This is a genomic window from Yoonia sp. R2-816 (genome assembly GCF_046762905.1).
Taxonomy (GTDB): domain Bacteria; phylum Pseudomonadota; class Alphaproteobacteria; order Rhodobacterales; family Rhodobacteraceae; genus Yoonia.
The window spans coordinates 224,035-318,355 of record NZ_JBKQXN010000216.1 but is presented as its reverse complement, the minus strand read 5'-3'; the positions used below and the strand labels follow the sequence as shown (position 1 = coordinate 318,355).

At 58.7% G+C, this 94,321-nt stretch carries 97 protein-coding genes, 1 tRNA gene, 1 pseudogene and 1 riboswitch; of the genes and pseudogenes, 40 read left to right on the top strand and 59 right to left on the bottom strand.

The features are described from left to right. Positions 1 to 138: 138 nt before the first annotated feature. From ACFWW2_RS15745 to cysE, 3 genes and pseudogenes are all read left to right on the top strand, one after another. Positions 139 to 294, top strand: a pseudogene (locus tag ACFWW2_RS15745) (peptidase); the annotation flags it as partial. A gap of 5 nt (positions 295 to 299) precedes the next feature. After that, positions 300 to 4,217: a glycoside hydrolase TIM-barrel-like domain-containing protein gene (locus ACFWW2_RS15740; protein ID WP_393929401.1), complete on the top strand. Its 3,918-nt coding sequence runs from the start codon at positions 300 to 302 to the stop codon at positions 4,215 to 4,217. Between the two features lie 376 nt (positions 4,218 to 4,593). Then, positions 4,594 to 5,403, top strand: a complete 810-nt coding sequence (cysE, locus tag ACFWW2_RS15735; protein WP_393929399.1) for a serine O-acetyltransferase — start codon at positions 4,594 to 4,596, stop codon at positions 5,401 to 5,403. Positions 5,404 to 5,457: 54 nt separating this feature from the next. Here the strand turns inward: cysE and ACFWW2_RS15730 are convergent, their stop codons facing one another. From ACFWW2_RS15730 to ACFWW2_RS15695, 8 genes are all read right to left on the bottom strand, one after another. Further along, positions 5,458 to 6,789, bottom strand: a complete 1,332-nt coding sequence (locus ACFWW2_RS15730; RefSeq protein WP_393929397.1) for a pyruvate dehydrogenase complex dihydrolipoamide acetyltransferase — start codon at positions 6,787 to 6,789, stop codon at positions 5,458 to 5,460. After that, positions 6,789 to 7,034 (bottom strand): hypothetical protein, encoded by a 246-nt coding sequence (locus ACFWW2_RS15725; protein WP_393929395.1) that lies wholly within the window; start codon positions 7,032 to 7,034, stop codon positions 6,789 to 6,791. Before ACFWW2_RS15725 ends, ACFWW2_RS15730 begins: the two co-directional genes overlap by 1 nt. Positions 7,035 to 7,042: 8 nt before the next feature. Then, a complete protein-coding gene (locus ACFWW2_RS15720) occupies positions 7,043 to 8,422 on the bottom strand; it encodes a pyruvate dehydrogenase complex E1 component subunit beta (RefSeq protein ID WP_393929393.1) in 1,380 nt (459 codons plus the stop codon). Positions 8,423 to 8,425: 3 nt separating this feature from the next. Then, positions 8,426 to 9,439, bottom strand: a complete 1,014-nt coding sequence (gene pdhA / locus ACFWW2_RS15715; protein ID WP_393929391.1) for a pyruvate dehydrogenase (acetyl-transferring) E1 component subunit alpha — start codon at positions 9,437 to 9,439, stop codon at positions 8,426 to 8,428. 124 nt (positions 9,440 to 9,563) lie between these two features. Continuing rightward, on the bottom strand, positions 9,564 to 9,863 hold the full coding sequence (locus ACFWW2_RS15710) for an FtsB family cell division protein (RefSeq protein WP_393929389.1): 300 nt from the start codon (positions 9,861 to 9,863) through the stop codon (positions 9,564 to 9,566). Positions 9,864 to 9,981: 118 nt separating this feature from the next. Next, entirely contained in the window at positions 9,982 to 10,875 is an 894-nt protein-coding gene (locus ACFWW2_RS15705; protein ID WP_393929387.1) for a fructose bisphosphate aldolase, read from the bottom strand. Positions 10,876 to 11,187: 312 nt separating this feature from the next. After that, the gene (locus ACFWW2_RS15700) at positions 11,188 to 12,795 is read right to left on the bottom strand and encodes a hypothetical protein (protein WP_393929385.1); all 1,608 of its coding nucleotides are present in this window, start codon (positions 12,793 to 12,795) and stop codon (positions 11,188 to 11,190) included. An 85-nt stretch (positions 12,796 to 12,880) separates the two neighbouring features. Continuing rightward, positions 12,881 to 14,056 carry a phosphoglycerate kinase gene (locus ACFWW2_RS15695; RefSeq protein WP_393929383.1) on the bottom strand — a complete coding sequence of 392 codons (1,176 nt, stop codon included), beginning with the start codon at positions 14,054 to 14,056 and terminating at the stop codon, positions 12,881 to 12,883. Between the two features lie 132 nt (positions 14,057 to 14,188). On the opposite strand from ACFWW2_RS15695, the gene ACFWW2_RS15690 reads away from it, so the two are divergent. The 4 genes from ACFWW2_RS15690 to ACFWW2_RS15675 all read left to right on the top strand — a co-directional run bounded on the left by ACFWW2_RS15690 (position 14,189) and on the right by ACFWW2_RS15675 (position 17,232). Further along, positions 14,189 to 14,695: a peptidylprolyl isomerase gene (locus tag ACFWW2_RS15690; RefSeq protein WP_393929381.1), complete on the top strand. Its 507-nt coding sequence runs from the start codon at positions 14,189 to 14,191 to the stop codon at positions 14,693 to 14,695. After that, positions 14,688 to 15,233, top strand: a complete 546-nt coding sequence (locus ACFWW2_RS15685) for a peptidylprolyl isomerase (protein WP_393929379.1) — start codon at positions 14,688 to 14,690, stop codon at positions 15,231 to 15,233. Before ACFWW2_RS15690 ends, ACFWW2_RS15685 begins: the two co-directional genes overlap by 8 nt. A gap of 91 nt (positions 15,234 to 15,324) precedes the next feature. After that, positions 15,325 to 16,290: a DUF3179 domain-containing protein gene (locus ACFWW2_RS15680; protein WP_393929377.1), complete on the top strand. Its 966-nt coding sequence runs from the start codon at positions 15,325 to 15,327 to the stop codon at positions 16,288 to 16,290. A 42-nt stretch (positions 16,291 to 16,332) separates the two neighbouring features. Next, positions 16,333 to 17,232, top strand: a complete 900-nt coding sequence (locus tag ACFWW2_RS15675) for a DMT family transporter (RefSeq protein ID WP_393929375.1) — start codon at positions 16,333 to 16,335, stop codon at positions 17,230 to 17,232. On the opposite strand, the gene ACFWW2_RS15670 is transcribed toward ACFWW2_RS15675, so the two are convergent. The 4 genes from ACFWW2_RS15670 to ACFWW2_RS15655 form a co-directional block, all read right to left on the bottom strand. Continuing rightward, positions 17,207 to 18,613 (bottom strand): protein adenylyltransferase SelO, encoded by a 1,407-nt coding sequence (locus tag ACFWW2_RS15670; RefSeq protein WP_393929373.1) that lies wholly within the window; start codon positions 18,611 to 18,613, stop codon positions 17,207 to 17,209. The genes ACFWW2_RS15675 and ACFWW2_RS15670 overlap by 26 nt on opposite strands. A gap of 30 nt (positions 18,614 to 18,643) precedes the next feature. Further along, the gene (locus tag ACFWW2_RS15665) at positions 18,644 to 20,044 is read right to left on the bottom strand and encodes a hypothetical protein (RefSeq protein WP_393929371.1); all 1,401 of its coding nucleotides are present in this window, start codon (positions 20,042 to 20,044) and stop codon (positions 18,644 to 18,646) included. Beyond that, positions 20,037 to 20,240 (bottom strand): hypothetical protein, encoded by a 204-nt coding sequence (locus ACFWW2_RS15660; RefSeq protein ID WP_393929369.1) that lies wholly within the window; start codon positions 20,238 to 20,240, stop codon positions 20,037 to 20,039. Before ACFWW2_RS15660 ends, ACFWW2_RS15665 begins: the two co-directional genes overlap by 8 nt. 143 nt (positions 20,241 to 20,383) lie before the next feature. Next, positions 20,384 to 21,325: a nucleoside hydrolase gene (locus tag ACFWW2_RS15655; protein WP_393929367.1), complete on the bottom strand. Its 942-nt coding sequence runs from the start codon at positions 21,323 to 21,325 to the stop codon at positions 20,384 to 20,386. A gap of 335 nt (positions 21,326 to 21,660) precedes the next feature. Between ACFWW2_RS15655 and ACFWW2_RS15650 the strand changes: the two genes are divergently transcribed. Further along, positions 21,661 to 21,903 (top strand): hypothetical protein, encoded by a 243-nt coding sequence (locus ACFWW2_RS15650; protein WP_393929365.1) that lies wholly within the window; start codon positions 21,661 to 21,663, stop codon positions 21,901 to 21,903. 126 nt (positions 21,904 to 22,029) lie between these two features. On the opposite strand, the gene ilvN is transcribed toward ACFWW2_RS15650, so the two are convergent. From ilvN to yghU, 6 genes are all read right to left on the bottom strand, one after another. Continuing rightward, positions 22,030 to 22,596: an acetolactate synthase small subunit gene (ilvN, locus tag ACFWW2_RS15645; protein ID WP_393929363.1), complete on the bottom strand. Its 567-nt coding sequence runs from the start codon at positions 22,594 to 22,596 to the stop codon at positions 22,030 to 22,032. Positions 22,597 to 22,681: 85 nt separating this feature from the next. Continuing rightward, complete coding sequence (locus ACFWW2_RS15640) at positions 22,682 to 23,101, bottom strand: hypothetical protein (protein WP_393929361.1); 420 nt, start codon at positions 23,099 to 23,101, stop codon at positions 22,682 to 22,684. Positions 23,102 to 23,176: 75 nt separating this feature from the next. Further along, entirely contained in the window at positions 23,177 to 24,931 is a 1,755-nt protein-coding gene (locus tag ACFWW2_RS15635; protein WP_393929359.1) for an acetolactate synthase 3 large subunit, read from the bottom strand. Positions 24,932 to 25,184: 253 nt separating this feature from the next. Then, positions 25,185 to 25,820, bottom strand: a complete 636-nt coding sequence (locus ACFWW2_RS15630) for a hypothetical protein (RefSeq protein WP_393929357.1) — start codon at positions 25,818 to 25,820, stop codon at positions 25,185 to 25,187. Between the two features lie 169 nt (positions 25,821 to 25,989). Continuing rightward, a complete protein-coding gene (locus tag ACFWW2_RS15625; RefSeq protein ID WP_393929355.1) occupies positions 25,990 to 26,889 on the bottom strand; it encodes a fatty acid desaturase in 900 nt (299 codons plus the stop codon). Between the two features lie 106 nt (positions 26,890 to 26,995). Then, a complete protein-coding gene (gene yghU / locus ACFWW2_RS15620; RefSeq protein WP_393929353.1) occupies positions 26,996 to 27,859 on the bottom strand; it encodes a glutathione-dependent disulfide-bond oxidoreductase in 864 nt (287 codons plus the stop codon). A gap of 310 nt (positions 27,860 to 28,169) precedes the next feature. Between yghU and ACFWW2_RS15615 the strand changes: the two genes are divergently transcribed. After that, positions 28,170 to 29,186, top strand: coding sequence for a LysM peptidoglycan-binding domain-containing protein (locus tag ACFWW2_RS15615; RefSeq protein WP_393929351.1), 1,017 nt, complete (start codon positions 28,170 to 28,172; stop codon positions 29,184 to 29,186). Between the two features lie 51 nt (positions 29,187 to 29,237). On the opposite strand, the gene ACFWW2_RS15610 is transcribed toward ACFWW2_RS15615, so the two are convergent. From ACFWW2_RS15610 to ACFWW2_RS15600, 3 genes are all read right to left on the bottom strand, one after another. Beyond that, complete coding sequence (locus ACFWW2_RS15610) at positions 29,238 to 30,953, bottom strand: substrate-binding domain-containing protein (protein ID WP_393929349.1); 1,716 nt, start codon at positions 30,951 to 30,953, stop codon at positions 29,238 to 29,240. Positions 30,954 to 31,140: 187 nt separating this feature from the next. Further along, complete coding sequence (locus ACFWW2_RS15605; protein WP_393929347.1) at positions 31,141 to 31,773, bottom strand: response regulator transcription factor; 633 nt, start codon at positions 31,771 to 31,773, stop codon at positions 31,141 to 31,143. Then, the gene (locus tag ACFWW2_RS15600; protein ID WP_393929345.1) at positions 31,770 to 33,194 is read right to left on the bottom strand and encodes a cache domain-containing protein; all 1,425 of its coding nucleotides are present in this window, start codon (positions 33,192 to 33,194) and stop codon (positions 31,770 to 31,772) included. The genes ACFWW2_RS15605 and ACFWW2_RS15600 overlap by 4 nt, the downstream gene beginning before the upstream one ends. Before the next feature lie 248 nt (positions 33,195 to 33,442). On the opposite strand from ACFWW2_RS15600, the gene ACFWW2_RS15595 reads away from it, so the two are divergent. The 6 genes from ACFWW2_RS15595 (at position 33,443) to ACFWW2_RS15570 (ending at position 40,218) form a co-directional block, all read left to right on the top strand. Continuing rightward, a complete protein-coding gene (locus ACFWW2_RS15595) occupies positions 33,443 to 34,525 on the top strand; it encodes a TRAP transporter substrate-binding protein (protein WP_393929343.1) in 1,083 nt (360 codons plus the stop codon). Between the two features lie 117 nt (positions 34,526 to 34,642). Beyond that, a complete protein-coding gene (locus ACFWW2_RS15590) occupies positions 34,643 to 35,653 on the top strand; it encodes a TRAP transporter small permease subunit (RefSeq protein ID WP_393929341.1) in 1,011 nt (336 codons plus the stop codon). Positions 35,654 to 35,671: 18 nt separating this feature from the next. After that, positions 35,672 to 38,026: a TRAP transporter large permease subunit gene (locus ACFWW2_RS15585; protein WP_393929339.1), complete on the top strand. Its 2,355-nt coding sequence runs from the start codon at positions 35,672 to 35,674 to the stop codon at positions 38,024 to 38,026. Positions 38,027 to 38,164: 138 nt separating this feature from the next. Further along, positions 38,165 to 38,857, top strand: a complete 693-nt coding sequence (locus tag ACFWW2_RS15580) for a phosphatidylserine decarboxylase (RefSeq protein WP_393929337.1) — start codon at positions 38,165 to 38,167, stop codon at positions 38,855 to 38,857. A 3-nt stretch (positions 38,858 to 38,860) separates the two neighbouring features. Further along, positions 38,861 to 39,598 carry a CDP-alcohol phosphatidyltransferase family protein gene (locus ACFWW2_RS15575; RefSeq protein WP_393929335.1) on the top strand — a complete coding sequence of 246 codons (738 nt, stop codon included), beginning with the start codon at positions 38,861 to 38,863 and terminating at the stop codon, positions 39,596 to 39,598. Positions 39,599 to 39,600: 2 nt separating this feature from the next. Then, the gene (locus ACFWW2_RS15570; protein ID WP_393929333.1) at positions 39,601 to 40,218 is read left to right on the top strand and encodes a class I SAM-dependent methyltransferase; all 618 of its coding nucleotides are present in this window, start codon (positions 39,601 to 39,603) and stop codon (positions 40,216 to 40,218) included. A gap of 18 nt (positions 40,219 to 40,236) precedes the next feature. Here the strand turns inward: ACFWW2_RS15570 and ACFWW2_RS15565 are convergent, their stop codons facing one another. From ACFWW2_RS15565 to ACFWW2_RS15545, 5 genes are all read right to left on the bottom strand, one after another. Then, positions 40,237 to 40,833 (bottom strand): hypothetical protein, encoded by a 597-nt coding sequence (locus ACFWW2_RS15565; RefSeq protein WP_393929331.1) that lies wholly within the window; start codon positions 40,831 to 40,833, stop codon positions 40,237 to 40,239. Between the two features lie 52 nt (positions 40,834 to 40,885). Further along, complete coding sequence (locus tag ACFWW2_RS15560) at positions 40,886 to 41,692, bottom strand: arginyltransferase (protein ID WP_393929329.1); 807 nt, start codon at positions 41,690 to 41,692, stop codon at positions 40,886 to 40,888. 108 nt (positions 41,693 to 41,800) lie between these two features. After that, on the bottom strand, positions 41,801 to 42,265 hold the full coding sequence (locus ACFWW2_RS15555; RefSeq protein WP_393929327.1) for a DUF2852 domain-containing protein: 465 nt from the start codon (positions 42,263 to 42,265) through the stop codon (positions 41,801 to 41,803). Between the two features lie 55 nt (positions 42,266 to 42,320). Then, positions 42,321 to 42,764, bottom strand: a complete 444-nt coding sequence (locus tag ACFWW2_RS15550) for a DUF2852 domain-containing protein (protein WP_393929325.1) — start codon at positions 42,762 to 42,764, stop codon at positions 42,321 to 42,323. A 112-nt stretch (positions 42,765 to 42,876) separates the two neighbouring features. Then, the gene (locus tag ACFWW2_RS15545; protein ID WP_393929323.1) at positions 42,877 to 43,350 is read right to left on the bottom strand and encodes a YbaK/EbsC family protein; all 474 of its coding nucleotides are present in this window, start codon (positions 43,348 to 43,350) and stop codon (positions 42,877 to 42,879) included. Positions 43,351 to 43,429: 79 nt separating this feature from the next. On the opposite strand from ACFWW2_RS15545, the gene ACFWW2_RS15540 reads away from it, so the two are divergent. After that, positions 43,430 to 46,207 (top strand): glutamine-synthetase adenylyltransferase, encoded by a 2,778-nt coding sequence (locus ACFWW2_RS15540; protein ID WP_393929321.1) that lies wholly within the window; start codon positions 43,430 to 43,432, stop codon positions 46,205 to 46,207. Next, entirely contained in the window at positions 46,188 to 46,466 is a 279-nt protein-coding gene (locus ACFWW2_RS15535; RefSeq protein WP_393929319.1) for a hypothetical protein, read from the top strand. Before ACFWW2_RS15540 ends, ACFWW2_RS15535 begins: the two co-directional genes overlap by 20 nt. Positions 46,467 to 46,481: 15 nt before the next feature. Here the strand turns inward: ACFWW2_RS15535 and eda are convergent, their stop codons facing one another. Beyond that, positions 46,482 to 47,123, bottom strand: a complete 642-nt coding sequence (gene eda / locus ACFWW2_RS15530; RefSeq protein ID WP_393929317.1) for a bifunctional 4-hydroxy-2-oxoglutarate aldolase/2-dehydro-3-deoxy-phosphogluconate aldolase — start codon at positions 47,121 to 47,123, stop codon at positions 46,482 to 46,484. Between the two features lie 50 nt (positions 47,124 to 47,173). Further along, positions 47,174 to 48,979, bottom strand: coding sequence for a phosphogluconate dehydratase (edd, locus tag ACFWW2_RS15525; protein ID WP_393929315.1), 1,806 nt, complete (start codon positions 48,977 to 48,979; stop codon positions 47,174 to 47,176). A 174-nt stretch (positions 48,980 to 49,153) separates the two neighbouring features. Here edd and ACFWW2_RS15520 point away from each other — a divergent pair, with 174 nt between their 5' ends. From ACFWW2_RS15520 to ACFWW2_RS15510, 3 genes are read left to right on the top strand one after another with little or no spacing between them, the layout of a single operon-like run. Beyond that, positions 49,154 to 49,708 carry a DUF6778 family protein gene (locus ACFWW2_RS15520; RefSeq protein ID WP_393929313.1) on the top strand — a complete coding sequence of 185 codons (555 nt, stop codon included), beginning with the start codon at positions 49,154 to 49,156 and terminating at the stop codon, positions 49,706 to 49,708. A gap of 43 nt (positions 49,709 to 49,751) precedes the next feature. Next, positions 49,752 to 50,960, top strand: coding sequence for an RSP_2647 family RNA methyltransferase (locus tag ACFWW2_RS15515; RefSeq protein ID WP_393929310.1), 1,209 nt, complete (start codon positions 49,752 to 49,754; stop codon positions 50,958 to 50,960). Next, positions 50,957 to 51,499, top strand: a complete 543-nt coding sequence (locus ACFWW2_RS15510; protein ID WP_393929308.1) for an RSP_2648 family PIN domain-containing protein — start codon at positions 50,957 to 50,959, stop codon at positions 51,497 to 51,499. Before ACFWW2_RS15515 ends, ACFWW2_RS15510 begins: the two co-directional genes overlap by 4 nt. 5 nt (positions 51,500 to 51,504) lie before the next feature. Here ACFWW2_RS15510 and ACFWW2_RS15505 read toward each other — a convergent pair whose 3' ends face one another. Then, positions 51,505 to 52,191 (bottom strand): M48 family metallopeptidase, encoded by a 687-nt coding sequence (locus ACFWW2_RS15505; RefSeq protein WP_393929307.1) that lies wholly within the window; start codon positions 52,189 to 52,191, stop codon positions 51,505 to 51,507. 103 nt (positions 52,192 to 52,294) lie between these two features. Here ACFWW2_RS15505 and ACFWW2_RS15500 point away from each other — a divergent pair, with 103 nt between their 5' ends. Beyond that, positions 52,295 to 52,537 carry a hypothetical protein gene (locus ACFWW2_RS15500; protein WP_393929305.1) on the top strand — a complete coding sequence of 81 codons (243 nt, stop codon included), beginning with the start codon at positions 52,295 to 52,297 and terminating at the stop codon, positions 52,535 to 52,537. Here ACFWW2_RS15500 and ACFWW2_RS15495 read toward each other — a convergent pair. The 4 genes from ACFWW2_RS15495 to ACFWW2_RS15480 are packed head-to-tail and all read right to left on the bottom strand — an operon-like array spanning position 52,534 to position 55,711. After that, entirely contained in the window at positions 52,534 to 53,721 is a 1,188-nt protein-coding gene (locus ACFWW2_RS15495; protein ID WP_393929303.1) for a vWA domain-containing protein, read from the bottom strand. The genes ACFWW2_RS15500 and ACFWW2_RS15495 overlap by 4 nt on opposite strands. A 4-nt stretch (positions 53,722 to 53,725) precedes the next feature. Further along, positions 53,726 to 53,896 (bottom strand): hypothetical protein, encoded by a 171-nt coding sequence (locus ACFWW2_RS15490; RefSeq protein WP_393929301.1) that lies wholly within the window; start codon positions 53,894 to 53,896, stop codon positions 53,726 to 53,728. Between the two features lie 13 nt (positions 53,897 to 53,909). Then, a complete protein-coding gene (locus tag ACFWW2_RS15485) occupies positions 53,910 to 55,256 on the bottom strand; it encodes a DUF2927 domain-containing protein (protein ID WP_393929299.1) in 1,347 nt (448 codons plus the stop codon). Then, positions 55,253 to 55,711, bottom strand: a complete 459-nt coding sequence (locus ACFWW2_RS15480; protein WP_393929297.1) for a GNAT family N-acetyltransferase — start codon at positions 55,709 to 55,711, stop codon at positions 55,253 to 55,255. The genes ACFWW2_RS15485 and ACFWW2_RS15480 overlap by 4 nt, the downstream gene beginning before the upstream one ends. Positions 55,712 to 55,797: 86 nt before the next feature. Here ACFWW2_RS15480 and ACFWW2_RS15475 point away from each other — a divergent pair, with 86 nt between their 5' ends. Continuing rightward, a complete protein-coding gene (locus tag ACFWW2_RS15475; protein ID WP_393929295.1) occupies positions 55,798 to 56,136 on the top strand; it encodes a hypothetical protein in 339 nt (112 codons plus the stop codon). On the opposite strand, the gene ACFWW2_RS15470 is transcribed toward ACFWW2_RS15475, so the two are convergent. Next, positions 56,133 to 56,972, bottom strand: a complete 840-nt coding sequence (locus ACFWW2_RS15470; protein ID WP_393929293.1) for an AAA family ATPase — start codon at positions 56,970 to 56,972, stop codon at positions 56,133 to 56,135. The genes ACFWW2_RS15475 and ACFWW2_RS15470 overlap by 4 nt on opposite strands. 180 nt (positions 56,973 to 57,152) lie before the next feature. Between ACFWW2_RS15470 and dksA the strand changes: the two genes are divergently transcribed. The 3 genes from dksA (at position 57,153) to ACFWW2_RS15455 (ending at position 58,981) form a co-directional block, all read left to right on the top strand. Further along, positions 57,153 to 57,575 carry an RNA polymerase-binding protein DksA gene (gene dksA / locus ACFWW2_RS15465; protein WP_393929292.1) on the top strand — a complete coding sequence of 141 codons (423 nt, stop codon included), beginning with the start codon at positions 57,153 to 57,155 and terminating at the stop codon, positions 57,573 to 57,575. Beyond that, on the top strand, positions 57,541 to 58,725 hold the full coding sequence (locus ACFWW2_RS15460) for an FAD-dependent monooxygenase (protein ID WP_393929290.1): 1,185 nt from the start codon (positions 57,541 to 57,543) through the stop codon (positions 58,723 to 58,725). The genes dksA and ACFWW2_RS15460 overlap by 35 nt, the downstream gene beginning before the upstream one ends. A gap of 91 nt (positions 58,726 to 58,816) precedes the next feature. Continuing rightward, a complete protein-coding gene (locus ACFWW2_RS15455; protein WP_393929286.1) occupies positions 58,817 to 58,981 on the top strand; it encodes a hypothetical protein in 165 nt (54 codons plus the stop codon). 12 nt (positions 58,982 to 58,993) lie between these two features. On the opposite strand, the gene ACFWW2_RS15450 is transcribed toward ACFWW2_RS15455, so the two are convergent. The 4 genes from ACFWW2_RS15450 to ACFWW2_RS15435 all read right to left on the bottom strand — a co-directional run bounded on the left by ACFWW2_RS15450 (position 58,994) and on the right by ACFWW2_RS15435 (position 61,322). Further along, positions 58,994 to 59,314, bottom strand: coding sequence for a hypothetical protein (locus ACFWW2_RS15450; RefSeq protein WP_393929284.1), 321 nt, complete (start codon positions 59,312 to 59,314; stop codon positions 58,994 to 58,996). A 65-nt stretch (positions 59,315 to 59,379) separates the two neighbouring features. Further along, on the bottom strand, positions 59,380 to 60,180 hold the full coding sequence (gene xth, locus ACFWW2_RS15445) for an exodeoxyribonuclease III (RefSeq protein ID WP_393929282.1): 801 nt from the start codon (positions 60,178 to 60,180) through the stop codon (positions 59,380 to 59,382). Positions 60,181 to 60,492: 312 nt separating this feature from the next. Continuing rightward, positions 60,493 to 60,996, bottom strand: coding sequence for a hypothetical protein (locus ACFWW2_RS15440; protein WP_393929280.1), 504 nt, complete (start codon positions 60,994 to 60,996; stop codon positions 60,493 to 60,495). Beyond that, positions 60,996 to 61,322, bottom strand: a complete 327-nt coding sequence (locus tag ACFWW2_RS15435) for a HesB/IscA family protein (RefSeq protein ID WP_393929278.1) — start codon at positions 61,320 to 61,322, stop codon at positions 60,996 to 60,998. The genes ACFWW2_RS15440 and ACFWW2_RS15435 overlap by 1 nt, the downstream gene beginning before the upstream one ends. A gap of 75 nt (positions 61,323 to 61,397) precedes the next feature. Between ACFWW2_RS15435 and ACFWW2_RS15430 the strand changes: the two genes are divergently transcribed. Further along, positions 61,398 to 62,570, top strand: coding sequence for a deoxyguanosinetriphosphate triphosphohydrolase (locus ACFWW2_RS15430; protein WP_393929276.1), 1,173 nt, complete (start codon positions 61,398 to 61,400; stop codon positions 62,568 to 62,570). Further along, positions 62,560 to 64,410: a cation:proton antiporter gene (locus tag ACFWW2_RS15425; RefSeq protein WP_393929275.1), complete on the top strand. Its 1,851-nt coding sequence runs from the start codon at positions 62,560 to 62,562 to the stop codon at positions 64,408 to 64,410. Before ACFWW2_RS15430 ends, ACFWW2_RS15425 begins: the two co-directional genes overlap by 11 nt. Here ACFWW2_RS15425 and ACFWW2_RS15420 read toward each other — a convergent pair. After that, positions 64,407 to 64,901 (bottom strand): ClbS/DfsB family four-helix bundle protein, encoded by a 495-nt coding sequence (locus ACFWW2_RS15420; protein ID WP_393929274.1) that lies wholly within the window; start codon positions 64,899 to 64,901, stop codon positions 64,407 to 64,409. The two genes, ACFWW2_RS15425 and ACFWW2_RS15420, sit on opposite strands and share 4 nt — an antisense overlap. A gap of 138 nt (positions 64,902 to 65,039) precedes the next feature. Between ACFWW2_RS15420 and argS the strand changes: the two genes are divergently transcribed. From argS to scpB, 5 genes are all read left to right on the top strand, one after another. Then, positions 65,040 to 66,779 carry an arginine--tRNA ligase gene (gene argS, locus ACFWW2_RS15415; RefSeq protein WP_393929273.1) on the top strand — a complete coding sequence of 580 codons (1,740 nt, stop codon included), beginning with the start codon at positions 65,040 to 65,042 and terminating at the stop codon, positions 66,777 to 66,779. 74 nt (positions 66,780 to 66,853) lie between these two features. After that, the gene (locus tag ACFWW2_RS15410) at positions 66,854 to 67,774 is read left to right on the top strand and encodes an SPOR domain-containing protein (RefSeq protein ID WP_393929272.1); all 921 of its coding nucleotides are present in this window, start codon (positions 66,854 to 66,856) and stop codon (positions 67,772 to 67,774) included. Further along, positions 67,775 to 68,764: a glycoside hydrolase family 3 N-terminal domain-containing protein gene (locus ACFWW2_RS15405; RefSeq protein WP_393929270.1), complete on the top strand. Its 990-nt coding sequence runs from the start codon at positions 67,775 to 67,777 to the stop codon at positions 68,762 to 68,764. A 6-nt stretch (positions 68,765 to 68,770) separates the two neighbouring features. Further along, positions 68,771 to 69,565, top strand: coding sequence for a segregation and condensation protein A (locus tag ACFWW2_RS15400; RefSeq protein ID WP_393929269.1), 795 nt, complete (start codon positions 68,771 to 68,773; stop codon positions 69,563 to 69,565). Further along, entirely contained in the window at positions 69,558 to 70,202 is a 645-nt protein-coding gene (gene scpB, locus ACFWW2_RS15395; protein ID WP_393929268.1) for an SMC-Scp complex subunit ScpB, read from the top strand. Before ACFWW2_RS15400 ends, scpB begins: the two co-directional genes overlap by 8 nt. A 43-nt stretch (positions 70,203 to 70,245) precedes the next feature. Here the strand turns inward: scpB and ACFWW2_RS15390 are convergent, their stop codons facing one another. Then, positions 70,246 to 71,145 (bottom strand): hypothetical protein, encoded by a 900-nt coding sequence (locus ACFWW2_RS15390; RefSeq protein ID WP_393929267.1) that lies wholly within the window; start codon positions 71,143 to 71,145, stop codon positions 70,246 to 70,248. A gap of 265 nt (positions 71,146 to 71,410) precedes the next feature. On the opposite strand from ACFWW2_RS15390, the gene ACFWW2_RS15385 reads away from it, so the two are divergent. Then, on the top strand, positions 71,411 to 72,835 hold the full coding sequence (locus tag ACFWW2_RS15385; protein WP_393929265.1) for a GGDEF domain-containing protein: 1,425 nt from the start codon (positions 71,411 to 71,413) through the stop codon (positions 72,833 to 72,835). 119 nt (positions 72,836 to 72,954) lie between these two features. After that, complete coding sequence (locus tag ACFWW2_RS15380; RefSeq protein ID WP_393929263.1) at positions 72,955 to 73,122, top strand: hypothetical protein; 168 nt, start codon at positions 72,955 to 72,957, stop codon at positions 73,120 to 73,122. Positions 73,123 to 73,147: 25 nt separating this feature from the next. Here the strand turns inward: ACFWW2_RS15380 and ACFWW2_RS15375 are convergent, their stop codons facing one another. From ACFWW2_RS15375 to ACFWW2_RS15340, 8 genes are all read right to left on the bottom strand, one after another. Continuing rightward, positions 73,148 to 74,227 (bottom strand): 2'-deoxycytidine 5'-triphosphate deaminase, encoded by a 1,080-nt coding sequence (locus tag ACFWW2_RS15375; protein WP_393929261.1) that lies wholly within the window; start codon positions 74,225 to 74,227, stop codon positions 73,148 to 73,150. Positions 74,228 to 74,289: 62 nt separating this feature from the next. Continuing rightward, positions 74,290 to 74,366 (bottom strand) — tRNA-Pro (locus ACFWW2_RS15370). Between the two features lie 51 nt (positions 74,367 to 74,417). Further along, the gene (locus tag ACFWW2_RS15365; RefSeq protein WP_393929259.1) at positions 74,418 to 75,071 is read right to left on the bottom strand and encodes a MerR family transcriptional regulator; all 654 of its coding nucleotides are present in this window, start codon (positions 75,069 to 75,071) and stop codon (positions 74,418 to 74,420) included. A 3-nt stretch (positions 75,072 to 75,074) separates the two neighbouring features. Continuing rightward, the gene (gene ihfA / locus ACFWW2_RS15360) at positions 75,075 to 75,377 is read right to left on the bottom strand and encodes an integration host factor subunit alpha (RefSeq protein ID WP_393929257.1); all 303 of its coding nucleotides are present in this window, start codon (positions 75,375 to 75,377) and stop codon (positions 75,075 to 75,077) included. 96 nt (positions 75,378 to 75,473) lie between these two features. Next, positions 75,474 to 76,445, bottom strand: a complete 972-nt coding sequence (locus tag ACFWW2_RS15355; RefSeq protein WP_393929255.1) for a beta-ketoacyl-ACP synthase III — start codon at positions 76,443 to 76,445, stop codon at positions 75,474 to 75,476. Further along, the gene (plsX, locus tag ACFWW2_RS15350; RefSeq protein ID WP_393929253.1) at positions 76,442 to 77,572 is read right to left on the bottom strand and encodes a phosphate acyltransferase PlsX; all 1,131 of its coding nucleotides are present in this window, start codon (positions 77,570 to 77,572) and stop codon (positions 76,442 to 76,444) included. The genes ACFWW2_RS15355 and plsX overlap by 4 nt, the downstream gene beginning before the upstream one ends. A gap of 23 nt (positions 77,573 to 77,595) precedes the next feature. Continuing rightward, positions 77,596 to 77,802, bottom strand: coding sequence for a 50S ribosomal protein L32 (rpmF, locus tag ACFWW2_RS15345; RefSeq protein WP_393929251.1), 207 nt, complete (start codon positions 77,800 to 77,802; stop codon positions 77,596 to 77,598). Positions 77,803 to 77,966: 164 nt separating this feature from the next. Next, positions 77,967 to 78,512, bottom strand: coding sequence for a YceD family protein (locus ACFWW2_RS15340; RefSeq protein WP_393929249.1), 546 nt, complete (start codon positions 78,510 to 78,512; stop codon positions 77,967 to 77,969). A gap of 82 nt (positions 78,513 to 78,594) precedes the next feature. On the opposite strand from ACFWW2_RS15340, the gene ACFWW2_RS15335 reads away from it, so the two are divergent. Continuing rightward, on the top strand, positions 78,595 to 79,080 hold the full coding sequence (locus ACFWW2_RS15335; RefSeq protein WP_393929247.1) for an outer membrane protein assembly factor BamE: 486 nt from the start codon (positions 78,595 to 78,597) through the stop codon (positions 79,078 to 79,080). 219 nt (positions 79,081 to 79,299) lie between these two features. Here ACFWW2_RS15335 and ACFWW2_RS15330 read toward each other — a convergent pair whose 3' ends face one another. The 3 genes from ACFWW2_RS15330 to ACFWW2_RS15320 form a co-directional block, all read right to left on the bottom strand. Beyond that, positions 79,300 to 80,472, bottom strand: a complete 1,173-nt coding sequence (locus ACFWW2_RS15330; protein WP_393929246.1) for a Hint domain-containing protein — start codon at positions 80,470 to 80,472, stop codon at positions 79,300 to 79,302. Positions 80,473 to 80,716: 244 nt separating this feature from the next. After that, entirely contained in the window at positions 80,717 to 81,172 is a 456-nt protein-coding gene (locus tag ACFWW2_RS15325; RefSeq protein ID WP_393929244.1) for a carboxymuconolactone decarboxylase family protein, read from the bottom strand. 17 nt (positions 81,173 to 81,189) lie between these two features. Further along, the gene (locus ACFWW2_RS15320) at positions 81,190 to 81,696 is read right to left on the bottom strand and encodes an Rrf2 family transcriptional regulator (protein ID WP_393929242.1); all 507 of its coding nucleotides are present in this window, start codon (positions 81,694 to 81,696) and stop codon (positions 81,190 to 81,192) included. 129 nt (positions 81,697 to 81,825) lie between these two features. Next, positions 81,826 to 81,971, top strand: a riboswitch (FMN riboswitch). Between the two features lie 73 nt (positions 81,972 to 82,044). Between ACFWW2_RS15320 and ACFWW2_RS15315 the strand changes: the two genes are divergently transcribed. Together ACFWW2_RS15315 and ACFWW2_RS15310 are read left to right on the top strand one after the other, a co-directional pair. Next, a complete protein-coding gene (locus ACFWW2_RS15315; RefSeq protein WP_393929240.1) occupies positions 82,045 to 82,911 on the top strand; it encodes a DMT family transporter in 867 nt (288 codons plus the stop codon). A gap of 69 nt (positions 82,912 to 82,980) precedes the next feature. Then, entirely contained in the window at positions 82,981 to 83,859 is an 879-nt protein-coding gene (locus tag ACFWW2_RS15310; protein ID WP_393929238.1) for a hypothetical protein, read from the top strand. On the opposite strand, the gene msrB is transcribed toward ACFWW2_RS15310, so the two are convergent. Then, on the bottom strand, positions 83,822 to 84,214 hold the full coding sequence (gene msrB / locus ACFWW2_RS15305) for a peptide-methionine (R)-S-oxide reductase MsrB (protein ID WP_393929236.1): 393 nt from the start codon (positions 84,212 to 84,214) through the stop codon (positions 83,822 to 83,824). The genes ACFWW2_RS15310 and msrB overlap by 38 nt on opposite strands. A gap of 74 nt (positions 84,215 to 84,288) precedes the next feature. Here msrB and ACFWW2_RS15300 point away from each other — a divergent pair, with 74 nt between their 5' ends. The 3 genes from ACFWW2_RS15300 to ACFWW2_RS15290 all read left to right on the top strand — a co-directional run bounded on the left by ACFWW2_RS15300 (position 84,289) and on the right by ACFWW2_RS15290 (position 87,502). After that, positions 84,289 to 84,993: a GNAT family N-acetyltransferase gene (locus tag ACFWW2_RS15300; protein ID WP_393929234.1), complete on the top strand. Its 705-nt coding sequence runs from the start codon at positions 84,289 to 84,291 to the stop codon at positions 84,991 to 84,993. 9 nt (positions 84,994 to 85,002) lie between these two features. Further along, positions 85,003 to 86,814 (top strand): ABC-F family ATP-binding cassette domain-containing protein, encoded by a 1,812-nt coding sequence (locus tag ACFWW2_RS15295; RefSeq protein ID WP_393929232.1) that lies wholly within the window; start codon positions 85,003 to 85,005, stop codon positions 86,812 to 86,814. Positions 86,815 to 87,028: 214 nt separating this feature from the next. After that, positions 87,029 to 87,502, top strand: coding sequence for a GNAT family N-acetyltransferase (locus tag ACFWW2_RS15290; protein ID WP_393929230.1), 474 nt, complete (start codon positions 87,029 to 87,031; stop codon positions 87,500 to 87,502). A 63-nt stretch (positions 87,503 to 87,565) separates the two neighbouring features. Here ACFWW2_RS15290 and ACFWW2_RS15285 read toward each other — a convergent pair whose 3' ends face one another. The 7 genes from ACFWW2_RS15285 to ACFWW2_RS15255 form a co-directional block, all read right to left on the bottom strand. Continuing rightward, a complete protein-coding gene (locus ACFWW2_RS15285; RefSeq protein ID WP_393929228.1) occupies positions 87,566 to 88,294 on the bottom strand; it encodes an SDR family NAD(P)-dependent oxidoreductase in 729 nt (242 codons plus the stop codon). 58 nt (positions 88,295 to 88,352) lie between these two features. Then, a complete protein-coding gene (locus ACFWW2_RS15280; RefSeq protein WP_393929226.1) occupies positions 88,353 to 89,267 on the bottom strand; it encodes a transferrin-binding protein-like solute binding protein in 915 nt (304 codons plus the stop codon). 103 nt (positions 89,268 to 89,370) lie between these two features. Continuing rightward, positions 89,371 to 90,354 carry an autotransporter outer membrane beta-barrel domain-containing protein gene (locus tag ACFWW2_RS15275; protein ID WP_393929224.1) on the bottom strand — a complete coding sequence of 328 codons (984 nt, stop codon included), beginning with the start codon at positions 90,352 to 90,354 and terminating at the stop codon, positions 89,371 to 89,373. 143 nt (positions 90,355 to 90,497) lie between these two features. Further along, positions 90,498 to 91,490, bottom strand: a complete 993-nt coding sequence (locus tag ACFWW2_RS15270) for an autotransporter outer membrane beta-barrel domain-containing protein (RefSeq protein WP_393929222.1) — start codon at positions 91,488 to 91,490, stop codon at positions 90,498 to 90,500. 107 nt (positions 91,491 to 91,597) lie between these two features. Further along, the gene (locus ACFWW2_RS15265; RefSeq protein WP_393929220.1) at positions 91,598 to 92,602 is read right to left on the bottom strand and encodes a Fe(3+) ABC transporter substrate-binding protein; all 1,005 of its coding nucleotides are present in this window, start codon (positions 92,600 to 92,602) and stop codon (positions 91,598 to 91,600) included. An 80-nt stretch (positions 92,603 to 92,682) separates the two neighbouring features. Beyond that, complete coding sequence (gene mazG, locus ACFWW2_RS15260; protein ID WP_393929218.1) at positions 92,683 to 93,504, bottom strand: nucleoside triphosphate pyrophosphohydrolase; 822 nt, start codon at positions 93,502 to 93,504, stop codon at positions 92,683 to 92,685. Between the two features lie 127 nt (positions 93,505 to 93,631). Next, entirely contained in the window at positions 93,632 to 94,192 is a 561-nt protein-coding gene (locus ACFWW2_RS15255) for an outer membrane beta-barrel protein (RefSeq protein ID WP_393929216.1), read from the bottom strand. Between the last annotated feature and the right edge of the window lie 129 nt (positions 94,193 to 94,321).

The window sequence follows — 94,321 nt, the reverse complement described above, 5'->3', positions numbered from 1 at the left end:
GAATGGGGACTTGATCTGCGGAAACCATCAAGGCCAGCGGACCTAAGAACCGCGCGAACAGGCCGAACACAAGACCGTATCTGACAAATTGCTAACTGCTTCGAAAAAAGTCTTGCTTTGCAGGGACCATCCACACAGGACGATGCTGTGGCGAAGCATCTGGGCATTCTTTCGCAGGTCGAGCCAGCTCCGCATTTCATTCATGCCTATACCGGACACGGGGTGGTCGAAAGCCCGTTGTCCGACCCATGGCGTCGGCGCATCGCTGCACGTTTCACAGTTTCACAAGGATAATACTTATGGCGACAATCGCTCTTTCCGCTGCGGGTATGGCTGTTGGTGGCTCCATTGGTGGCTCTGTTCTGGGGTTGTCGATGGCAACGATTGGTCGCGCGGCGGGTGCAGCCATCGGGCGCCGCATTGATCAGCAGCTTCTGGGTTCCGGTAGTGAACCGATTGAGACGGGCCGGGTTGACCGGTTTCGCCTCACGGCCGCCGGTGAGGGCGCGGACCTTCAGCAGATCTACGGGCGGATGCGGGTGTCTGGGCAGGTGATCTGGGCCACGCAGTTTCGCGAAACAAGCCAGACCAGCGGCGGAGGTGGGAAGGGGTCCTCACCCCAGCCCAAGACAACCAAGTATTCCTATTCAGTCAGCATGGCGGTTGCCCTTTGTGAGGGGACCATTTCCCGTGTGGGGCGCATCTGGGCTGATGGTGTCGAAGTGTCGCGTGACGATCTGAATATGCGTCTGTATCGCGGCACGTCCGATCAATTGCCAGACCCAAAGATTGCTGCGGTCGAAGGTGTCGAGAATACGCCAGCGTATCGTGGGACGGCTTATGTCGTCTTTGAGGCTTTGCAGCTGGAGCAATTTGGTAATCGTATCCCCCAATTCTCATTCGAGGTCATGCGGCCTGGTCCGGCGGACGCGCCGGATGAATTGCAGGATTTGCATGATCTGGTCGGGGGCGTTGCCCTGATCCCGGGCACGGGGGAATACGCTTTGGCAACGTCCCCGATCTATCTGTCGGCGGCTTATGGCCAGCAGCTTGCCATCAACACAAACTCACCATTGGGCGGTACCGACTTTTCGGTGTCCATGGATGGGCTGCAAGAGGAATTACCGTCGTGCAAATCCGTTGTTATGGTGGTGTCTTGGTTTGGCGATGACCTGCGTTGCGCTAATTGCAGCGTTCAGCCGAAGGTAGAACAAAAACAGGCTGATGCCGCTGCAATGCCTTGGCGTGTGGCCGGACAAACACGCAGCACTGCTGCTTGGGTTCCCCTGCTGGAAGGTGAGCCCGTTTACGGGGGTACACCGACCGATGCATCGGTTGTCGAAGCAATCAGGGATATGAAAGCGCGCGGATTGGAGCCGGTTTTCTATCCGTTTATCTTGATGGAACAACTGGCTGATAACAGTCTGCCGGATCCTTGGACCGGACAGGTCGGACAGCCCGTCTTGCCCTGGCGCGGCCGTATTACGACGTCGCTGGCCCCAACACAGACCGGCACACCCGATGGCACTGCCGCTGCCGATGCAGAGGTTGCCGCCTTTATGGGAACGGCAGCGGTTGGCGACTTTTCGATCTCCGGCACACAGGTCAACTATTCGGGCCCAGGCGCATGGGGCTATCGCAGGTTTATTCTGCATTACGCACATCTCTGCGCGGCAGCTGGTGGCGTTTCGGCCTTTTGTATTGGGTCAGAGATGCGCGGGCTGACACAAATCCGCGGGGCAGCCAACAGTTTCCCTGCTGTTGAGGCGCTGCGAATTCTGGCTGGTGAGGTTCGTGGAATTCTGGGGCCCGATTGCAAGATCAGCTATGCCGCTGACTGGTCGGAGTATCATGGCTATCAGCCTGCTGGAACGAACGATAAATTCTTTCATCTGGATGCTTTGTGGGCCGACCCGAATATCGATTTCATCGGGGTCGACAACTACATGCCGATCGCTGATTGGCGCGATGGTGAGGATCATGCCGATGCGTCGGCCGGGTCGATCTATGATTTGGATTATCTTGGGGCCAATGTTGCCGGTGGGGAAGGCTATGATTGGTATTATCCGTCGCCCGAGGCGCGTGATGCGCAGCGCCGGACACCGATCACAGACGGTGACGGAGAGCTGTGGGTCTGGCGCTACAAGGATTTTCTAGGGTGGTGGAGCCATCAGCACAACAACCGCATTGATGGCGTACGGCAAGTAGAGCACACGCCTTGGGTCCCGATGAGTAAGCCGATTTGGTTTACGGAATTCGGTTGTGTGGCCATCGACAAGGGGGCCAATCAGCCCAACAAGTTCATCGATCCCAAATCGTCGGAATCGCAGTTGCCCTACTACTCAAACGGCAATCGCGATGACTTCATACAGATGCAGTATTTGCGCGCGGTCTATGCCCATTTTTCGGATGAGGCCAATAATCCAACTTCGAGCGAATATGACGGCCGGATGGTCGAAACCGACCGTATGCATGTCTGGGCCTGGGATGCGCGCCCATATCCGTTTTTCCCCGGCAATCGCAGCCTATGGTCGGATGGGGACAATTATGCGCGCGGGCATTGGTTGAACGGACGCGCAACCAACAGGTCGCTCGCATCCGTTGTAGCCGAGATTTGTACCCGGTCGGGGGTGACGTCATTTGACGTCTCACGCCTTTACGGTGTGGTGCGCGGCTATAGCGTCCGCGATACCGGATCGGCGCGTGCCGCTTTGCAACCGTTGATGATGGCATATGGTTTTGAGGTGATGGAACGGGACGGGGTGCTAGTTTTCCAGAATCGGGACGGCCGCGTTGATCATGTGGTGACCGACGACACCCTGGCGATTGATGCTGAGAAAGATCGATCCATCTCTTTGACAAGGGCACCGGCGACGGAAATTGCCGGTCGCGTGCAACTGTCCTATCTGAGTGCGGATGGCGACTATGAAGCGATTGCGACCGAGGCGGTTCATCCTGACAAGGTGAGTTTTGGTGTTGCCCGGACGGAAGTACCGCTGGCGCTGACCCGCAACGAAGGTCGCCATACGGTATCCCGTTGGCTGCAAGAGGCGCGGGTCGGTCGTGATACGGCTGAGTTTGCGTTGCCACCGTCACAGATTGCTGTGGGTGCTGGTGATGTTGTGTCCGTTGAAACGGCTGATCACCGGGGCACCTATCGTATTGACCGGGTGGACGAGGCCGGTTTGCGGCTGGTCGAAGCGACGCGAATTGATGCCGAAGCGTATCGCCAACAGACAACCGTGGACGAAGCAGTTGTATTGCAGCCCTTTGTTGGCCCGGTGCCGGTTGAAATGCTGTTTATGGATTTGCCTTTGCTGACCGGTGATGAACAGCCGACGGCGCCTTATGTTGCTGCATCGGGTCGGCCGTGGCCCGGGACTATCGCCCTTTATGGTGCGGCACAGGACAGTGATTATGTCCTGCAGGACCTGATATCGGATACAGCGACCATGGGGATCACCCAATCCGATCTGGCGCGCGGTCCGGCAGGGATCTGGGATCGTCAGACGGGGCTGAAGGTGGAGTTGGTGACGGGTGAGCTCAGCTCCACTGGTGTTGAGGCCTTGTTGGCGGGGGCAAACACGTTTGCGATTGGTGATGGAACCGCCGACTTCTGGGAAATTGTGCAGTTTCGCGATGCGATACCGCTGGCGGCGCGACAGTATGCCTTGCGTGGAATGCTAAGAGGCCAAGCCGGAACCCGCGGTTTGATGCCGGATGTCTGGCCAGCAGGCAGCCGCGTCGTGCTGTTGAATGGCGTGCCTGAGCAGATCGCCCAGCCAACCGCATCGCGCGGAAATACCCGGCATTTTCGGTATGGCCCCGCGAAAAGCCCGATCAATACGCCGAGCTTTAAGTATGAGACATATGTGTTTCAGGGCAATGGGTTGCGCCCTTATCCGGTGGCCCATTTGCGCGCATCACCATCAGCAACCGGGCTTGAGGCAAAATGGATCAGGTGTAGCCGGATTGATGGCGACATCTGGGCGGATGGGGACATCCCCTTGGGTGAAGAAACAGAGAGCTATATCTTGCGTGTGGTTCAGAATGGGCTGGTGCGACGTCAGGAGGCCTTGACCGTGCCTCAGTGGACCTATGCCACCGCCGACATGGTGTCAGAGGTCGGGACATCCGCGTTTGCCATTGAGGTTGCACAGGTTTCTGCGCGCTATGGCGCCGGCCCCTTCACCACGCTTGTGATGCAAGCCTCATAGCCATGCGTCCAGTGCAATTGGCCGATATCGAGGTTGTCGCCCTTGCTTTACTGGCAGTCCGACCTGAAGCGAGACTCGGGACGGTTGCCAGGATATGCGAGGATTCCGATACTGCGGACCGCTTTCGAAAGCGGTTGCGGCGGCCTCATCCGGTTTTTGGCACGGGGACTTTGATGTCTGCGGCCAGCCGCTATCCTAAAGGGCGCCGTCCCGACCGCTGCGACGCCGAATATCTTGACTGTATTGCTTTGATCGCAACACATCTGTCTGACAAAGCAAAGCATCACGCCGCCTGATCTAGCATATCACAGGATTGTTCTTGGCGAAGAGCCCAAGATTGGACTAAACCAGAAGTTCCAGAACAAGGAACTTCGCCATGGCGCATCTCAAACCATCCCTGACCGAGGTTGATCCTGTATGGCATCGGATCTGCGAAGAGGCTGAGCAGGCTATCGCTGACGAGCCTTTGATGGGTGGCCTGATTCATGCGGGCGTGCTGCATCACAAGACCTTCGAGAATGCGCTGGCTTATCGGATTTCGATGAAATTGGCCTCGCCTGAGATGTCCGAGCAGATTTTGCGCGAAATTGCCGATGCAGCCTATGTGGCCGCACCTGAGTTGGCAGCCGCAGCGCGTGCTGACCTCGTGGCGATCTATGACCGTGACCCCGCCTGTCATCGTTTCATGCAGCCCCTGCTGTTTTTTAAGGGATTTCAGGCGGTTCAGTCCTACCGGCTTGGGCATTGGCTTTGGGAAACCAAGCGTCGCGACCTTGCCTATTTCGTACAAATGCGAGTAAGTGAGATTTTCGGCGTCGATATTCATCCTGCTGCGCGCATCGGGAAGGGGATTATGATTGACCATGCCCATTCTATCGTGATCGGCGAAACCGCCGTTGTTGGCGACAATGTTTCGATGCTGCATTCGGTCACGTTGGGCGGCACTGGCAAAGAAGACGATGATCGTCATCCGAAGATTGGCAATGGTGTCTTGATCGGGGCGGGTGCCAAAGTGTTGGGCAACATCACCGTGGGGCATTGCAGTCGGATCGCGGCAGGTTCAGTCGTGCTGGCAGAGGTGCCGCCGATGAAAACCGTTGCCGGCGTGCCCGCCAAAATCGTCGGTGAAGCGGGGTGCTCACAACCGTCGATATCGATGGATCAAATTTTAGGTCAAATCGAATAACAACAAAACGCGGGCCCCATACGAGGTCCGCGTCTTTCATTTAATAACCTGGAATTAGGCCAACATGGTCATCGGGCTTTCAAGGTTATCCTTGATGGCCTGCAGCAGGTTCGCACCCAATGCGCCGTCGATTACTCGGTGGTCGACTGACAATGTCACCGACATGACGATCCCAACAGTCAATTCGCCATCATCACCGACAATCGGTTTCTTGACGCCAGCGCCGACGGCCAGAATGGCGGCGTGCGGTGGATTGATGATGGCGTCGAAGTTGTCGATGCCGAACATGCCAAGGTTCGAAATGGCGAAGCTGCCGCCCTGATATTCATGTGGCGCCAGCTTGCGGTCGCGGGCGCGGGTGGCGAGATCCTTCATTTCTGCAGATAGTGCCGACAGGGATTTCATGTCGGCATCTTTCAGCACAGGCGTGAATAAACCTCCCTCGATAGCGACAGCAACGGCCACGTCCGATTTCTCAAACTGCAAAGTGCGGTCGCCCGCCCAAACAGCGTTTGCCTCGGGCACTTGCTGCAGGGCCAGGGCGCAAGCCTTGATGATGAAGTCATTGACCGACAGCTTGACGCCACGCGGTTCAAGTTGCTTGTTCAATTGGCTGCGGAACTTCATCAGCGCATCAAGCTGGATATCGCGACGCAGATAGAAATGCGGCACCGATTGCTTGGCCTCGGTCAGGCGGGCGGCGATAGTCTTGCGCATCCCGTCCAGCTTGACCTCTTCAAACGGGCGGCCTTCGTAGGTTTTCAGCACCAAATCGGTACTTGGTCCGGCCGCCATAACAGCGGCAGGCGCTTCCGATTTGGCACCGGGTGTATCCGCCTTGGCTGGTTTCGCGCCGGGCTGGGCCTTCTCAACATCTGCCTTGATGATCCGGCCATGCGGGCCGGAGCCTTTGATGTCTGCCAGATCAAGGCCCTTATCCGCTGCAATCCGCCGGGCGAGAGGGGTGGCGAAGATACGATTCCCATCGGCACCCTTGGTTGCGGCCGGTGCGGGTGTCGCATCGGTTTCGCCACGCCCGTGACCCTTTGCCGGGGCGGTCTTGTCGCTTGCCTCTGCCGGGGCGGCGTTGGATGAACCGCTATCCGATTTGGCAGACACCGTGCCGATATCATCGGCGCTTTCGCCTTCTTCCAGCAGGACGGCGATGACGTCGTTGACTTTCACGCCTTCGGTGCCTTCGGGGACGATAATTTTGCCGATCACGCCTTCATCCACGGCCTCGAATTCCATCGTGGCCTTGTCTGTCTCGATCTCGGCCATGACATCGCCGGACGATACGGTATCGCCTTCCTTGACGTGCCATTTCGCCAGCGTGCCTTCCTCCATGGTGGGTGACAGGGCGGGCATCAAGATTTCTGTGGGCATTAGGCTATCTCCTCGACGCGGACACGGTTGAATGGGGATTGAGTAGCCAGACCGGTGCGGACAGCTAGGATTTCGGAAAGATGGTTGTTTACCCAAGTCTTGCGCGCGACCTCAGTAGCCGCGTCGCCACATTCGTCATCAAGCAATTCACTCGGCACAATGAATTGATACTTGGTATCGCCGTCCTTGGCCGTAAACATGATTTCGGTCCCGCCGTCCCGGCTGCAAAGTGGGCTATGTTTCATCCGGGCACCTACCGGTAGGTCACTTGCTTGCAGGCATCGACCACTTCATCTGTCGTCACCAGTGCGTGCTTTTCAAGATTGGCGGCATAAGGCATCGGGACATCCTTGCCCGTGCAGGTGATCACCGGGGCGTCGAGATAGTCAAACGCCTCTTGCATAATGACCGAGCTGATATAGCCACCAACGCTGCCTTGTGGCCAGCCTTCCTCAACCGTCACACAGCGATTGGTCTTGCGGACCGATGCGAGGATCGTATCGGTATCCATGGGACGTAGCGTGCGCAGGTTGATCACCTCGGCATTGATACCGTCTTCGGCCAGTTTCTCAGCCGCTTCCAGCGCGTAGGTCATCCCGATGCCAAAGCTGACGATTGTCACATCATCCCCGGCGCGTTCGATCTTGGCCTTGCCGAAGGGGATGGTGAAATCATCCATCGCAGGCACATCAAATGACTTGCCGTAAAGAATTTCATTCTCGAGGAAAATCACCGGGTTGGGATCGCGGATCGCGGTTTTCATCAACCCCTTCGCGTCAGCGGCGGAATACGGCATGCAGACCTTTAGGCCCGGCACCTGCATGTACCATGCTGCGTAGTCCTGTGAGTGCTGCGCGCCCACGCGGGCGGCGGCACCGTTGGGGCCACGGAACACCATTGGCGCGCCCATCTGGCCACCGGACATATAAAGCGTCTTGGCAGCAGAGTTGATAATCTGGTCAATAGCTTGCATGGCGAAGTTAAACGTCATGAATTCAACGATGGGCTTCAGCCCGCCAAAGGCTGCACCCACACCGATCCCGGCAAAACCGTGCTCTGTGATTGGGGTGTCGATCACCCGTTTGGCACCGAATTCATCGAGCAGGCCCTGACTGATCTTATAGGCACCTTGATACTCGGCGACCTCTTCCCCCATCAGGAACACGTTGTCATCGCGGCGCATCTCTTCGGCCATGGCGTCGCGCAGTGCCTCGCGGACGGTCGTTTGCTTGACCTCAACGCTTTCATCCCAATCTGGCGTTGCATCCGGGGCCGGTGCCGCAGGTGCTGCAACAGCAGGCGCTTTTGCCGGCATTTCTTCGGTGGTTTCCGATGTCTGCTCTTCGGATTTCGCGGCAGCGGGTGCTGCGCTGGCTTCCGGTACGTCTTCACCTTCTTCCACCAGAATGGCGATGGGCGTATTCACTTTGACGTTCTCGGTACCTTCCTCGATCAGGATCTTGCCGACGACACCTTCGTCCACGGCCTCGAATTCCATCGTGGCCTTGTCGGTTTCAATCTCGGCCATGATGTCGCCTGACGACACGGTATCGCCTTCCTTGACCAGCCATTTAGCCAGCGTGCCTTCTTCCATTGTAGGGGACAGGGCGGGCATAAGAATTTCAGTTGCCATGGCTCAAGCCTCCTGCGGGATTTCTGTTGCGTAGATATCGGTCCAAAGCTCCTCCAGCGCGGGCTCCGGGCTTTCCTTGGAGAATTCGGCCGCTTCGTTGACGATGCCCTTGATCTCTTTGTCGATCGCCTTCAGGTCGTCTTCGGATGCATGTTTGCCTGTCAGCAGCATCTCGCGGACCTGTTCGATTGGGTCCCGCTCATCGCGCATCTTCTGGACTTCTTCGCGGGTCCGGTATTTGGCCGGATCGGACATGGAGTGGCCGCGATACCGATAGGTTTTCACTTCCAGAATGTACGGTCCTTTGCCTGCCCGGCAGTGGGCGACGGCGCGTTCACCGGCCTCTTTGACGGCCAAAACGTTCATGCCGTCTACCTCTTCGCCGGGAATACCGTAAGCGGCTCCGCGCTCCCACAGCGATGGAGACTTGGTTGAGCGTTTTACCGATGTCCCCATGGCGTACTGGTTGTTTTCAATGACAAAAACCACCGGCAGGTCCCAGAGTTCGGCCATGTTGTAGGTCTCATAGACCTGACCCTGGTTGGCCGCACCATCACCAAAATAGGTGAATGTCACGCGATCATTGCCCTTGTATTTATCGGCAAAGGCCAAGCCGGCACCCAGCGGAACTTGTGCCGCGACAATCCCGTGCCCGCCATAAAAATCCTTCTCTTTCGAGAACATGTGCATGGAGCCGCCTTTACCTTTGGAAAAGCCGCCTTCGCGCCCGGTCAGTTCGGCCATGATCCCTTTGGGGTCCATGCCGCAGGCCAGCATATGGCCATGGTCGCGATAGGATGTGACACGCTTGTCGCCTTCCTCTGCTGCGGCCTCTAGGCCCACAACAACCGCTTCCTGTCCAATATAGAGGTGACAGAAGCCACCAATGAGGCCCATGCCGTAAAGTTGGCCCGCCTTTTCCTCGAACCTGCGGATCAGCAGCATTTCACGGTAATGTCCTAGCAATTCCTCGGCTGAGACGTTGGGTTTCGCGGCGGCCTTCTTTTTAGGCGGCATGTGCTATCCTCCGGCGCTTGTGCAATATAGTTTAGCGTTAAACTATCTTTTAGAGCATGTTCGGAAGAATTGCGAGGGGCAAAGTGACGTATCGTCACCAGCCACGATCATAGCCGGATTGCACCTAGCGAATGACGATTTCGTCCGCGCGGATCAGGCCAAGCACGTCGCGGGCCTGTTCGTCCAGCAGGTCCAGATCAAGATAGGTATCCGACAGCCGGGTCGTCAGGTTTTCCATCCGGGCGACTTCGGCTTCAAGGCCGGCAAGTTCAACTTCCAACGCTTGACCTTCGGCTTTGACTTCAATGCGTTTGAACAGACCGTAATCACCTTGCACGGCGGCAAAGGTGAAATAGAGGCCCAGCATTAGCGCGCCCAGAAAATAGAAAACTGTGCCCAGCGGGGGACGGTTGCGTCGTAACATCGGCTTGCCTCATCACATCGCCTCTGACGGGCGACTTTGGGCAAGAATCGCACAAACGCAATGCAATGTGAATCCCCTAAATGTCGGAAGTCACTCTTTTCGCTGATGTTTCCGCAGGTTATCCCGCGACGGAGGCGGCGAAGATTTCGTCAATGGTTTGGCCGAGCGTTTCATTGAACGCATCGTCGCTTTGCTGGGCGGACAGACCTTCGGTCAGGGCGCGGGAGAAGCTGGCGACGACGCCTTTGTTCTTGGATAGGCGCGCGTTCGCTTCATCGCGGCTGTAGCCGCCGGACAGGGCCACGACCCGCATGACGTTGGGATGATCGACAAGGGGTTGGTAGATGTTCGGCTGCTCTGGCAGCGTCAGTTTCAGCATGATGTGCTGATCGGGTTCGAGTTTGTTGAGATGGGCGAGGATTTCGTCGCGCAGCAATTCTTCGGCGTCGGCCTTATCGGTCATCTTGATGTTGATCTCGGGCTCGAGGATCGGGACGAGGCCGTGGCCAAGGACCTGTTTGCCGACTTCGAATTGCTGGGCAACATTGGCCGCGATCCCGCTGGCGGAGGCGGCGTTGATGACCGACCGCATTTTGGTGCCAAAGATGCCGGCGGCGGCGGCGCGGGGCAGGAGCGTGTCGAGATGATCCATCGGTTTCATCAGCTGCACGCCGTCGCTTTCAGCCTCTAACCCTTTGTCAATCTTGAGAAAAGGGACGACATGGCGGTCTTCCCAAAGATATTGGGCGGACGGTTTGCCACCGATCTCGCGATCCATAGTCATTTCGAACAGGATGGCGCCGATGATCTTGTCGCCGGTAAAGGAAGGCGCGTTCACGATACGGCTGCGCATGGCGTGGATCAGGTCGAACATTTCGGCGTCATTGGAATAGGCGTCGGCGTCAATGCCGTAGGCGGCGAGTGCCTTGGGGGTTGATCCGCCACTTTGATCCAGTGCGGCGATGAAGCCGTCGGCGCTGCGGATTTGCGCTGCTTGTTCCTGATTTGACATGAGAAATTCACCTTAAACAATGAGACGAAGAGCGGGACAGAGGCCCGTTAAGGAACGTTCTAAGCGACGGGTTTGGCTGTTGCAATTGTGGTGGCGCTAACAGATTGCAGGAAGATTGGCGGGCCGTGACAGGTGTTGCGTGGCCCCCCACCGAACGGTGATTTCGCGACAAAGCCGCGAATCAATGGTTAACGCCAATTCTTGCTGGGAAATGTGCTGTCGGCATCGCGTCTGAATTGCGTCGGCAAAGCGTATGGCAGTTTTGCGGGCACCGGGCGGGATAAATGCCCCGCCCGGTGCCCAAGCGATTTGTTAGTTACTGGTCAGATATTGCGCTGGCAGGTCGCCGTTGATCCAGTCGGTGATCGCACGCTGCTGCATTTCGGCAGCGATACCACGCCAGACCTGTGCCACCTCTGGTCCGCGTGCGCCGAACCGTGCCTCGATCTCTTCGCGCAGGGAGGTTGCGGCGATATCGCCTGCGGCCTCGGCCAGAAGCGCATAGTAATAGGCGCGGGCGTAGGACCGCGCCTCGCCGGTTCCGGCGAAGTAATTGAGCGCCAGCGTCCGCAGATCGCGGGGGTTATCGCCTGAGACAAGGGTGATGGCTGCGGGTGCCTGTGTCGTCGTCAGGTAGTCCGCTTGCGCGGCCAGCACCGCCTGCGTTGTCATCCGCGCCTCCAGCCGGTCAAGCTGCGCGACGGCGCCGGGCATGTTGTCTGCGGCAGCAATCAGTGCATAGCCGTAGGCGGCGGGAATATCGCTGTTTTCGGTGGCGCGGGCCAGTAGTGCGGCAGCGGGACCTGCATTATCCGGATCATCGAGCAATGGTGTCAGCAAGTCAGGCACCAGCGCGCCGCTGCGGGGTACGCCCGTGCCGTCGAGCAATGCAGTCGCAAGACTGATCCGCTGTGTGGCCGACAGGTTGTCAGGTGTCTGCAGGGCGGCCAGATCGGCGGTGGTCAGGATCTGGCTGCGCGCCAGAGGCGTGCTGCGTGCTTGCAAGCCCAAAGCGGCGATCAGCGTTTGTGGTGTGTCGTAGAGATCGGGTTCGATGACGATGCCGCCGGGCGGCAGATCGGCCTGAATGGTGATTTCGCCGGGATCGGTCACGAACGCCTCAACCTCTGTCATCAGTTCACCGATGAAATTGCGTTCCACCGCGCCAAGCGGGCGCAACCCACCTTCGCTAAGGGCTTGTGAAACAAACTCAGTCCCCAGTTCGCGGATGGTCACAGGGTCGCGCAGGTTTTCGGGTAGAACGGCGGACATGGCTGCCCAGCCGCCATCATCCTTGAGCGTGACAACGGCGCGCGAGACGCGGACCGCCGGGTCACCGGGATATCCGTAATCGCTGAGCCGGGGCAGGATGGTGCCGCTGGCCGAATAATCCAGAATGCCGAAGCCGTTGATGGCGACAGTGCTGTCCAATGCGGTTTCGCCGGTCGTGTATTCATAGCTGGCGCGGATCTTGAATTGATCGAGTGGCACGTCCTTGTAGCCAGCGGTGCGCAGGGCCAGGGCGATGTCGCGTTCCACACAGGCGAGGCTGGCGCGCGCGCCAATCAGGTTGAGGTTGATTTCCGCCGCGGTCTGGAAAGGTTGCGCGAAGTCGCTGCTGAGCGTTGCGCGTTCGATCGTGATTTCGCATTGGCGGGCCTGATCGTAGGGCAGAAGGGGGCGCGCGACGATGCCGGAGATCGACACGATGCCGCGCATCGGGTCTGCAGACATGTGGTCGTATTGCAGTTCCATCCGTGTGCGGATGGCCGAGATGCCGGTATTCGCGATGGCCATCGCGATGCGGTCGGGCGAGAAGAATTCGCCCAATGTGGCCTGGGGGTCGCGATCCTGGGCGAAGGTGGGTGTTGCGATCGTCAGGGCGATGGTCGCGCAGACGGTAAGGGATTTGTAGGTCATGATGCACTCCTTGTGAACGATGTTCATATCATGTGAACGGCGTTCATTATCAAGAGTGTTCTTTGTGACGCTACGTCAGGGGTGTTTACCCCAGGGCCGCGACGCCCGGCAGGGTCTTACCTTCCATCCATTCCAAGAAAGCCCCGCCAGCGGTGGAGATGTAGGTGAAATCATCCGCGACACCGGCCTGGTTCAGGGCCGCGACCGTATCGCCGCCACCGGCGACAGAGGTGAGCCGCCCGACCTTGGACAATGCGGCGGCCTTTTTGGCGGCTGCGTTTGTGGCGGCATCGAAGGGTTCGATTTCGAACGCCCCCAGCGGGCCGTTCCAGACCAGTGTCTTGGCCTGCTCCAGCACCTCGCTGATATAGGCGACGGTTGCGGGGCCGGCATCAAGGATCATCGCATCATCGGGGCAGGCGTCAGGGGCGAGCGTTTCGTTGGCGGCACCGGCCCGGAATTCGCGGGCGACGACGATGTCGCGGGGCAGGATGATTTCGCATCCTGCGGCTTCGGCCTTTTTCAGGATGTCCCGGGCAGTGTCGGCCAGATCATGTTCGCAAAGCGATTTGCCGACATTGATCCCCTGCGCGGCGAGGAAGGTGTTGGCCATGCCGCCGCCGATCACAAGATGATCGACCCTGCCCACCAGATTGCCAAGCAGGTCGAGTTTGGTGGATACCTTGGCCCCGCCGACGACGGCGACGACGGGCCGTTCGGGATGGCCAAGCGCCTTTTCCAGCGCGCCGAGTTCTTCGGCCATCAGGCGCCCGGCACAGGCGGGCAGGAGCCGCGCAATCGCTTCGGTGCTGGCATGGGCGCGGTGGGCGGCGGAAAACGCATCGTTGACATAGATATCCCCGAGCGAGGCGAGCCGTTTGGCGAAACCTTCGTCATTCTTTTCCTCGCCGGGGTTGAAGCGGAGGTTCTCCATCAGCAGAACCTCGTCCCCCTCCATCTCGGACACTGCATCAGCGTAGTCGGAATTGACCCATGTCACCGGCAGGCCGAGCACATCGGCTACGGCAGGGGCGATGATTTCCAGCGACATATCCGGCACGACCTTGCCTTTAGGCCGCCCGAAATGGGCCATCAGAATGACCTTGCCGCCTTTGTCCTGGATATCTTCGACCGTGGGCACGATCCGTTCGATCCTTGTGGTGTCGGTGACGGTCCCGTCTTCGACGGGGACGTTGATGTCGACCCGCACCAGCGCGCGCTTGCCTGCGAAATCCATATCGTCGAGTGTTTTCCAGCCCATCGTTCATTCCCCCAGTGATGCGGTTTCACGAGGCTTGTTGCGGCAATGCGCTGCCCGCGTCAACAGGGGCGGGTTGGCAATCACGTGCGCAAGCCATATGTCAGTGCGCAACGCAGAGGTAAGGAGTGACCCATGGCCGATATCAAAGACCCCGAAAACACGATCATCATGACCCTGAAGGGCGGCGATGTGACTATTGAGCTGCTGCCCGATGTGGCCCCGCAGCATACCGCCCGGATGAAGGAACTGGCCCGTGCGGGTGCCTATGACAATGTGTGTTTTCACCGGGTGATTGACGGGTTCATGGCGCAGACCGGTGATGTGGCCAATGGTAATATGGAAAAGGATTTCAATATTGGCCGTGCGGGCACGGGTGGCTCTGATCTGCCTGATCTGCCAGCCGAGTTTTCCAAGATCCCGCATGCCCGCGGCAGCCTGGGCGCCGCCCGGTCGCAGAACCCCAATTCGGCCAACAGCCAGTTCTTTATCAACTTCAAGGACAATGATTTCCTGAATGGCCAGTATACCGTCTATGGTCAGGTCGTGTCCGGGATGGAGCATGTGGATGCTATCAACCGGGGCGAGCCGCCGATGAACCCTGACCGGATGATCAGCGTCAGGGTGGCCGCAGATGTATAAGCTGGCAGCAGTTCTGGCCGTGATGGCCGCGCCTGCGTTCAGCGCAGGGCTGGAGATTGATGTCGAAGGCGAGGCGAATGGCACGATTGTCATCGACCTGTTCGAGGATATCGCACCGCTGCATGCCGCCCAGATCACGGCGATTGCGGAGGCTGGCGATTACAACGGTGTCGTCTTTCACCGGGTGATTGATGGCTTCATGGCGCAGACGGGTGATGTGCAGAACGGTGTTATGGGCGGCGATCTGTCCCGTGCGGGCACGGGTGGGTCGCAGTTTGACGATATTCCGGCGGAGTTTTCGGATCGTCCGTTTGAACGTGGGATTATTGGTATGGCGCGGGCGCAGAACCCAAATTCGGCCAACAGCCAGTTCTTTATCATGTTCGAGCCCGGTTATTTCCTGAACGGGCAATACACCGTGGTGGGTGAGGTCACATCCGGCATGGAGATTGTCGACGCGATCAAGCGCGGGACCGGCCCCAATGGTGCTGTGATCGGCAAACCTGACGTGATGACCGAGGTTCGCGTGACCGAGTAACGAAACAGGCCAGCCCCCTCACTTTGCTGCGAGGGGGCTATGCCGCGTGATGCTCATCGGCCAGTCTGCATGAAACGACGCGGAGACTGCCATGCGCCTGATCACCTTTGTCCTTTCATTTTGTTTTGCTGCCGGTATGGCCGTGGCCAGTCCGGAAGTCTGGTCGCGCGACTGGCCCAATACGGATTTTGCGAATACCAGTGTAGAGAACTGGGTCGAAATCCTGTCGGGCGGGCCGCCCAAGGATGGGATACCGGCGCTGGACGATCCAACATTCATACCAGCATCGGAAGAAAACCGACTGACGCCGCGCGAACCTGTCATCACGCTTGAGATCGAAGGCGCGGTGCCCCGCGCCTATCCGATCCGTTATCTGACCTGGCATGAGATCGTGAATGATGAGGTGGGCGGTATCCCTGTGGCCGTCACGTTCTGTCCGCTGTGCAATTCGGGCATCACCTTTGACCGGCGCACGGATGCGGGCGTGCTGAGCTTTGGTGTGTCGGGCAAGCTGCGCCATTCGGACATGATCATGTATGATCGCCAGACCGAAAGCTGGTGGCAGCAAGCCATTGGTGAGGCGATTGTGGGCGCGTTGACCGGCACGGAGCTGCAAAGCCTGCCAAGCTGGATGGAAAGCTGGGATGCGTTTGTCAGTCGCAATCCGGGCGGCTTGGTGATGGCGCAGCCGGATTTCGCGCGGAATTACGGCGCCAATCCATATGTCCGCTATGACAGTTCGGCGCGTCCGTTTCTGTATTCGGGTGAGTTGCCGCCGCATGACATTCCCGCCCTTGCCCGGGTTGTGCGTGTCGGTGACAGGGCCTGGCCGCTGACCCGCTTGGCCGATGCGGGCCGCGTGACCGAGGCCGGTGTGACGCTGCGCTGGGCCGAAGGGCAGGCCTCTGCGCTGGATGCCGGGCGGTTGGGCGAAGGCAAGGAGGTTGGCAATGTCCGGGTGACCGATGCGGCGGGCAATGACATTGCCCATGATGTGATGTTTGCCTTTGCCTTCCATGCGTTCTGGCCGGAGGGTGAATGGATGCTGGGCGACTGACAACCGCTTGACTTCGCTCATATGCGCCCGTCTGGTGCGCGGATGGAACGGAAATCCCAGATTGATCTTTTTGGTGCGGTTGCCCTGACTGGCTTTTCAATGCTGCTGGCGTTCAATCAGGTGGTGATCAAGGTCACCAATGATGGTCTGCAGCCTGTGTTTTTCGCCGGTGTCCGGTCGGCTGGTGCGGTCCTGTGCATCTGGCTGTGGATGAGGTGGCGGGGCATTCCGCTGCGTTTTGAAAAGGGTACGTTGCTGGCCGGTTGGGCGATTGGCCTGACGTTCGCGTTCGAATTTCTGTGCATGTTCATCGCACTTGATCTGACGACGGTCAGCCGATCCGCCGTGATCTTTTATTCGATGCCTGTGTGGCTGGCGATCATGACGCATTTCGTGATCCCCGATGACCGTTTGACCCCGACCAAGGCGGTGGGGCTGACGCTGGCCTTTGCCGGGGTTTGTCTCGCGATCCTGCGCCGTGCCGAGGGCGACGGTAATTTCTGGGGTGATCTGGCCGCACTTGCTGCGGCCTGGGGATGGGCATTGACCGCGTTGCTGGCCAAGGCGTCGCCATTGGCAAGGGTCCGGCCCGAAATTCAGCTTTTCTGGCAGGTAGCCGTGTCTGCCCCGATCTTGCTGCTGGCGGCGTTCTTTTTTGGCCCGTTTATTCGTGATCTTGCACCAATTCACATTGCCGGTTTGGTGTTTCAGATCGTGATCGTCGTCAGTGCCGGGTTCATCTTCTGGCTTTGGTTGCTGTCGATCTATCCGGCCTCTGGCGTTGCCTCGTTCAGCTTTCTGACGCCGGTGCTGGCGGTTGCGCTGGGCTGGTTGTTGCTGGAGGAAGAGATTGGGCCGGACCTGATTGGCGCGCTGGTTCTGGTAGCGATTGGGCTGGTGTTGATCAATCGCCCTGTCAGGTCCCGCAGAATGTCCGTGTGACCCGTTCATCCGTGGTCGGTGGCCGGGCGTAAGGGGCGGTATCGTCCGTCAGGTCTGCGAAAGGTTGGGTTACGGCGTCAAGCAAGGTGTGAAACGGGGCAAGATCCCCGTTGCGCCCGGAGCTGATGACCTCTTCCACCCGGTGATTGCGCGGGATGATCTTGGGGTTACTAGCAGCCATCAGCGCGGGGTCGGGTGCCCGGTCGTGCCGGCGCTGCGCCCAGGCGTCGAACGCATCACGGTCGAGGAACTGATCGCGTGCATTTTCCGAACCGAGATTGGCGAATGTGTTGGTGAAATCCGCGCTGTCCTTTTCCATCAGATCCAGCAGGTCTGTGATCAGTTGCGCATCGTCCGGCGTTGGGTCGGCCAGCCCCAGTTTTGCCCCGAAGGTGGTCAGCCACGCGGCTTCGTAAAGCGGGGGGAAGCGGTGGACGGCGGCGGTGAAATCCTCGATCGCCTTGTCCCGGTCATCCATCAGCGGGATCAGGGCAGTGGCGAATTGCGCCATGTTCCAGGCCCCGATGCCGGGCTGGTTGGAGTAGGCGTAGCGCCCGAACTGGTCGATAGCGCTGAAGACGGAATCCGGGTGGAAATCGTCGATAAAGGCGCAGGGCCCATAGTCGATGGTTTCGCCCGCGATTGAGACGTTATCGGTATTCATGACCCCGTGGATGAACCCCAGCCCCATCCATTTGGCGATCAGTTGGGCGTAGCGTGCGATGACCAGATCGAGGAGGTCTGCCGGGCCAGCCGCATCGGGGTAGTGCCGGGCGATCACGTGGTTGGTGAGCGCTTGCAGCGCGCCCATGTCGCCGCGGGCCGCGAAGAACTGGAACGTGCCGACGCGGATATGGCTTTGGGCGACGCGGGTGATGATGGCGCCGGGCAGGGCATCTTCGCGAAAGACCAGCTCGCCTGTGCTGACGGCGGCCAATGCGCGGGTTGTGGGGACGCCCATGGCATGCATCGCCTCGCTCACCAGATATTCGCGCATCACGGGGCCGAGCCATGCGCGCCCGTCGCCGTTGCGCGAATAAGGGGTGGGACCGGCCCCTTTCAGTTGGATATCACGGCGGATGCCGTCGCTGCCCACAACCTCGCCCAGCAGGATCGCGCGACCGTCGCCCAGTTGTGGGTTCCAGTTGCCGAATTGGTGGCCGGCATAGGCCTGTGCCAGCGGGGCGGCGCCGTCGGGTACGCTGTTACCCCCAAAGACCTGTGCGGCGTCCATGGCTGCCAGATCAATGCCCAGCATCGCCGCCAGATCAGCATTGGTCGCGATGACTTCGGGCGCCTTGACCGGGGTAGGCTGCAGGGACGTGAACATATGCCCGGGCAGGCGGGCATAGCTGTTATCGAAGGGGATTGGCTGGCTCATACCATTGGATATAAGCCATGCCGCCCAAGATCACACCCCCGATGGTTTTGTGTCCGGCGCTGCCTTTGGTCCCGGTTTGGCCATCGCCGTTTGGGTATCGTCCAGTGGCAGCTTGCGCCGTGCAAAGGCCAGCGTGCTATGATCAGTGCGCTTGGTCGCATCGCGCACGGCCCGTTCAGAGAAGGCTACGAAACGGTCGAGCATGGCAAAGAAGATATCCAGACTGAACCCGAAGAGGAACGACACCACAAAGAGCGAGAAGCCCACGCTGGTCGCGGCCTGTTCGATGGCGGAGCCGGGGGCGTAGAACCAGCCCAGCACGATCCCGGCCAGTGAGGCGAGCACGACCCGGTGTAGCAGGCGGATCAGTGAGGGATGCGGCATCAGCGGGTCGAGCACATAACGCATGTGATACATCACCGCCCCCATGGCCCCGTAAAGCGCGGGCAGGATCCAGAGCGCGTAATAGCCCACATGCCAGCGTAACTGTTCGACATTCTTGGCAAACTGCACGCCCCTGAAATCGGTGGAGGCGATGACGCCGTTGCAGGCGAGTGATTTCTTTTCCGCATCCAGCATCTCGCGCCAGCGGGTGAAGGCGGTTCCATTTGGGTCAGCGGTGTCGGGCAAAAGCGCCTCTCGGCAGGGCGCATCTGTTGCCAGTTGCTGGAATTGCTGGCTTTGCGCCGCTGCGACAATGGAGGCATCCGGACAATGGCTGCGGTAGGATTGCGAGGCGTCGTAGAAGTATTGGCCGCTGAAGCAGTAAATCTCTTTCATGCCGATCAGTGGGAATACGGCCCTGACCGCGATGTAATTGCCGATCTCGCCGCGCAGGTTTGACATGCGACGCGTGATTTCGCCCAGTTCAGCCTCGTTCGCTTCGAGAAGTGACAGCGACACGGTGTCGTTGAGCGGCAGGCCGGTTGGGTCGGTGGAGGCCCGTTCTTCCATCTGGAGGCGGGCCAGTACGTGTTCGCGCACCAGCCGGTCAATGGATTGCTGGGGTTTGTCGGCCATCAGCTCTTCGGCTTGCGCGATCAGCCCGGTGCCTTCGTTATGGACAAGGGTCAGCCGCGCGACGACGACCATCAGGATGATTGAAGCAATCACAAGGCCGAAGGTGATGCATTTGGTCAGAAGCGGTGCCCGCCCGGGTGTCCAGCCGGCCTTCAGCGCGGCCACGGTCGAAAACGGGATATCGCGGGCTGTGTCGTTCAAAATCTGCTGCAACTCCACAACAAGCTGATGACTGATCGGCCGCTGTCGCAGGCTGGAGGCGATGGTTTGAAACAGCCTTTCGTCCTTGAACGACCCTGCATAGCGCCCATAGGTCGCATAAAGCCGGGCATCGGTGATCAGATCATCAATGTAGGCTTCATCAATTTCGCGGTTCGCGTCCAATGCTTCGATATCAATCCGCTTATCCATGGGTGCCCTCGATGTAGCCATCGGGGGTTCCGCAGCCGCATGGGGTGCCAACAGTACCCTGATCCACGAAACACCAGCCCTTTGGGGTGATGCAGATCGTGCCGGGTGCGTGTGGGGGAAGCTCGCCTTCGGCGATCACAAGGGATGCAAAAGAAACGATAAAAATGCCAAGAAGGCACACTGGTAAACGACGCATTTGAATGTCCGATCAATAAAAAGACTTGTTAATAATAGCTTGAGTATACCCCAAAAGGCCTCTGGAGTCTAATCGGGTGCCAATGCCGCGCTCTCGGATTGGTTGATCGGTCGGGCCTGATGCTCTGTTTAAGGAGTGCTGGTTTACAGTCTGGCAAGCCGTTTGGCCAGCAGCGTATAGAACCCTTCGGCATTGATATCTTTCATGAATACGGCGTTTGCGGGCCTGTTCGTCACCCGCCACCAATCCGCAACGGTCATGCCGAGCGTCAGGTCGGAGCCGGTTTCAACCTCAACATTGATATGCCGACCCTGAAACAGATCAGGATTGATCAGATAGGCGATGGTGCAGGGATCATGCAGCGGGGCCCCTTCGGAGCCGTATTTTTCCATATCGAACCGTTCGAAAAAATCGGTCCAGGCGGCAACCATATCACCCACTTTCGTGCCCATGGACCGGAAAGCGTCGACGCGCGGTCGTGTCGTCAGCGCCTGATGCGTGACGTCCAGCGGCATCATGGTCAGCGGCACCCCGGCGCCGAACACCACTTTGGCGGCTTCCGGGTCCACATAGATATTGAATTCGGCCGAAGGGGTGATGTTGCCGACCTCGAAATAAGCGCCACCCATCAGGACGATTTCCTGCACGCGGGCGACAATATCAGGCGCGCGCTGAAATGCTGTTGCGATGTTGGTCAAGGGGCCAATTGGGCAGATCGTGACCGTGCCTGCCGGTTCCCTGCGCAGTGTTTCGATAATGAAATCAACACCATGCTCATCCTGAAGCGGCATGGTCGGGTCATCCATCTGTGGTCCGTCCAGTCCGGTTTTGCCGTGAACATGTTCGGCGGTGACCAGTTTGCGTGCCAATGGGGCGTCGCACCCGGCGAATACCTTCGTATCGGTGCGTCCGGCCAGTTCGCAGACGATCCGCGCGTTTTTCTGGGTCAGCGGCAAAGGCACATTGCCGGCCACCGCTGTGATCCCCAGAAGATCAACATCTTCAGGCGAGGCGAGAGCCAGCAGAATAGCGACGGCATCGTCCTGCCCGGGGTCGGTATCAATGATGATCTTGCGCGGCGCCATGGCACTGTCCCTTGTGGTGTCAGCCGCAGAGTGTCGCGTCCGTGCGGCAGGGGCAAGGGCCGTTAGGCGGTTGCCGGAAATCAAGAAATGTCATCTGCAAAATGGTAAAAGGGTGTCCCAGCGGCCAAACTTTGCCAATTGCAGATATAATCATAGGACACCTATTGCCTATCTGGAAACATCAGCGCCGTATTGCGCATTATTGTTTCTAATTTGGCGGCGCTGCGCCGCTTTTTTGCCATTTTTCAGGGGCCTATGGTAAGTAGCGATCAGGACCGCCATGTCTCTTGGCGAAGGTACAAAGCCTTCTTATATGTCCTCAAAGGAGAACGAAAATGACCCGTACTATGAAGCTGCTGACACCTATTGCTGTACTGACTACGCTGGCTGTTCCAGCTTTTGCACAGGACGCCGCGATCGACGTGAACGGCGATGGGATGTACAGCTTTCCTGAGTTGCAGGCAGTGATGCCTGAGATGACTGAAGATGAATTCACAGCGCTCGATTCAACAGGCGATGGCCTGCTGGATGCTGACGAGATTTCTGTAGGTGTTGAGGCCGGCCTGCTGCCGTCCTAACGAAAGGGTCCCGTCCGATCAGCCCTCTGATCGGCAACCCCGCGCCCCCCGCGCCATGCCCCAATCGGGCGCGGGGGGCTGCAGAAACATTCGTTCGTCGCCTCCCTTCGGGCGGACGTTTTCCCGTCAGGTGTTGGCGCCGCGTGACAGCGCCGCAACGCCGGTTCGGGCGATTTCTTCCAACCCGAGCGGCTGCATGAGATCGGCGAAAGCGTCGATTTTCTCGGATGTGCCTGTGATCTCAAAAACGAATGATTCCAAGGTGCTATCGACCACATTTGCCCTGAAGATATCGGCAAGTCGAATAGCCTCGATCCGCTGATCGCCTGTTCCCACCACTTTGAAAAGCGCCAGTTCCCGTTCGACTGATTTTCCTTCGACGGTCAGGTCATTGACCTTGTGCACGTCCACGATCCGGCCCAGCTGCGCCTTGATCTGGTTGATGATCTGCGGTGTTCCGGTGGTCACAATGGTGATCCGGGACCGGTGGCCGAGATGATCCACCTCGGCCACTGTCAGGCTGTCGATGTTATAGCCGCGCCCGGAGAACAGCCCGATGACACGGGCCAGAACGCCGGGTTCGTTTTCCACCAGAACCGCCAGCGTGTGCTGTTCTTCCTTGTCCGAGAATGTGGGTCGGAGGTCGTAGGCAGAGTGGCTGGTAGAGCCTTTTTTGATTTTGAGGGGGGACATGGGAAACCTTTGATTTTAGCTGTCGGATTTGCGTCGGACTTGCGTCGGCAAAACGTCGGACCCCAACGGACGGGGTGTTGATTGATTATTCATAACCCAGAACGACATCTGTAATTCCATCTGCCGCGTTCAGAGTATCAAGGAGCGTTTGTTGTAGTGCCTGTGTCGTAGGTTCTGCATGATGCCGTCGAAAGCGTTTCCACGCATATTTGCCTTCAGGGAGTATCATGAGGAGATGCCCGTCGTCATAGTTTCCACAAAACATACCAAGATCGAACGGTTCTTGGTGTTCGATCGATAAGTATTCGCAGTTTTCGCCGTAGAGGCTCATGACATCCGGGTTCATGGCGCGCGCTACATATCCGCGCGCGCCCAACTCAGATACCAGAAAGTCAGCCAGTCGCTTGGCAAAGACCGTGTTTTCGTAGCCCTCTTTGCGACCATACTCGATCTCCTCCTGCGTTGGAGGAAATCGATCGGATTTGAAGAAGATCGTGTCTGGCATCATAGCAACCTTTCGTTTCTTGCGAGGCGCAGGCTATCGTGTTCTGCTTGCACGCTCTGACGGTTATCAATGTTGTCAGACCATCACCGCGCCGTCGGCTTTGATCGCATTGGCGGTGTCCGCGTTTTCGCCGAGGATCATTTCGTTATGCGGTTTGCCGGATGGGATCATGGGGAAGCAGTTTTCGTGCTTTTCGACCAGACAGTCGAACAGCACCGGCCCGTCATGGTTCAGCATTTCCATGATCGCGTCGTCCAGATCATCCGGGTTGTCGCAGAGGATGCCTTTGGCCCCGAAGGCCTCGGCCAGTTTTACGAAATCGGGCAGGGATTCAGACCAGCTGGACGAATAGCGTTCCCCGTGCAGCAGTTCCTGCCATTGCCGCACCATGCCCAAGCGTTCGTTGTTCAGGATGAACTGCTTGACGGGCAGGCGGTATTGCATGGCCGTGCCCAGTTCCTGCATGTTCATCAGCCATGACGCTTCGCCGGCCACGTTGATCACGAGCGCATCGGGATGGGCCATCTGCACGCCGATGGAGGCCGGGAAGCCGTAGCCCATCGTGCCCAGTCCGCCGGAGGTCATCCAGCGGTTGGGATCCTCGAACCCCAGATATTGGGCGGCCCACATCTGGTGCTGGCCCACTTCGGTGCAGATGTAGCGGTCGTGCTTTTTGGTCAGTTCCTCAAGCCGCGACAGGGCGTATTGGGGTTTGATCACCTTGCCCTTTTGTTCGAATTTCAGGCAGTCGATCTTTTTCCATTCGTTGATCTGGTGCCACCATTTGCTGACATTTTCCTTGTCGGTTTTGCGGCCGCGGGATTTCCAGACATTCAACAGATCCTCGAGCACATGGGCCACGTCGCCCAGGATCGGGATATCGACATGGATCACCTTGTTGATCGAGGACGGGTCGATATCGATATGCGCTTTGCGTGATTTGGGGCTGAAGGCGTCGATCCGCCCGGTGATCCGGTCGTCGAAGCGGGCGCCTATGTTGATCATCAGGTCGCAATCATGCATGGCCATGTTGGCCTCGTAGAGCCCGTGCATGCCCAGCATCCCGATCCAGTTTTCACCGGAGGCCGGGTAGCAGCCCAGCCCCATCAGGGTGGACGTGATGGGAAAGCCGGTGGCGGCGACCAGTTCGCGCAGCAGCTGGCTGGCTGCCGGGCCGGAGTTGATGACCCCGCCGCCGGTGTAGAAAATGGGCCGCTTGGCCGTTTCCATTGCCTTCGCCAGTTCGGTGATCATCTCCAGATCACCCTTGGTTTGCGGGTTGTAGTGCGTTTCGACCTGCCGCGCCTCGGTATAGGTGCCGGTGGCGAATTGCACATCTTTGGGGATGTCGACCACAACCGGGCCGGGACGGCCTGACGTGGCGATATGAAACGCCTCGTGCATGACGGCAGCCAGTTTGTCCGTCTCTTTCACCAGCCAGTTATGTTTGGTGCAGGGGCGGGTGATGCCGACCGTGTCGGCCTCTTGAAACGCGTCGGAGCCGATCATGAAGGTGGGCACCTGACCGGTCAGCACGATGATCGGGATCGAGTCCATCAGCGCGTCGGTCAGGCCGGTCACAGCGTTTGTGGCACCAGGGCCGGAGGTGACCAGTGCCACGCCGGGTTTGCCGGTGGCGCGCGCATAGCCTTCGGCGGCGTGCACCGCACCTTGTTCGTGGCGCACCAGAACATGCTGGATGTGGTTTTGCTGAAAAATCTCGTCGTAAATCGGTAGGACGGCGCCACCGGGGTAACCAAAGACGACGTCCACGCCCTGATCTATCAGAGCTTGTACGACCATTTTTGCGCCCGTCATGGCTTTTGTCATTTTCCTCGCGTCCTTCGCGTTTTGGTTTCATCAGTCACAAAAAAACCCCCGAGGTTATTCGGGGGCGCATGGGATCGTTATGGGTTTACCGTTACCGGCCCATGCGCGCATATCTCACCACTAGTACGACGATATTCATCGGGGTTCCTTTCGTGTGCGTGGACATTAGTGGCACCCGCAAAGGGGGTCAACAGCAGAAATTAGAGAAAGTGTCGCAAACTGGCAGTTTGTCGCAACTTTCTTTCTGGCTCTGTCAGGTGCGCCGCAGTTTGCGGCTGATATGCGCCCGCGTTGATGTCGCCAGCAGGACAAAATGCGCGATCGTGAACACGCCGATCAGCACAATGGCATAGACCCCGAGTATCTGGATCATCGGTACCTTGAAATTCAGGTGCGGCAGGTTTGCGATGATGAGTGGCCCGTACCACGATACAAATGAGAGGATCCCACAGCTGACAAAGACATGCTGGCGCAGTTGTGTCGTGCCTTCCAGCATGGTCCCACCGACCTGTTGCTGCAGGAAGGGCAGGATGGTCCGGTGGATATAGACCCCGTTGGCGGTCAGTATCGCCACGATCACCATCTTCGCCCAGATCTTTTCATTGCTCAGTTTGATTGGCTCGTAGGCCCAATAGTAGATCAGGAAACCGATCCCGGTGACCCAGAGTAGTTTCAGCCCTACGGCCACGATATCGGCGCAGAATTCGAAGATGTCGCAGGATTGCTGTGTCAGCACCCGCCCCAGAAAGAACCGCAGGATCATCATGTCGAGCAGCATGGCCGCCCCAAGCCCGAGTGCGAGGCCGATGAAGTGGAAAATCCGCAACACGCTGCGCATCATTTGTTGGGGATCGCTGGAAAGCGCGAGGGCAACGTCAGTCAGGTTCATGTCAGTCTTTGCATGACGTCGGACCGCCCCCGCAATCCGACGATGTTAGTATTCGGTGCGCAGCATATCTGGATGCCTTGCCTGACTATAAGTGCCGACCGCACTTGCATTTTCAACTGATCTGATAGTGGCCCCCGGTATTCGGCGGAAATGTGCCGCGTGTCGCGTTTCAGGGTTGTTGTCTGTCTCGTCCCGCAAACGGATGTTCGACTGGCTGCTTGACCGCAAAGGCGAACCGTTTGGCAATATCGCTGTAGCCGAGGAACAGGGTGTTTTCGTTGGCTGTCAGGTATTGCTGGCGCCGTTCGGTATAAAGCTTGGGCAGATCGTACCATGGGGTGCGCGGGCTGGCGTGGTGGACGATATGCAGGTTGTTGTTGAGATAGAGCAGGGCCAGCGCCGGGTGCGCCTCGACCACGGCCGAGCGCGCGCCGACATTTTCGGCGGCCTGATGTTCGGCATAGGCGCGCATCGCAGTCAGTGACAGGGCGGGGTAGACCACGAAGATGAAATAGACCCAGAGCGGCATCTGGAAGAGTGTCAGGATGATGGACGCCAGTACGATCATACCCAGAGCATGCAGGCCCCAGGCCAAGCGCACGCCGGGCTGGTTTTGCCGCAGCCGCCAAATCTCTGTCCGGGCGAAACCAATCATGGTAAGGGTCGGCCCGATGATCAGCCGCCCCACAAACGTATTGTTGAGCGCGAAGATATGCCGCTGGAAATCATTCATCTGCCGCACATCGCTTTCGCACCAGAAATAGCTTTCGGGATCCTCGAACGGGTCGGTCAGGTGTTCGTCCCGGTGGTGGTTCAGGTGCAGGTCCCGGTAGCGCTGGTATGGAAAGACGACGGCAAGGGGTAGGCTGACCAGTGCCTCGTTCACGCGTGGCCAGCGGGTGGGGTGCCCGTGGATGGTTTCGTGCTGCAGCGAGGTATGGAAGGCGGCGAGGATGGGTAGTGCGAAGAGCCCGAGGATCCAAAGCGGGGTTGTCCAGAGAAGCCCGGCGATGAGCCAGAGCCCGTAGCATCCGATGATCAGGGCCAACGTGCCCCATTCTGTACGCAATGCACCCGTCTGCAAAACCGGCCTTTCCTCTTATGTCAGGGAATCGCGCGGGCTGTCCCGCTCTCGACTGCGTGATGGTGAGCGGGAACGGGGTATTGGTCAAGAATTATTCGTCAGCCGGTTTGATCTTGTCCCAGGTTTGGGTTTCGAAATCGGATGCGGCGTGCCGTTCGCGCAATTGTTCACTTTCCTCGCCCCAGGCCCTGTTGACCATCTTGCCGCGTTGGAAAGCGGGGCGGTCATAGACGGCATCCACCCAGCGGTTCACATGGCTGTAAGAGCCGGCGTTGAGGAAGGTGGCTGCCTCTCCGTAGATGTCGCCGCGTACCAGTGCGCCGTACCATGGGGCGATGGCCATGTCGGCGATGGTATAGTCGGCACCAGCGATGAAGGCGTGGTCGGCCAGTTGCCGGTCCAGCACGTCGAGTTGGCGCTTGGCCTCCATCGCGAAGCGGTTGATCGGGTATTCCATTGGTTCAGGTGCATAAGCGTAGAAATGTCCGAAGCCGCCGCCCAGATAAGGGGCGGACCCCTGCAGCCAGAACAGCCAGTTCAGCGTCTCGGTTCGTCCCTTGGTATCGGATGGCAGGAAGGCACCGAATTTATCAGCGAGATATAGCAGGATATTCCCGCTTTCGAAGACGCGCGTATCGCTGCTGCGGTCGAGAAGGGCGGGGATCTTGGAATTGGGGTTGATGCCCACAAAACCGCTGCCGAACTGATCGCCTTCTTGAATGTTGATCAGCCATGCGTCGTATTCCGCGTCATGGCCTGCATCGAGCAGCTCCTCGAGCATGACGGTGACCTTGACCCCGTTTGGGGTGGCCAGCGAATGTAGCTGGAGCGGGTGCTTGCCGACCGGCAAGTCCTTGTCATGGGTGGCCCCGGCGACGGGCCGGTTGATACTGGCGAACTTGCCCCCGCTTTCGGCGTCCCATGTCCAGACTTTGGGGGGTGTGTATGCGGTCATTGCGGGCGCTCCTGATCAGTGTTTTGGCATGGATAAAGCGCCGATGTCAGGAGTGCCAGCGGGTTATGTGTTTGTGCATGCATGCTGATTGTGCGTGCTTGGTCACCTATCGTTTGATCATGGGCGCAGGATTTTTCCGAAATGTTCAACATTTTGCCTTATTCTGGGCGATAGTGTCGCAAGTGGAAACTTTAAGAAAAGGTAAATCATTATGACAGGGCACACGAACCATTCTCGTCATTCCGTGAAATGCGAGCAGAATCTGGTTGGTGTAACGAGTTTTGCAGCAGTTGCTGCTTTGACAGTTGGGATGTCGGCCATTGCCCCGACGCAGGCAGAAGCGCAATCGCTTTGTTCCGAATACACGATTGTCAGAGGCGACACGTTGAGCGGCATTGCCAGGACGGCGGGCGTTCAGGGTGGTTTCCAGTTGTTGTTCAGCGCAAATGCGGGTGTGTTGAGCAGCCCCAATATTCTTGAAGTGGGGCAGGTGATTGCCATTCCCTGTGCGGATGGGGCGCTGCCCGGTGCGGCGGCATCGGTTGTGTCGATTGCCACGCCAGTGACGACAACCGCGACCAACCGCCCGGCCACATTTGTTACCGCAAGCGGCTATGCCCCTTTTACGGATGAGGACCTGCCTGAAGGTGGGATGATCACGCAGATGATCACGCGGTCGATGGAACTGGGTAACCCGGATCAGGAATTTCGTGTTGTGTTCGTCAATGACTGGGGATCGCATCTGACCGAATTGCTGCCCAGCGGGGCGTTTGACATGGGGTTCCCGTGGTTCCTGCCTGATTGCACCAAGGTGGATCTGTTGTCGGAGCCGAATGCGCGACGCTGTACGTACTTTGATGCATCCGAGCCTTTCTATGAGGCGGCTGTGGGCTGGTACACATTGAATGGCAGCCCGTTTGCCGCCATGACGGAATATGATCAGCTATTTGGTGCGACGCTGTGCCGGCCTGATGGCTGGTTTTCCTTTGATCTTGAAGGTGAGGGTCTGACACCACCGAATGTGGAGATGGTCTTTGCCAGATCGGAAGAGGCGTGTTGGGAGATGCTGCAGGCGGGTGAGGTTGATGTGATCACCTATGACGCGCTGCCTGCCGAGGAGGATTACACCGAACTGGGCATTGCTGATCAGATCACGGACATACCGGCCCTTGCTTCCAGCGTGACCTTGCATGTGTTTACACCCAAGGACAATCCGAACGGCAAGGCCTATCTGGAAACGGTCAATGCCGGGCTTGAGCAGTTGCGTCTATCAGGTGAGTGGTTTGAGATCGTCCGCAGCCAGATTCAGGAAACCGTCGAAAACTGAACCTGTTGATGATGTGGGGCAGACTGTATCTGCCCCACATCGGCTAGTGTCCTAGGGGCGCACCCAAACCTCGACCCGCCGGTTCACGCGCCGACCGCTGCTGAGTTCGTTGCAGGCTGCCGGTTCAAGTTCGCCGTAGCCAGTGGATACGATCTGCACGCTGTTGCGCACTTCAGCAGGCAATTGTGCCAGCACCGTTTCGCGCACAGTGGCGGAGCGGTTTTGTGACAGCACATCATTGGAGCTGAACGACCCGATGGAGTCGGTGAAGCCTGCGAAGATGACCTCGCTTGGCCGTTCTTCGATGATGTAATCCACAACGCGCCGGATGTCCGCGATTGCCCGGACGTCAAGCCGGCTGGACCCCAGCGCAAAGCGGAAGTTCGTCGAAAGCCGCTGTGTTGTCTGCAGATCGCGCAGCAGATCACGCAACCGGCGCAGTTCGAACGGATCGTCGGTTTCGAACATCGCCTCCTGGATGCGCTGGGCATTCACGGTCTGCGGTTCGACAATCACGCCCAGGTCAATGAACCCGGCTTTGCGCACCAGATCATCCAGCCCGTCTTCATCAAGGAAGTCGAGAAATTCGCGCGCCTCTGTCGAAACGGAGGCCCGGTTATAGGCATAGAACCGGCGCTGCATGATGTATTCTTCGGTCTTGATCGAGAAGACGGAGGGCGTGTTGACGATCCCGCAGGTGGATTCGACCGGTACCGCCCGTGTGTCACGCAGGTTGGCGAAGGGGACAACACCAATGCCGAACGGATCGGCTGCGATCTTGTTTGTCATCTCGCTCATGGTCTGGATGACGTTGATATCATCGCCGAGTTCGGCATCGGCCGGTTCGAGAACAAGTTCGTCGACATAGTGGATGGCGGCGTTTGCCTCATCAAAGGAGTAGACATTGATGGGGGCGTTTGGTCCGCCGATCTGTGACCAGTTGTCGATTTCGCCTGAGAAGATGCGCGGCACGTCAGCCACGTTGATTTTCGGCAGGTTGTTGCTGGGGGAGACCGCCACCACAAGCCCTTCGACTGCCAGAACACGTTCCTGGCCGGGATCGGTGATGATTCCGCCACCGCCTTCGGCGACTTCTTCGATGTCATCGTCTTCTGCCGGTTCGTCGAGGAAGATGATTTCAACCTCGCCTTCGGAGAGGGCTTCGATCGCTTCTTCTTCTTCCTCGATCACGACACCGTAGCGGCGTACATAATCGCCGTCATCCTGGCGCAGACGGATGTCGATCAGGTCGATTGGACCGTCATCATCATCATCGTCGTCGTCATCGTCCCTGGCGTCGTCGTCATCATCGTCATCGTCGTCATCATCTTCTGGTCCACCGGGACGGGGGCGCCCGATGTCATCGGGCAAGGGTTGGCCAAGCCCGTCGGTGGTGATCACGGTTGCGTCGAACCGTTCGGCGAGGCCCTGTGCGACGACCGGCAGAAGCTGATCGGCGATGCCCGCAGAGGCGATCATTTCGAAGGTGAAATCAATCTCGGCGATGTCGTCATCGTCGTCATCATCATCGTCGTCATCTTCTAGCAATGCGCAGTCTTCGCCGACGCATCTGAATGCCCCCAATTGCAGCCTGAGTTGCCCCAGGTCGGTGTTGACGACGACGGTCTCTTCTTCGACCTCGACAATTTCACCGGTGATTTCGATGCTGCCGTCGTTGGAGGTCAGCGTGACCTCGTCCGCCATCGCGCCCGTGGCGACGGTTTGGAGCGCTAGAAATGTCGTTGTCAGGAAAGTTCCGTTTCGCAATACGCGTGATCGGGATGCAGCCTTGTGCAAAACCATAATTGTGTCCACTCGATAACGCCCCCGTAAACCTGTCGTTGCATGAAATATTATGCCAACGCAATGTATTTATGTGGCACGTGTACTAAAGTCACTGATCGGAGTGTCCAGTATAACCTTGGTTTAGATGATCGCGACGCAATTGACGCGATTAGATGCTCGTGCCCTGCAGAACCCCATGTTCCAATGCGTAGCGGGTTAGCCCTGCGGTTGAACTGATTCCCAGTTTCCGCTTGATGTTGTTACGGTGGGTTTCGACGGTTCGGACAGAGATATTGAGGCTGTTTGCCACCTCTTTGTTGGAGTGCCCCTGCGCCAATTCCAGCAGGATGGTCTGTTCCCGGCTTGTCAGCGTTTCGCGCCCGTCGCTGATCTTGGGTTGCAGTGACCCTTTGGCCCCGGTGCAGAGGTATTCCTCGCCGCGCATCACGGTGTCGATGGCGGTGCGGATTTCATCGGTGGGCACGTCCTTGAGGATATAGCCCTTGGCACCGTGGCTGAGGGCGGTCGAGATGTATTCGGGACTGTCATGCATGGACAGGATCAGGATGCGGGTGTCGGGCCGTTCTTCGAGGATCATTTCGGTGGCGTTCAGCCCTGACAGGCCGGGCATGTTCAGGTCAAGCAGGATCACATCGGGTTGCAGTTCGTTGACCCGGTTCACGGCTTCCTGTCCGTTTCCAAGCGTGCCGACGACGCTGATGTCGTCATAGGTTTCAAGAATGGCCTGGATGCCTTCGGTGACCATGGGGTGGTCGTCTACGATCAAGATGCGGATCGTCATGCGCTTTCCTTTGTGTCTTGGGTCTTTTTCTGTGGGCTGAGCATGTGGGTCAGTGGCACCTCGGCCTCGATCACGGTGCCGGAGTTGGATGAGAGCACGCGCAGCGTGCCGCCAAGCTGTTCGATGCGTTCCTGCATGTTGCGCATGCCCAGACCGCTGATTGCCCGACGGTTCGGTTGCGGCCATGTCATGCCCTTGCCGTTGTCGGTGATCCGCAGCAGCGCGCCCTTGCGATGCCCCTTGAGCGACATGTGAACGCGGGTCGCCTCGGCATGCCGTTCGATATTTGTCAGCGCCTCTTGCGCAATGCGGTAAAGGGCGATGCGCGCTTCTTCGTCCAGCCGGTTGCGGAAGACGACGGTTTCGAATTCGGTTTCGGTGCCGGTGCGTTTGCTGAAATCGTCGGTGAGTGCCTGCAGGGCGGGGCCGAGCCCCAGATCATCCAGCACGCCGGGTCGCAGGTCGCGGCTGATCCGCCGCACCTCTTGAATGGCCTGACCCAGCCCGTCGATCCCCTTGTTCAGGATTACGCCGTTTTCGCCCATCTTGCGCCGCGCCAGTTCGAGCGCGTAGCGCACGCCTACCAGCATCTGGCTGATCCCGTCATGGAGTTCGCGCGCGACCCGCCCGCGTTCTTCTTCCTGGGTGTCGATAATCCGTTGGGTGAGATCCTTGAGCTTGGCATCTGCCAGCCGCCGTTCGCGGATGTTGAGGAACATGCCGGTCGTGAAAACGCCCATCAATGCCGCGACGGTGATCGCCACGATGTAGTAGGAGGTGCGGGTAATACGCGTTTCAACGTCCGCGCGGGCGGCGGCGACGTTTTCGAGCACATCGTCGATGAAAACGCCGGTGCCGATGGCCCAGCGCCAGTCCTGCAGGCCGTTGACATAGACGATCATGCGTTCATTGGCGCCTGTCGAGGGCTTGGGCCAGTCAAAGCTGTGATAGCCGCCGCCGGTGCGGGCAATGCGGATCAACTCATCGGTGATGGGCGTGCCGTTAAGGTCTTCCAGACCGCTCCAGTTCTTGCCGATCAGATAGGTTTGCCGGGGGGCGACAAGGTTGTTTCCGTCATAGTCAAAGACAAAGAAATAACCGTCTTGCCCGTAAAGCATGGCGGCCAGTTCGCGGGTGACCGACAGTTTTGCGTCTTCATCGTCGGGCGCGGCGCGCCCGTAGGTGTTGACAAATGCGGTGCGCGCGATGGACAGGTAGTTTTTCAGTTCGGCCCGTTTGGTTTCAATCAGCTGGGTTTCAAGCGCCTGAATCTCGCGTTCGGCCAGTTGCCGTGATTGCGATGTCACCACCAGAAAGATCAGGAAAACCGCCACGACAAGAGGCAGCGTTGCCAGAAGAAACACCTTCTGTCCGTAACTCATACTGACCATGTCGCGCAATCGCGCAAGAAACCCTGTCATGACAAATCCGATACGCGGGAATCAGTTGCGAATCAAACGCCAACCGCGTCTTGTGAGAGGGGGTTTAATGAGTGTTAGCGTATAAACACCCGTCTCAATTGGTAAAAAAATGTGACAAATTTGTGTTTTCTACGCAGTACTACGTATTTTCCGACATGGGTGCGCAGGCTAGTCTGCGCGAACGAAATCGATCTGTCTTCGCCCGGTTTTCTGCGGGGTGGGGGGACTAATAATTGGGAGGCTACTTAATGGATCGTCGTTCTTTTCTAAAAAATTCAGCACTTGGTGGTGGCGCGGCAGCGGCAACCGCACTGGCTGCGCCTGCATATGCGCAGGGCAACCGGACGCTGACACTTGTCACAACCTGGGGCCGCGGCCTTGCCGGTGTGCATGACGCAGCACAACGTGCCGCTGACACAATTACAGCGCTTTCTGGTGGATCGCTGACGATCGACCTGAAGGCGGCTGGTGAGCTTGTCGGTGCGTTCGAGGTGTTTGACGCTGTGACCTCTGGTCAGGCGGACATGTACCACGGTGCCGACTACTACTTTGTTGGTCAGCATCCGGGCTATGCGTTCTTTACGTCTGTCCCGTTCGGTATGACGCCGCAAGAGATCAGCAACTGGTATTATCAGGGTGAAGGTCAGGCCTTCCATGATGAGCTGGGCAGCATCTTTGGTCTGAAGTCGTTCCTTGCCGGTAACACGGGCCCACAGGCCGGTGGCTGGTTCGCCAAGGAAATCGCAGGTCCCGAAGATTTCCAGGGTCTGAAGTTCCGTATGCCCGGTCTGGGTGGCGAAGCGCTGGGCAAGATGGGTGCATCAGTACAGAACCTGCCAGGTGCAGAAGTGTACCAAGCGCTGGCATCCGGTGCCATCGACGGGACCGAATGGATCGGCCCGTGGGCCGACGAAAAGGCCGGTTTCCAGGAAATCACCAAGTTCTACTATACCGCCGGTATGCATGAGCCGGGTGCGGCCCTGTCACTGGCCACAAACCTGGATGTCTGGGAGAGCCTGAACCCTGAGCACCAGAAGATCATCGAGATCGCGTCTGGCGAAGCACACCAGTGGAACCTGGCCCAGTTCATGAACAACAACGGTGCAGCGCTGCAGCGTCTGCAGGCCGGTGGCGTCAAGGTTCTGGAATTCCCTGACAGCGTTTGGGATGCCATGGGTACCGCTGCCAAGGAGACCATGGACCAGTATAACGGTGACGAACTGTATGACCGTATGCGCGCCAGCTATGAAGCGTCGATGCGGTCGTCGTCCGGCTGGATCACACAGTCCGAAGGTGCGTATCGCAACCAGCGTGACCGGGTGATGGGCTAAGCCCTGACGACTGAATGAATGGATCGGGCCCGCTGGAATTGCGGGCCCTTTCACAAGGATTTTCTGGCGCGGTGCGGACCCTTTATGGTGGTCCCCGCGTGGGGTGGGGGAGCTTCGATGGAAGAAGAGATCGCTTGCACAGGGTTTTTCCGTGCGGAGGTTGAGGACACGATCAGTTGTCTGGATGCCTTTGAGGCGGGAGGACCGGTTCAGTTCTTTTTCGGCAACCTTTTGGAAGCCCCTTACAATCTGTTCGACGCGTTGCTGAACCCCAGTTCATGGCTGGGCTGGATCAGCCATATCTCATTACGTGATCGGATTTCAGATACTGAAGCTGGCCAATCGCTGATGCGCTTTATCTACTACGGCGCCTCGGTCGAGTTGTTCTTTGTCGTGCTATGGGTGTTTCTGGTTACGACGATCATCGGGTTGATCAGCAATCGTTTCATGTGGGGCTGCGTGCGCGGCCTTGAAGGCTTTGCCAATGTGGTGGGCCGGATTGCCGCCTGGGCCGGGCTTTTGATGGTGCTGCAGCAAATCATCATCATCTTCATGCAGCGTGTGTTCGCGGTGTCCGAGATATCGCTGGGCCTTGGTGTCAGTTTCACCAAGGATGTCAGTTGGTGGTCTGAAGAGCTGAAGCTTTATAACGCGATCATCGTGTGCATGTGCGCCGCCTACACGTTTGTGCAGGGCGGCCATGTGCGTGTTGACCTGGTCTATTCCGGTGTCAGCTATCGCGCCAAACGGGTGATCGACATGTTCGGCAGCATTGTCTTCATGATCCCTGCTGCCGTGCTGACATGGTTGTTCGGCTGGTTCTTTATGTGGCGCAGTCTGGTGACGCCCCCGACATCGGCGTCGGATGGTTTGGACAGGTTGCTGAACAAGGCCCGTGCATTGAAGTGGAATGTGGAGACCATCGGGTTTTCGCCCAACGGGTTTGACGCCTACATCCTGTTCAAGGTGCTGCTGATCATCTTTACGGCGATGGTAATGTTGCAGGCGGTCGCGTTCTTCTATCGCTCGCTCTTGGAGTTCAGGGAAGGGCCCGCCAGCGAAGGCAAGTATCTTGACAAGGACCCCATCGGCGATCCGACCGCCGAACTGGTCGCAAAAATTCACTAGGATTGGGGCGGTAAGATCATGCTTTTTGGACTTGATGGCATTGAGATCGGCATCATCATCGTCTTTCTGACGTTGTTTGCCGGTATCCTGTCGGGCTTCCCCGTTGCGTTTGCGATCAGCGGCTCTGCCGTGATTTCGTTTGCGATTATCGCCGCTTTGGACAGCTCTGGTTTGCTGATCCACGCCGCCGTGGACCAGAATTCGCCGGAATATGCGGCCCTGATTGCCGAAGGCGTCAGGCCGGATGCGATATCGGTTTTCCGATATCCAGACTTGCCCCGATACGAGGATGCGTTGTTCCCGCAAGGCTGGGAAGTGGCGCTGGATCGTAACGTTGGCTTCCTTGTCAACCGGATGAACGAGCGTGTGCTGGCGGGCCAGTCGATTGAGACGCTGTTGGCTGTGCTGATGTTCGTGATGATGGGGATCATTCTAGAGCGGTCCCGCATCGCTGAGGAATTGCTGACCACGATGGCGAAGGTATTCGGGCCGCTGCCCGGAGGTCTGGCCGTGTCCATTGTGCTTGTTGGTGCGTTCCTTGCCGCGTCGACCGGGATTGTCGGGGCGACGGTTGTGACGATGGGTTTGCTGGCGCTGCCGACCATGTTGAAGAACGGCTATTCGCCGGAACTGTCCACCGGTGTGATTGCCGCGTCGGGGACCTTGGGACAGATCATTCCGCCATCCATTGTCATCGTCCTGCTGGGCACGCTAGCGGGCGATCTGTATTCGGCCGCTCAAGAGGACCGTGCGCGTCTTGCTGGCTGTTCCGACGCGTTGACCTATCTGGGCGAGCCCGCGGTGGTATCGGTCGGGACCTTGTTCCAGGCGGCCCTGTTGCCGGGTATCCTGCTGGCGGTGCTCTATGCCGCATATGCGTTTGGTTTTGCCCTGATCAATCCATCCAAGGCGCCTGCCGTTCAGTTTGAGGGCGGCAAGGACAAGCAAGCCGCACCTGGCGGTCACGCATTCACATGGTTCCTTGCGGTGCCTGTGGCCCTGATCGGCTTTACCATCGGTCTGGGGCAGGTTGGCCTTGTCGGCAATCAATCCGTGATCGTCGACAGCTTTACTGATGCAGGCCAGACGGCGTCTTTGCGGACCAACGTGACTGCCGAATGTCAGGCGTCCATGATCGAGTTGCATGGCGAAGAGGCATGGGCCGCTGCCGTGGCCCAGCAAACAGCGATTGATGAAGCTGGCGGCGTTGAGCAGGCCCGTGCCCTGTCCGAAGAAGAGCGTGCAGCGCTTGTGCTGGACCGTGTTGCGGCGGCGGCGCCGATTGGAACCGGCATTGCCATAACCGCCCTTCTTCTGGGTCTGATGCTGGTGATTGCGCGTGGTGTGGCGCCGTATGCGGATCGCACTCCGCTGATCATCGGGGCTGTGGGGGTTGGCCTGCTTTTGGCGGTCGATGTGTTGATTATCGGGCCGCTGACCACGCCGGGGGCGACCACGCTGATCATCGCGATCCCGTTGATCATCGCCTATATCGGTTTGCGCCCTGCCGCGGCTTATCTGGCCAGCAACGAGATCCTGCGGGTCGTGTTCCCGCCGCTGGTTCTGATCGTCGCTGTGCTGGGGTCGATCCTGGGCGGTATCACCAACCCAACACCTGCGGCCGCATTGGGTGCCGGTGGTGCCATCTTGCTCGCGACATACCGCAAGCTGCAGGAGCAGGGTCGGTCGGGTCGCATGGTATTGCTGACCTCTGGCGCGATCATCCTGATGCTGATCATCGGCGTGAATTTCGATATGCGGTTGGGGCAAGAGGTTGTGCTGTTTGAAAACCGCGTGGCCTATGCCGTTGCATTCGCCTGTTTCCTGTTCTCGATGTTCGGGCTGATCTGGTCATGCGGGGTGCTGCTGTCGGGGGGTGTCCTGACGCCCGCGGTGCGCGAGACGGCCAAGGTCACGTCGATGGTGTTTACGATCCTGATCGGGTCGCAGTTGCTGAACCTTGTCCTGATCTCGTTCGGGGGTGAGCATTACATCCAGCAGTTCCTGCGGTCCTTTGACAGCGAATTGCAGGTGTTCCTGCTGGTCATGCTGGTGTTGTTCGTGCTGGGCTTTGTTCTTGATTTTCTTGAGATCATTTACATCGTGATCCCTATTGTGGGGCCGGTCATTTATGGTGGCACGTTTGACCCGAAATGGGTGACGATCATGATTGCCGTGAACCTGCAGACATCGTTCCTGACCCCGCCATTCGGTTTCGCGCTGTTCTATCTGCGTGGGGTCGCGCCGAAGTCGATTACCACCGGGCAGATCTATCGCGGGGTGATGCCATTCATCGGCATTCAGGTGGCTGGTTTGCTGCTGTTGTGGCTGTTCCCCGGCGTTGTCACGATCGTGCCGAACCTGTTGAACTGACACACGGAAGTTTCCTTTGAATGAGGGGCGGCGCGTCTTGCGCCGCCCTTTTTCCTCTGTCAGTAGTGTCGGAATGAGTGGGTAGAGTGTCGTTTTTGTTAACTGGTCAATCAATAAAAACGAGAGAAGCGATTTTACATGACGATGCTGGGCACTTTCATCAAACCAATGCATCCCGAGGGGCGCAGGTTTGTCGCCATCTTTGCGGCCATTTCCGTGGCTCTGTTTTTCCTGTCCACGTTTCTGGGATGGATCGGGATCGGTCTGACCGTCTGGTGCTACTACTTTTTCCGAGATCCCAAGCGCACCACGCCTGAGCGGGACGGGCTGATCATCAGCCCCGCGGATGGCATCGTGTCGCTGATCGAAAAGGCGGTGCCGCCCCCTGAGTTGGGTATGGCCGATGCGCCATTGACCCGTGTCAGCGTATTCATGAACGTCTTTAACTGCCATGTGAACCGTGCTCCGATTGCTGGCCGGATCGCGGCAGTGGCCTATCGCCCAGGCAAGTTTTTCAATGCGTCATTGGACAAGGCCAGCATAGATAATGAACGCAATTCGCTGTGTATCGAGATGGCCGATGGTCGCCAGATTGCGGTGGTGCAGATTGCCGGGCTGGTCGCCCGCCGCATTGTCTGTTTTGTGGCGCCAGACGCGACCCTGCAGACGGGCGAACGGTTTGGTCTGATCCGCTTTGGGTCGCGGGTGGATGTGTATCTGCCTGATGGCGTTGCGCCGCTGGTCGCGGTTGGGCAGGGCATGATCGCAGGTGAGACTGTGCTGGCAGACCTGACATCGACCGAAGCACCACGGACCGGGCGGACAGCGTAAGGAATGGCGCGCGGTATTCCGACACGATCCGAATTGCCGGTGATCGCATTGTTGCCCAATGCGGTCACGCTGGCGGCGATTTGCGCTGGATTGACGGCGATCCGTTTCGGGTTTCATGGCGATTACGAACGTGCCGTTCTGTTGATCCTGCTGGCAGGGTTTCTGGATGCTGTCGATGGCCGGCTGGCCCGTCTTCTGAAATCCGAAAGCAAGACCGGTGCCGAGCTGGATTCGCTTGCCGATTTTTTGAATTTCGGTGTCGCCGCCCCGCTGCTGCTATACCTTTTTGCATTGGACGAAATGCGCAGTGCCGGATGGATTGCCGTGCTGTTCTTTGCGATTTGCTGCGTGATGCGGCTGGCGCGTTTCAATGTGCAAAACAAGGCCGAGACCGTGGGTGGCGATAAACGGTATTTTGTGGGGGTGCCTGCACCGGCGGGGGCGCTGCTGGCGTTGTTGCCGATGTTCATTTCATTTCTGTTCTCGGATGCGCCATTGATCCGGCCTGAACTGGTGGCACTTTGGATGATCCTTGTCGGGTTGGCGATGATCAGCCGGGTGCCCACATATTCGTTCAAGATGCTGACCATTTCGCGGTCGAATGTGCCATTCTTTCTGCTGGGGGCGATGCTGTTGTTGGCCGCATTGCTGACCTACGTATGGGCCACGCTTGTGGTGCTTGATCTGCTTTATATTGCTGGTGTCTTTTGGGCCTGGCGTGCCGTGAAGACAAAGGAATAACCATGGATATCAATGCTGTCAGCACATCTTATGCCCGCTGGGCCCCGATCTATGACAAGACATTCGGGCTGATCACCAATGCCGGTCGGAAACGGACGGTAGCCTATATCAATCAGCTGCAGGGCAGCGTGCTGGAAGTGGGCGTTGGCACTGGCCTTGCCTTGCGGGAATATGATCCGCATTTGGCTGTGACTGGTATTGATTTCAGCGAAGAGATGCTGGCCAAGGCGCAGGCCAAGGTTGAGGCAGAGGGGCTATCGCACGTCAAAGAGCTGCGCCAGATGGATGCGCGCACCCTTGATTTTTCGGACAACAGTTTTGATACGGTGGCCGCGATGCATATCGTTTCGGTGGTGCCTGAACCGGAGCGGGTGGTGGCCGAAATGGCGCGTGTCTGCAAACCGGGCGGGCGCATCGTGATTACCAATCACTTTGCCCGCGACAAAGGGTTTCTGGCGTTCTGGGAACGTATCACCGCCCCCTTTGCCAACCTGATCGGCTGGCATTCCGATTTCGAGATGGCGCGTGTTCTTGGTGAAGACAGTCTGGCGCTGGCTGAACAGCGGGCGTTTCCGCCCATGGGCATGATGACGTTTCTGGTGCTGGAAAAGCGCGCATAGCGCCGCATTCCCTATCCATTAAGTCCCATTGAAGACGTAGCGGCTTGCAGTGCCCGTTGTTACGGCATTATCGAGTTCACGCATGGTAGTGTCATCGATCTGATATCCGATTGTGCCATCCAGGAATTGTCGAGCCTTGTCTCGCGCCAACTGCATCGTGGATGTCAACAGCGGGTTGGGTGCCTGATCGAAGCCCCATAAAAGCGCTCCGATCCAACCGGCAAGTGTCGCCGCACCCTCATACTGCCGCGGACCGATTGCATCACCGCGCCGTACCGTCATGCGTTGATAGTCGTGCAGGGCGTGACAGGCTTCATGGATGATTGTGCCACGGTTTTGCGGGGTGAAGCCTGGCACGGCCATCAGGGTTCCGTTTTCATCACGGCCCAGAGATGAGCTCACACCAATAAAATGCGTTTCGCCACGTTCTGGTGTCGGGTCATAGTGATTGCCATGACTGAGCTGATAAATGATGTGATCGCTTTCGATCAGATCGGCAATTTCGTGAAAGCCGCGCGGATAGACCCGCAAGTGTCCGTACTGAAAGTTGATCCGACCCGTATTCGCGTGCCGAAGTGTATCTAATGCAGTCTTCTTAAATGTTGTATTAGTCAACTTAGCGCTCCTTTGCTGAAAATAGCTGGAAAGGCCCGCAGACGTTTGAGAGTTAGCTCCTTCCTTCGGGCAGGCTGATCCGCGCGACCTGTTCCGCGATCGGATCGTTGGAGAGCGGATGGACGTCGGCACCGTATTGCGACGGGTCCTGCAGCAGTTCCCAGGTCCCGTTATTGTAGACCTCCAACCCTTTGAACTTGGCTTTGTACCCCATCTTGGGGCTGCCGGGGACCCAGTAGCCCAGATAGACATATGGCAGGCCGAGATCCCGGGCGATGGCGATATGGTCGAGGATGACATAGGTGCCAAGTGACAGCCTGTCGAGCGCCGGATCAAAGAAGGAATAAACCATCGACAGTCCGTCATCGAGGATGTCGGTCAGGCAGACTGCGCTGAGCGCTTCATCTGCTTCGTATTCGATGAGCCGCGAGCGGATCGGCGTTTCCTCGACCATGGCCGCAAATTCAAAGATATCCATGTCGGCCATGCCGCCGGTGGCGTGCCGCCCATCCAGATATTGGCGGAAAAGCGCGTATTGTTCTTCCGTGGCCCAGGGCGATGTCGCGCGCCGTTTCAGGTGGCTCGCTCGTTTTTGAACGCGCCTTTGGCTGCGGCTGGGTGAAAACAGTGAAACGTCGATCCGGGCTGACATGCAGGCCGAGCATTCGGCGCAGGACGGCCGGTAAAGCACATTCTGCGAGCGCCGAAACCCTTGTTTTGAAAGAGAATCGTTTAGTTTTGTTGCTGCGTCGCCCTGTAATGCCGTGAACAGCTTGCGCTCCATCCGGCCCTCAAGATAGGGGCACGGCTGGGGGGCCGTCACATAGAATTGTGGTGCGATGGGCAGCGTATGGCGCATATGCGGGTCCGATTGATTTTGGAAACTTTAACAACCGATCCCGCTTACGCCAAGCCCCTTACTTAACAGGCGGTTAACGCCTCAGACATGTGCCTTTTGCGCCCGGTCTTAGCCGTCTTTTTGCAGCCAATTCTCGCGATCATCCGAAATTCGGCGGGCGCGCTGATCCAGAAAATCGTCAAACTCGGATTTGTCCGTGGCCGCGCGTAGACGCCCCAGGAAATTCTCAAAACTGGTCTGTTCTTTCTCGAGCCGCTGCAGGGTGTCGGTCCGGTAGGCGTCAAAACTGGCATTGCCGCTGCTACGGTGCTGCGCCTCTGGCGCGAGCGACATCAGTGTTTCGGCTGAGGGGAGCGCCGGGACATTGCCCCAATTGCCGGGCGCAAAGCCGCCGCGCCAGCCGATCACGACAGCAACGATGATCCCGCCCACAAGCGATGCGTTGAACGCAAAAATCACCGCAAGGATACCAAAAACACCAAAAAGCAGGGTGGAAAGCACCTGCACAGCGACCGGCATGTCGGTTTGCCTGGCGGTTGGTTGGTGCTGTGCGTTTATATCGATACTGGTCATTTATGTGTCTCCTTGAAATAAGAAAAGGGCCCCGGTTTGCGGGGCCCTTTGTGGGTCAGGCTTGGGCGAGCCCGTCATCGTTTGCGTCTTTGGATTTGTCGGACGCTTGTGCCCGGTCATTCATGAACTGGTCGAACTCGGCCTTGTCCTTGGCTTCGCGCAGCCGTTTGAGGAAATCCTCGAACTTGTCCTGTTCTTCTTCCAGGCGGCGCAGGGTTTCGGCCTTGTAGGCGTCGAATGCGCTATTGCCGGAAGATTTGGTCATGTGACGGGCGCGGGTCCGGGTCATCCCGGTGCAGGATTTGTTGAACATGCGTTTGCTCCAGATCATGTAGGCAAGAAGGGCGAGGCCGATGGGCCAGAAGAAGATGAAGCCCAAGACCATCGCGGCAATCCAGGCGCCTTTGCCACGCTCATCAAGCCAGGCCTCGGCGCGGGCGAAAAACCCAGGGCGATGGTCATTCATAGCCATCGGGGAATGGGTGGTGGCGGTGTTCATGGGGTCAGCTCCTTGTCTGTTCGGGTTGATGTGAATGCCTTTCACATGAATAGATATCGGAAACTGGGTGCCCCTGTTCAAGAGTTAATGTGAATGTTTTTTACATCACTGGTTAAACAGTAGTGAAATCAGCAGGTTGCGCTGTGGAAATCTGTACTAGTTTTTCGGGATTGATGGGAAAGATGTGTCGTGGGGTGCCTGCTGCAGCGAAAATCTCTTTGAATTCCAGCAGTCGAGGGTCGATGAACGCCTGGATCGGGTTGAGATGGCCGACCGGGGCCACGCCGCCAATGGCAAAGCCGGTTTGTGCCCGGATCAGGGCTGCGTCGGCCTTGCCCAGTGGTTCGCCGGCGATAGCTGCCGCCTTGGCGTGATCGACCTGATTTCCACCGGCCGTGATGAACAGGATCGCCTTGCCTGATGTTTGTCCGGCGAAGATGATCGATTTCGCAATCTGATCCAGATGGCAACCTGCGGCATCGGCGGCTTGCTGGGCTGTCCGGGTTTCGGCGCCCATTTCAATAGGAGTCACGTCCAGCCCGGCATCGCGCAGGGCTTGTGCCACCCGTTTCAGGCTTTTGCTCATGATCATGTTTCCTTTTTTTGGGCATCCTAACGCGCCGCATGTGATTGACCAGAGTGCCTGACCGCCGCAGTGTTGGCGCATGTCGATTGCCGCCCGCCTGACCCGTTGTCCCGACCCTTATGAGCCCGACCGTGGTGCGGATGCGATTGCTGCTGTGCCGGGGCTTGATGCTGCTTTGGTCCCCTTGATTAGGGGGACGGCGGGGTGCAGCCCCTATCTGGCAGGGTTGATCGCGTCCGAGGCGGAGTGGTTGCCCGGGGCGCTGGATGATCCTGAAGGGGCGGTTGCCGCCCTGCTGGCGGGTATTCCGGGTATTGCGCTGGATCAGTTGCCGGTTGCGTTGCGGCAGGCCAAGCGGCGCATTGCCCTGATTGCCGCGCTGGCAGATTTGGGTGGTGCCTGGCCGTTGGAGATGGTGACGCAGGTGTTGACGGATTTTGCCGATGCGGCGGTGCATGCCTGTCTGGTGGCGCTTGTCGGGGCGGAGATTGCCCGGGGCAAACTGCCGGGTGATCAGGATGCTGCGACGGCGGGGGGCATGACCGCGCTGGCCATGGGCAAGATGGGCGCGGGGGAACTGAATTATTCGTCCGACATTGATCTGATCTGTCTGTTTGATGAAACCCGGTTTGACCCGGAGGATTACCATGATGCCCGCGCGGCGTTCATTCGCGCGACCCGCCGTATGGCGGCGATCCTGTCGGACGTCGCGGCGGGTGGCTATGTGTTCCGCACCGATTTGCGGTTGCGCCCGGATGCGTCCGTCACGCCGGTGTGTTTGTCGATGGAAGCGGCGGAGCGCTATTACGAAAGTGTGGGCCGGACATGGGAACGGGCCGCCTATATCAAGGCGCGTCCCTGTGCCGGTGATATTGCGGCGGGCGAGGGGTTTTTGAAGACGCTGCGCCCGTTTGTGTGGCGCAAGCATTTGGATTTTGCGGCCATTCAGGATGCCCATGACATGCGGCTGCGCATACGCGACCACAAGGGCCTGCATGGGCCGCTGGTTCTGGAAGGTCACAACATGAAGCTGGGGCGCGGGGGGATTCGCGAGATCGAGTTCTTTACCCAGACCCGCCAGCTGATTGCCGGGGGCCGTGATCCGTCATTGCGCGTGCGCGGCACGCGGGACGGGTTGCAGCGGCTGGCGGATGCCGATTGGGTGCCGCAGGACGCGGCTGATACGCTTTACGATCATTACAGGTTTCACCGCGAGGTGGAGCATCGTTTGCAGATGGTGGGCGATGCGCAGACCCATCATTTGCCGAATGATGCCGCGGGTTTTGACCGGCTGGCTGCGTTCATGGGCCGCGATGTGGCGGGGTTGCGGCGGGAGTTGTCAGAGCGGCTGGAAGAGGTGCATGACCTGACCGAAGGGTTTTTTGCCCCGGAACCGGCGGCCCCAGTCACGTCCGATTGGGGGCGCGATGTGGTGGCGCGCTGGCACAGTTATCCGGCCTTGCGATCGTCCCGGGCGACCGAGATATTTGAACGCCTGATCCCGACGATCATGGAGCGCTTGCAGGATGCGGCCCGCCCGGATGAGGCGCTGTCGCAGTTTGACGGGTTTCTGGCAGGGTTGCCTGCGGGTGTGCAGCTATTTTCGCTGTTCGAGGCGAACCCGCAGCTGACGCAGTTGATCGTGGATATTGCCGCAACCGCGCCAGCGCTGGCGCAGTATCTGTCGCGTAATTCCGGCGTGCTGGATGCGGTGATCGGTGGCACGTTCTTTGATCCTTGGCCGGGTGTAACCGGGTTGGTCGAGGGGTTGGCAGGGGTGCTGGCGACATCGGACGACTACGAAACGCAACTGATCGCCGCGCGCCGCTGGACCAAGGAATGGCATTTCCGCATTGGTGTGCATCATCTGCGTGGCCTGATTGATGCCGATGTCAGTGGCCGCCAATATGCCGAACTGGCCGAGGCTGTTGTTGCGGGGCTTTGGCCTGTGATCGTGGCGGAGTTCGCGCGTAAGCATGGCGACCTGCCGGGGCGGGGGGCGGTGGTGCTGGGGATGGGATCGCTGGGTGCGGCGCGACTGAATGCGGTGTCTGACCTTGATCTGATCGTCATTTATGATGCGGATGGTGTGGAGGCTTCTGATGGCAGGCGTCCTTTGGCGACGCGTGCGTATTATTCGCGCCTGACGCAGGCATTGGTCACCGCATTGAGCGCGCCTATGGCGGAGGGGCGTCTTTACGAGGTGGATATGCGTTTGCGTCCCTCTGGCCGGCAAGGGCCGGTTGCGACATCGCTTGGGGCGTTTCGGGAGTATCAGCAGAATGAGGCCTGGACATGGGAGCATCTGGCATTGACCCGGGCCCGCGCGTTGGCGGGGAGCGCGGAAATTGCTGATGAGATCGAGGCGTTTCGCGTGCCGCTTTTGACGGAGAAAGGGCAGGGGGCATCTGTTCTGTCGGATGTCGCCGAAATGCGGGCGCGGATTGCGGGCGCCAAGCCGCCACAGGGGGGCTGGGATGCCAAGATTGGCCCGGGCCGGTTGCAGGATACCGAACTGTTTTCGCAAGCCTGCGCCCTGCGCACAGGCAATGCCGCGCGTGACGCACCTGCGCAACTGGCCGCTGGTGTCGCGGATGGCTGGTTGTCTGACGCAGATGCGCGCGCGGTGGGTCATGCGGCAGGGCTTTTGTGGCGTGTGCAGGCGGCGTCACGGTTGCTGACGGGCAGTTCGCTGGACCCGGATGCACTGGGTGAAGGTGGGCGGCGGTTTGTCCTGCGCGAGACGGGGTTTGAGGATATGGATGCCTTGAGTGATGCAATGGTTGCGGCAGCAACAGCGGCGGATGAGGTGATCAGCCGCAAGTTGGGGACAGGTGATGCAAAAGGATCCGCATGATCCCAAGGGGTTGATCCGCGAGGCCTATCGCATCGACGGCATCAGCAGCGGCGAATGCCGCACGATCTTTCTTGATTGGGCGCTGGGTGTGCCCGATGATCTGGACACGCGCGATCAGGTGCAGGGGTTGTTGGTGCAATATGCCGATCAGCCGATGGATCACCCCATGACACAGACGCTTTTGGCGGCGTTGAAGGATGCACCATCGCCGCGCAGGCGTGGTGGGCGTTCGGCCCGCGTGGACCCGACCCGGAGTTAATCCGGGACGGCGCGGTTATCGTGGCAAGGCTGCGGCCTCAGCCGCCAGTGCGGTGATCCCGGCCCAGTCTTTGGCCTCAACCTTGTCTTTCGGCGCCACCCATGATCCGCCGACGCAGAGTGTGTTGCCGAGCGATAGGTAATCATTGGCATTTTTCAGGCTGACCCCGCCTGTGGGGCAGAATTTGACCTGCGGGATCGGTGCGCCAATCGCCTTGAGCGCAGGTGCGCCGCCATTCGCCTCTGCAGGAAAGAATTTTTGCACGGTATAGCCACGTTCAAGCAGGCGCATCGCCTCGGTCGCGGTGGCGGCACCGGGCAGGAGCGGCAGGTCGTTGGCCTCGCAGGCGTCGAGCAAGATGTCGGTTGCCCCTGGTGAGACACCGAAGGTGGCGCCTGCCGCCTTGGCGGCTTCCACATCTTTGGGGGTGAGCAATGTGCCCGCCCCCACAACGCCGCCCTTTACGGTGGCCATTTCGCGGATCGCGTCGAGCGCTGAGGGCGTCCGCAATGTGACTTCGAGCGCGGGAAGGCCACCGGCCACCAGTGCCTTCGCAAGATCTGCGGCAGTGTCTGCATCATCAATCACGAGCACGGGGATAACGGGGGCCAGCAGGCAGACTTTGGCGGCTGCGGCGGAGGCGTCTTGTGGGGTCATGTTGTGGTCTTTCAAAATCGGGAGGTATGAAGAGCAAACTACTTTATCGCCTAGACGACGACACCCGCGCCATCGGCGGCAAGCCCTACATTTTTGCGGAATGCTTCAAATAGTTCGCGGCCTACGCCGGTGCCATTGCCGGTCAGATCGGCGGCGGCTGGTGTGCGGCTGCTGAGGTCGACACTGAGCACGTCGATTGTGCCTTTGGTGGCGTCGAGCCGCACGATATCGCCGTCGCGCAGCAGGCTGATTGGGCCGTCATCGGCCGCTTCGGGGCAGACATGGATCGCCGAAGGCACCTTGCCGGATGCGCCGGACATACGCCCATCGGTGACAAGCGCAACCTTGAGGCCGCGGTCCTGAAGCACGGCCAAGGTCGGCGTCAGCCCGTGCAGTTCGGGCATGCCGTTTGATTTGGGCCCCTGGTAGCGCACGACGATGACCGTATCCGAGGTGAATTCACCTGCTTTGAAGGCCGCTTTGACATCGTCTTGTGAATGAAAGACCCGCACGGGCGCTTCGATGATGTGCCGTTCAGGTGCGACAGCAGACGTCTTGATCACCCCGCGTCCGAGATTGCCGGCCAGTTGGGTAAGGCCGCCGCTGGCATGGAACGGGTCGCCGCAAGGGCGCAGGATCTTTTCATTATGGCTATGCTTGGGGCCTTCGCGGTATTGAAACGCGCCATCCTTTATCTGCGGTTCCTGAGTATAAAGGTCCAGACCATCACCGACGACGGTCTTGACGTTCTCATGCAGAAGCCCGGCCTCGAGCAGGTTGCTGATCATGAATTGCAAACCGCCTGCCGCGTGGAAATGGTTCACGTCCGCCAGACCGTTTGGATAGACCTTGGCCATGAGCGGGGTGACCGCTGACAGGTCGCTGAAATCCTCCAGATCGAGGATGATCCCGGCGGCGCGGGCCATGGCGGGCAGGTGGATGACCAGATTGGTCGAGCCGCCGGTGGCCATCAGGCCCACAAGCCCGTTCACGAAAGCCCTTTCATCGAGGATGTCACAGACCGGTGTGTACTGGTTGCCAAGGGCTGTGATTGCCAGCGCGCGTTTGGTCGCCTCGGTCGTCAGAGCCTCGCGCAGCGGGGTGCCGGGATTGACGAAGGACGCGCCGGGCAAATGCAGCCCCATGAATTCCATCAGCATCTGGTTTGTGTTGGCGGTCCCGTAGAATGTGCAGGTGCCGGGGCCGTGATAAGAGGCCATTTCCGCCTCCATCAGTTTGTCGCGGCCGACTTCGCCGGTGGCGAATTGCTGGCGCACCTTGGATTTTTCGTCATTGGGCAGACCGGATGTCATCGGACCGGCAGGCACGAAGATGCCCGGGATGTAGCCGAATGTGGCGGCGGCGATGACCAGACCCGGCACGATCTTGTCACAGACGCCCAGATAGATCGCCGCGTCAAAGACGTTGTGCGACAGCCCTACGCCAGCGGCGAGGGCGATCACGTCGCGCGAAAAGAGCGACAATTCCATGCCTGTCTGGCCTTGTGTTACCCCGTCACACATGGCGGGCACACCGCCAGCCACCTGAGCTGTGCCGCCAGCATCCCGAGCAGCGGCGCGGATCAGATCGGGGTAGCGTTCGAATGGCTGATGCGCCGACAGCATATCGTTATAGGCGGTGATGATCCCCAGGTTCGGGTTGGGGCCATCTGTCAGCGCGGCCTTGTCATCGCCCATAGCCGCATAGGCGTGCGCCTGGTTCCCGCAGGTCAGATGCGCCCGGCGTGGGCCGTCGGCGGCAGCGCGGGCCATGGTATCAAGATACTTGCGGCGCGGACCTTCTGAACGGGCGCGAATGCGGTCGGTAACCGCAGCGATTGTCGGATTGATCGGCATGAATTTCCTCTGGGAAGCTTTGGCGATAGTCTAACACATGCCGTTAGCGCTAACAAGTTGCGATATGGTGTCGTTCGTGCCGACCGTTCTATAAGAGGCCCTGCCATAATGATGCCATTGAGCTGTTTTAGCAGCCCGATGACTGATCCTTATCGTTCGAGGTCTTGAATGTTGATGCGCAGACTGCTCAGTATTTTTCTGTTTCTCGTCACGCTGACTGCCTGTGCTGCTGGGCCTATCGGCGTTGCCCGGTCTGCGCCTGAAGGGATCGTACGATCCTATGCGATTGCCGATTTCAGGTTTTCCGCTGCATCCGATTTGTCGGTTTCTGAGAATGAAGGCTACTATCCGCTGGCGGATGTTGTCTGGCGCGGTGATCCCAGAGGGCCGCGTATACCGCAGATTGCGGCCATGTTCGAAACGGCTATGGAGCGGAACAAACCGGTTTTGCGTGGACGCCAGCCGGTGGCTGTTGATGTGCAACTGGTGCGTTTTCATGGCGTGACAGACCGCACCCGTTTTTCAGTGGGGGGTGTTTACAACATCGTGTTCCTGATGACGGTCCGTGATGCGGCAACTGGGCAGGTGATTGAGCCGACTCGCCGGGTTGTCGCCAATCTGGATGCGCCCGGCGGGGCACAGGCAGCGCGGCTGGAGGTTTCTGGCCAGACACAGAAGGTCCGTGTCACTAACTTTCTGACAGCGGTGCTGCGGCGCGAATTGCTCTGACCGCTACTTCCCACGCAATGCGTTTGCGCGTAGGAGGGCGGTCATGAATACCACAGAAAACCGCCCCGACCGCCCCACTGTCCGTTTAACACCCAAGGCAGAGGTCCGCGCCATCCGGCACGGATTTCCCTGGGTCTATGCCAATGAACTGGTGACCGACCGCCGGACCCGTGGTCTTGCTGCCGGAACCGTGGCGGTGCTGGAGGATTCCGGGCGCAGTCCATTAGGGGTCGTGGCGGTCAATCCGGCGTCCAAGATCATCTGCCGGATGTTGGACCGCAATCCGCATGCTGACATTGATGAGGCCTGGTTCGCCGTGCGGTTTGCGCGCGCTTTGGCCCATCGAGAGCGCCTTTATGATCAGCCCTTCTATCGGTTGATCCATGCAGAGGCGGATGGATTGCCCGGTGTCATTGTAGACCGTTTCGGTGACATCGCCGTGGTTCAGCCGAATGCGGCATGGGCGGATGTTTTGATTACACCGCTGGTTGATGCGTTGATGGCTGTTACCGGAGTGACCTCGGTTATTCTTAATGGCACGGGCCGCGCGCGGGGGTTGGAGGGGTTGGAAGACCGGATGGAAGTCATGCGTGGCGCAGCCCCGGAAGGCCCGGGTCCCGTACCGATGAACGGTGCCATATATATGGCCGATCTGATGGGCGGACAGAAGACAGGGTTGTTCTTTGATCAGCGCGCCAATCATGCGTTTGCGGCCGGTTTGGCCAAGGATGCGCGCGTGCTGGATGTGTTCAGCCATGTGGGCGGGTTTGGATTGGCCGCATTGGCGGCCGGAGCCAAGTCGGTTCTGGCGGTTGATGGTTCGGCCCCGGCGCTGGCTTTGGCGGAGGATGGCGCAACCCGGATGGGTGTGGCGGACCGGTTCGAGACCCGCAAGGGTGATGCGTTTGACGTGCTGACAGCCCTTGCCGACGAAGGGCCGATGTTCGATGTGGTCATTTGCGATCCGCCGGCTTTTGCCCCGTCGCGCCAAGCGCTGGATGCGGGATTGCGGGCGTATGAGCGGGTGGCCCGTTTGGCGGCCCAGCTGGTGGCGGACGGTGGGTATCTGGGGCTTTGCTCCTGTTCGCATGCCGCTGATCTGACGAAATTCCGCAATGCCTGTTCGCGCGGGATCGGGCGGGCCGGGCGGCGGGGGCAGATTATCCACACCGGCTTTGCCGGGCCGGACCATCCGCTGATGCCGCATCTGGCGGAGAGTGGATACCTCAAGACGGTGTTTTATCGTCTATGAGGATGCTGATTGACGCCTGCGTCCTGTATCCCACCGTGATGCGTGAAGTCGTGTTGGGATGCGCCAAGGAAGGGTTGTTCGAGCCGCGCTGGTCAGATCGGATTCTAGAAGAATGGGCGCTGGCGGCGGCCAAGCTGGGGTTGGAGCAAGGCGTATTCGCCCGTGGTGAAGTAGCTGCGCTGAAGGCGAAGTTTCCCGATGCGATTGTGCCACCGCATGATGGGCTGATGCGCCGGTTGTGGTTGCCGGACGCGGATGATGTTCATGTGCTGGCGGCGGCGATTGCCGGGTCTTGCGACGGTATCCTGACGACGAATGCCAAGGATTTTCCGGGCAATATTCTGGCCGAGGAGGGGGTGTTTCGCGCTGATCCCGATGCGTTCCTGCGCGGGTTGTTGGAGGAGGCCCCGGATCAGGTACAGGGCGTGGCTGAGGCGGTGCTGGCGGAAGCGAACAGGTTATCGGGTAGTGCGTGGGAGATGCGGGCGCTGATGAAAAAGGCGCGGTTGCCCCGGTTTGGCAAGGCGCTGGTGCGGTAAGCGGGTTAGCCTGCGGCCCATTTCGCCTCGTTCGCCTCAATCGCGGCGATGCGTTGTTGGGTTTTGGGGTGGCTCATCATCCAGGCGGGGACGGCCGCACCGCGCGCGCCAGTCAGCTTTTCCAGCTTCGTGAAGAGCGATTTTTGTGGGCCAGTCCCGATCCCGGCCTTGACCAGCAGGGCGGATGCGTATGCGTCAGCCTCAAATTCGTCGCTGCGCGAGAGGCGGGCGGCAAGCAGGCTCATCAGGACACCCGCGATCCATGGACCGATAAACGGGATAAACCGCCCGAGGATCATGGCGAGTGCGGTGCGCATGGCGTTCTGGCCGGAAAAGTCGATCATGCGGCGGCGTGAATGGCCCAGGGCGACGTGCCCCAGTTCGTGCGCGATGACGCTGGCCATTTCTTCTGACGTGACCTGACCCTGGCGGTATTTGTTGAAGAAACCGCGGGTGATGAAAATACGCCCGTCAGGGGCGGCCAACCCGTTGACAGGGTCGATTTCGTAGATGTGGACCTTGATCCGGTCGATCTCCAGCGCTTGCGCCATCCGGTCGGTGATGTGCTTGAGAATCGGGTCGGCCAGTTCGGTCGAGTTTGCATCAAGTTCGCGTGCCGTCCGCCAGACCGAAAAACGATACATGGCAAGGCCGTAGAGAACTGCAAGCAGGATGGGCAGAAATTTGATCATAGGCGTAATATGTGCCTGAAATCGGTGATTTCAAAGTGCGGATTGACGCATCACGCGCAATTGACGATCAAGGCGCGGGGGCGTTGCCGTCAAGGAGTTGAACATGAAAAAAATCATTGCCTATCTCATTCTGGCCCTTGTGGCGTTGAGTGGGCCATTCAGCTTTGCCTATTACCGCTATGTAACCAATACGCAATCGCCGTATAGTGACATCGGGATCCGGTTGAACAGTTCTGTGCCCGGCTTTGTGCAGGATTGGGGTTGCGGGAAACTGAAAGAGAATTTTGCGGAGCAGTTGCCACCATTGGGTTGTGCCGTGGATGGTGACCCAACGACCTGGCGCTAGCGCCCCAAGGTTTTCATGCCCGCCTCGATCCCTGACAACGTCATCGGCACCATGCGGTCAGGGCCAAAGATCTGCTGGATCATCTGGATTGACTGGGTGTAGGGCCAATAGCGTTCTTCCAGCGGGTTGATCCATAGGTGGCTGGGCCACTGGTCGCGGGCGCGGGCTAGCCAGACCTCGCCTGCTTCTTCATTCCAATGCTCGTTCGCCCCGCCCTTGAACGCGATTTCGTAGGGCGACATGCTGGCGTCGCCGACGAAGATGCATTTGTAGTCCGGGCCGTAGGTGCGCAGAACCTCCCATGTGGGGGTCTGGGCGTTCCAGCGGCGGCGGTTGTCTTTCCAGACACCTTCGTAAAGGCAGTTGTGGAAATAGAAATGTTCGAAATGTTTGAATTCGGACTTGGCCGCGCTGAACAGTTCTTCGACCACTTTGACATGCGGGTCCATTGATCCGCCGATATCGAGGAACAACAAGACCTTGACCGCGTTGCGCCGTTCTGGCCGGGTCTGCACATCAAGATAGCCATGTTCGGCGGTGGCGCGGATCGTGCCGTTCAGGTCGAGTTCTTCGGCCGCCCCGTCACGCGCCCATTTGCGCAGCCGTTTCAGGGCGACCTTGATATTGCGGGTGCCCAGTTCGACGGTGTCGTCGAGGTTGCGGAATTCGCGTTTGTCCCAGACCTTGACCGCGCGCTGGTGGCGGCTTTCGTTCTGGCCGATCCGCACGCCTTCGGGGTTGTAGCCATAAGCACCGAAGGGCGACGTGCCTGCGGTGCCGACCCATTTGTTGCCACCCTGATGCCGGCCTTTTTGTTCCTCAAGCCGCTTTTTCAGCGTTTCCATGAGCTTGTCGAAACCACCCAATGCCGCGATTTCGGCCTTTTCGGCGTCGGTCAGGTGCTTTTCGGCCAGCTTTTCCAGCCAGTCGGCGGGAACATCAACCGCGTTCAGAACCGCTTCGGCCGGGATCGCGTCAAGCCCTTCGAAAGTGGCAGCGAAGGCACGGTCGAATTTGTCGAGATGCCGTTCATCCTTGACCATGATGGTACGGGCCAGAAAATAGAAGGCTTCGACATCGTAGGTGGCCAGCCCGGCCTTCATCCCTTCGAGAAATGACAGAAATTCGCGCAATGAGACCGGGACCCCGGATTTGCGCAGATTATCGAAGAAGGGCAGGAACATCGGGTCAGTAGTAGCTGCGTTCGATGAAGATCAGCACGAACAGACCGACAACGCCAAAGATCATGGCGAATGCTGCACCCCATTGCAGCAGGTCGGCTGTTTTGCCGCCGCGTGCCTTGGCCCGGAAGGCCCCGAATAATGCCCCGAATATCAGTCCGGCGAGGGGATAGATCATGACATGTCCCTTGTCAGCTTGGTGGCGTCTGCGGCACCAGAGAGGCGATTTCGTTCAGCCGGTCAATCACCTCGTCCCGGCTGCCGAACCCGTACTGCGCCCAGCCCAAACTGTCCAGTCGCAGGGCCATGCCGGCCTCAGTGTCGCCTTTCATATCCAGTGCTTCGGCCTTGAACATCATCAACAGCGACAGCAGCGCGGCGTTCTGATGGCGGCGGGCAACGGGGATCGCCTCATCCGTGATGGCGATGGTGGCGTCCGGATCGCCGGAGATCAGCGTAAACGCGGCCAGCTGGACTGAGATATGGGCGGAATGGATGTTGGTGACGGCACTTTGCCGATAGGCCCGCCCTGCGTTGTTGAAGGCCCCCAGGGCGAGGGTGCTGTCATTGCCTAGCTGCAGGCGACCATAGGCGTAGTTGGCGAACCCTTCACGTGGGCCGGTCCAGCCCAGTTGCTGCCCGATACTAACCGCGCGCAGCGCCGCCCGCCTGCGTCGGATATCGGAATTGCCGCCGCTCAACGCGGTTTCGATGGAATCGATCCACGCCCGTGACGTACCGCTGGGGATTTGCCCGCCTCTGCGTTCACCGCGCGGATTGATCCGGGCCAGAATGCGCGGCAGGCGTTCGGCGACCTGCCGTTCGGTCATCCCGTTTTGCAATTCCGGGGCGTAGTAGGCGCGCAGGATCAGCATATCAAACCCGGTAAGCACAGCGTGGATGTTGTCATCATTGAAGATCGAATCCGGCAGGCGGTAGAGGTCGTTGAGCGGGCCAAGCGCCTGTGCCAGTTCCTCGTGCAGGCAGTCGCGGATTTCCTGTGGTGCAGCGTCGGCTGGCAGGAAGATGGCGGCACGGTCGCGCCGTCGCAGCGTAGCCCAATCGATGGTCGCGGTGCCCCGTGCCGCACGTAATTCGCGCCAACTGCCCACGCGCGGGACGACAAAGCAGGCCGCGTTGGGGGCCACTCGCTGTAAGGTGCGTGTTGGCACCGGTTCGATGATGATGTTGGCGTCTTCGGCATTGGTCATGCGGATATCGATCCGCGCTTCCTTGCGCAGCCTGTCCAGAACACCGGCGAGGTCTTGTGGAACGGAAGGACCGACAGGGCCGACGAGCCGAACGGTAATCGGCTCTTCGAACCGGGTGAATGTGGGCAGTTGGCGTCCGCTTTCCATGCGAAAGGACAGATCCATGAAATCAAGGGCGATTTCGGAGTTTGGTCTGGTGGATGGGCCGGGGTTGGTTGCGGCGAAGCTGCGCATTTCCGGGAAGGTCAGCCGGATCGGGTCGGGGCCATCGGGCACAGGTGTACAGGCCGTGCTCAAGGCCACGGCCGCTAGCGCCAACCACCTCATGCGGGCCTCTGATACTTGATGAAATTGGTCAGCTGGCCGACGCGGTCATACAGTCTGCGTCCTGCAGCATTATCGTCTTGGGTTAGCCAATAGACGCTGGGTGCGCTGGCCTTGTCAGCGGCGTCATACACAGCCTCAATCAGCAGCCTGCCCACACCTGTGCCGCGCACGACGGGGTCGGCGTAAAGATCCTGCAGATAGCAGACATTTTCGATCCGCCAGCAATGGCGGTGGAACAGGAAATGAACGAGGCCGACGGGTGTGCCGTTCTGTTCGGCGATCAAGGCGTTGAAATCATGATCATCATTGCCCAATAGGCGGGCGAACGTGCTTTCAAAGACATCTTGTCCGACGCTGGTGCGATAAAACGTCAGATACGCGCGCCAAAGGGCTTCCCAGGCCGCGCGGTCCCCTGCTGTCAACGGGCGGATGATGGTGTGCGAGGTCGTTGTCATTCTTGCTGCTCTATTCGGGTTTCTGTCGACCATAGACTGCTTTGCCTTGTTGACCAGTGGATTTGAGTGGGCGGACGATCACACGAATGCGTGATGGTTGCATCGGGCGCAGTATATCAAAATATGTGATTTTAAGTCGCAAAAACATTCGTTTTGAGAATGTATTTGAATTGCTTACCTCAATTGCAGTCACAAACCGAAAGATGGAGATGAGCATGCAAAATCACATGACGCTTGAGCGCTGCAATGTCGGTGATGTGGATCGCCGTTGGCCGTTGACTGTGTTTTGGACTATCGCACTGTTGGGCATTGGCATCCTAATCGGCGCGGCAGCTGATACGGGCCAATCCAAGGCACCGGCTCTGATGCCTGCGTCGGATACGGAAATTGAAGACTGGCACGGCAATGTGCGACGGGGTGGTTAGCCACCTCTGCGCGCCATGAAGGCCAAGCGTTCAAACAGATGCACGTCCTGTTCGTTTTTCAACAGCGCGCCGTGGAGTTTGGGCAGGGCGTTGGCGCCGTTGCGTTTCAGGTCTTCGGGGTTCAGATCCTCGGCTAGCAGAAGCTTGAGCCAATCCAATACCTCTGAGGTGGATGGCTTTTTCTTCAGACCTGCGGTCTCGCGAATCTCGTAGAACTGGCTGAGGGCGGTTGTCAGCAGCGCCTCTTTAATGCCGGGGTGATGGACGGCGACAATCTGGCGCATCGTGTCCATATCCGGAAAGCGGATGTAGTGAAAAAAGCAGCGGCGCAGGAAGGCATCGGGCAGTTCTTTTTCATTATTTGACGTGATGATGACGATTGGGCGGTGGACCGCCTTGATCGTCTCGCCGGTTTCGTAGACGTGAAATTCCATCCGGTCGAGTTCCTGCAGCAGGTCATTTGGAAACTCGATATCGGCTTTGTCGACCTCATCAATCAGCAACACGACCTTGCCATCGGCCGCGAAAGCCTGCCACAGCTTGCCCTTCTTGATATAGTTGGCCACATCCTGAACGCGAGCATCGCCCAGCTGGCTGTCACGCAGCCGGCTAACGGCGTCATATTCGTAAAGACCCTGCTGTGCCTTGGTCGTTGATTTGATATGCCATTCGATCATTGGCAGACCAAGTGCCGTGCTGACCTGGCGGGCCAGTTCGGTCTTGCCTGTCCCCGGCTCGCCTTTAACGAGCAATGGACGTTCCAGAGTCACCGCAGCGTTCACCGCCATGGTCAAATCATCAGTGGCGACGTAAGAGTCGGTGCCTGTAAAGAGCATATTTTTAACCTTCGTTGATTGCCGACAACCTAGCAGTTCATCACGGATCATCAACACCTTGCCGGTATGGGAAATGAGGGGGTGACAGCCGCCAAGCAAGGGAGTAAACCCGCCACAAATTATGGAACGTGGCACGGGATGGGTGGTCCGAAGCTGCGTAGGAGATGAAGGGTTATGACGATGAAAGCCGAAGTTTTTCTGCCAGAAGATTATCGCCCCGCAGAAAGCGAACCGTTCATGAACGAACGCCAGACAGAGTATTTCCGCCGCAAACTTCAAAATTGGAAAGCAGAAATTCTTGAGGACAGCCGCGACACCGTCGCTGGCATGAAAGATCAGACCCGCAATATTCCTGATGTGGCCGACCGCGCCTCTGAAGAAACGGATCGTGCGCTTGAACTGCGAACCCGCGACCGCCAGCGCAAACTTGTCAACAAAATCGACGCTGCCCTGCGCCGCATTGACGAAGGCGAATATGGGTATTGCGAAATCACGGGCGAACCGATCTCTTTGAAGCGTCTGGATGCCCGTCCGATTGCGACCATGAGCCTTGAGGCGCAAGAGCGCCATGAGCGGCGCGAAAAAGTCCACCGCGACGACTGATGTGACCCACAACGCAGGCCGCGACATTGCAATCATCGGCGGCGGCATTGGTGGCCTCACAGCAGCACTTGCCTTTGCCCGCGTGGACGCGAATGTCACGGTTTACGAACAAGCCTCGGCCCTGACAGAGGTTGGGGCCGGTCTGCAGATTACCCCAAATGGTGCGCGCGCCTTGGCCAGTCTTGATCTGGCAGGGGCCATGGCGACGATTGGTTTGCGAGCCAAGGCTGTGGTGCCCATGGATGGGGTGACGGGCCGGGAAATTGCCCGGTTCGATCTGGCCTCACAAGATCCCCCATATCGCTTTTTCCATCGTGCGGCGCTGATTGATCTGTTGGCGCGTGCCTGTACTGCGCAGGGTGTCGTTGTCAGGCTGGGGGCCCGGATTGAGAACCTGAATGCGGACGGGTCGTTTGAAGTTGGCGATGATATCATTCGCCCTGATCTGACGGTGGGGGCCGATGGTCTGAAATCCGTGGTCCGCGGCCGGATCAACACGCCCGAAACACCGTTTTTTACCGGCCAGGTCGCGTGGCGCGCGATGATCCGGCAGCCGCAGGCAGAGCCGATTGCCCGCGTCTGGATGCTGCCGGGACGTCACATGGTGACCTATCCACTGACCAATGACCGGTTGAACATCGTCGCAGTGCAGGAGCGCAGCCAATGGGCCGATGAAGGCTGGAACCATTTTGATGATCCCGGCAATCTGCGCGCCGCCTTTGCCGATGCCGGTTGGGAGATAAAATCGATCCTTGGCGCTGTTGATGATGTGAAGCTTTGGGGCCTGTTCCGGCATTCTGTTGCGGCCAAATGGCATGCGGGCAACATCGCAATATTGGGGGATGCCGCCCATCCGACGCTGCCGTTTCTGGCGCAAGGGGCCAATCTGGCGATTGAGGATGCCTATGTTCTGGCGCGGTGCTGTGATGAAAGCGGGTCGCTGAATGCGGCCTTGCGTGCCTATCAGAATGCCAGGCTTGACCGTGTGGTGCGGGCCATTGGGGCCGCCAATGCCAATGCGCGCAACTATCATCTGACAGGTATCAAACGGCGCGTGGCCCATGCTGCGCTGTCGACAATGGGCAAGGTCGCGCCGAACGCCTTTCTGGGGCGGTTGGGCTGGCTTTATGACCACGATGTCACGGCCTGATTGCGGAGCCGGTTAAAAAACACGCCATAGACGAGAATAAATCAGTGGCCTGAGCCGTTATCCTTTCGAACCCTATTGAAAGGATGGTCCATTGCGTACTCTTGTTGTTGTTATTCTGATCATCGTCGCCGTTGCGTTTCTGGCCGCATGCGACACGACATCCACGCCGGAGGTGACAAGCGGGGCATTTGGTGCTGAATCTCAGGCCGTGCAGCGTACGATTGTTGAACGCCCGTCCACCGGTGTCTTTCGCTAGGCGATGTGGGTGTTACCAGTTGCGGCTGGCCATATGGGTGACCCGTTCCAGCACCTTGTGGCTAAGCCAATCCACGCGGTAAATCTCGTCCTCGATCCGCATGTAGACCCAGCCGTCACTGACCGTGGGCAGACCGTAATAGCGGGCATTCATCAGCATGGAGTACTGACCGCGTTCCAGTGTCTGACCAATCTCAACCGGTCCCGGTTTGGGGGTGAGGGGCTGGGGAATTGCAACGCAGGCCGTTCCTGCAACGGCGATGCGGCATTGTGCAGTTGCGATGGCGGGCAACGCGGCGACAAGACATGTCGCAATGATCAGTCTTTTGAACATTGTCATACCTCCTTTCGTCGCTAACGTTCCCACGCAGAATATCGTTCCCGCCATTTTCCGCGATTTCACGCGGCGAGGTCAACCCAGACCGGGACATGATCGGACGGCTTTTCACGGCCGCGCACCTCTGCTTCGATCCAGCAATTGTTCAGCAGATCGGCGCATTGCGGGGTCAGCAGGAAGTGGTCGATCCGGATGCCATCGTTCTTGTCCCAGGCACCGGCCTGATAATCCCAGAATGAATAATGGCCTGCACCAGCCTCGCGTGTGCGGAAGGCTTCTGTAAACCCGAGGTTTTGGATCCGCTGGAATGCGGCACGGCTTTCGGGACGAAACAGCGCGTCATCGCGCCACGCATCGGGGCGCGCCGCATCCTCGGCCTGTGGAATAATGTTGTAATCGCCTGCCATCAGCGCGGGTTGTTCGGACGCCAGCAGTTCCTGCGCACGATCGTAAAGACGTTCCATCCAGAGCAGTTTATAATCATATTTCGGACCCGGCGCGGGGTTCCCATTGGGGAGGTAGAGCCCGCAGATGCGGACCGCCTTGTCGCCCACAACGGTTGCTTCGATATAGCGCGCCTCTTCGTCGTCAGCGCCTTCACGACCGGCACCTTTGGCGCCGGGCAAGCCGCGCGTCACGTCCTCGAGCGGGAGTTTGGACAGGATCGCGACGCCGTTGAACCCTTTTTGACCGTGGGTTTCGACGTTGTATCCTTTGTCCTCAAAGATTTCGCGGGGAAACCCTTCATCAACGGATTTGATTTCCTGCAGGATGGCCACATCCGGCTGGGCCTCATCAATCCAGTCGGTCAACGCACCGATCCGGGCCTTGACGCCATTGATGTTGAATGTCGCGATTTTCATGAAAGTCCCCTAAACTAGGGGAATAATTGCCGCACCAGGCGGCAATGCACAAGCGATCAGGTCAAGATTCTGGCGTTTTCCGCCCAGCGCGCCTGTGAACGTCAGACAATGCCCCGGACAGTCCCTGAAAGCCTTGCCGTGCCTCTGCCCGCGACAAATTCTTGCGCAAATTCATACAGATCACGGCGCCATGGATCAGTGCCACAGTCGCCAATGCCAGCAATACCCATTCGGCCGATGTTATGATCATCACGTCTTGCATCTGACTTACCATTCTTTCTGACTGATCCCTACAGGCTCAGCATTAACATATTATTTTATGTCATGCAAAAGTCTGCGGAAGTTTTCATAATTTGTCCGCTCCACCCGCAGCGCGGATATCTTGCGGAATGTGCGTTTGCGATAATGGGTCACCGCCAGCGTGGCCGCCGCAAGTGCCCCGATCAACCCTGCTGAAGTGATCGGGTCGCTGGCCCCGTAGGCGAGGGTGACCAACGTACCCAGAACAAGGCCAACCATGCTGCCCAGTGCCAAGCGGCTGGGCAAAAGATCATTTTCCATCTCTGACACCTCCTCGCTCAGATCGCGAATTTCGTCTGACAGGCTTTGCGAAATCACGTCAATGATGTCGGTCAGCGTGACCTCATTGCTGTCGCGTGCCCCTTCGATCAACCGGTCGCGCAGATCCAGACGCGATTGCCCGTCTTCCAGCGCGGTTTTCAGCAATCCGACGAATTCGGCCTCGTCGATGGTGATGTCGTGGTTGCCGTTAATCTGATCAAGGATCAGTGCGGCCAACCTTGCATTGTCATGCATTACATCGAGAACGATGTGCCACAGCCACAGGATGACGTCGCATTGGGGTTGTTGATGACGAAGCGTGCGCCGATCAGTTCCTCGCTGAAATCAATCACTGCATCGGCAAGGAAGGGCAGGGATACGCTGTCGATCACGACGGTTTCACCCTGTTCGGACAGGACCAGATCATCGTCTTTGGGTTCATCCAGGTCGATTTCATACTGGAAACCGGAACATCCGCCGCCTTCCACCGCGACGCGCAGTGCCTTGCCCTGCGCGGAGGCGCCGATTTCGGCGAGGCGTTCAAAGGCCCGCGATGTCACTTTGGGTGGGATCGTCAGCATGGTTTGCGACCTATCAGTTTCTGATTGCTTCCAATATAAGGATCACAGGCAAGACGAACAAGACAGGCAAATCACATGGCAGCGCCATATGCGACCGACCCGGCGAACCCGCGGGGGCGGCTATACGCAGAGGAAGAGAGCGCCTTTCGCTCGCCCTATCAGCGGGATCGTGACCGGATCATCCATTCCAGCGCGTTTCGCCGTCTGAAGCATAAGACGCAGGTTTTCATCGAACATGAGGGCGATTATTTCCGCACTCGTCTGACCCATTCGATCGAGGTCGCGCAGGTGGCGCGGACCGTGGCCGCAGCACTGGATCTGAATGCCGAACTGACCGAGGCCGTCGCCTTGGCCCATGATCTGGGGCACACGCCGTTTGGTCACACCGGAGAAGAGGCACTGAATGCGCTGATGCAGCCCTATGGAGGTTTTGATCACAATGCGCAGGCCCTGCATATTGTCACCAACCTGGAACGGCATTATGCCGAATGGGATGGTCTGAACCTGACATGGGAAACGCTGGAAGGCATTGCCAAACATAACGGGCCTGTCACGGGCGATATTCCCTATGCGCTGGCGGCCTATGACGCGCGTCATGATCTGGAACTGCATACTCATGCCAGTGCAGAGGCACAGGCGGCGGCACTGGCCGATGATATTGCCTATAATAACCATGACTTGCACGATGGTCTTCGCGCGGAGTTGTTCAGCACTGATGATCTGGCAGCACTTCCGATCCTGTGTGACTGCTTTGCCCGTGTCGATGCGAAATACCCCGGTCTGAACTATTATCGCCGCCGTCACGAGGCGTTGCGCCGGTTCTTTGGCGTGCTGGTTGAAGATGTGATTACCGTCAGTCAACGCAATCTGGCGGAACTCTCACCAACCTCGGTTCACGATATTCGTCATGCCGGTCGGATGATGGTGCAATTTTCTCCGGAACTTTGGACGGACTTAAAAGTTATCCGTCAGTTCCTGTTCGAGCGCATGTACCGTGCCCCGGCAGTTGTGGAAATGCGCGGGGTCGTGACACAAATGATCAATGATCTGTTTCCGTTCTTTCTGGAAAATACCGATGAATTGCCAAAGCAGTGGCGCAAGGACGTGGCCGATGCGCCGGATGAAACCACATTGGCCCGGATCGTCGCGGACTACATCGCGGGCATGACGGACCGGTTTGCGATACAAGAACATAAACGCCTGATTGGCGGTGAAGTAATTCCAGCGGGGGTGATCGATGGCAATTGAAGGTGCAAGCGGGTTGCCCGCAGATGCAATGGCGCCGGTAGTGGCGTTTGCCCTTGTTGGCGCGTTGGGGGTCGGATCGCAGTGGCTGGCCTGGCGGCTGCGGATGCCTGCCATCGTTCTGATGCTGGTGGCCGGTATTTTGATTGGCCCGGTGGCTGGTGTGTTTGATCCCGCCCGCGATTTCGGGCCGCTATTGCAGCCGATCATTGCCATCGCGGTTGCTATTATCCTGTTCGAGGGCGGTCTGACCCTGAATTTTCACAAGCTTCAGGATGCGGCTATTGGTGTCAAAAGGCTGGTCTTTATCGGCGCGCCCTTGGGCTGGCTGACATCCACGCTGGCTTTGCATTATGCGGCCGGGCTGAGTTGGGAAAGCGCCGCTGTTTTTGGTGGCATCATGATCGTGACAGGGCCAACGGTTATTGCGCCGCTGCTTCGAACGGCCCGGCTGGCGAAGCGCCCTGCGGCACTGCTGCAATGGGAAGCGATCGTCAATGATCCCATCGGTGCATTGGCAGCGGTGCTGGCTTTCGAGGTCGTGCTGGTTTTGAACACGGCCACCACAGTTAACGAGGCGATCATCGCGCTGCTCACGGGGATCACCGTGGCCACTGTGCTGGGTGTGGCCGGGGGCGTCGGGCTGGCCCGGGCGTTCAAACGGGGCTGGGTACCCGAGTACATGAAAGTGCCGGTTCTATTTGCGCTTTTGCTCGCAGTCTTTGGTTTGTCGGATTCGGTACTGCATGAAAGTGGTCTGTTGGCCGTGACGATCATGGGGATCGTCATCGCCAATTCTAATCTGCCAAGTTACGAGGAACTGCGCCGGTTCAAGGAACATGCAACCGTTCTGCTGGTGTCGGGTGTTTTCATCCTGTTAGCTGCCGGTCTGGATTTCGCCGCCTTGGGCAAACTGGACTGGTGGGCGCTGGGGTTTGTCTTGCTGGTTGTGCTGGTGGCAAGGCCATTGACGGTTTTGGTGTCGCTGCTGGGCTCGGGCGTGCCCTACAAGGAGCAGCTTCTTGTAGCGTTGACCGGCCCACGTGGTGTCGTTCTGGTCGCTGTCGCAGGCCTCTTTGGTGACCGGTTGCTTAATCTGGGCTTTGAAGATGCCGCGCTGATTGGGCCGCTGGCTTTTGTGTTGGTTTCCGTCACCGTTGTCGTCCACGGCTTTACGCTGGCGCCCTTTGCCCGCTGGCTGGGCCTGACCGGGGCCGATACGCCGGGCGTCGTCATCATCGGCGGATCACCTTGGACAACGGCCTTTGCCGAAGCATTGAAAAAGGCCGAGATCCCGGTGCTGATGACCGACCCGAATTTCGGTCATCTGCGTTCGGCGCGCGCTGCAGGCATCGACACGTTTTCCGGCGATATCCTGTCAGAAGCGGCTGAACAGCGGTTGGAACTGGTCAGTTATGCCACCTTGGTGGCTGCGACGGACAATGATGCTTACAACACGCTGGTCACAACCGACCTTGCCCCGGAATTCGGGCGCGATAACGTCTTTCAGATCAAGCGCGAAAAGACCGAAAGCATGCGCCACCAGTTGCCGCGCACATTGGGTGGCCGCAAGTTCGGACCTGAAGAAACGCATGCCGGGCTGGAGCGTCTGATCCGCGATGGCTGGACCTTCCGTGTGACCCGTCTGACTGAGGAATACACGTTCGAGGATTGGCGCGCGAAACGCCCTGACGCGCATTTGGTGGCGCGCATCTCGGCGAGCGGGACAATTACCCTGATCCGCAAGGATGAAGAGGTTAACGGTGCGCCTGACGTGCGGATCATTACGCTGCGCCCGCCAGGTGTTGACGACGGCGATCAGCCGCCAGCCGACGCCAGCTAAGCCTTTTGACGCAATAAGCCGCGGATGTACTTGGCGGCAGAGCGGTAATGGCTGGGTCCTGCGGCCTCGGCCCAGCGGCCTGTCGTCCAGTTGTTGTTCGCGCCCTTCATGGGGCCGCCATAAAGTTCATCATCGCTGTGATCCTGCATGAATTGCAGCAAGGCTTTTGCATTCTTATCCAGCAGCGCCTTGGCATCGTCCCAGCCAAGATCAGCCTGACGCGCCCTCAGATCAGCGTTGTAACGGTTGAGCTCATTCCATTTGTAACCTTCAGCCGGAAAATGCACCTGCGTGCCCGCCTGACCATCCCGATACCAGCCGAGAAACAGGTCGATCCAATGGGCGCGATGACCGACCACATCTTTGATCGACGTATCATCTGCCTTTTCGGTTGCTGTGTCCGGATCGACGGTATCAAGCAATTTGGTTAGTTTGGTGTATTCTTTTTCGGTGACGGCGATCAGGTCTGATTTATTGGTGGCGGCGGGCATCGGCTTCTCCGTGTTCGGTTCTTCCTTGGACTTAATCCCAGATGCGGTGAAGCGCATTGATCACCGTCAATGATTGACGCCTGCGCCCCCGGTGATACATGGAAACAACCCATCAGATGGCCAATTTGGAATAGTGTTATGAACCTCTTCGCCGATATCCGCAGCCGGGTGATTGCCTGCCTCGACCAATTGGTCGCGGACGGAACCTTGCCTGATGGTCTGTCAACTGCCGCTGTTGCCGTTGAACCGCCCCGTGATGCCGCCCATGGCGACATGGCGACCAATGCGGCCATGGTGCTGGCCAAGCCTGCCAAGATGAACCCACGCGCGATTGCAGAGGCGTTGGCGGCCAAACTGCTGGAAGATCCGATGATTTCGGTGGCCGAGGTCGCCGGACCGGGTTTTTTGAACATGCGGTTGGTGCCGGATGTTTGGCAAGATGTGGTCAAGGCCACGCTGCGCGATCCAGCTTACGGCAAGTCCGAAATGGGCATGGGACAAAAGGTTCTGGTCGAGTTTGTATCGACCAACCCCACGGGTCCTGTCCATGTCGGCCACACACGGGGGGCTGTCTTTGGTGACACGCTGGCGTCATTGCTCGACTATGCCGGCTATGATGTGACGCGGGAATATTACATCAACGATGGTGGTGCGCAGGTCGATGTGCTCGCCCGGTCGGTCTATCTGCGGTATCAGGAAGCCCATGATCTGAGCGTGGACTGGCCCGAAGGGACGTATCCGGGTGATTACCTGATTGAAGTGGGCGAGGCGCTGAAGGCCAAGGTTGGGGACAAGTTCCTTGATAAGGGTGAGCAGTTCTGGCTGCAGGAGGTTCGCGAATTCGCCACAGATGCCATGATGGATCTGATCCGGGATGATCTGTCCCGGCTGGGCGTCGAGATGGATAATTTCTTTTCCGAAAAATCGCTTTATGGCACCGGGTTGATCGAAAAGGCGATTTCCAAACTTGATGCCAAGGGGCTGATTTATCGCGGCACGCTTGAACCGCCCAAGGGCAAGGTGCCGGAAGATTGGGAGCCTCGGGAACAGACGCTGTTCAAATCGACCGATTTCGGGGACGACGTGGACCGGCCGGTGAAGAAATCGGACGGATCCTGGACCTATTTCGCCCCGGATATCGCCTATCACTACGACAAGATACAGCGCGGCTTTGATCAACTGATCGACGTGTTTGGCGCCGATCACGGTGGGTATGTCAAACGGATGAAAGCCGCTGTTTCGGCCCTGTCGGATGGGCAGGTGCCGCTGGATGTCAAACTGACCCAGCTGGTGAAGCTTTACAAGAACGGCGAGCCGTTCAAGATGTCCAAGCGGGCAGGGACCTTTGTCACCCTGCGCGATGTGGTGGATCAGGTTGGCCCGGACGTGACCCGGTTTCACATGCTGACCCGCAAGAACGATGCGCCGCTCGATTTCGATTTCGACAAGGTGCTGGAACAGTCCAAGGACAATCCGGTGTTCTACGTCAATTATGCCTATGCGCGGGTCAATTCTGCCGTGGCGAAGGCGGCGGCTTTTGCCACTGTCGATGATGCCACGCTTGCAGAGGTCGATATCAGCGGGCTGACTGATCCGGCAGAGCTGACCATGATCAAAAAACTGGCTGAATGGCCGCGTTTGGTCGAGATTGCGGCGCGTGGACATGAGCCGCACCGGATCGCGTTTTACCTTTACGATCTCGCCTCTGATTTCCACGGTCTTTACAACAAAGGCCATGATGATCCGTCATTGCGGTTTGTCCAAGAGGGTGACTCAGAAACAACACAGGCGAAAATTGCCCTGATCCGGGCCGTGGCGATTGTTATTTCGCACGGTTTGGGTATTCTTGGGATCACCCCGGCGGAAGAGATGCGATAACGCACAGCACCACCGGGAACCGAGCAGTTCCAAGTGACCCATAAGCCGAAAACGGCACGGGCAGTGAGGCAAAGATGGCAATCTATGATGAGGGGTTCGCCCCGCATGAAAGCGCATCGCGCACAGGTTTATTGGTGAATTATGCTGGGGCCGCCATGTCGTTGGCCCTGATCATCGGCGTCAGTTTCTGGGGCTACAAGCTGATCATGCGCGATGTCAGCGGTATTCCCGTGGTCCGCGCGATGGAAGGCGAAATGCGGGTGTTGCCGGATAATCCTGGCGGGGCTGTTGCCGCTCATACCGGCCTTGCCGTAAACGAAGTCGCCGCCGTGGGCGAGGCGGGCGGGCCAGAGGACCGGCTGGTTCTTGCCCCGACCACGACAGGCCTTGCCGAAGCGGATATTGCCGTACAGCCGATGGCCGAAGCAGGCGAGGTCATGCCTGCCGAGACTGAGGAAGTATCACCCGCTGTCATGAGTGACGCGACCTCCATCAGGCCCACGACAGAGCCGCTGAATGCCGATGATATTCTTGCGCTGGCCGATCAGATCGCCTCTGGCGTCGCTGCGACGGATAATGCGGATAGCGCGCCGCAGATCATCTCGGCCAGTGTTCCTGGGGTGACCCAATCATTGCGTCCACTGGTGCGTCCCGTTGCGCTGCAGCGCGTGTCAGCACCTGCGCCCGCCGCAGCACCCGCCACGAATAGCGATGAAGTTGCCGTCAGCACAGCGGCATTTCCATCAGGCACGCCGTTGGTGCAGCTTGGCGCATTCCAATCGCCAACGCTTGCCGCGACCGAATGGCAGCGCCTGCAAGGTCGGTTTGGCGAGTTGCTGTCATCGCGCGAACGCATCATTCAGGTCAGTAACCAAAGCAGCGGCACATGGTACCGGCTGCGGACCCACGGATTTGACGACCTCGCCGCAGCCCGCCGGTTCTGCGCGGCACTGGTGGCTGAAGGCGCCAACTGCAACGCGCTTCTGGTCAACTAGGTGACGCTGAACGCGACGATTTTCGGGCCTGAAGGCCTGACAGTAACCGATTGGGAACGCGGGTTTTTCCGCGAGACGCAGCCGCTTGGTTTCATTGTCTTCGCGCGGAATATCGACACCCCCGATCAGCTACGCCGTTTGACGGCAGAGCTGCGCGAAACTGTCGGACGCGACGCCCCGGTCCTGATTGATCAGGAAGGCGGTCGCGTGCAGCGGATGCGTGCCCCACATTGGCGGGAGTATTTGCCAGCCCTTGATCAGATGGAGCGCGCCAGCGACCCGATGCGCGCACAATGGATCAGGAACCGCCTGATTGCGGCGGAATTGCATGACGTCGGCATTGATGTAAATTGCGCACCCTTGGCCGATCTGGTCGAGGATGACACCCATCCAGTGCTGCGCAACAGGCTTTATGGTGCCGATGTGCCGACTGTGGTTGCGGCGGCCCGTCAATGTGCCGATGCATTTCTGGCGGGTGGTGTTCTGCCGGTGCTGAAACACATTCCGGGCTATGGGCGGGCATCAGTGGACAGCCACAAAGATTTGCCGACAATCCACGCCTTGCGCGATGAGCTGGCGGCGCATGATTTTGCCCCTTTTCGTGCGCTGAACGATCTGGCGATGGGCATGACCGCGCATATCGTCTTTTCGGATATTGATCCGGATGCCCCTACGACGACATCACCCGGAATGATGCAGATCATTCGCAATGATATCGGTTTTGACGGGCTGATCATGACCGATGATCTGTCGATGGAGGCGCTGTCGGGCACGATAGCGGAACGCGCCGCGTCGTCGATCAAGGCGGGGTGCGATATCGTTTTGCACTGCAATGGTGACTCGGTTGAAATGGCAGCGGTGGCCGATGTTGCGGGCGAGATGACCCCGGCGGCGCAGACCCGCGCAAATCGCGCCTTGGCGCAGCGGAAATCCCCTGAAAACATTGACATCCCGGCGCTGGAAGCGGAGTTTGAAGCGCTGTTGGCGTGAGGATTGATGCAGGGCGACGAGTTTCAGGAAGACACCATGAGTGTCAGCGAGCGTGTGGCCGCAGAGGCGCTGATTGTGGATGTCGGTGCCTATGAAGGCCCGCTTGATCTGCTGTTGACCCTGTCGCGCACGCAGAAGGTCGATCTGCGCCAGATCTCCATTCTGGCACTGGCCGAGCAATATCTGGCCTTTGTCGAACAGGCGAAACAACTGCGCCTTGAACTCGCTGCCGACTATCTGGTCATGGCGGCCTGGCTGGCGTTTCTGAAATCGCGCCTATTGCTGCCGCCTGATCCATCGGAAGAGGGGCCATCTGGCGAAGAACTGGCTGCACATCTGGCATTCCAGTTGGAGCGGCTTCAGGCGATGCGCGAGGCGGCGGCGAAACTGATGGCGCGCGATCAGCTGGGCCGCGACTTTTTTGCCCGAGGGATCACCGAGGATGTGCAGCGGGTCCGCCGGGTGAGCTATACCGCCACGCTGCTGGACCTTATGCAGGGCTATGCCCGCATCCGCACCCGCGATGATTTCCGCCCCTTTGTCATGGATCGCCAGCATGTCATGACGATGGAGCAGGCACTGGAACGGATGCGCAATCTGATCGGCTTTGCGGGTGACTGGACCGATATCTCCAGCTATTTGCCTGACGGTTGGGATGCCGACCCGCAGCGTCGCCGGTCGACTACCGCCGCGACTTTTGCCGCCTCACTGGAACTGGCCAAGGAAGGCAAGATCGAGATCAGACAGGGCGAAACCTTTGCCCCCATTCAAATCCGCAAGAAGGCCCCGCGTGATGAGTAAACCGCAGAATGACAGCCTGTTTGAAGCACCGCCAATGGGTGAACAGGAACGGATGGTCGAGGCCATCCTGTTTGCTACTGCCGACCCGGTGACGGTCAAGGAACTGACCGGGCGCATGCCCCATGGCTGCGACCCCGCCGAGGCGATTGCGCATCTGCGCAAGCGTTATGAAGGGCGGGGGGTCAATGTGGTGAAGGTGGATGACGCCTGGGCGATCCGCACATCACCCGACCTTGGGTTCCTGATGCAGAAGGAAACGGTTGAAACGCGTAAACTTTCGCGGGCCGCGATCGAGACGCTGGCCATTGTGGCCTATCATCAGCCGGTGACCCGCGCCGAGATCGAGGAAATCCGCGGCGTCAGCGTCAGCCGCGGCACGGTGGATCAGTTGATCGAAATGGAATGGATTCGTTTTGGTCGGCGCAAGATGACCCCGGGACGCCCTGTGACATTTGTTGTGACGCAGGGGTTTCTCGATCATTTCGGGTTGGAAAATGCCCGCGATCTGCCCGGGCTCAAGGAGCTCCGCTCTGCCGGATTGCTGGAAAATCGTCCGCCACCTGGCGCTGTTGCTCTTGGCGAAAAGGATGACGACGAAGACGAAGATGAGGATCAGACAGAGCTTTTCGAGGATTGAAAGAGGTCTGCTATGCGCGATTGTCGCACAGCAGACCGGAGGATTAATCTAAAAAGCCAAGATCTTCGCCAAGTACAGTGACATTGATGATCGCCGTGCTGCCGCCTTCGATCTCGTAAGTGAAGTTGGTGACCTCGGTCTGCCCACTACTGAGTGTGTCAAAATCGCCATTGGAAGAGAAATCCACAGTACCGTCGGCATAAACGATCAACTGGCCGCCGTTGTCGCCGTTAACGATTTGTGCAATGGCATTTGTATCGCCGTTTACGGCTGCTACGCCTTCGTTATAGACGAATGTGTCGGCTCCGTCGAAGGTAGTGTCATTTTCAAGGACGGAGATTGCACCTGTGGTCAGCGCATCGGTGCTGCCATCTGTTTCGAAGGCTTCTCCCTCAAAAACAATAAGGCTGTCCGCATTCGCCGTATTCACCAATTCGGGCTCTGGCGGCTGGTCGGGTGCATCGGGGGCGGTCCCACCGATTTTCAGCGAATCCTCGCGTGGCCCATCAATCTCGCCAACTGATGTCAGCCTGATGCCGAAGTCCTGCGCCAGAATGTCGTCGATGGTCAGCCCAACGCTGTCATGGCTCAGTACAAAACTGGTGCTTTGGATATCATCGGTCGCGATGCCCTGCGTGCCAAACTGAATTCCGCCATCGAACTTGCCGTATTCATTGACAATTTCACCATTCATATTTGTATGGGAGTCGATTTTGGTCACTTTGTTGGCAGCAAAATTTTCGTCGGTGACATCGGCGCCAGTCACAGTCAAGCCATCGACCATGCTGTCATCAGACAGATCGAAATACAGGGCATTGATATCGGCGGTTTGGCCCGCAGTTTCATCCACGGTCACGGTGAAATGAAGTGTACCGTCATCCATTTCGGTTACCGCAATGATGATGCCAAGGCTGTCAGCCAATTGGAACGTCACACTCGTCATAGTTGCTCCTTCAGGGTCAATTGATCTTGGAGTCGAGATGTCGGGTCGGTGCGACTTTTTCGGGTTTCGATTGCGGCAGAACGGCGACCTGAGCTTCCCGTTTGATGTATATTCGCGAAAAATTCGCAGCGTTCCCGAGAGAAGAAAGCCAGAAAAAATTGCAAGTGCGCAGTTGCTTTTGATGATGGCGGTTAGCGGATCTGGCATGAGCCGGATCTTCGGATCGTTCTCAATCTCCTCTTAATTGTCATCGCTTAAACTTCCGATGGAACTATCCAGATTGGACGGCCCGGCTTTGAACGATCCGCTGCAAATCACTCATGCGCACCAGCGGCGCTATCGGCACGTAAGGTCCGCGCATTTTTTGCGCGTGCCGCTGGCGATGATGTCGTTGGCCGCCGGGATCGTTGGGCTGATCGTCAATGCGCTCGACCTCACGATCACCTTTGGGCCGGGTGGAGCGGCACTGGGTACACATCCGATGACGGCCCTGTTGATCATTATGCTGTCTGTCGGGCTTTTGCATTTTCGCTTGGCGCGACCGACGCCCATTTGGCGGTATTGGATCGGGATTTGTGCCCTTTGCATGGTGCTGATGAACCTGATCCGCCCTGATGTGATCCACGATGCGTTCCTGAGCCTTGCGGCCACTGCCGATAGTCGTATGGGGCAGGATACGTCGGTCATTCTGGGGGTTCTGTTCGGATCGGTGGTGATCCGTCGGACAAGTCGGCGATTGGGGCTGGCGCTGGTGTTATTGGCGACGACGCTGATTGTGTTCAGTTTCATGGGTCACAGTTATGATGTGCATTATCTGGATGGGCAGATGGCCCTGACCACGCTTGTCGCCCTTGTGCCTGCGACATTCGCCGTTCTGACAATCTATGCCCACCACCCGATCTTGCGTCTGATGCTGGCCTCGGATGAAAACGGGACGCGAACGCGCACAATGGTGCTGATCGGGTTCATCGTGCCATGGTTTGGCGGTCTGGTGCTATATCTGGGCTACGGCGTGCCAGACCGCGCATATCCGGTCGAGGCGATGGTTCTGAGTGTCATTGCCTGCAGCATGATTGCCATTTCGCTGTATTCCGGCCTGATGCAGGAGCGTGCCGACAGATCACGGCGCGAAGTCGAGCGACAACTGGCTTTTGCTGCAGTCCATGATCGGCTGACCGGCACACTCAACCGGGCTGGTCTGAATAATGTCCTCAAGCAGCGCTGGGATCGGTTTCGCAGTACGGGCCGTGCTGTTGGCGTCGTGTTGATGGATCTGGATCATTTCAAGACCGTCAACGACACCTATGGGCATCCGGCTGGTGACAGTTTGCTTGCCGCGGTTGGTGCAGCTTTGTCGCCGATCCTGCGCAGCACCGATATCATCGGTCGCTGGGGCGGTGAAGAATTTGTTATCGTGCTGAGCTCTGTCGATCAGCCAAAACTGGAATCAATTGCCGAACGGATGCGTCTTGCCGTCAAAGACTTGCCGCGTGTGATTTCGGAGCAGAATGACGACACTGTCGTCCCGTTTCAGGTCTCTGCATCATTCGGCATCGGGGTTTTCAGACCCGAGGACGAGAGTGAGGCGGATGCGCTGAAGCGGGCAGATATTGCGCTTTATCGCGCCAAGGCCGGCGGACGTGATCGGGTCATGTTTCAGGATAGCGATGATCAGCCATCGGCCGCATGACGACCCCACAATGTTGGGCGGATTAACGAGTCGTCAGCGCGAAACTTCACAAGCAGCTTGGATATATGCGCTGATTTAGCTATCTATCTGGCAAGCGTGAACCCTTGGAGGGAGACACAATGAACCTTAATCAGATTATCAACATGGCCATCCGAATGATCATGCGGCGCGGCATCAATGCCGGTATCAACCGTGGTCTTGATGTGGCGTCCCGTCGGGGCAAACCGACCCGTGACGCCGCAAACGACGAGCGCGAGCGCATTGATGATGGGCGCGGTGGTTCCTAAACCTGTTTGCTGACTGACCTGGTTGTCAGGTCTTGAAGTGTTTGGACAGTTTCAGGCCCTGTCCCTGATAGTTCGATTTGATCTCGCGTCCATAAAGCGCATCGGGCAGGGCGGCCATATTTTCATAGACAAGGCGGCCAACGACTTGCCCATGTTCCAGCACAAATGGGGCTTCGTGGCAGCGCACCTCAAGCACGCCGCGTGACCCTGATCCGCCTGCGTCTGCATAGCCAAAGCCGGGGTCAAAGAAGCCAGCGTAATGCACGCGGAATTCACCGACCATGGCCAGATAGGGGGCCATTTCGGCCGCCTGCATCGGGGGGATGACAATCGCCTCGCGGCTGACGAGGATATAGAACGCGCCGGGGTCGAGGATGATCCAGCCGTCGTCGGTGTGGACCGGTTCCCAGAATTCCGCCGGATCGTAGTGGTTCAGTTTTAACAGGTCGATCACCCCGGTATGAGGTTTGGCCCGATAGCCGACCAGATTGCCCTTGTCCGGTCTGAGATCGACCGAAAATCCCAAGCCTTCCGAGATGACAGGATCGCCAGAAACGATTGGTGTTTTTGCGTGCAGATCGCGCAGATCGTCGTCGGACATCCGGGTTTTGCCTTGGCGAAAAATGATCTGGTTCAGCATCTGGCCGGGCTGCGCCACCACGGAAAAGGAGCGCGGGCAGATTTCGACGTAAAGCGGCCCATCATAACCTTCGGGGACACGGTCAAATTCAACGCCATAATCGGTGATGATCCGGGTCAGAAGGTCCAGCCGCCCGATGGACGATTTTGCACTGGCCGCGGCCGTCATGCCATTTGGTAGCGACAGCCGTTCCATCAGTGGGACAACATAGACGCAGCCCTTTTCCAGTACTGCACCGCCGTCCAGATCGACCGCGTGCATTTTAAAATCTTTCAGCCGTTCAGCCACGGTACGGTTGCGACCGGCCAGAAAAGATGCGCGGACACGGTAAGCGGTTTGCCCCAGGCGCAGATCAAGAGAGGCGGGTTGAATCTGATCGGCCCCGATATCGGCCGTGGCAGAGATGCCCCCCGATGCGATCATCGCGCGGATCTGGTGGTCTGCCAAAACGCCGGATGCTGTCATGTCCGCTCCCTTTCGGATACCAAAACGCCCGCTGCGCGGAAACGCAAACGGGCGGTTGTGATTGGTCGGGCTAGCAGGACTTGAACCTGCGACCTTCCGTCCCCCAGACGGACGCGCTACCAGGCTGCGCCATAGCCCGACTGAGCGCTTTCATAACGCAAATGGATGTGGGGGCAAGCCCGAAAACACGTCAGTGACTCTGCATCCGGTCGCGCAGTTGGGCAAGCCGTTGCACAAGCGGGGCGATCTGTTTTGCATGGGCGCGGATGCTGTCGGGTGCCGCCGCAATCAGGCCAAAACTGCGCGCTGGCAGGTCAGGCAGATCATCGGGCAAAGCGGGCAGGGTGATTTCGAAAGGTGCGTCGGGCTTGGTCTCTGCCTCTGCAGTTTCGGTCGCAGCAGTTGGGATGTCATCAAACGGGAAGGCATCCTGCACCGGGCCGTCGTCAACGGGAGCAGGCGGTTCCGCCGTGGCGGCGACCGTGCTTTCATCCTTGGCCGATGGCATTTCAGCTTCTTTTACTGGCGGCGGGGCTGGTTTCGCAGCCGCCTCGGCCGGTTCAGTCGCCGTCATTGACAGCCCCAGCGTGGCCACGTGTTTGACACCCTTTTCGCGCAGCAGTTTCTGGGTGCCCTTGATGGTCATCCCTTCTTCGTGCAGCAAGTGCTTGATCCCGCCCAGTAAATCCATGTCAGTTGGGCGGTAATAGCGGCGGCCACCAGCGCCCTTGACGGGCTTGATATGGCTGAACTTGCTTTCCCAGAACCGCAGCACATGCGTGGGCGTATCAAGCCATTCGGCGACTTCGCTGATGGTTCGAAAGGCGTCTTTGGCTTTTGCCATGGCTTAGGATTTGTTCCCTGCGGCCACCCGGTCCTTCATCAGATGCGACGGGCGGAAGGTCAGCACGCGGCGCGGATGAATGGGAACTTCTTCTCCGGTTTTGGGGTTGCGGCCTACGCGGGCGGCCTTTTCACGTACTGAAAATGTACCAAAAGAAGAAATCTTGACGGTTTCGCCGGCCACCAGCGCATCGGAAATATGCGACAGGACACTTTCGACCAGATCAGCACTGTCGTTGCGTGACAATCCAACTTCGTTATGTACGGCGTCTGCGAGGTCCATGCGTGTTAATGTTTTGTCGGCCATAAAAGTCCCCCTGAATATTGCGATGACCATACGCGCGGCGCAATTTCAGAGTCAATAACAAGGACTTGGCATTCGGCGTTGACAGTGCGTTTCTGCCTACCAGCGGATCACCACCGCGCCCCAGGCCAATCCGCCGCCAATCGCCTCTGTCACAACCAGATCGCCCTGTTTGATCTGGCCATTGGCCACGCCTACAGAAAGCGCGAGTGGAATAGAGGCCGCGGAGGTGTTGCCGTGGTCCTGAACTGTCACCACAACCCGGTCCATATCAACGCCCAGTTTCTTGGCGGTTGACTGAATGATGCGGATATTGGCCTGATGCGGCACGACCCATGTGACGTCGTCGGCAGTCAGCCCGACCTTATCCAGTGCTGTATGGGCTGTCTGTGCCAGTTTTTCGACAGCGTGCCGGAATACTTCCTTGCCTTGCATACGTAGGACACCGGTGTTTTGGGTTGAAACGCCACCATCGACGTAAAGCAGATCCTTGTAGCGCCCGTCAGAGTTCAGATCCGTGGACAGTATGCCGCGATCAGCGCTGGTGCCATTGCCGTCCTCGGCTGCAAGGATCACCGCACCGGCCCCGTCACCGAATAGGACGCAGGTGGATCTGTCAGTCCAGTCCATGATCCGGCTAAATGTTTCGGAGCCGATCACCAGCACCCGGTCGGCTTGACCGGAGGCAATCAGCGCATTCGCGTTGGACAAGGCATAGACAAACCCCGCGCAAACCGCTTGCACATCAAAGGCATAGCCGGTCGTATTGCCAATTGCCTGCTGCACCATGGTCGCGGCAGAGGGGAATGTCAGGTCGGCGGTAGAGGTGGCAAGGATGATGGCATCGATGTCGTTGCCGTCCATCCCGGCCATGTCCAGCGCGGCCTTGGCGGCATGGGTGGCCAGATCTGATGTGGTCTGATCGGGGGCAGCGAAATGGCGGCGTTCGATCCCGGATCGCGCCTTGATCCATTCATCTGTCGTGTCGAGGGTCTTTTCGAATTCCGCATTTGGCACAACCCGTTCCGGCAGGTAATGCCCGACCCCTTTTACGACTGCACGACGTATCATACTGATGAGCCTGTATTGGTGTCGGGATTGTCCGTTCCACCTTCTTGGATCGCATCTTGGGCAAGTGATGCTGCAGATGCAACCCGCGCGGCGAGTTTATCCGAAAATCCGCTTTGCGCCAGTTGATAGGCCAGTTGCAGCGCCGCTGCGACACCGGTGGCATCCGCCGATCCGTGGCTTTTGATGACGGTTTGGTTCAGTCCAAGGAACACGCCGCCATTCACGCGCCGCGGGTCGATCCGTTTGCGCAGACGCTTCAGAGAGCCACGGGCGAGCAGGGCGGCAAACATCGACAGCGGTGTTTTCATCAGAGACGCGCGCAGCAGTTCCGAGATCAGCGTCGCGGTGCCTTCGCCGGTTTTCAGGGCGACATTTCCGGTGAAGCCGTCGGTGACAATCACGTCGACCTTGTCGGATGGCAGATCGCCGCCTTCGATGAAGCCAACATATTCGAACTCACCTTTTTTCGCAGCACTTCCAATAAGTTCATGGGCGACCTTCAACTCGGCCCGCCCCTTGTGTTCCTCAGTGCCGACATTCAGCAGACCAACGCGGGGGCGTTTCAGATCAAGCCCGTTGCGCGCGTAAGAAGCCCCCATCAGCGCATAGGTCAGCAGGTCATCCTGATCAGCGCGGATATCGGCGCCTGCATCCAGCATGACGTTGAAACCGGACGGATTGCGCGATGGCCAGAGGCAGGCAATAGCAGGGCGGTTCACGCCTTCGGCCTTGCGCAGGCGCAGCATCGACATGGCCATCAGCGCGCCTGTGTTGCCGCAGCTGATACAGACCGCCGCCTTGCCGTCGCGCACCGCCTCGATCGCGGACCACATGGACGTTTTCTTGCCCTGGCGCAGCGCATTGCTGGGCTTGTCGGTCATTTTCACAACGTCGCTGGCGTCGTGAATAGTGACCCGGTCAGCGATTTTATGCTTGGACAGCAGGGGCTTAAGTTCTGTCTCTGGCCCGTGGACGATGGCATGCGCGTCAGGTGCCGAACTCATAAATGCCGAAAGGCCCGCAATGACAATTGCAGGCCCCTGATCGCCGCCCATGGCGTCAACGGAAAGCACATTTGATGCTGCAACAGCCGGCGTCGGAGCGGTGTCCGTCAGGCTTTCAGTCATCGGTTTGTGCCCGTTCGCGCAGCTTAAGCTGCGTCGTCGTCCAGATCGATTTCGGTCGTGTCGGCGATCACTTCGCGGGTCGCGTAGTGGCCACAAGACGGGCAGACGTGGTGGGGGCGCTTGAGCTCACCACAATTGTCGCATTCATTGGGGTTTGCCGCCACGAGAGCGTCATGCGCGCGCCGGTTGTTGCGGCGGGATTTGGATACTTTATTCTGCTGGACAGCCATGTCTCAACCTTATCATAGTTGGGCCGCTGGCCCTGATTTCCTTGCGTCTGTCGGGGGTCCTACGCCATTGCGGCAGCCCTGTCGAGACGCGATGTAAAAGAGGCCGCGAACATACTGCGATTCCGCATTTGTGCAAGCCTTTTTCCGCCCCTTGTCACGCGGCGTTATTCATCCTTGTTTTCAAGGCGATCGCGCAATGCGCCGAGCCCCGCAAAGGGCTTTGCATCATCATCCGTCAGGGGGGCGGTTCCGGGTTCGGTAAAGACGGCCTCGCCCAGATCGGCGTCAGGCGCGCGGGGGTAGAGCGGCAGCGCGAGCGCCAGGGCTTCGATCATCACCTGCGCGAGGTCGAGCGTTGCCGGCAACGGCTCGATTGTGTCGTCTTCGGGCATTTCGATTTCTGTGGCCTCGACCTCTGGCAGATTGGCCATGTAGTTGCGGCGCACGGCTTCGTCGATCCGGGTGGTGACCGGCGCTAGCGTGACCACGCAGTCCTGTACCACGGTTGCCCCCAGATCTGCGGTCAGCGTCCAGTCCGATTTTCCGACAGGTGCTAACTGCCCGGAAAATTTCAGTTTTTTGATGCCGTTGATTCCAAGGGCGTCGGCCACTGCGCGCCGTTCGTCCGCCGTTGGCACCAGATCAAACGATGTGGCTTGCCGGGTTGTCAGATCGGACAAACGCAACTGTGATTGGGGCAAATTAGCCACGGGTGCTTCCATTCTTGAACAGGGGGCGGGTTGTCATGTAGGGGAGATAAAAGGCATAAGATGCCAAAGCAAGAGGGCCGTGATGAGCAGCAAGACAGGCAAATCCATGACCGGGCTACGCGCCACGGGCCTTACCGTTGTGCTGGCGCTTGCCGTGGGCTGTACCCCGATCAACCGCTATCATGGGTTCGCGCCGTCCGCAGACGAGCTTTCAGCTGTGCAGGTTGGCCAGACGACCCGGGACAGCGTTGTCGCTACATTCGGTCCGCCGACCACAAATGGTGTCGTTCGAAACGATGCTTTTTACTATGTTTCCAGTCAGTTCCGCCATTTCGGTGCTTTCGCCCCGGATGAGGTGGACCGGCAGGTTGTTGCGATCAGTTTCTCGCCTGACGGCGTTGTACGCAATGTGGAGCGTTTCACGCTGGAGGATGGCCGCGTTGTCGTGCTTGACCGCCGCGTGACCGAGGATGGCATCAACGATGTGACCTTCCTCGGTCAGTTGCTGGGCAGCTTTGGCCGGATCGATGCCGGTGCGCTTTTGGGTGAGAGTCCGGAAGAGTTCTAAGCAACGTTCGGTGGTCGGGTAGGGCCCGCGCAACACTCGGTTTTCCGCGAATTGCCGAATCATTCGTAAACATTGGTGTTTTGTCCAATTCGGGCGGTCGGCATCGCGTCGGCTAAGCGTCGGACTTGCGTCGGACCCCAAACGGGTATTTTGCCCGGTTAATGGTGCGCGCGGTTTAAATGTAAACGCGGCGTTCATAATTGGCCGCGCCTGCAGAGCTTAGGTGGAGCTGACCATTGGCTTGCTGTTCTGGATGTGCCGCGCCACCAGATGGCGCGCTCGTTTTCCACGCGATAGCAGGTGGGGTGATACAGCGTTCGTCAGATTGTCGACCGTTCCTGCGAAGATATCGGGAAAGATTGCCGCGATTTCGGCGCGACCTTCTGCCGTCAGCCCCTTGAGGGCCTGAGGTCCCAGAAGCAGCGATTCTGTCGGTGTGCCGTTGGCCAGCATGATGCAATGATCATCCAGCAGAATGTGGAAATAGACCACATCCGCCGCACCATCGGTTTGCGTGACCCCATCAAGATCAATCAGGTCCTTTGCAGGTATCAGGCAATTGTCGGTCGCGAACATCCGGGCGACGATGGGTGACGACACGTTGATGCGGTGCTGTGGTGATATGGTCAGGGTTTTGTCGGGCACGCCGCTGCCAAGAGCCCCCACCGCGATACTGATGGGGCGGAGTTTGGTTTCTTTTGCCAGCCTGTCGCTTGTAATGATTTGCCGCCCGATCCAGCGGATGGGCCGGGCACCGCGATCAAGCGTCTCGACCACATCGCCGAACTTCAATTCCTCGATGCGCCTGTCCTGACCGTCCGCCATGCGAATAAACGTGCCCGCGCAGAAACAGATGGGCACACTGCCATCGTCCAGCAGGTCCACATCGTTGTCGTAGGCCTGCCCAGGACCCAGATTATAGTTGGGTTCCTGAACGAAGGCTTCCCAGCCCGGCAGGTCGGACACGGTATCGGGATTGACGATTTCCAGCGTTGTTCCCGGCACATAAAGGTCGGCGAGCGCATCGGTTCCGCTGTCAAACCCGCGAGAGATTGAAGCGCCCACATATGTGTTGTCGATGCTGATATGGGAGATGCGGAAATAGATATCAGTCCCAGGTATGCCCGCAATAAAACTGTAATCGGTTTCGACACGCTCCCCGGCCGGATAGGTGATGCCATCAATGGTGACTGCCTGAGAGAGTGATGCGGCCGGATCGTCTGTCAGAAAATCCTCATCAATCTCGACGCCGACATCGCCATTGGTGCCAAAGGTGATGGGTGATCCCAGCCCTGCTGAACCGGCGTTCGTTTCGCCGCCAAAAGCCAGATCAAGGGCTTCATTGGGGTCGGTGATGTTTGAAGCTGAAACGATCCCAAATCTAAATGGCACTGTGATCAATCCTCTTATCTTGGCGTTTTGCCGTTGGTTCAGGCAATTCCGCCGCTTTTGACTTTATCACGTGCGCCTGAGCGTCGTGGTATCGTGACTGTGCCATATCTCATGAAATGTGCCCAGAAAAATGCGCGCGCTGTCCCGGGTTGACTGCGATGCCGCCTGTGGTCAGGCATCAGTGTGGGCGACGCCGGATCGCCGACGTTGCCCGCTGCAGGATTGCATTGGTGCGCTCGTGATCTTAGGCAGCCGCGTCAATGGCGTGGGGCGTGCGGAAACCGACCGCGAGCCGGTTCCAGATGTTGATGACCCCGATCGCGACGCTGAATTTCGCGATTTCGTTATCCGAGAAATGCGCCTGCATCGCGGCATAATCAGTATCGGGCGCGCCGGATGTGCTGATCCGCGTCAGCGCCTCTGTCCAGCCGAGCAGGGCGCGTTCGCGGTCGTCGAATATGCTGGCTTCGCGCCATACGCTGACAAGGGCGATCCATTGTTCGCTGAGCCCGTCCTTGCGTGCTTCCTTCGTGTGCATGTCCACGCAATAGGCGCAGCCGTTGATCTGGGAGGCGCGCAGTTTGAGCAGGTGGATCAACCGGGGTTCAAGGCCGGATTGCGAGGCCAGATATTGTTCCAGCGCCAGGACGGCCTGAAACGCGTCGGGGGCAGCTTTGATGTAATCGAGGCGAGCAGTCATGATTGAGTCCTTTCGGGTTACGGTTTGGTTTTGGCGCGGCGCACATATTGATCAAAAAACGCGCAGCCGCGTGTGGCGATTGATCCGTCATCCGCCTCGGTCAGGTCGCGCATCAGGTCTGCGATGCTGACGGCTGCCAATTCGCGTCGATAGGCCCGTTCGGCCCGCAGCATAGCCGCATTGATCTGACAGGGCGCGGTGAAACTTTCAGGTGGGAGCGGGTCGAAACCCTGCTGCCGGATTTCCTTGCACCGGAAGGCGGGTTCGGGCCCTTCGACCGCAAGCACGATGTCGAGGAGTGTGATTTGGGACGGGCGGCGGCCCAGTTCGTAGCCGCCATTGGGTCCAGGCGTCGTTTTTACGATGCCAGCCCCTGACAGCGCCTGCAGGTGTTTAAGAAGGTAGCTGGTGGAGACCCCGTGAAACCCGGCCAATGCCTGCGCTGACAAGAGCCCGTCGGGCGGCAGCCCTGCGAGGAGAGTGACCGAATGGATCGCCTGTTCTACGCCGTCACCAAGTTTCATTTCTGTCTCCGGATCGAATCATGGATAAAGTTTATCTATGATTATGTTGCTGTCAAATGGTGAAATTGATTTACTATTGATGCATTTCTGATCCCGTCCTATGGTCGACCTGTTTCCCCGATTGGGGAGGCACGTTCTCAGGGCGGGGTGGAATTCCCCACCGGCGGTATGGGCCTTGGGCCCGAGCCCGCGAGCGCCTTTGGTTTTCCGAAGGGTCAGCAGATCAGGTGCGATGCCTGAGCCGACGGTCATAGTCCGGATGAAAGAGAGCGGGGTAATCGGGTGCATCTGCGCCCGGTCTGTCCTGTTTTGCCTTGGGTCACGCAAAGGTAAGGAAGGACAGATGCGATGATCCAGATGAATCTGATGATGCGGGGGGCGATTGCAGGCCCGCTTTGTTTTGTGCTTGCCGGGGCGCTGTTTGCCGGGGCCAATACCGCGGTGCAGGGGGCCGGAATGATCTATGGCGTGCCGTCCCCCACCATTGCGTTCTGGCAATATGCGATTGCCTGTGTCGTGGTCCTGCCGCTGGTCTGGCAGTCGGCCTGGCGCACCCGCCGCCCGGTACTGCATGGCGTCCGCGTGGTGCTGGCGGCGATCGGTGTGCAGTTATGGGTCGCGGGTCTGGCGCATGTGCCGATCTGGCAGGCGGTGGCGCTGATCCTGACCTCGCCCTTGTTTGTCACATTGGGGGCAGGGGCTTTGCTGGGGGAGCGCCTGACAGGGTCGCGCGTGCTGGCGGTGTTGACGGGGGCGTTTGGCGGTGTGCTGATCCTGGCCCCCTGGCAGGAGGCGTTTACCTGGGCCGCGCTGCTGCCGGTGGGGGCGGCGGCGTTCTGGGCCGCGTCATCGCTGGTGACCAAGCATCTGGCGGCCACCGAGGATGCAGGCACGCTGACGCTGTTGCTGCTGGTGTTGCTGGTTCCGGTTAACGGGCTGGCGGCAGTCGGGTCGGGCTTTGCGTTGGCAGACGGGTTGTGGCTGGTGGCGCTGGCCGGGCTGCTGGTGGCGGGGGCGCAGTATCTGCTGGCGCTGGCCTATCGGCTTGCGGATGCGGCGTATCTGCAGCCTTTCGATCATCTGAAGCTGCCGCTGAATGTGGCCTTGGGTCTGGCATTCTTCGGATTTGCCCCGCCGGGCCTGATGTGGCTGGGGGCAGGGGTGATTATTGCTGCGGGTGCGTGGGTCATGCGGGAGGAAGCGATGGTGGGGTAAACCCGACCTTACATTATGGGGCAACTGTCCTTAACTATATTGGATTATAACACCACAAGGGAGATGCCATTGCGCAATCACATCGTCACATTTTTTTCCATATCATTGGTTACATCATTTGTTCAGCCGGTGGTTGCCCAAGAGGCAACAAGGATCATTGCCGATAGCCCGAGCAATCGCTTTTTTGCGCAATATGAGGTCGTGGAAGATCACCCATCCTGTTCAAATGCGGATCAGGTCGCGTTTCGTGTCCCTTTGCTTGGCGACGCATTGGAGTATGGAGCGTATGACCCTGCCGCCGATGTCGCCGCGCTGGTCAGCGGGGGCGCGATCATCACCGACCGTGAATGCTACATTACACAAAGGTCTGGAACTGATCGTCGGCAAATTCCAATTCCTTGTGCCGGTGACAACGACGATGGGATGCTTCAGTTCTTTCAGACGAACCCAGTGTCTGTTGCGCTGGATGGGCATGCCGTCGCCTGCATGTCGCCATTGAGAACTGAGATTGTCGGTGGTGAGTGGAGCGTAACGATCACCAGTAACGACAGTGTTGAGGTGCACAGTGGTATGATTGGTCCGCGCTCGCCAACGCGGGTTGAATTAATCGATGTTGCGCCAGCGACCGCGTATTTTCATTTCCATCCAGATGGTTATGCCGCCCGCGAATGGCCTTGGGAGTCGCGAAGCCATCCTTTTGTCCGGGGTTTGAAGGGAACCAGCGCCATCCGCGTCGATATTCTTTGCATTCCATTTGAAACACTCGGGCATGACGAAGAGCCGCTGCTTTTGGCGTTTCGTGCCGCCTTTGCGATCACCGACGGAACTGACCAGTCTTGCACTGGCGAAGGATGCCCGTCATTTCATAGGACATCATTGCGGACCTACGAAGGCGCAGGGACAGTCTGTGCTAATCCTCGGGATGGAATTCCAAGGCTACTCCGTTGATGCAATAGCGCAACCCCGTTGGCTGCGGTCCATCAGGGAACACATGCCCCAGATGGGCGTCGCAGCGGTTGCAATGCACCTCGGTCCGTTTCATGAAAAAGCTGCGGTCGGTGGTTTCGCCGACCATTTCGGGGTCGAGCGGTTGGTAGAATGATGGCCAGCCCGTGCCGCTGTCGAATTTGTGCGCCTGGTCAAAGACCGGGGCGCCGCAGCACACGCACATATAGGTGCCGGGTTCCTTGGGGAAATCCTCGTGCGTGCCGGCCCGTTCGGTCCCGTGTTTACGGGTGACTTTGTAGGCCAGATCAGAGAGTTGCGCGCGCCATTCGGCGTCGGATTTGACAACTTTGTCCATGAGCGTTTGACGTCCTTTCCTCGTGTTGCCGACTAACGTAGGGTGCGGGGGTGGCTTCGCCAAGGTGATGAGTGATGACAATTCCGTTTCAGACAGGTCGGTATCGGGTCCGCTTTGCTGCGGGCCGGGAGGATATGCAAGCCTGTCAGCGGTTGCGGCATCTGTGTTTTTTTGATGGCCCCGGTGTTGACGCGGATGGGTTCGATGATCGGGCCCGGCATGTGATGGTCGAGGACCCGGTGGGTCGGTTGGTCGCGACCTTGCGCTTGCTGGAGGGGTCTGATGGCTATGCGGCACAGTTCTATGATTTGTCCGGGCTCTCTGCGTTGGACCTGCCGATGCTTGAGGTGGGCCGGTTCTGCGTGGCCCCTGATGTGCTGGATGCGGATATCCTGCGCGTCGTCTGGGGTGCGCTGACCGCTTATGTGGATGCGGCAGGGTTCGCGGTGCTGTTTGGTTGCGCCAGTTTTGCGGGGACGGACCCGGTGGTTTACGGTCGCGCGCTCGCACGGCTAAGGCGGTTTGCGGGGCCGGATGGTCTGCGCCCTGTTGCGCGATGTGATGCCGTGCCTTTGGCTGATTGCGCGCCTGCGGGCAACGGGCCGTTGCCGCCGCTTTTGCGCACCTATCTGGCGATGGGCGGCTGGGTTGGTGATGAATTGATCATCGATCCGGTGATGCGGACAATGCATGTCTTTACCTGTCTGGAGGTCGCGAAAGTTCCTGCCGCCCGTGCCCGCGCGCTGCGTGCTCTTGCGCAGGAGCCCGTGCTGTCATAGCAGGCGGGCATGGCACGTGCTCCTTTACTTCAACTGTCCGATATCGCGCTCACTTTCGGGGGTGATCCCGTGTTTGAGGACCTGTCTTTGGTGGTCCAACCGGGGGATAGGGTGGCGTTGGTTGGCCGGAATGGGTCGGGTAAATCGACCTTGATGAAGGTGATGGCCGGGCTGGTGGAAGCCGATAGCGGTGCGCGCGTTTTGTCGCCAGGTGTGACCGCGGGCTACATGGAGCAGGACCCGACCATGGCGGGGTTTGCGACGCTGGGCGACTATGCGGCGAGCGGGCTGGAACCTGACGAGGCCTATAAGGTCGATATGGTGGCCGAAGGGTTGAAATTCGATCCAGCGGGTCCGGTTGAGACCGCTTCGGGCGGGGAGCGTCGCCGCGCGGCATTGGCCAAGCTGATGGCCGAGGCGCCGGAACTGATGTTGCTGGACGAGCCGACCAACCATCTGGATATCGAGGCGATCGCCTGGCTGGAGAATGAGCTGAAACAGACCCGCGCGGCGTTTGTGCTGATTTCGCACGACCGGGCGTTTTTGCGCGCGCTGACGCGCGCGACGCTTTGGATTGACCGCGGGCAGGTCCGCCGGGCCGAGCAGGGGTTCGACCGGTTCGAGGAATGGCGCGACAAGATCTGGGAGGACGAGGACCAGCAGCGTCACAAGCTGAACCGCAAGATCAAGGCAGAGGCGCGATGGGCGGTTGAGGGGATTTCTGCCCGGCGCAAGCGCAATCAGGGCCGGGTGCGCGCCTTGCAGGAGTTGCGTGCGGAGCGGGCGAGCCAGATCAAGCGCCAGGGTACGGCGGCTATGTCGTTTGAGGGCGGGCAAGTGTCCGGGCGCAAGGTTATGGAGGCGTTTGGGCTGACGAAAGCCTTCGAAGGCAAGCAGATCGTGCGCGACTTTGATCTGACAGTGCAGCGCGGTGATCGGATTGCCTTTGTTGGGCCCAATGGTGTTGGAAAAACAACGCTGATCAAGATGTTGCTGGGGCAGGTTGCGCCGGATGAAGGGCGGGTCAAGCTGGGCACCAATCTGGATATCGCGGTGTTCGATCAGAACCGCGCGGCGCTGAACCCGGAAATGTCGTTGTGGGAAAATCTGGCCACCGATCCTGAACTGGGTGTGTCCGGCAAGTCCGATCAGATCATGGTACGCGGGCAGCCGAAACATGTGGTGGGTTATCTGAAGGAATTTCTGTTTGACGAGGCGCAGGCGCGCGCGCCGGTCCGGTCGCTGTCGGGGGGCGAAAAGGCCCGGTTGCTGCTGGCGCGTCTGATGGCGCGGGAGAGTAACCTGCTGGTGCTCGATGAGCCGACCAACGATTTGGATATCGAGACGCTGGATCTGTTGCAGGATATTCTGGGTGACTATGACGGGACCGTCCTGCTGGTCAGCCACGACCGGGATTTTCTGGACCGGGTGGCGACGACGACGATCGCGATGGAAGGTAACGGGCAGGCGGTGGTCTATGCTGGCGGCTGGTCGGATTACCGCGCGCAGCGGGGTGGTGATTTCGCGGAGGCGGCGGTGGCGACCAAGCCGCTGGCGAAGAAGGAAAAACCGGCGGAGAAGAAGCAGGTTGCGCCAGGCTTGTCATTTACCGAAAAGCACCGGTTGGAGGAACTGCCCGGCGTGATCGACCGGCTGGGGGCAGAGATTGCGAAGCTGGAGGCGTTGTTGGCGGACCCGGAATTGTTCACCCGCGAACCGGTGAAGTTTCAGAAGGCCACAGATGCGCTGGTGCAGCGGCAGGCGGCGCTGGCGGCGGCAGAAGATGAGTGGTTGATACTGGAGGAGAAGGCGGCGGGATGATGGGTGGGAGTATCCATCCTACGGGTGGTTGTCTGGCGGCGGAAGTGGGGAAAGTGTGACGACCGTTGGCAAGGTTGTCTTGCGATTGGCCGGTTAGGCCCTCCGCGCCATCCAGATTTCTAGCGAGATAGACATTTAGTGAGCCTGCGATTGAAGTTTGATGCCTGATATCCAACTAAGAGACGTCCCCCTATGATGGAATAAGGAACTCAAGTTGAAGGATGAGATAACCTTTGCGCGATTGCCCGAAATCGCGCCAGGCGAAATCATTGCTCACATGTCCGATCCCCGGGTGGCCGAGCATATGCCTCTTTTGACGTTCCAATGGGATGAAGCTGCTGTGGCCAAATTTGTCGCGTCCAAGGAAGAATGCTGGAACCGCGATGGGCTTGGGCATTGGGCAGTATTGTCGAACGACCGCTATGTGGGATGGGGTGGTTTTCAAAAGGAAGGAGATGAGTGGGACTATGGATTGGTTCTCAGGCCCGAAGCTTTTGGGTTGGGCGTTCGTGTCTCGCGAAAGGCAATCGAATTTGCTATTGCTGATGAGCGAATTCCATTCGTGACTTTTCTGCTGCCTCCATCGCGCACGAACCTAAGTGCGCTCGACCGGATCGGGGCAGTATTCGTTGGAAAGGTGGACTACGACGGGTCAACATTTCTCAAGTACCGGCTTGAGACTCCGTAACGGATTTGTCCATCTTGCCGATGCCTGATCGGCAATTGCGTGCCTCTATGATCATTGCTGCTCTCACGGCATCCGCAGTGCCCCATCAAGCCGGATTGTTGTGCCGTTCAGGTAGTCGCATGTGATGATGAACTGTGCGAGCGCGGCGAATTCGGCGGGGTCGCCGAGTCGGGCGGGGTAGATGACGTCGGCGGCGAGGGTGTCCATGACCTCTTGCCCAAGCCCTTCGAGCATGGGTGTTCGGAAGATGCCGGGGGCGATGGCCATGACCCGGATCTTGTTCCGCGCAAGGTCGCGGGCCATGGGCAGCGACAACCCGGCGATGCCAGCCTTTGAGGCGGCGTAGGCGCTCTGTCCTTTTTGCCCGTCGAAGGCGGCGACTGAGGCAGTGTTGATGATCACGCCGCCGTCGGTCATGCGCGCGGCGGCGAGGCGGGCCACGTTGAACGTGCCGTTAAGGTTGATGTTGATGGTCCGGATGAAGCTGGCCTGGGTGTGTGGGCCGTCGCGGCCAAGGGTCTTTTCCGCGGTGGCGATGCCGGCGCAGTTGATGGCTGCGTTCAGCCCGCCCATCGCGCCGACGGCGTTGTCGAGACCCTTTTGCACGCTGTCTTCATCGGTCACGTCGACCTGCGCGAAATAGGCGCCGATTTCATTGGCATAGCTTGCCCCACCGGGGTTCTGGTCGAAGATTGTGACAAGTGCGCCCGCCTCCATCAGCCCTTTGGCGGTGGCGGCCCCGAGGCCGGAGGCGCCACCGGTGACGATGGCGCGGGTTTGTGTAATGTCCATGCTGGCCCCTCCTGTTTGGGGCAAGGTGCCTGAGCATGAGGCGAAAGGGAAGTTGCGATCAGTCGAGCCCCGCCACAAAACCACCTGCGCCGATAACAGCGATGCCGTCGCCATTGGCATTCTGTTTGGTGATGTCAAACCCGACAATGCCGCCGATATTGTCGGCCTCTGGCCCGTAGAAGACGCCGCCGATTTCTGATGCGGACGTACAGGTGAAACCGGCCCCGCAATTGGCCACCGTCAGATCGCCAGCAAAGCCGTTTCCGATGATTGCGGTGGGCGCGAGTTCAAGTTCAAACACCTCTCGGGATACTGACGTCTCGTCTTCGAGATCGATGGTGTAGGATCCGGTGATGTTGCCGCTACCGAAATCGGCTTCGAAGAAAGCGCTGGTGCTGCCGCGAAAGCCATCGTCCAGAACGTTGCCATCAAGATCGGATACGGTGCCTGCATAGAATGACGTGCCGGCGTAGAACACGCGACCGGTTGTACTGGCAATCTCGGCCGGATTGGTTTCAAATCCGACGATGGTATAGCCGACGGTTTCCTCATTCACCGGATTGACGGAAGCGCCGCTGTTGAATTCCAAGACCTGGGCGAAGTTGCCGTCAAGTGTTCGGCTGCGGATTGATGATCCGTCGGCCCGAAATGCCTTTCGCTCCACGAACGTGATCGTTTCATCGGCAAAGCTGACAGTGAAATTTTCGCTATCGATCTGTTCAAGCACTTCGTCGGAGGTCAGAAACCGGGCGGCACCCGTATTGGGGTCGCGCACATAGCGCACTATGCGGAGCTTGCTGGTTTGCCCGTCAAGATCGTTGAGCTGGCTGGCATCATCTGCATAGCCGAGCCCGTTGCCGCCGGTGTCCGGATCGGCGCTGCCAAAGAAGAAACCGGGTGGTTGAGCCACGTCTGTGCCACCACAGGCGGCGAGTGTCAGGAGTGCGCCGGTGAGCGTCAGTGATCTGGTCATTCGTTTACCCTTTCGATGATCTTGCGGCGGAAGGCCGGGTTGTCATCAGGGTTACGCGCGGACGCGCGGCTTTATTCTGATATCTCTTTTTTGGCTGCGTTTGTCAGAACCAGAGTGTCACGCCCAGATCGAGCCCGGTGGCTTCGTATTCATCCTGTCCTAGCCCGTCGACGAAAAGCCCGGCCGAGACCTGCCAGACATCGGCGTTGTAAAACTCTATCCCGAGGTCGACCCGTCCGCGCAGATCGTCGGGCACCTGTTCCCCTGCGGATGCACCAAAGCCCAGGATACCGGCGCCACCGATCACGATATCGCCTTGCGCCCGACCAAAGGTGATGGGCACATAGGCCTTTGCGCCCAGATTGGCCTGTCCATATTGGATCGTCTCGGCCTCGACCGGTGTGATGCCAAGCGTGTAGGCATCCATCCTGTCCTCGAACCAGCTGACGCCGCCATTGGGGACCAGAAGCAGGCCGTCAGACAGTTCCTGGGTGGTGAGAAGCTGAATCGCGGCGAGCCAGCGCTGGCTTTTGACGTCATCGGCCCGTGCCCCGAAATTGGCGATGTCATTGCTGGTTTCGCCGGCCAATAGCCGCGCATCAACCGTCAGCCCCGCCCATTGCTGGATGCCGTAAAGCCCGGCCATATAGCCGGTGGCGTCGAACGTGCCGCCGTCAGACCCGTCTTGAAAGGCGAAGTCGTTTTGCAGCATAATCCCAAAAATACCGTTTGGTCCGCTGACGATATCCCCACCAATCGTGACGATGCCCAGATCCAGATCATCGCCACCCAGCGATGACCGCCGTCCGCTGAGCGAAAACCAGGCCGGGCCGTTATACCCTTCCAATTCCGCGACGCCTGTCCCCTGGGTGGTTTCGATATCATCAAGAAGGCCAAGCGGACGCGACAGCCGGTCGGTCTGGCTGAACAGGATGGTCGAGACGCGCGAATCGAGAAAAATCCGGGTCGATTTTTCCTGACTGATCTGTTCATCGGATTTGGCAGGGACTGTCTGTGCCACCGCCGGGGCCGCGAAGCCCAGAAGCGTTATTCCTGCCACCAGTGTCAGGTATTTAAATATGCGCATCAGGACCCCATCCATTTGATTTTAATGGGGACTGGTAGCCATGATTATACAGGCGGGGCAATGCCCCGGCCTGTTTTGCGCGGTTCCTTGCCGGTCAGTTCTGTTTTCCAGACCCGCGCATGCCAGCGGTACTCCCGCAGACCTCAGAACCAGAGCATAACGCCGAAATCTGCGCCGAATGCCTCATATTCGTCCTGGCCCAGCCCGTCGGCGAAGATCTTGCCGGATACGGACCAGGCATCGGCCCGGAAGAGTTCCAGCCCAAGGTCGACGCGTCCGCGCAGGTCATCGGGAATCTGGTCGTCGCCATCGGCCCCGAACCCTTTGATCCCGCTGGCGGCCAGAAGCAGATTGCCATCTGTAGCGCCTAGCGTGACCGGGATGAGCAGGGTGCCCCCGATATCGGCCTGACCATAGCTGACTTTTTCCTCTGCCACATTCGTGAAGCCGAGTGTATAGGCGTCCATCTCGTCCTCAAACCAGCCGACGCTGATATGGGGGACCAGAAAGTTGCCATTGTCGAACTGGTTCTGTCCGGACATCTGAACGGTGGCGAGCCAGCGTGAGCTTTCGACATCGTCTGCCCGGTTACCGCCGCCGCTGACATCGGTTTTGGACTGCCCCGCCAGCAATCGCGCGTCGAAATTCAGCGGTCCGCTTTGCACGATGCCATAGACGCCGAGCATGTAACCGGTGGCGTCATAGCTGTTGCCGGTTGGTCCGTCCTGAAATGAAAAATCGTTTTGCAGCATGACGCCGAGGATCGTCGTTTCCCCCACGAAGACGTCACTGCCGATGGTGGCGATCCCCAGATCGAGGTCAGCATCGTCGCGTGTTGACCAGCGCCCGCTCAGCGTGGCCCACAGCGGTCCGGAATAACCGCCAAGGTCCGCATCTGTGTTCTGTGTTGCTTCGATGCCGAAATTCTGCGCTGCGCGACGGGCCAGCACATCGGGCTGTTCGCTGATAATGGCGACCGCCCGGCTGCCGGTGTAGCAACTCGATGCCTCAATATCCGGTTCGTTTTCCTCTCCGCGGATCAGGTCGGTACATTGTGCGACCGCCGAGGTGGCGCCGCCAAACCAAAGGGCGGCCATAAGTGCAGTTGATGAAAATGTCTTAAACAAGCGGGTCATGATTTTACCCCTCCATTTACTAGAATGCGGCGATTGTCCGCGAAATGGGGGGTAAAATCAATTCTTTAGGCGGTTTTGTTTCCGCAATGTGACTTATGGGGCCGTCATTAGCCGTCGAAGTTCACTTCTTCCATGATCCGCAGGGCGGTGGGCCGATTGGCCGCCAGTTCACTGAGGCTGGTGTCATCGGGTGTGAAACCGCCCCAGCCTGCGACCAGATCAGAGACTGGCGCGCCTTCGAGGACCGGGTATTCGTAGTTGAGCTCTGCATAGATCGACTGGGCCTCTGGCGAGACCAGGAATTCCATCAGCTGCAACGCCTCGTCCCGGTTAGGGGCCGCGTTGGTCATGGCCACGCCGGAGACGTTCACATGGGTGCCCCCATCCGCGAATTCGGGGAAGACGATGCGCACGGAATTGGCCCATTCGGTCTGTTCGGGGTCTTCGAGCATCTTGCCCATGTAGTAGGTGTTGCCCAAGCTGATGTCGCATTCGCCTGCCCAGATTGCCTTGACCTGTGCCCGGTCATTGCCTTCGGGTTTGCGCGCCAGGTTGCTTTGTACGCCAGCCGCCCAATCCCTGGCGGCGTCTTCCCCGGCATGGCTGATCACGGCGGACATCAGGGCTAGGTTATAGTTATGCAGGCCCGAGCGGGTGCAAATCCGGCCTTCCCATTTTCCGGAGGCGAGATCCTCGTATGTTGTCACCTCGCCTTCGGCGACGCGGTCATTGGAGGCATAGACGATCCGCGCGCGCGTGGTCAGACCGAACCACAGGTTTTCATCGCTGCGCAGGGCAGCGGGAATGGCGTTGGTCAGAACCTCACTTTCGACCGGCTGAATGACACCCGCATCGACGATCTGTTTGAGATTGGCGATATCGACCGTCATCACCAGATCGGCGGGGGACCGTGCGCCTTCGGCGCGCAGCCGTTCAACGAGGCCGTCATCAACAAAGGCAAGATTGACGGCGATCCCGGTTTCGGCGGTGAACGCATCCATCACCGGCTGGATCAGCTCTGGCTGGCGGGTTGTGTAGACGTTGACATCGGCCAGCGCGGGGGCGGCGATGGCAGCGCATGTTGTGGCAAGAAGAAGAGTACGCAAAGACATTTTCCAAGCTCCGGTTAATGATGCTTGCTATAAATCCGACTCTTTTGGTCAGGTCAATACCTGAATAAATTAGTCGGGCATTATTCCGCGGCTTTCTCCTGTGCCTTCACCGCGTCCCAGAGCGCATCCATCTCGGCCAGATCGCTTTGCGCCGGGCTGCGCCCCTTGTCGGCCAGTGCGTCCTCGACGGCGGCAAACCGTCTAGTGAATTTGGTGTTAGCGCTGCGCAGGGCCGCCTCTGGATCGATATCCAGATGCCGCGCCAGATTGGCCACAACAAAGAGAAGATCGCCGAATTCTTCCTCGATTTCCTGCTGTGACAGGGTGTTGCGGGCTTCGACCAATTCGCCTGCTTCTTCGACGATCTTGTCGATCACATGGGTTGTGTCGGGCCAGTCGAACCCGACCCGCGCGGCCCGTTTCTGCAGTTTGACCGCGCGGGTGAGAGCAGGCAGACCCACCGCAACCCCGTCCAATGTGCGGGTCTGTTTCTTGCCGGCCCGTTCGGCGGCCTTGATTTTTTCCCAGTCCGCTGTTTGCTGTTCTGCGGATTTGTCCCGGCTTTCGTCGCCGAACACATGCGGGTGACGCGCGACCATCTTGTCGCTGATTGCTTTGACCACGGTGTCGAAGGTGAAGTGCCCGGCCTCTTCGCCCATCTGAGTGTGGTAGACCGTTTGCAGCAGCAGATCGCCAAGCTCGCCCTCCAGATCGGTCCAGTCGCTGCGGGCGATGGCGTCGGCGACCTCGTAAGCCTCTTCAATCGTGTAGGGGGCGATGGTGTTGAAATCCTGCTCGATATCCCACGGGCAGCCGGTGTCGGGGTCGCGCAGGCGGCGCATGATTTCCAAAAGACGCGGCATGCCGCCGTCGGGATCGTGGATCAGAGTGTCGTTCGTCATGGTCCCTCGCTTTCGTGAGGCGACGCTAACGAAATGGCCGGACCGCGCCAAGGGGCGGGGCGTTGTCATATAAGTAAAAGCAAAGCCGCGCTTCTGCGCGTGGCTTTGCTTCTGCTTGTTGACCTGCTTAGAAGTGAAAGGCCGCCCGGATTTTCAGTGTATCGGCTGTCGCATCAAGGTCGGTTAAATCGAATTCCTGGGAGCCTGAGCGCGTGATGTATTCAGCGCCAATCTCGAAAGTGTCGCCAATAATGAACGCGGCACCCACGCCTGCGCCAAAGCCGGTCGCGCTAATGTCATTGGGTCCATATTCGCCGCTGATCGACGACAGAGTCAAAATGCCGTAGAGCAGAACGTCACCGGCAGGGACACCGGCTGTTGCCTTTAGGTCAACGACAAAGTCAACAAAAACCTCGCCGTCGGTGTTTTCCGCTTCAGGTGTAAACTCAACAGCGAGTTCGCCGCCGTAAACAAAGCCACTGGACTGGGCCCTTGACCCAAAGAAAACACCAAAGCCTTCGCTATCTTCGAAGTCGACATCGGGATCGATATCGGTTGTAACATCATAGCTGAGGTTTGTTACGGTTCCGAATGATACACCGGCATAATACCCGTTCCAGTCAGCCAGTGAGGCCGTGGGGATCAGGCTGGCGAGGGCAAGAGCAGAAATCATTTGAAGACGAGCCATGTCTAGTGGTCCTTTATGTGCGTCAAGGTCAATTGCCGGTGCAGATAAGCCGATACCGTAGACCTTGGAATGCCCGAATTCTGGCAATTTTAAGATGTGTTTCGTAAGCCACACTTGCACAAAGGCTGT

What these genes read in the sequence shown, in the direction of transcription:
- ACFWW2_RS15740 (WP_393929401.1), top strand. Translation starts at nt 300, where the DNA reads ATGGCGACAATCGCTCTTTCCGCTGCGGGTATGGCTGTTGGTGGCTCC.
- cysE (WP_393929399.1), top strand. Translation starts at nt 4,594, where the DNA reads ATGGCGCATCTCAAACCATCCCTGACCGAGGTTGATCCTGTATGGCAT.
- ACFWW2_RS15730 (WP_393929397.1), bottom strand. Translation starts at nt 6,789, where the DNA reads ATGCCCACAGAAATCTTGATGCCCGCCCTGTCACCCACCATGGAGGAA.
- ACFWW2_RS15725 (WP_393929395.1), bottom strand. Translation starts at nt 7,034, where the DNA reads ATGAAACATAGCCCACTTTGCAGCCGGGACGGCGGGACCGAAATCATG.
- ACFWW2_RS15720 (WP_393929393.1), bottom strand. Translation starts at nt 8,422, where the DNA reads ATGGCAACTGAAATTCTTATGCCCGCCCTGTCCCCTACAATGGAAGAA.
- pdhA (WP_393929391.1), bottom strand. Translation starts at nt 9,439, where the DNA reads ATGCCGCCTAAAAAGAAGGCCGCCGCGAAACCCAACGTCTCAGCCGAG.
- ACFWW2_RS15710 (WP_393929389.1), bottom strand. Translation starts at nt 9,863, where the DNA reads ATGTTACGACGCAACCGTCCCCCGCTGGGCACAGTTTTCTATTTTCTG.
- ACFWW2_RS15705 (WP_393929387.1), bottom strand. Translation starts at nt 10,875, where the DNA reads ATGTCAAATCAGGAACAAGCAGCGCAAATCCGCAGCGCCGACGGCTTC.
- ACFWW2_RS15700 (WP_393929385.1), bottom strand. Translation starts at nt 12,795, where the DNA reads ATGACCTACAAATCCCTTACCGTCTGCGCGACCATCGCCCTGACGATC.
- ACFWW2_RS15695 (WP_393929383.1), bottom strand. Translation starts at nt 14,056, where the DNA reads ATGGGCTGGAAAACACTCGACGATATGGATTTCGCAGGCAAGCGCGCG.
- ACFWW2_RS15690 (WP_393929381.1), top strand. Translation starts at nt 14,189, where the DNA reads ATGGCCGATATCAAAGACCCCGAAAACACGATCATCATGACCCTGAAG.
- ACFWW2_RS15685 (WP_393929379.1), top strand. Translation starts at nt 14,688, where the DNA reads ATGTATAAGCTGGCAGCAGTTCTGGCCGTGATGGCCGCGCCTGCGTTC.
- ACFWW2_RS15680 (WP_393929377.1), top strand. Translation starts at nt 15,325, where the DNA reads ATGCGCCTGATCACCTTTGTCCTTTCATTTTGTTTTGCTGCCGGTATG.
- ACFWW2_RS15675 (WP_393929375.1), top strand. Translation starts at nt 16,333, where the DNA reads ATGGAACGGAAATCCCAGATTGATCTTTTTGGTGCGGTTGCCCTGACT.
- ACFWW2_RS15670 (WP_393929373.1), bottom strand. Translation starts at nt 18,613, where the DNA reads ATGAGCCAGCCAATCCCCTTCGATAACAGCTATGCCCGCCTGCCCGGG.
- ACFWW2_RS15665 (WP_393929371.1), bottom strand. Translation starts at nt 20,044, where the DNA reads ATGGATAAGCGGATTGATATCGAAGCATTGGACGCGAACCGCGAAATT.
- ACFWW2_RS15660 (WP_393929369.1), bottom strand. Translation starts at nt 20,240, where the DNA reads ATGCGTCGTTTACCAGTGTGCCTTCTTGGCATTTTTATCGTTTCTTTT.
- ACFWW2_RS15655 (WP_393929367.1), bottom strand. Translation starts at nt 21,325, where the DNA reads ATGGCGCCGCGCAAGATCATCATTGATACCGACCCCGGGCAGGACGAT.
- ACFWW2_RS15650 (WP_393929365.1), top strand. Translation starts at nt 21,661, where the DNA reads ATGACCCGTACTATGAAGCTGCTGACACCTATTGCTGTACTGACTACG.
- ilvN (WP_393929363.1), bottom strand. Translation starts at nt 22,596, where the DNA reads ATGTCCCCCCTCAAAATCAAAAAAGGCTCTACCAGCCACTCTGCCTAC.
- ACFWW2_RS15640 (WP_393929361.1), bottom strand. Translation starts at nt 23,101, where the DNA reads ATGCCAGACACGATCTTCTTCAAATCCGATCGATTTCCTCCAACGCAG.
- ACFWW2_RS15635 (WP_393929359.1), bottom strand. Translation starts at nt 24,931, where the DNA reads ATGACAAAAGCCATGACGGGCGCAAAAATGGTCGTACAAGCTCTGATA.
- ACFWW2_RS15630 (WP_393929357.1), bottom strand. Translation starts at nt 25,820, where the DNA reads ATGAACCTGACTGACGTTGCCCTCGCGCTTTCCAGCGATCCCCAACAA.
- yghU (WP_393929353.1), bottom strand. Translation starts at nt 27,859, where the DNA reads ATGACCGCATACACACCCCCCAAAGTCTGGACATGGGACGCCGAAAGC.
- ACFWW2_RS15615 (WP_393929351.1), top strand. Translation starts at nt 28,170, where the DNA reads ATGTCGGCCATTGCCCCGACGCAGGCAGAAGCGCAATCGCTTTGTTCC.
- ACFWW2_RS15605 (WP_393929347.1), bottom strand. Translation starts at nt 31,773, where the DNA reads ATGACGATCCGCATCTTGATCGTAGACGACCACCCCATGGTCACCGAA.
- ACFWW2_RS15600 (WP_393929345.1), bottom strand. Translation starts at nt 33,194, where the DNA reads ATGACAGGGTTTCTTGCGCGATTGCGCGACATGGTCAGTATGAGTTAC.
- ACFWW2_RS15595 (WP_393929343.1), top strand. Translation starts at nt 33,443, where the DNA reads ATGGATCGTCGTTCTTTTCTAAAAAATTCAGCACTTGGTGGTGGCGCG.
- ACFWW2_RS15590 (WP_393929341.1), top strand. Translation starts at nt 34,643, where the DNA reads ATGGAAGAAGAGATCGCTTGCACAGGGTTTTTCCGTGCGGAGGTTGAG.
- ACFWW2_RS15585 (WP_393929339.1), top strand. Translation starts at nt 35,672, where the DNA reads ATGCTTTTTGGACTTGATGGCATTGAGATCGGCATCATCATCGTCTTT.
- ACFWW2_RS15580 (WP_393929337.1), top strand. Translation starts at nt 38,165, where the DNA reads ATGACGATGCTGGGCACTTTCATCAAACCAATGCATCCCGAGGGGCGC.
- ACFWW2_RS15575 (WP_393929335.1), top strand. Translation starts at nt 38,861, where the DNA reads ATGGCGCGCGGTATTCCGACACGATCCGAATTGCCGGTGATCGCATTG.
- ACFWW2_RS15570 (WP_393929333.1), top strand. Translation starts at nt 39,601, where the DNA reads ATGGATATCAATGCTGTCAGCACATCTTATGCCCGCTGGGCCCCGATC.
- ACFWW2_RS15560 (WP_393929329.1), bottom strand. Translation starts at nt 41,692, where the DNA reads ATGCGCCATACGCTGCCCATCGCACCACAATTCTATGTGACGGCCCCC.
- ACFWW2_RS15555 (WP_393929327.1), bottom strand. Translation starts at nt 42,265, where the DNA reads ATGACCAGTATCGATATAAACGCACAGCACCAACCAACCGCCAGGCAA.
- ACFWW2_RS15550 (WP_393929325.1), bottom strand. Translation starts at nt 42,764, where the DNA reads ATGAACACCGCCACCACCCATTCCCCGATGGCTATGAATGACCATCGC.
- ACFWW2_RS15545 (WP_393929323.1), bottom strand. Translation starts at nt 43,350, where the DNA reads ATGAGCAAAAGCCTGAAACGGGTGGCACAAGCCCTGCGCGATGCCGGG.
- ACFWW2_RS15540 (WP_393929321.1), top strand. Translation starts at nt 43,430, where the DNA reads ATGTCGATTGCCGCCCGCCTGACCCGTTGTCCCGACCCTTATGAGCCC.
- ACFWW2_RS15535 (WP_393929319.1), top strand. Translation starts at nt 46,188, where the DNA reads ATGCAAAAGGATCCGCATGATCCCAAGGGGTTGATCCGCGAGGCCTAT.
- eda (WP_393929317.1), bottom strand. Translation starts at nt 47,123, where the DNA reads ATGACCCCACAAGACGCCTCCGCCGCAGCCGCCAAAGTCTGCCTGCTG.
- edd (WP_393929315.1), bottom strand. Translation starts at nt 48,979, where the DNA reads ATGCCGATCAATCCGACAATCGCTGCGGTTACCGACCGCATTCGCGCC.
- ACFWW2_RS15520 (WP_393929313.1), top strand. Translation starts at nt 49,154, where the DNA reads ATGCGCAGACTGCTCAGTATTTTTCTGTTTCTCGTCACGCTGACTGCC.
- ACFWW2_RS15515 (WP_393929310.1), top strand. Translation starts at nt 49,752, where the DNA reads ATGAATACCACAGAAAACCGCCCCGACCGCCCCACTGTCCGTTTAACA.
- ACFWW2_RS15510 (WP_393929308.1), top strand. Translation starts at nt 50,957, where the DNA reads ATGAGGATGCTGATTGACGCCTGCGTCCTGTATCCCACCGTGATGCGT.
- ACFWW2_RS15505 (WP_393929307.1), bottom strand. Translation starts at nt 52,191, where the DNA reads ATGATCAAATTTCTGCCCATCCTGCTTGCAGTTCTCTACGGCCTTGCC.
- ACFWW2_RS15500 (WP_393929305.1), top strand. Translation starts at nt 52,295, where the DNA reads ATGAAAAAAATCATTGCCTATCTCATTCTGGCCCTTGTGGCGTTGAGT.
- ACFWW2_RS15495 (WP_393929303.1), bottom strand. Translation starts at nt 53,721, where the DNA reads ATGTTCCTGCCCTTCTTCGATAATCTGCGCAAATCCGGGGTCCCGGTC.
- ACFWW2_RS15490 (WP_393929301.1), bottom strand. Translation starts at nt 53,896, where the DNA reads ATGATCTATCCCCTCGCCGGACTGATATTCGGGGCATTATTCGGGGCC.
- ACFWW2_RS15485 (WP_393929299.1), bottom strand. Translation starts at nt 55,256, where the DNA reads ATGAGGTGGTTGGCGCTAGCGGCCGTGGCCTTGAGCACGGCCTGTACA.
- ACFWW2_RS15480 (WP_393929297.1), bottom strand. Translation starts at nt 55,711, where the DNA reads ATGACAACGACCTCGCACACCATCATCCGCCCGTTGACAGCAGGGGAC.
- ACFWW2_RS15475 (WP_393929295.1), top strand. Translation starts at nt 55,798, where the DNA reads ATGCGTGATGGTTGCATCGGGCGCAGTATATCAAAATATGTGATTTTA.
- ACFWW2_RS15470 (WP_393929293.1), bottom strand. Translation starts at nt 56,972, where the DNA reads ATGCTCTTTACAGGCACCGACTCTTACGTCGCCACTGATGATTTGACC.
- dksA (WP_393929292.1), top strand. Translation starts at nt 57,153, where the DNA reads ATGAAAGCCGAAGTTTTTCTGCCAGAAGATTATCGCCCCGCAGAAAGC.
- ACFWW2_RS15460 (WP_393929290.1), top strand. Translation starts at nt 57,541, where the DNA reads ATGAGCGGCGCGAAAAAGTCCACCGCGACGACTGATGTGACCCACAAC.
- ACFWW2_RS15450 (WP_393929284.1), bottom strand. Translation starts at nt 59,314, where the DNA reads ATGTTCAAAAGACTGATCATTGCGACATGTCTTGTCGCCGCGTTGCCC.
- xth (WP_393929282.1), bottom strand. Translation starts at nt 60,180, where the DNA reads ATGAAAATCGCGACATTCAACATCAATGGCGTCAAGGCCCGGATCGGT.
- ACFWW2_RS15440 (WP_393929280.1), bottom strand. Translation starts at nt 60,996, where the DNA reads ATGCATGACAATGCAAGGTTGGCCGCACTGATCCTTGATCAGATTAAC.
- ACFWW2_RS15435 (WP_393929278.1), bottom strand. Translation starts at nt 61,322, where the DNA reads ATGCTGACGATCCCACCCAAAGTGACATCGCGGGCCTTTGAACGCCTC.
- ACFWW2_RS15430 (WP_393929276.1), top strand. Translation starts at nt 61,398, where the DNA reads ATGGCAGCGCCATATGCGACCGACCCGGCGAACCCGCGGGGGCGGCTA.
- ACFWW2_RS15425 (WP_393929275.1), top strand. Translation starts at nt 62,560, where the DNA reads ATGGCAATTGAAGGTGCAAGCGGGTTGCCCGCAGATGCAATGGCGCCG.
- ACFWW2_RS15420 (WP_393929274.1), bottom strand. Translation starts at nt 64,901, where the DNA reads ATGCCCGCCGCCACCAATAAATCAGACCTGATCGCCGTCACCGAAAAA.
- argS (WP_393929273.1), top strand. Translation starts at nt 65,040, where the DNA reads ATGAACCTCTTCGCCGATATCCGCAGCCGGGTGATTGCCTGCCTCGAC.
- ACFWW2_RS15410 (WP_393929272.1), top strand. Translation starts at nt 66,854, where the DNA reads ATGGCAATCTATGATGAGGGGTTCGCCCCGCATGAAAGCGCATCGCGC.
- ACFWW2_RS15400 (WP_393929269.1), top strand. Translation starts at nt 68,771, where the DNA reads ATGCAGGGCGACGAGTTTCAGGAAGACACCATGAGTGTCAGCGAGCGT.
- scpB (WP_393929268.1), top strand. Translation starts at nt 69,558, where the DNA reads ATGAGTAAACCGCAGAATGACAGCCTGTTTGAAGCACCGCCAATGGGT.
- ACFWW2_RS15390 (WP_393929267.1), bottom strand. Translation starts at nt 71,145, where the DNA reads ATGACGAGTGTGACGTTCCAATTGGCTGACAGCCTTGGCATCATCATT.
- ACFWW2_RS15385 (WP_393929265.1), top strand. Translation starts at nt 71,411, where the DNA reads ATGGAACTATCCAGATTGGACGGCCCGGCTTTGAACGATCCGCTGCAA.
- ACFWW2_RS15380 (WP_393929263.1), top strand. Translation starts at nt 72,955, where the DNA reads ATGAACCTTAATCAGATTATCAACATGGCCATCCGAATGATCATGCGG.
- ACFWW2_RS15375 (WP_393929261.1), bottom strand. Translation starts at nt 74,227, where the DNA reads ATGACAGCATCCGGCGTTTTGGCAGACCACCAGATCCGCGCGATGATC.
- ACFWW2_RS15365 (WP_393929259.1), bottom strand. Translation starts at nt 75,071, where the DNA reads ATGGCAAAAGCCAAAGACGCCTTTCGAACCATCAGCGAAGTCGCCGAA.
- ihfA (WP_393929257.1), bottom strand. Translation starts at nt 75,377, where the DNA reads ATGGCCGACAAAACATTAACACGCATGGACCTCGCAGACGCCGTACAT.
- ACFWW2_RS15355 (WP_393929255.1), bottom strand. Translation starts at nt 76,445, where the DNA reads ATGATACGTCGTGCAGTCGTAAAAGGGGTCGGGCATTACCTGCCGGAA.
- plsX (WP_393929253.1), bottom strand. Translation starts at nt 77,572, where the DNA reads ATGACTGAAAGCCTGACGGACACCGCTCCGACGCCGGCTGTTGCAGCA.
- rpmF (WP_393929251.1), bottom strand. Translation starts at nt 77,802, where the DNA reads ATGGCTGTCCAGCAGAATAAAGTATCCAAATCCCGCCGCAACAACCGG.
- ACFWW2_RS15335 (WP_393929247.1), top strand. Translation starts at nt 78,595, where the DNA reads ATGAGCAGCAAGACAGGCAAATCCATGACCGGGCTACGCGCCACGGGC.
- ACFWW2_RS15325 (WP_393929244.1), bottom strand. Translation starts at nt 81,172, where the DNA reads ATGACTGCTCGCCTCGATTACATCAAAGCTGCCCCCGACGCGTTTCAG.
- ACFWW2_RS15320 (WP_393929242.1), bottom strand. Translation starts at nt 81,696, where the DNA reads ATGAAACTTGGTGACGGCGTAGAACAGGCGATCCATTCGGTCACTCTC.
- ACFWW2_RS15315 (WP_393929240.1), top strand. Translation starts at nt 82,045, where the DNA reads ATGATCCAGATGAATCTGATGATGCGGGGGGCGATTGCAGGCCCGCTT.
- msrB (WP_393929236.1), bottom strand. Translation starts at nt 84,214, where the DNA reads ATGGACAAAGTTGTCAAATCCGACGCCGAATGGCGCGCGCAACTCTCT.
- ACFWW2_RS15300 (WP_393929234.1), top strand. Translation starts at nt 84,289, where the DNA reads ATGACAATTCCGTTTCAGACAGGTCGGTATCGGGTCCGCTTTGCTGCG.
- ACFWW2_RS15295 (WP_393929232.1), top strand. Translation starts at nt 85,003, where the DNA reads ATGGCACGTGCTCCTTTACTTCAACTGTCCGATATCGCGCTCACTTTC.
- ACFWW2_RS15285 (WP_393929228.1), bottom strand. Translation starts at nt 88,294, where the DNA reads ATGGACATTACACAAACCCGCGCCATCGTCACCGGTGGCGCCTCCGGC.
- ACFWW2_RS15280 (WP_393929226.1), bottom strand. Translation starts at nt 89,267, where the DNA reads ATGACCAGATCACTGACGCTCACCGGCGCACTCCTGACACTCGCCGCC.
- ACFWW2_RS15275 (WP_393929224.1), bottom strand. Translation starts at nt 90,354, where the DNA reads ATGCGCATATTTAAATACCTGACACTGGTGGCAGGAATAACGCTTCTG.
- ACFWW2_RS15270 (WP_393929222.1), bottom strand. Translation starts at nt 91,490, where the DNA reads ATGACCCGCTTGTTTAAGACATTTTCATCAACTGCACTTATGGCCGCC.
- ACFWW2_RS15265 (WP_393929220.1), bottom strand. Translation starts at nt 92,602, where the DNA reads ATGTCTTTGCGTACTCTTCTTCTTGCCACAACATGCGCTGCCATCGCC.
- mazG (WP_393929218.1), bottom strand. Translation starts at nt 93,504, where the DNA reads ATGACGAACGACACTCTGATCCACGATCCCGACGGCGGCATGCCGCGT.
- ACFWW2_RS15255 (WP_393929216.1), bottom strand. Translation starts at nt 94,192, where the DNA reads ATGGCTCGTCTTCAAATGATTTCTGCTCTTGCCCTCGCCAGCCTGATC.